The following is a 115,343-nucleotide window of genomic DNA, read 5'->3' as shown; positions in this document are numbered from 1 at the left end:
CCCGTGTAGACGAATCCGGCCGCCTGCTGCGCGGCGCGCTGGTCCGACAGCGTCGGGTAGAACAACGAATCTTTTTCATAGCTGTTCGAGATCCCGCCGGTGACGGTCAAATCCCACGACAGCGCGTCGCGCCGCCCCGCCCATTCGATCGGCACGCCGAGCGACAGGTAGCGCTGCGGACTGTAGTACCCGCCCTGCCCGTACGTGTAGTAGCGCAGGTTCTGCGTGTAGTGCCACGCATTGCCGACGAGGCCGGTGCTCACCCTCATCGTCGCGCGTTCGTACACCGGCACCGTGAAGCCCGAGCGCAGCGTCACTTCCGCATTGCGCTCGACGTTGCGGCCGGACAGCACGCCCGCGCCGAGTTCCGCGAACAGGTTCACGCGGCCGACGTCGACCGCCGCGCGCAGGTTCACGCCGTCGCGCCGCACGCCGCCCCATACCGCGCCCGTCCACGGGTCGCGCATCCCCGCATACGACAGCACGCTGCTCGTTTCGGGCCGGCGCGATGCATTCACGGTGAAGCTCGCCGGGCCCGCGTCGAAGCGGTAGCGCACGCCGCCGACGAGGTAATGCACCGGAAAGCCAAGCGGCGACGTGCCGAGATCGACGCGCCAAGCGTCGGTCCGATAGCCCGCGCCGAGCGCGACGCCCGTCATCGGCTGGTGCAGGTCGCCCTGCGGATGCGCGATCAGCCCGGCGGCAGCCGGATTCGGCGCGAACGGCGCCGGCAACCCGATCGGCGCGTTGAGCGCCGCGTAGGTGCCGAAGGTTTTCAGCGAATACGCGTTCGGGTCGCTCGTATCGAGCGCGCCCGCGTCCAGATGCGCGGTGTCGAGCTGCAGGAACGCGTGCCCGTCGTAACGCACCGGCACCTGCATGTAGATCGGCACCTGCTGCGCACGATAAGCGGATATCCCTTCGTCGCCCGACTTGTACGCGGGCAGCCAGCCGATCTCGATCTCGGGGTCGCGCCGTTGCTCGAGATCCGCGAACGCGGCCTGCGCGGGCGTACGGCCGTCACGGCCGGCGCTCACGCCGGTCATGCGCTCTTGCGACAGCGACAGACGGTACAGCGACGCCGCATCGTCATAGCGGCCCTGCGCCTCGGCCACGCGGCCGGCCGCGACCGTCACGTCGGCGCGCGCCGGATACGCGGCCTGCAACGGCTCGATCACTTGCGCGGCTTCGTCCGCGCGGCGCAGTGCATTCAGCCGCCGCACCACCGACAGGCGCGTATCGACGTCGTCGTCCGGCGTGCGCGCGAGCACCGCCTGCACGCGAGCGAGCGCGGCCGCGCGATGGCCGCTGTCCTCGTCGATGCGCGCGAGCGCGAGCTGCGTATCGGCATCGTCCGGCGTGCGCGCGAGGACCGGCGCGAGCGCGTCGCGCGCCGCGTCGTAGTGGCCCTGCGCACGCTCGAGGTCCGCCAGTTCGAGCGCATAGCGTTTGTCCGCGCGGCCGGCCGGGCTCGCGCGCTCGAGCAGCGTGCGCGCACGCGCATAGTCCTGCTGTGCGATCGCGTCGTCCGTCTGCCGCAGCACGAGCCGCAGCGACTGATCCTCGATGCGCGCGCTCTGGGCCGGCGTCAGCGACGGCTCGCGGCGCAACGCATCGAGCCATGCGGCGAGCGTGTCGTCGCGCCCGGCGCCGCCGAGCAGGTCGCCATAGCGCAGCCGCACGTCGACATCGGCGTCGCGCGGATGCGCGGCGATCCAATCGCGCAACGGCGCGAGCCCGCGCTCGGGCTCGCCCGCATCGATCCACTGCGCACCGACTGCGGCCAGCATGTCCGGATCGTCCGGTGCGCTCGCCTGCGCATGCGCGAGCGATGCGGCGAACGCCGCACGATCGCCGCGGCCGAGCGCGCCGCGCGCATCGGCAAGCGCGTGTTCGGCGTCGAGCTTGCGGGCGAGCGCGCGCATGCCGTCCGAGCGGTGCGCATCGTCGACGCCCGAGAGCGCGGCCTGCGCGCCCGCGACGTCGTCGAGCGAATTGCGGTACAGCGCGGTCGCGTAGCGCATCTCGGGCGTATCGCTCGCCGCGAGCCCGTCGTCCATCACCGTGCGGCCGAGTTGCGGCAAGCCCATGTCGCGATACAGCCGGGCAAGCGCGAAACGCGTCCAGGCCGCATCGGGCGCCGCACGCACCGCCGCTTCGTAACGTTGCGCGGCCGCGCCGCGCTCGCCCTTGTCCGCAAGCGTGCGCGCCTGGCTCGCGAGCAGGTCGGCGCGCAGCCCGTCGAGCGCGCGGCGATCGTCGGCGCCGGTCACGCGGCCTTGCAGCGCATCCAGCAGCGGGCCGATGCGATCCGCGCGGCCGGTATTTTCGTACAGCAGCGCAGTGTCGCGCACGGCCGACAGAGTCGGCGTACGTGCGGCCAACAGTTCGCGCAGCAACGGTTCCGCGCGGGCCCAGTCGTGCTGCGCGAGCAACGCGTCCGCGAGCTGCAGTTTTGCGTCCTGGCTGTCCGGCTGCATCGCGAGCGCGGCACGCGCCGCCCGCTCCGCATCCTGCGCGCGGCCCGCCGACGCGGCCGCGCGGCCCTGCGCGAGCAGGCCCCAGAACTGCGCGGTGCGTGCCAGGCTCTGCCACTTGCCGCGCTGGTCCGTCGACAAAGCCGCGGCCCGCGCGAACAGTGCGCGTGCTTCGTCATGGCGGCCTTCGCGCAAACGCAGCAGGCCCAGCCCGCCGAGCGCGTCGGCGTCACCCGCGCGCGCACGCGCGGCGCGTGCGAGCAGCGGATCGGCGCCGGCCAGGTCGCCACGCGCGAGCGCTTGCAGGCCGCGCTGTTGCGCGATGTAGTCGGGATCCCGTTCGAGCCGCTGCTGCGCATCGCGCTGCTGGTCGAGCGCGGCAACGCGATCGCGGAATTCCGTGTCGTCCGGCACGAGTTCGAGATACGCATGCAACGCATCGCGATACGCGGGATCGGCGCCGGCGGACTGCAATACGCGTCGCCACACCGCCATTGCTTCGGTGTGGTCGGCGTCGGGGCGCTTCGCGAGCGACCACGCGATCCGGTTCGCTTCCGCGCGCGTGTCGGCGCGCTGGTTCAGCAATCGCGCGAGCGCGAGCGCCGCGCTGGTGTCCTGCGGATCCGCCGCGACCGTGCGGCGCAGCGCGGCGATCGCCGGCTCGCGGCCGCCCGGCGCATTGGACACGATCTGGTAGTACTCGGCGCCGAGCGCACCGGACGGCGCGCCATTCGGAAACAGCGCAACGATGCGCCGTGCCGCTTCGTCGGCGCGGCCGCTGCGGGCGAGCAGGCGGATCTGCGCCATCTCGCCGCGCCCGCTCGTCGCGACGCGGTATTCGTCGGCCGCGCGGCGCGTATCCGGAGCCGCGGGCGCACGCGCCTGCAAGCGCGCGAGCGCGGCCTGCGCGCCGCGCGCATCGCCGAGCCGCAGCAGCACGCGCATCTGTTCCGCGAGCAGAGCCGGGTCGTCCGGCGCGATCAGCAGCCCCTTGCGCAGCGCATCGCGCGCGAGGTCGTCGCGATGCTTGTCGCCCCACATGCGCGCGGTCGCGAGCTGGCGCCGCGCGTCGGACAGATCGGCCGCGCTCGGCACCGAAGCCGGCGCGGCCTTCGGCGCGACGGTTTCCGGTGCAGCCGCGACGGTGACGGCGGCCGCGGCCGGCGCCGCCGCGCTCAGGGACGACGCGAGCCACGCGAATCCCGCGACGCGCGGCGCGGTGCGTTTCAACGAGCCGCGCATGAACGCCCCTCCCAGTGCGGGTCGAGCGATCCGTCCGCACCGAACCGGTAGCGGCCGTCGCGCCAGCCGAGGCCGAACAACGTCAGCACGCTCGTGTAATAGCCGGGGGCCGACTGGCGCGCAAGTGTGTCGACGCGCGCCGCCTGCGCATCGGCCAGCGCACGCTGGCCGCGTGCGTCGAGAAACGGCACGGCCGCCGCGGAGAATCCGCCGTTGCCGTCGTTCGGGCCGGCCACGCCGGTCGTCGTATCGACCTTCTCCGGCGGCGCACCGTGTGCGGCGATGTAGTCGGCGAACGGCGCAAAGCGCGCGAGCAGCGGCGCGGCAAGCGGATCGGCGCGATCGAGCATGCCGGCCCACAGGTAGACGCGAATCGCGTTGTATGCGCTTTCCGCGTGGGTCTGCGGATCGGGGCCGAATCCGGCGCCCGCGCGATACAGCGCCCAGTCCGGCGCAAATCCCTTCGGCGCGGTGTCGAGCAGCACGCGGCCGGTGCTGGCCGCGAGCGCGGCCCAGCGGCGATCGTCGGGCAGCCGTGCGGCGAGCCCGCGGATCACCTGCGGCGGCGAATAGCTCGGATTCACGCGCCATCGATCGCTGCCGAGCTTGAAGCCGGTCGGCCCCGGCAGCAGCGTGAGGCCAAGGCCCGGCACGCTGGCCGTCTCGGTGTCGAGCACGCGCTTCGCGAGCAACGCGCCGCGCGCGGTGTAGCTGCGCTCGCGCCACAGCCTGCCGGCTTCGACAAGCGTATACGCGATCCACAGGTCCGCATCCGACGCCGCGTTCGCGTCGAGCACACGCCATGCGCCGTCGGGCGCGCGGCCCCACAGCCACGCCGGCAGGTGCGCGCTCAGGTCGCCCTGCGCGAGGTTGTTCTCGGTCCATGCGAGGATCGTGTCGAACGTGCGCCTGTCGTTCGCGACCAGCGCGAAGAACAGTCCATACGCCTGCCCCTCCGATACCGTGCGCGCATCGGCCGAGCCGACGTCGATCACCCGGCCGTCGGCCGACACGAAATCGCGCTTGAACGCGTCCCAGCGCGGCCATGCCGTGCTGCATTGCGCGTCCGCCGCAACGGCCGCGCCGCCTTGCGCCCCCTGCGCCGGCCCGGCCGTTGCCGCTACAGCACCGGCGGCCGCAACGGCCAGCACGCAGGTTGCGCCGACGCCCCGCGCCGGACGCGTGGCCCATCGCCTTGCGAATGCCCAACCCATCCGTTACATCCCCCGTCGGCGCGCGGCGATTCGCTGCAGCACGCTGAACACGCCGAGCGCGAGCAGCAGCCCCGCGACGACCCCGACCACACCGAGCACGACCGGGTGCCGCGCGGCATGCGTCCACACGCGCGCATACCACGGCACGAAGCCCACCACGTACGGCTCGCCGACGCGCAGGCTGTCGACCTGCCCTGGCCGCACTAGCGCGAGGTCGCCCTGCAATTGCGATACGAGGCCCGGCTTCTCGAACACGTCGAGCAGATCGGCGAGGCGCGCCTGGTCGGTCGCCGTCAGCGCGACGACGCTGCGGCCATGACTGCCCGGCAACTCGAAACCGGCGAGCGCCGCGAGCTGGCCCGTCTGTTCGATATGCGCGCCGCCGTCGGCCATCCCGACGCCGTTGCGCCAGCGCTCCTTCACCGAGAACGCGACGCGCGTCGCGCCGGCGCCGCCCTGCTGGTCGATCGACAGCGGCAGTGCCGTGCGCCAGCGCGACAGCAGCGGCGACGCGGGCGAGCCGTCGATCACGAGCAAGTCCTTGCGCCCCTCGAGCGCGGCGACGTCGCCGGGCCGCGCGACCTGCACGCGCAGCGCCGGAAATCCGGTCCACTGCCCCATGTGGCCGAGCATCGTCAGGTAGGCTTCGAGCTCCTGCGGCGACGGCCGGTCGGGCACCACCACGGCGGTCTGCGACAGGTCCGCGAAACGCGTGAACGGAAAGCCGCTGTTCGCGAAGAACGCGAGGTTCGGCAATTGCGCGTAGTGGACGAAGTGCGAGAAGTCGATCGTCGAATCCGGGTCGATCGCCGCGCGCTGCGGCTCGGTCGCGGTGCTCGAGCAGAGCCCTGTCTTCTGAGAGTCGAGCGTGAAGCGGAACTGCAGCTGGTTGCCGCTGCCGACGCGGAACGCCGGGATGTCGACGTCGCTCGTCACGCGGCCTTCCGGCACCGCGAGCAGCGGCAGCTGCATGCGGCCGCGCGCGTCTTCCGCATGGGCCGGCCCGAGCCGATACGACTTCACCAGCTGGTCGTTGATCTCGACGGCGAGCGTCGAGTTGTCCTGCACGGTCGGCGCGGTGTAGCGGTAGCGCAGCGTGATCGGCACGCCCGAGCCGTTCCACGAATGCAGATCGGCCGGCACGCGCAGGTTCAGGCGGATCGCATCGGGCGACGTGCCGCGCACTTCGAGTTCGCGCGGGTCCGCCACGAGCTCACGGAACGCGATCGGCCGGTTGACCGGCAGCCAGCGCGGCGCGTCGTACGGCTTGCGCGGCGCGCCGAGATCGACGTGCGCAACCGTCGCCGCCGGGCCCGACAGCGCTGCACGGCCTAGCACGAGCGTCGCGACCGCGTCGTCGACTTCGGCAGCCGTGCGGCCCGTCACGATCAGCAGCTTGCGGCCCGGCGCGGCCGGATTGTCGGTTACGGCGAGCAGCGGGCCGTTGACCGACGGCAGCGCGAGCCCGGCCGGCAGCGTCGCGGCCGTGCCGACGACGACGGCCTGATCGTCCGCCGGGAACGTCGCGGCGACCGGGAAGCGCGCCTGCCGGTAGTCGGCCTGCGCGCCGAACCACGACGCGAGTACGCCTGCGCTGCGCAGCGTCGCCGAGTCGGGCGACGCAGGCAGCACGAACGGCAGCCGCAGCAGTCCGTTGTCGCGCCGGTCGAAGAACGGCGCGGGCAGCAGCGCGAGATCGTTCGGCAAGCGCACCGGCGCTTCGTCGAGGATCAGTTCGCTCGTCGGGCTCACGTCGGCCCACAGCGCCGAGTTCGACGGATCCTCGCAATGATCGAGCGTGTAATGCGCGATCAGGCGCAGGCCGATCTGGTTGTAATCGGAGAAGTAGCGCGGATCGATCGGTATGTCCTGCGTGACCATGCGGCCTGCGCGCGGCGCGTCGAACGGAACGGTCGCGACCACCTCGCCGTTCACCGACACCTTCAGATGCGACATCGGGAACACGAGCGACGGCGAATACGCGTAGGTCAGGCGCAACCGCGCGCCGGTAACCACGCGGTCGAGCCGCACGCCCGCATTGATCGTGCGCGCGTCGTCGGCGCCGCGCAGGTGCACCGGATCGAACGCGCCGAGCGACGCGAACGGCAGGCGCACCGTCGTCGCCGGCAGGCCGGCGGCCGGCGCGCTGGCGGCGGCCGGCGCAACCGCGAACGGCGGCACGGACGCGCCGCTGGCGAGCGCCGGTGTAGCCGGTGTAGCCGGTGTAGCCGGTGTGGCCGAAGCGGCGGAGGCCGCGGCGACGGCCGGCACCGGCGCGGCCGATAGCGCGGCCGCATGGAACGCGCCGAACGCGGCGACGGACAGGACGAACAGCGAGGCGGCCGGTCTCATGCGCGGCTCCGCGTGGTCGTTGTCGTTCGGCGATAAAGCGCGCCGCAGCCGGCGCGCGCAAAGCAGCTATGCCCGTGAGTGCACATCCCCACTGCTTCCCCTCAAAGTCTGGCCTGAATGCATTTATCGAAACGATCGGGCGAATTCTTCCGCTACCGGTCGGTCAGACTGCGCTCGCCTGGCACAGGCGCGCGCACATTCGTCACACTATCTCAAAATCGAGACAAAACTCATCCTGATTCGTACGGACGAAGCGAAAAACAACTCAGTTCGGTCGGAAATACGACGCGCGGCGATCGAGTGGCAAAAATTACACCATTGCTGCAGGCCGGGACGACCGGCATACTGCCGGCGCCCAACCGTCGCCCCGGATAACCGGCCGGATGCCGGCTGCGGCCCGTTGCGAGCCGCCCGGAGCAACGCTGCCGCGTGCGCGGCGCGTATCGTACAGCAAGCCGGCACCGCGCGCCGCGCTTTCTCCATGGAAAACTGACTTGAATCAAATGGTCGACACAGCCACCCCTTCCACCGACACGCTGCTGCGCATCATCGCGGTCCAGACCGAGATCGCGAGACTTGGCCTCGATCTCGGCAGCGTGATGGCCTACGTGACCGAGCAGGTGCCGCAACTCACCGGCGCGAGCGGCGCGGCGGTCGAGTTTGCCGAAGGCGACGACATGGTCTACCGCGCCGCATCGGGCTCCGCTGCCGGAATGCTCGGCCTGCGGCTGCGCCGCTCCGGCAGCCTGTCGGGCCTGTGCGTGACGCGCGGCGAACTGCTGCAATGCAGCGATTCGGAAACCGACCCGCGCGTCGATCGCGACGCCTGCCGACGGGTCGGGCTGCGCTCGATGCTGGTGATGCCGCTGACCCACGCCGATACGACGATCGGCGTGCTGAAGGTGATGTCGCCGGACGTCGACGCCTTTTCGGCCGCCGACGCCGGCACGCTGCGGCTCACGGCCGACCTGATCGCCGCCGCGATGTTCCACGCGGCGCGCAACGAGGCCAACGAGCTTTACCTGCGTGCGACGCACGACGCACTGACCGGCCTGCCGAACCGCGCGCTGTTCTACGACCGCCTGCGCCAGTCGATGCATACGGCGCTGCGCGCGAACGGGCGGCTCGGGATCCTCAACATCGACATGGACGGGCTCAAGCCGATCAACGACGGCCACGGCCACCGCGCGGGCGACGCCGCGCTGCGCGAGGTCGCGATGCGGATGCTCGGCGCCGTGCGGCGCTCCGATACGGTTGCGCGGGTGGGCGGCGACGAGTTCGCGGTGATCCTGCCGAACGTCGGCAGCCGCGACGACGTCGACGTGCAGCGCGTACGGCTTGCGCGGCAAGTCGGCGAACCGTTCGAGTTCGAAGGGCAACCGCTGCGGCTCGGCGTCAGCATCGGCGCCGCGATGCTGCCCGACGACGGCACCGACATGAACACGCTGATCGAGCGCGCGGACCGGGCAATGTACGAGGTGAAGCGCACGCGGACGCAGCGGGCTGCGCCCACGCTCGCGTAACGCGGCACGCGCGGCGCCCCTTCCGTTCAGGCCGCCGCCGCACGCGCCCGATCGGCATGGCCGTGCCGCGCCACCTCGATCGCGCGCACGACCGCGGTTCACCGGACGATCGCGACCGGCGCGCGGGCTGGGCGAATGCCGCTGGCGATAGAGGCGCGTGTCGACGTCGTGCGTGACGAGGCCGGCGTCTCGCGCCGCGCGTGTGCTCATCCGATGTCTCTCGTTTCGTTATTCGAATCTTGCGGCGCCGCCGTCCGGCGCCGGTTCATCCACGGCGATCGACCGCCGTCAGCCGCCCGCTTCCGCGACACCGGCCCGCACGCGCCGCACCGCCGTCACGATCGACAGCACGATCAGCAGACGCCACAGCCACGCGGCGACGCCGCCGACCGGCAAACCGAAGCCAATCCACAACGCGAACGCGCCGAGCGCGAGCGCACGGTCGCTCTTGCCGAACGGGCCGTCGTAACGGCGCGTCGCGCCGGCGAGCGGACCGATCAGCCCCGCGCATTCGACGATGACCGCCGCCAGCGCGAACAGCCACACGTCTGCCGGCGCGAATGCGGGAATCGCGAGGAACGGCAGCACGAGCGCGACATCGGACACGACGTCGCCGAGCTCGTTCAGATATGCGCCGAGCGTGCTCTTCTGCCCGTGTTCGCGCGCGAGCATCCCGTCGATCGCGTTGAGCGCCATCCGCACGAAGAGCCAGATCGGGATCAGCAGGAACAGCACGCGAGCGAACACGCCGAGCCCCGCGAGCGCGCCGACGACGATCGAGCCGCCGGCCGCGAACAACGTGACCTGGTTCGCGGTGACGCCGCGCGCGGCAAGCGAATCCGCGAACGGACGCAGTTTGTTCTGGAATTTCGGTTTGAGTGCGTAGAGGCTCATCGTTTTATTTGGTTCGGCACGTTCGGACGCGTTTGCCGCCGCCATGCCCCGGGCGGCGCGACCGCCAGCGGCGGGCGCCGGCGGGTGGCCGTAATCGTCGCCGACGGGCCCGGATGCGTCAAGCTGCGCCGCGCGCCGCGCAATCTGGCGTTTTCGGCGGAAACTCGCGATAATCCGCTGGCCCGCAAATGCAGCAATCCATTCGAACTGCAAACGGGCGCTCGTGCAACAGCCGAATATCACACCGTCGAACGGCGATACGCCGGCGCGCAACGTGCGCGGCGTATCGTCCGGTGATCTCGGCCCTGCGACAGGCAGCCACGAATTTGAAAAAACTTGAACAATGGCCGTTCGGCGCGCATCCTGCCGCGCCGGCATTCCGGGAACCCGCCCGCCGCACATCCGCGGCCGCGCGGGCATGCACGCAGGAGGCGCCGCGCCGATGAACATCGTCAACGTGTGGCAGCGCGATTTCCTGCTGTCGATCGTGCGGCTCGTCGCCGGCGCGTATCCGATCTGGCATCAGGCGCCCCCTTCGCCAACGCAGAAAATCTACTTCTCGAACCATACGAGCCACATCGACACGCTCGCGATCCTCGCCGCGCTGCCGCGCGACGTGCGCGCCGTGGTGCGGCCCGTCGCGGCGCGCGACTATTGGGACAGCGGCGACCTGAAGCGTCACATCGCGCAGAAGCTGCTGAACGTCGTGCTGATCGACCGTCACCGCGAAAGCGGCGGCGATCCGTTGGACCCGGTGCGCGATGCGCTGCGGCAAGGCCACTCGATCATCATCTTCCCGGAAGGCACGCGCGGCGCCGACGTGTTGCCTCAGCCGTTCAAGAGCGGGCTGTTCCATCTCGCGACCGAATTTCCGGACGTCGCGCTCGCGCCGGTCTACCTCGAAAACTTGCAGCGGATCATGCCGAAGGGCACGATCTGGCCGGTCCCGCTGATCTGCAAGGTGCACTTCGGCGCAAACGAAGCACTCGGCGCCGGCGAAGACAAGCCCACCTTTCTCGCCCGCATGCGCGACGCGATCGTCGCGCTCGCGCCGCCGCAACGGCCGGCCGGCTGAACCCGGCGCCCTCTTCTTTCCTTTTCCGGATCTCTTCATGCGTACTCTCTTCTGGGAACTGGTCGCGGGCGTCACCGGCGTGCTCGCGCTCGCTACCGTGATCGGCGCGATCCTCGGCGCGCGCAGCGGCGGCACCAGCGCGACGATCGTCAACCTCAACCAGCGCATCCGCGCGTGGTGGGCGATGATCGCGATCATGGTCATCGCGATCGGCCTCGGCAACAACGTCACGTATATCGTGTTCGCGCTGCTGTCGTACCTGACGCTGCGCGAATTCATCACGCTCACGCCCACGACCGCGAGCGACCATACGACGCTGTTCATCGCGTTCTTCATCGCGATTCCGGTGCAATACCTGCTGCTCGCGATCAACTGGTACGGGATGTACTCGATCTTCGTTCCGGTGCACCTGTTCTTCGCGATGTCGCTGGTCTCGGCGCTTACGCAGGACACGCGCGAATTCCTGAGTCGCAACGCGAAGATCAACTGGGCGCTGATGGTGTGCGTGTACGGCCTCAGCCATGCGCCTGCCGTGCTGATTCTCGACATTCCGCGCTACACCGGGCAGAACGCGCTGCTGCTGTTCTTCTTCCTGTTCGTCGTGCAGATCAGCGACGTGTTGCAGTACGTGGTCGGCAAGCTGTTCGGACGCCGCAAGATCGCGCCGCGGCTGTCGCCGTCGAAGACGGTCGAGGGCTTCATCGGCGGCGGGCTGCTCGCGACACTGTGCGGCGCCTCGCTATATCGCGTAACGCCGTTCGGCTTTGGCGCGGCGTTCGGGATCTCGCTCGCGATCGTGATCGCGGGCTTCGTCGGCGGCCTCGTGCTGTCGGCCGTGAAGCGCTCGCTGGGCACGAAGGACTGGGGCTCGATGATCGCGGGCCACGGCGGGATGCTCGATCGCGTCGACTCCGTCTGCTTCGCCGCGCCGGTGTTCTTCCATCTCGTGCGCTATCTGTACGTGTGATGCATGGGCGGCGCTACGCCGCCCGTGGCGTACACGGCCGTCAATCGCCTTCGCGCAGCGCGTTCGGCACGATGCAGCGGCCGCCCATGCGCGCGACCCCGCATCGTGCGGACTGCGCGCTCACGCCCCTGCCGCCTCGGCGACCCGCGGTCGAGCCAGCTTGAATTCGCCGACCATCTCCGCGAGCTGCGCTGCCTGTTCGCGCAGCAGCGCGGCAGCGGCGGCCGATTCCTCGACGAGCGCCGCGTTCTGCTGCGTCGAGTGATCGAGCTGCGACACCGCCTGGTTGACCTGCGCGAGGCCGGTGCTCTGCTCGGTCGCGGCGATCGTCATTTCGGAGATCACGCTGCTGATGCTGCGCACGCCGTCGACGATTTCGTCCATCGTCGCGCCGGCCGTCTGCACGAGCCCAGAGCCGCCCTCGATCTTCTCGACCGACGACTGGATCAGCTGCTTGATTTCCTTGGCCGCCTGCGCGCTGCGCTGCGCGAGCGTGCGCACTTCACCCGCGACCACTGCGAAGCCTCGCCCGTGCTCGTTCGCGCGCGCAGCTTCGACCGCCGCGTTCAGCGCGAGGATGTTGGTCTGGAAAGCGATGCCGTCGATCACGCCGATGATGTTCGAGATTTCGCTCGACGCCTTCGTGATTTCGCCCATCGTCGCGACCACCTGGCTCACGACTTCGCCGCCGCGCAGCGCGACGCCCGACGCGGATTCCGCAAGCCGGTTCACCTGGGTCGCGGAATCGGCCGAATTGCGGGCCGTGCCGGCGATCTCCTCGAGCGCCGCGGCGGTTTCCTGCAGGCTCGATGCCGCATGTTCGGTGCGACTCGACAGATCCTGGTTGCCCTGCGCGATTTCCGCGCTCGCCACGCTCACGGATTCGCTGAAGCCGCGGATCTTCAGCAGGATCGTGCTGATCTTTTCCGCGAACAGATTGAATGCGCGCGCGATCTGCGCGGCTTCGTCGGAGCCGTCGGCCTCGAGCCGCTTCGTCAGGTCGCCGCTTCCGCTCGCCACGTCGGTGAGCGCGTCGCGCACGAGCAGCACGCGCTTGAATGCCGCGTTCGTCAATGCGCCGACGAGCGCGGCCGCCACGCACGCGACGACGAGGATCGCGATGAGCGTCGTCGTCGCGACGGCGCGCATGCCGGCCGTCACGTCCGACCGGTCGAGCGCCATCACCAGCGACCAGTCGGTGCCGGCGATCGCCTGCGCGCGCAGCAGCTTGGTCGCGCCGTCGATGTCGACCGCCACCGGCCCCGGCGCGGCTTGCAGCCCCGCGAGGCGCTCCGGCGTCAGATCAGGCGACAACTGCGTTGCCGGCTTCATGATCAGATCCGTCTTCGCGCCTGCAATCACGCGCCCGCTACGATCGACCAGGAATGCAAAGCTTGCCGGCGTCGGGTGCATCGATGCGACGATCGCACTCGCGCGCTCCATATAGAGGCTCGCGGCCAGCACGCCTTTCAGCGTGCCGGCGCGAATGATCGGTGCGGCAAACGCGAACGCCGGCTTGCCGGTCGACGCGTCGAGGTACAACGCCGTGACGACGAGCCGGCCGGCCTCGACGGCCTGCTTGTACCACGGGCGCGCGGTCGGATCGTAACCTGCGGCAAGCGGCACGTTGGACACCGCCGTGCGATCCGGCTGGCCGAGCGTGAGCACCTGGAAACCGCCCGACTTGCCAAGCAGCGTCAGCGCGGGCAGCGGATCGCCGTCGCCGACCGTCAGCGTATCCGCGAGCGCCTGCGTCTGTTGCGCGCGGCTCGCGATCCATTCGTCGATCGCGATTGCATGGCCGGCCAGCACGGACTTCAGGTTCTGGTCGATGGTTTCGTCGTTGTGCTGCTTCACGACGTAATACACGAGGCCGCCGGTCACGGCGAGGGCCGTGACCACGATGGCGACGCAAGTCGCCAGAATCCGGGCGCGAATCGATGACAGCATGATGACGATGATCTCCGTTGCCGCGTTGTTCGAGTAATCAATGGGTGCTCGCAGTCGTTCTATCGGCCGCCCGCCGTCCAACTTGAGGTTAGACTGGTCAGACCAACGAAAAAAATGCGTGCGCCCCTTGCGGCACATCCATCCCGCTGCCAGATCCTGCGCAGCGATCGAGCCGGAAGCCCCCCGCCGATTCCACGCAGACCCGACCGGTATCGACCCGCCCGACCGCTGCGCGACGGGCCATGCAACCGAACCGCGACGTCGACGTCGCGCGCCGGGCGCGACGGCATCCCGCGATTACGCGATCAAGCAGGCTCCGGCACGTCGATCGCGAGCAGTGCGGCGCTCACCGACTTGCCGTGCGCGTCGAGCGCAAGCGAGCGCGTGACGCCGCCGCCGAGCGCATCGTGCAGCACGAAGTTGAACGCGGCGAGCGCCGGCAGCTCGTAGCGGACGACGTCGCCGCGCACGATCCCGCCGAGCCACGCCTTCACCGCCCGCGCATCGAGATGCGCGCGCAGGTGTTCGTAGTGCCGCGGATCGCGGCAGATGACCGACACGTTCAGCGTATTGCCCTTGTCGCCGGTACGCGCATGCGCCAGTTCACGCAGTTGCATCATGCCTCCACGAATGAAAACGACGGCGTCACGGCCGCGCGCGGCAGCAGCACCGACTGCACCGCGATCACTTCGCGCGCCGCTTTGAACGCGCCGCCGCCGCCCGCCGGCCCGTTCGTATAAAGCGTCTCGACTTCGTTGCCGATGCGCGCGGCCTCGGCCGCAGTCGCCGTCCGGCCCGCGACCCTCACGCGCACCTCGGCCGGCTCGCCGCGCATGGCGGGCGTCGCGTCCCCATACAGCGCATCGACGCCGATCAGATCGAAGCGCAGCTCGGTCGCAGCGACACCGGTGAGCGCGAGCCGCTCGCGGACGATGTCGCGTGCGAGCCGCGCACGCGCCAGCGCACCGGGGCCGCCGTACGAGATCTGGCCTTCGCCGATCCAGCCGTCGACGTAAGCGACCGACACTTTCAGCGTATCGGTACGCGCGCTGCCGCGCCCGCCCGTCACGCGCACGCGGTCCGGCGCTTCTTCGGCGACGCTCACCCGCGTGAAATCCGCGACGACGTCGGGCTGCAGATAGCGCGCCGGATCGTGAATCTCGTACAGCAGCTGTTCCTTGCACGTCGCCGCACTGACGCGGCCGCCCGCATGCGGCACCTTCGTGATCACGACCGAGCCGTCGGCCGCGACCTCGCCGATCGGAAACCCGAGCCGCGCGAGATTCGGCACGTCCTTGTAGCCGGGGTCCGCGAAATAACCGCCCGTCACCTGCCCCGCGCATTCGAGCAGATGGCCTACCACCGTCGCCTGACCGAGCGCGTTCCAGTCGTCCATCCGCCAGCCGAACGCATGGATCAGCGGCGCGGCGAACAGCGCCGGATCGGCGACGCGCCCGGTCAGCACGACGTCCGCGCCGGCCGCGAGCGCAGCGACGATCGGCGCGGCGCCGAGATATGCATTGGCGGACACGATGCGGTCGCGATACGCGGCGACTTCGTCGCCCGACTCCTCGAAGCGAAACGCGCCGCGCAGCACGACGTCGAGCACGTCGTCGCCTTCGACCGCCGCGATCTTCAGGCCCGCGATGCCGAGCGACTGTGCGATCTGCGCGGTGCGCCGCGCTGCCGCACGCGGATTCGCGGCGCCCATGTTCGACACGATGCGCACGCGTTTCGCCGCCGCCACCGGCAGCACTGCGTGCATGCGCGCGTCGAGCAGCGGATCGTAGCCGAGCGACGGGTCGTTGCGCCGCGTCTGCTGCGCGATCGCGATCGTGCGTTCGGCGAGGCATTCGAAAACCAGATAGTCGAGCTGCCCGTGTTCGGCCAGCTCGACCGCGGGCTCTATCCGGTCGCCCGAGTAACCGGCGCCCGCGCCGATGCGCACGCAACGTTCGTGTAGAGGCTGTGCAGTCATGTCCGTACCGTCATCCGGCGCTCGCGCACCGGGGAAAAATCAGAAAACGCCGAGCGCGACGGACGCGATCGTCATCACGATCGACGCGCCGAACAACAGCGGAAACGTGAACTTCTGGTGCTCGGCGAGCTCGATGCCGCACAGGCCGACGACGAGGAACGTCGCGGGCGTCAGCGGGCTGACCGGGAACCCGGTCGTCATCTGGCCGAGCAACGCCGCCTGCCCGACGTGCACGGCCGGCACGCCGAGCTGGCCGGCCACTTCGGCAATCACCGGCAGCACGCCGAAATAGAACGAATCCGGATCGAACAGCATGCTGAGCGGCATCGACCCGAGGCCGAGCGCAACCGGGATATGGCCGGCCATCGACGGCGGCACGAAGCCGACCGCGGCCTGCGCCATGGCCTTCAGCATCCCGCTGCCCTGCATGATGCCCGTGAACACGCCGGCCGCGAGCAGGATGCCGGCCATCATCAGCGCCGCGCGCGCATGCGCGTCGATGCGCTTTCTCTGCATGTCGACGTCCGGGTAGTTCACCATCAGCGCGATGCACAGCCCGACCATGAACATGATCGCGGGCGGAATCTTCTCGCCCATCACGACCATCGTGCCGAGCACGACGAGCGTCAGCACGAGGTTGAACCAGAACAGGTGCGGCCGGCGCAACGCCCGCTCGTCAGCGCTCAGCTCGCGCGTGGGCAGCGGGATCGACGCATCGTCGCGCGTCAGGCCGAGCCGCTTCTCCTCGCGCCGCCCGAGCCAGTACGCGACGCCGAACACGAACGCGAGCCCGATCGCCTGCACCGGAATCAGCGGATTGAACAGCGCCGACACCGGCACGTGCAGCGACGCCGACGCGCGGATCATCGGGCCCGTCCACGGCAGGAAGTTGATCCCGGCAGCCATCGACACCGCGGCGGCCAGCACGCGACGATCCATCTTCAGCCGGTCGTACAGCGGCAGCACCGCCGGAATCGTCACGAGGAAACACACGGCGCCCGAGCCGTCGAGGTGGATCAGCAGCGCGAGCAGCGTCGTGCCCATCACGATCCGCGTCGGCCGCGTGCCGACCGCGCGCAGGATGCGGTCGATGATCGGATCGAGCGTCCCGGCATCGGTGATCGTCCCGAAATAAAGGATCGCGAACACGAACATCCCGACCACGGGCGCAAGGCCCTTCAGCCCGTCGATCACGAATTTGCTCGTGTGCAGCCCGAAGCCGCCGATCAGCGACGCCGCGATCGGCACGACGATCAGCGCGACGAGCGGCGACATGCGTTTGGACAGGATCGCGGCCAGCAGCACCACGATCGTGCCCAGCCCGAGTAACGGCAGCATCGGTGTCTCCTACCTTGTCTTTTATTGGGCACGAGCGTAAGGTCGGCGCAGCAATAGCACAATTGAAATGATTTGATCGCAGCAATCACGAACGATTATGGATCTCAACCTTCGCGACATTCGCGCATTCGTCACCGTCGCGCACGCCGGCAACTTCACGCGCGCGGCTGCGAGGCTGCATCTGTCGCAGCCGGCGCTGACCGTGCAGATTCGTCGGCTCGAGGAAATCGTCGGTGCGCGGCTGTTCGACCGCAACAGCCGCAGCGTCGCGCTCACGCAGACCGGGCGCGAACTGCTGCCGCTGCTGCAACGCTCGCTCGACGACATGGAGCGCGTGTTGCGCGATGCACGGGCGCTCGGGGAAGGTGCGAGCGGCACCGTGCGGCTCGCGTGCCTGCCGACGTTCGCGTCCAGCCTGCTGCCGGAGTTGATCCAGGCATTCCGCCGCGACGTGCCGCGCGCGGGTTTCGACATTCGCGACGGCGTCGCAAGCCTCGTCACCGCGCTGGTGCGCAACGAGGAGGCCGATCTCGGGCTGACCGGCGGCGATACGTTCGACGCGTCGCTGCACGTGCTGTATGCAGGCGCGGACCGGCTAGTCGCCGTGTGCCCGAAGGATCATCCGCTCGCGCGCAAGCGCCGCGTGCGCACCGCCGACGTCGCGGCCGTGCCGCTCGTGTTGACCGCGCGCGGCACGAGCGTGCGCAGCGTCGTCGATCGCGCGCTGGGGACGGCCGGCTGCACGCCCGAGATCGCGTGCGAGCCGACGTACATGATGACGGCCGTCGCGATGGTGCGCGGCGGCCTCGGCGTGACGATCCTGCCCGCGACCGCGCGTGAAGTGCGCGCCGAGCCGGACCTCGTCGCCAAGCCGATCGACGACCCGGCGTTCGTGCGCCCGATCGCGCTCGTCGCGAAACGCGGACGCACGCTGCCGCGCGTCGCCGCGGCATTCGCCGACGCGATGCTCGCGGCGTTGAAAAAGCGCGGCTGAATCGCGCACTTCGGACGACCGGGCGGTACTGCCGCGTCGCTTACTGCGCGTCCGTCCGATCGGGGTCGACGTGCAGCGATTCGCCGATCGCGTAGAAGTTGCCGCCCGCGATGTAGTGCAGGCTGCGCAGCGCCGGGTCGGCCGATTCGAAATACCAGTGCCCATCGCGGAACACGCGCGTGTCGGACCACGCGCCGATCACTTCGCCGATGAACAGGTCGTAGGTCTGCTGGTTGTGCGGTTCGGGAATCAGCTTGCACGCGAGCCAGCCCGAGCAGCCGGCGACGAACGGCAGGTCGTGCCCTTCGACGTCGAACAGCATGACGCCCGCCTCGCGCAGCTTGTCCGGCTGCTCGGCGAGACTGCGGCTGCCGACCGCATGCGTGAGCCGCAGCTGCGCGGCCGTCGGTATCTGGATCACGAACGCGCCGCTGCGCTCGACGAGTTCGCGCGTCTTTGCGGATTTGTCGAGCACGACGGTCAGCTTCGGCGGCAGGAAATCGAGCGCGCACGCCCACGCGGCCGCCATCACGTTGTCGACGCCGTCGTGGCGTGCCGACACGAGCACGGTCGGACCGTGGTTGAGGAGACGGTAAGCCTTGTTCAGCTCCACCGGTGCGATGTGACTGTCCATATGGGTTCCTGGTAGGCGGCGCGCACGTAAATAACATATCTGCCACGCCGCGCGCGATCCAATTCCTTCAATAATTAATTGACGAATCGACGACAAACGCGCCGACCGTGCCGTTCAACACGAATTCACGTCGAATTATCTCGAATCCGGCAATACGCGGGCCGGACCATTCCAAAATTCGGCCCGATTGATACACGTCGCTCAATAGTGCGCATCTCTCAATGGAGCTTGTCGCAGCATGCGACTGTCTGCTTTAGGTCACATCGGAGAATTTCATTTTTGCCGTTCGACGACGGCTCGGTAGTCTCCTGCCATTCCGGTTCGGGCAAGCAACCCCGGCCAATCAATACGCAAGGAGATGAAATGAAACGCACGACCTTCTCGCTGATATCGCTTGCAGCAGTCGCGGCGACGCCCGTCGCGCATGCGCAGTCGAGCGTCACGCTGTACGGCGTGATCGACACGTCGCTCACGTACGTGAACCACGCGCAGGGCAAGGACAACGCGTGGATGCTCGGCAACAGCAGCGCGGGCAACCTCGCGGGCAGCCGCTGGGGCGTGAAGGGCACCGAGGATCTCGGCGGCGGGCTGAAGGCGCTGTTCCAGCTCGAGAACGGGTTCGATCCAAGCACCGGCCGGCAGGGCCAGGGCAATCGGCTCTTTGGCCGGCAAGCATTCGTCGGACTCACGAGCGAGCGCTACGGCACGCTCACGTTCGGTCGCCAGTACGATCCGCTCGTCGATCTCGTGCAGGGCATCACCGCCGACAACTATCTCGGCAGCGTGTTCGCGACGGCGGGCGACGTCGACAACTACGACAACAGCTTCCGCGTCGACAATGCGGTGAAGTACACGTCGGCCGTCTATGCGGGCCTGCAGTTCGCGGCGATGTACTCGTTCGGCGGAATCGCCGGCAGCACCGGCGCCGCGCAGTCGTATTCGGCCGCCGTGTCGTACAACAACGGTCCGTTCAGCGTCGCGGGCGGCTACTTCCACGCGACCAACAGCCCTGCGTCGAACGGGCTGCGCAACGGCTGGACCAGTTCGTCGGACGGCACCTTCGACGGTCCGATCAACAACGGGTATGCGAGCGCGCATTCGATCGGCATCGCACGCATCGCGGGACAGTACGTCGCCGGCCCGTTCACGTTCGGCGTCGGTTACAGCAACGCGCAATATCGCCGCGACGCAAGCTCGGCGTTCAGCTCGAACGAGCACTACAACACCGGGCAAGGCTTCGTGAACTACCAGGCGACCAATGCGCTGCTGGTCGGCCTCGGCTACAGCTATACGCGCTCCGGCGGCGATACGTCGGCGACGTATCACCAGGTGTCGGCCGGCGCCGACTACACGCTGTCGAAGCGCACCGACGTGTATCTGACCGCCGCGTACCAGCATGCGAGCGGCCAGACCGGCGACGGCAACGGCGGATCGATGGCCGCGCAGGCGTCGATCGGGTCGTACGGCTATGCGGGCACGAGTTCGCAGACGATGGTCAATCTCGGCCTGCGTCACCGCTTCTGACCGCCATCGGCCGGCTGCGCGCGATATCGCGCGGACGGCCGCGACAGCGCAGCGCGAATTCCCGCTGCCGGAGCGCGCGGCGCGACGCATCGACGTGGCGGCTGCGGCCGCCGCTTTCGTTTTCGCCGCCCGTCACGGGCGCGCGGCGGTCGTCCGGCTTCGGCCATTCTTTTCATTGCTGCATTCGCGGCATAAGTGACGTGTCGCGTCACGTTCACGACAGCAACGCCGCGCGGGGGTTCGCAAAAGCCGCCATTCTTGCTGATTCCATTACGTTGCGCTGCAATAACGCCGCGCGAAAAAATACGCGACAAATGCGGCTGTAATTGCAAAGGAAAGTTTGATGCGAGCCATTTGCCCTTTCGCTATGGCACACTTCGCGTCTGCGTAATTTCCTTGCACCGGGCGGCCGGATCCCGCCCCAACCTGTCATGCCGCGTCAGACTATCCGTTCGATCAGCCACGCCACGCCGAAGCTCGCCGCGACGATCGCGCTGTCGTGCGCGCTGCACGGGCTCGCGCGGGCCGACTGCCTCGACGATGCGGCCACGTTTCAGAAAGTCAGCGTGAGCCTGCTGCGCGGCATCGCGCAGGTCGAATCGGGGATGAATCCGAACGCGGTCAACACCAACACGAACGGCACCGTCGACATCGGCCTGATGCAGATCAACAGCACGTGGCTGCCGACGCTCGCGCGCGAAGGAATCACGCGCGAAAGCCTGTTCGACGCGTGCACGAACGCTTACGTCGGCGCGTGGATTCTGTCGCAGAACATCCGCCAGCTCGGCGCGAACTGGAACGCGATCGGCGCGTACAACTCCGCGTCGCCCGACAAGCGCCTCGCGTATGCCCGCAAGGTCTATGATGCAATCCGGACCCTGCCGGATTCGCCGGATACTCCCATGCCCATCCTGCCGCCCTCCTTCACGCCGCCGCAACAGGTGCAGGCGTACAACCCGTTCGCGAGCCTGAGCGTGTCGGCGCCGCCCGTCGCGCGTGCGCGCGCGCTCGCACCGGCCGCCCCGCCGCCGCAGCCGCAAGGCGGACCTGCCGGTCCGGCCGGCACGTACAACTTCGGCTGGACCATCACCGGTGCAGACCAGGCGAAGCCGACCCAGGTGTTCGACGACGGCGCGCGCATCTACGTGCAGTTCAGCGACATGAAACACGTGCCGGCGATCTTCACCGAAACGTCGTCGGGCCGCGTGCTGATGTCGTGGGAGCTGCAGTTTCCGTATGCCGTCCTGACCCGTCCGGCGCAAACGTTAATCTTCCAGCTTGGGCCGTTCGAAGCGCGTGCGCAGCGCGGCGCCGCCGGGATGACGGCGCAGGCGGGCGCCGGGGCGAGCACGGGAGGACAGCGTTCGGGCGCGATCGCGACACCTGCTGCAAAGCCCGCAGCCGCGAATGCGTCCGCATCCGCACCGGCCAAGCGCACGGCGTCCGCCGATGCGCTGTGGTATCTGAACACGCCATCGACGTCGGGATCGGCATCGACGTCCGGCGCCGCGAACACGGCGCCCGTATCGACCTCGGCGAACGCACCTGCCACATGGCCCACTGCGGTCACGTCGACCACACCGCCGCCGTCCGCACCCACGCCGGCAACCGCTGCGCCGTCCACGCGCACGAGCGCCGACGCGCTCTGGTATATCTCGAAGTAACACGCACTCCGGTTGCGCATGCGCGGCGGGGCAATCATCTTGCCGAGGCCCGCGCGAGTTCGCGCGCGTTCATGTTGCTACGCATGGCCGGTCGTCCGAGCAACTCACGCTGAAGTGCGCACGCCGGCAGCGGGACGTCAATCGCCCCGTATTCGTCACGCCCATTGCGCCGGACAGCGGCGCACCGTCGCGGGAATTCCGCGACATCTGCGAATTCACGCCCCGCGCGCCCGTTCACACGGCCCGATTCTCGTCGCGGCGCATGCCGGCCGCCGCGCTCACCCGCGCCGGACCCAGATCACCTTCCCGTCCCGAATGCCTAGATCGCGGCGCTCCGCGCGGTAATCCATCGTGCCCGGCAACGACTTGCCGTCACGCTCGAGCACGCGCCACAGGCAGCCGTCGAGCCGCTGCGCCGCGTCGGCCTCGGTCTTGCCGATCAGCGCGTCGTCCGGAGCGGCATCCGCGCCGCACGTCGCCGCGGCGCCCGACGGCGCGGGACTCGTTACCGCACCGCCTGCGGTGGCGTTCCGGTGCTTCGCGTTCATATCCGCACATCCTGCAAAGGTTGCGCTTGCAACGAGCGCAACGATCATCGCGATCGTGTTCTTCATCGGTTTCTCCGTGGCCCTGCGCAGCCGTTCATGCGACGCATGATGCGGGCTGCCGGTCATTTCGTACGTCATCGGCTGCATGCGGGACGCGAGCCGCCTGCTCGCGGGTGCGGGCAGCGAACGGCGGCGCTTCACGAGGCGGTCCCGCGATTCCGGCGTACGCGTGTCGCAGGACTGGCGACGCGCCGGACCCGCACGCATGTTACCGTACGCGATCCGCCTCAACCGCGGCACTGGCGCATGCGTCCGTCCTGCGCGATGCACGCGTGCGTACCGTTCAGAACTTGTACGTCACGCCGGCCATCCCGTAGTAATTGCTGCGCGTCTGCACGATCGGGCTGTCGCCATAACGCCCGAGCAGACGAGTGAAGCCGCCGGTCGCGCGCACCGCCCAATGACGCGACACATCCCAGTTCCACGCGAGCGACAGCGTCGCGCTGTCGACGCCGCCGCTCGTCGAATACGGCCTGAAACCGCTTGCCAGCGATTGCGCGTCCGTCACACCGTAGAACGTCTGCATATAGCGCCCCGTGCCTGCGTGTACGCTGCCCGTCGCGACGAGCGCGTGCCGTCCGGCCTCGAATATCGGCACCGCGAGATCGACATGGCCGGACAAGCCGCGCGACGCATGCGTGACCGGCGCGTCGACCGCGATCGTCAGCTCGCCGCCATCCAGCAGCTTCACGCCGGCGCGCAAGCCGAAGAGCACCGATCCCGGAACCCGGCCCATACCCTTCAGGTGGTCCGAGCCCGGCAGGCCGAAGCGGTTTTCGTCGGCGCGGCCCGCGTCGTAACCCAGCGCCGCCGACACGAACGCGCCGTTGGGCAGGCTCAGACGGTAGCCGGCGCCTGCGCCGGTATCGATGAAGAAGCCGTTGCCGAACATCGCCGAAAACGACGGTCCGACGACCGCACGATACTGGTTGCTTCCCTCGTAGCGCGGTGCGAAGCCGCCGCCGAGCGATATCGCATACTGGTTTTCGGCATGAGCGATGGCGGCAAGCGTGAGGCCGGCAAGCGGCATGCAATAGCGCAGGGAGCGGAGGGATGGACGCACGATATCTGGACAGGAAGTGAAGGAGACCGAAGTCTAGGTTCGGCCGCTCGGCCCGACTGTCCGGAATCTGCGGAAAATGTGTGCCCAATTGTGTTCGAGTGTTCCCGATTGTCGTGCGTCTGCCCGCACGTTCCGAACGGCGGATAGAATTCGCGTGCCGCGCGCCGCGCCGCCCGGGAGGGCGACGGACCACGCGTGCATTCCGAGGAGACACATGAACGACAATCCGCTCAAACATCGCGTGCTGCTGATCGAGGACGACGACCGCCTCGCGCGCCTCGTGCGCGAATACCTCGACGGCTACGAGTTCGACGTGACGGTCGTGCGCCGCGGCGATCTCGCCGTCGCCGCGGTACGCGAACACCGGCCCGCACTCGTAATACTCGACCTGATGCTGCCGCATCTCGACGGGATGGAAGTCTGCCGGCGCATGCGCGCGTTCACCAACGTACCGGTGCTGATCCTGACCGCGCGCGCCGACGTCTACGATCAGGTCGCCGGCCTCGAAATCGGCGCCGACGACTACGTGACGAAACCGATCGAGCCGCGCGTGCTTGTGGCGCGGGCCCGCGCACTGCTGCGTCGCGCGCAGCCCACCGTACCGGACCCGCACGCCGACACGCCGGCGCACGAGCTCGTGTTCGGCGAATTGGCGATTTCACCGCCGAACCGCACGGTCACGTGGCGCGGCGAACCCGTCGAGCTGAAAACCACCGAGTTCAATCTGCTGCTGATCCTCGCTCGCGCGGCCGGCACGGTGCTCAGTCGCGACGCGATCCTGAAGCAGCTGCGCGGAATCGAATTCGACGGCATCGACCGCTCGGTCGATTCGGGCATCTCGAAGCTGCGCCGCCGCTTCGAGGACGCTTCGTCGGAGCCGCAACGGATCAAGACGATCTGGGGCCGCGGCTACCTGTTCAGCCCTTCTGCGTGGGATGACTGAATGCTTCGCTCGCTGATCAAGCTGTACCTCATCGTGATTCTGTGCTGCGCGGCCGCAATCATATTCATCCAATGGTCGTTCAACAGGATCTTCTACGAGCGCGTCGCACAGGCGCAGCGCAACGCGCTGACTACGTACGCGTTCGTTCTGAACGACTACCTCGAACGCCATCCTGGCGGGAAGCGCTCTCTTGCGTTGCGTGAACTCGCGCAGCACGGCAACGAACGATTCGGTTTCGTGACGATGGCCTACGCGCGCGCCCGACTCACCGGCGCGCCGCTGCGCGATCTGGACGCCGGCCGGATCGCGATCAGCTACGACCGCAGAAACTACTACATGCCGCTCGCGGACGGCTCGGTGCTGCATGCGCGCCCGATCGCGCCGGCCGACCTCGACATCCAGATCTACGCATACGGGATGACCGCACTCGCGGCGCTGTTCGCCGTCGCGCTGTGGATTTCGTATCACTGGCGCGACCTGCGCAAGCTTCAGGCCGCCGCGCATTCGTTCGGCGCGGGCCAGCTGTCGACGCGCGTGAAGCTGTCCAGGCGGTCGAACATCTACGAGCTCTCGCAGCAATTCAACGACATGGCCGATCGGATCGAGGCGTCGATCAAGCAACAGCGGGAGATGATGCACGGCATCTCGCACGAGCTGAAGACGCCGCTCGCCCGCCTCGAATTCGGTCTCGCGCTGCTCACCGACGCCGACGACAGCGGCCGGATGCGCGAACGCCGCGACGAACTGCGGCGCGACGTGCGCGAACTCGACGAACTCGTCACCGAGTTGCTGACGATCGGGCGGCTGGAACAAGGCGCGAGCGAACTCGCGCCGATGGACGTCGTCATCGACGCCCTGATCGACAGCGTGGCCGGGAACGTCGCGAACGACATCGCCGATCGCGGTCTCACGCTCGGTGTATCGACAACCGGCGCGCCCGCGACTCACGTTTGCGATCCGAAACTCGTCGCGCGTGCGCTGTTGAACCTGATCCGCAACGCCGCGCGTTATGCGTCGCGCACGGTACTGCTGTCGGCGACGCAAGATGCGTCCGGTGCGCTGGTGCTGAGCGTCGACGACGACGGCCCGGGTATTCCGGCTGCCGACCGCGCGCGCGTGTTCGAGCCGTTCCAGCGGCTCGACTCGAGCCGCGACCGGGAGACCGGCGGGTTCGGCTTGGGGCTCGCGATCGTGCGGCGCGTTGCGCTCGTACATGGCGGTGGCGTGCGGCTCGAGGATTCGCCGCTCGGCGGTGCACGCTTCGTGATGACGCTGCCGTCGCGCACGCTGCCGGCGTTTCGCGACGACGCGCCCGCGTGCTGATGGATGATCTTCAAGATCGCGCGACTACGACCTCACGCGCCTGATGACGGTGCGGCGCGCGACGCTCCGCGGCCTCACAGCCGTCGATCACCGGCGCTCACTCGCCGACCTTGAACGCCGGCAACTGCTGCCCGAGCCGCGCGCCCATTGCCGCGCCGAGCGCTTGCAGCGCATTGAACGGACGGATCATCACCTCGAATTCGACGATCCGGCCGTCGGTGTCGAAACGGATCATGTCGATGCCCTTCAACCGCTTGTCGCCGATCGTCGCGCTGAATTCGAGGACGATGCTCGTGCCGTCGTCATCGGCGAACTGGCGATGGTATTCGAAGTTCTCGAGAATCGTGACGACCGTGCGCAATGCGAGCAGCAGTGCGGGCGCCGGTCCATACGGCTTGAATGCCATCGGCGAGCGGAACACGGCGTCCGGATGGACAATCGTGTGAAGCTCGCCGAAATCCTTGCGCGCGAGCATCGCGTGCCATGCGTCGAGCGATTTGGCGATGGCCGGCGGCAGATTCGATAATGGTTGCATGCTCAACGACTCCGATAACGACACACGATGAATAATCGACGATCGCGCGCGGCGCCCGACCGGGTCGCACGGCAGCACCGTCAGGAAACGGCGCGATCACGCGTCCGGCAGGATCACGACCTTGCCCTTGACCTGCCGGTTCGCCATCCGCGCGATCGCGTCGGCCGCGGCCGACAGCGGCACGCGCTCGGTGATCGCAGGCCGGATCTTGCCGAGCGCGAACCATTGCGCGAGCTGACGCATGTTCGCCGCGTGCTGCGCCGGGTCGCGCCGCACTGCGTCGCCCCAGAACACGCCGAGGATGTCGCGCTCCTTGAGCAGGGCCAGATTCAGCGCGATCTTCGGAATCTCGCCGGCGGCGAACCCGACCACGAGGAACCGGCCGCGCCACGCGGTCGCGCGCAGCGCCGCGTCGGTGTACGCGCCGCCGACCGGATCGTAGACGACATCCGCGCCGCGTCCGCCGGTCAGTTCGTCGACGCGGCGCCGCAGGTCGTCGGTCGCGTAGTCGATCGTATCGTCGGCGCCGGCTTCGCGGCACAACGCGAGTTTCTCCGCGCTCGACGCGGCCGCGATCACGCGCGCACCGAGCGCCTTCGCGATCTCGATCGCGGCCAGTCCGACGCCGCCGGCCGCGCCGAGCACCAGCAGCGTCTCGCCGGCCTGCAGGCGCGCGCGCTGCTGCAGCGCATGCAGCGACGTGCCGTACGCGAGCACGAGTGCCGCCCCCTGCTCGAACGTCATTCCCGGCGGCAGCGCCGCGATCTGGTGCACATCGGCCACGCACTGCTGCGCGAAGCCGCCGTGGCCGGTGAACGCGACCACCTCGTCGCCAGGCCGCCAGTCGCTTACGCCTTCGCCGACCGCGTCGATCACGCCGGCAAATTCCGCACCGGGCGAGAACGGCAGTGCCGGCTTCACCTGGTACAGCCCCTGCACGATCAGTGCATCGGGGAAATTGAGCGACGCCGCTTTCACGCGGATTCGTACCTGGCCCGCGGCCGGTTCCGGAAGCGCGACGTCGTCGATACGCAAGCGGTCGATCGGGCCGAATGCCGTGCACAACAAGGCTTTCATGTTCGTCTCTCCTCGCGCGGAACACCCGCGCAGCGATGCGTCAGCGGGACGCGCCCCGCAGCGATCAGGCCGGCTTCCGTGAAGGCACGCACGGCGGTGCTCGACATCGGCAATCGGCAATCGGCAATCGGCAATCGGCAATCGCTAGCGTGCGGTTGCCGTCGAAGTGCAGCGCGTCGCGTTGGCGCGTGCCGCATGCGATGCTGACGGAGCGGATGTCGGACGCTGCCTCGGGTCGAGCACCTGGTCAACCGTCTTGCGGCCGTGCTCCGCATCACGCGACACCGCCGCCGGCGCATCGGCATCGGGCCGTTCGTACAGCAGGAACGCGAACGAGCGCGGGACGTCGCCAAGCTGTCGCGACGGCCGCCGCGCAGCCGACGGTCATCGATGCGCGAACTGTCGACGCGCGGATGCTCGATCAATGCTTGTTCCATTACGGCTGCCAGCTACCGGCGATACAGCTGCACGCCCGTCGACGCCGATTACCGGCGCCGGATGATCGATCGTTGATTGCAGTGCTCGGGGAATTTAGCACGGTCGTTCGAAAGCAGCAATGCTCGGACAAAGCGGCGTGCCGCTGCCCGTGCAGTTTCGAGGTGTCATCGATTCGACGGCTGCCTCCGGCCGGGCAAGGCCGCGCTAAAACTAGTCTGGCTGACGTCGCGCAACGTCGTGGCTAGGTGGGCCGCGTACCGGCACGAATGGAAGAACGCGATGACCCATCCACCGTCAACCAGAACTAGCGGCGCTCGAAAATTTACGTCCCAAACAGCTAAATCTCGTCGGTCATTCAAGTCAGACCATGTTTTGTCGTTATCCCTCATTTCAATAGAGGAAACCGAGCCGCCTATGAATTCGACGCCTGCCGTGCACGTCAAGGGCACGAAGAAATTGCTAGAAGTTTTCGAATCTGCACTTTCGGCGATAGTGCAAGTGTTTTACACGACGGTTCCGCTTGTCATCCTGTTCATCGTCACTGCGATTTTGGGCGGTGGCGACATGATGTCCGTATTCGGTGGCTCAGAGGCCATGTTCGTCGCGGTGATCGCGTTCATTGACGCGTCTCGAGATTCAATCCGTGCCGTCTACCTTCAATCGGAAAGCAAAGATGCCGAGAAAGTAGATACGATGGCGATTGTTTCGATAATTCTTGTCGTGATGGCTGTAGCAGTACTCATCTTATCGATAGCTATCGATAAGCGTGCAATCGCGATGGTGGGCGACCAAGTCCACGACTTCGAGGTTCTCGTAAAGAATGTTCTCGTGCTTGCGCTAACGATCTCGTGCATCTACAAGTTCCGACTGAAGCGCCTTGAAGACAGTCAGGCAAAGGAACGCGCAAACCAGATGTCAGTTCCAGCTCGGGGCTAATCGCTTCAGATGTCAATTCGTCGAGAACGAACGACTTCATTTGCATCGACGCCAAGAGTTGACCGATGGAGCGGTGGGCTTTCAGGCCCACCTCCCTCTCAAGAGCGCGCCGCGCTTGCACACGAATCCGCGTCTTGCTGCCGATGAAGAAAGTGAACGCCGCGCCCGCTCGATGAACACCTGGCGCCATCTCGCTCGGGTATGGCCTAAGGCCAATCATTGGACCGTGCGTAGGAGGTCGCACAGGCTGTAGCCAGCGCAACCTCTCCGACCTGTCGAGTATACGATTGCAGTGACGCGGGGAGTCGCGATTGACGAAATCCGGTACACCACGGTTGCGCGAGCGCGAACATGACAGTCGAGACTATAGAGAACTACAGCCAAGCGCTTGATTTGACTGGCCCGCCCTGCAGGATTCGAACCTGCGGCCTACGGCTTAGAAGGCCGTTGCTCTATCCAACTGAGCTAAGGGCGGTCGCGGAGAGAAGACGCGGCCACGGGACCCGGACCGCATGTGACATACGAGGCTTCGATCAACGCAAACACGACCGCGACATTCAAAGCCCCGAAACGAAACGGGCCCGGCATGAAGCCGAGCCCAAAATTATACCTGATCATCGCGTCATATCACGCGCGACGCGCGACCGGCGCGGCAGGCTCAAACCGGCTGCGGATGCAGCATGAACCATCCGAGGCAGAACAGCCCCGCAATCACGCAATACACGCCGAACGAAGCGAGCCGACCGCGCCCTTCGAAATAGCGCATCAGGAACCGCACGCTCAGATAAGCGGCGATCGCAGTCAATACGCCGCCCAGCAACGCATCCGCGAGCTGATCCCGCGCATGAAACAGCTTCGGCAATTCGAGCACACCCGCCGCGAAAATGATCGGCGTGCCGAGCAGGAACGAAAACTCCGCCGCCTTCTCGGCCGTCAGCCCGGCCGCGTTGCCCGCAATCATCGTCAGCCCGCTGCGCGAGAAACCCGGAATCAGCGCGCCGATCTGCGCAAGGCCGACGAAGAACGCCTGCTTGAACGTCATCTTCTCCGGCGGCTGATGCGCGCGGCTGCGCTGGATGCGATCGCCGATCCACAGCAGCACGCCGTTCACGATTAGCGCAATCGCGACGATGCGCAGATCGTGGAACACGCGCTCGATGCGCTTTTCGAGCAGCAGCCCGACGATCCCGGTCGGAATCGTGCCGATGATCAGCGCCCACATCAGGTGCCCGTCGTCGTTCTTCCGACCGCCGAGCTGTGCAAAGAAGCCGCCGATCAGCGCGATCCAGCGCGCGCGGAAATACCACAACAGCGCAAGCGCGGTGCCAAGGTGCAGCGCGACGAGGAACGGCAGCAATTGCGGTGCGTGCTTGTCGATGTGCATGCCGAACAGCGCCGGCACGAGCAACGTGTGGCCGAGACTGCTGACGGGGAAGAGTTCGGTAACGCCCTGCAGGACGCTCAGGAATACCAGAAACCAGAGACTCACGCGTCGGTCCTTTTAGTGGTGATCAATCGGGTAAGAAAGCGGACGGCGCCTCGCACGTCCGAAAAACGCGCCCCGATTATGCCGAGCAAGGATTACCGCGCCAAGGCATTTGGCAGCTTATTGCGGCGCTGCACACAAACGCTTGCAATATGTAAGCGCACCGAAAGCAAAAAGCCCGCCATTTGCATGGCGGGCCTTTGGAATCCGGCACAAATTGCAGTCAGCGGCCGAGCTGGTAGAAAAATAGTACCGTGCTGCCGGTAAACATGCCGAACAGTGCGATTCCCATTGCCATTGCCAGATCCATGGCCTCTCCACAAAGTGTCATGACCCGGCAACATCACCGGTTTAAGGCCATTATCCGGACCGTCGGCGATCCGAAAAACTCGCAATTTCCCGAGAAGGGTTTTCCCGGACCGGGTCCCGGCCCGATAATGGAGCGCGCCATCGCGCATCCCGCCCACCTCGTTCATCCCGATTCGCCATGCCGATCTTCCAGCAGCACGACATTCACGAACTTCACGCCGGCCCGTCGCTCGTCCGGGTCGCTCCGCAATTCGGCGGCCGCCTGCTGTCGTGGCACGTCGACGGCGAACCGGTCATCTTCTGGCCGGACACGGCCGACTGGAGCAATCTCGCGCGCGTGCGCGGCGGCAATCCGCTGTTGTTTCCGTTCCTCGGCCGCCATCGCGTCGACGGCGAACTGGGCCGCTGGCGCGACACTGCCGGGGTGATTCGCGACCTGCCGATGCACGGCTTCGCGCGCGACCTGCCGTTCGCAGCGCATGCGTCCGACGACGGCGCCGCCCTGTCGATGACGCTCGATGCGACCGACGCGCTGCGCGACAGCTACCCGTTCGATTTCCGCTTCGAAGCGACGTATCGGCTTGCCGACGCGCACACGCTCGACGTCGCGCTCACCACGACGAACCGCGGCGACACACCGCTGCCGTACTACGCTGGCCACCACTTCTATTTCGCGCTGCCACACGGCGAACGTGCGCAGACCACGCTCGAACTGCCGTCCACGCACCGCTGCATGCAACTCGCCGACGGCGCGATCAGCCCGCCCGAGCCGGGCGAAGCGTCGTACAGCCTCGGCGACCCGGATATCGTCGATCGCTTCCACTGCCTCGACGGAGCGCCGTCGAAGCCGGTGCGCATCGTGATGCCGGGCCGCCGCCGCACGATCGAGATCGCACTCGACGTGCCGGGCTCGGTGCCGTGGTACGCGGTCACGACCTGGACCGAAAAGCCGGAATCGGACTTCTACTGCGTCGAGCCGTGGCTCGGCCTGCCGGACGCGATCCACAACGGCCTCGGCCTGCGCATGCTCGCACCGGGGGCGACCGAAACGGCCACGCTGCAAATTCGCGTTCTCCCGCTCGCCGGCTGACCGCGCACCCTCCGCAGCACGGCATGCCGGCCACGCTCGCGGCCCCAAACTGCGGTGCGCGGGTCGAACCCGTTAAAATCTGACGTTTTGTGTTGCCTGCCGCGTTGCACGCGGCAGGGTTTTGCGAGGTTCAATGTTCGGAACAACAACGAAGCGGCTGGTCGCGGCCGCCTGCGCCGCGCTGCTGGTCGCGTGCGGCTCCGCACCCGTCGGCCCCGGGTTCTACCGCGTCGAACGCGGCGATACGCTGTACAAGATCGCACGCGAGAATCGCACGTCCATGGCGAACATCGTGCGCTGGAACCAGATCGCGAATCCCGATGCGATCGAGGTCGGCCAGGTGCTGCGCGTCGCGCCGCCGGCCGGCACATCGAGCGCATCGACGACCGGTACCGGCACCGCAGGCCGCAGCCGCCCTGCACCGTCCGCACCGGTTGAGTCGGCCGTCAAGCCGGCCACGAGCATTGCGTTGATCTGGCCGGCCGCCGGCAACGTGGTGCGCACCTTCGACGGTTCGAAGTCCAAGGGCATCGACATCGCGAATTCGGCAGGCACGCCCGTGATGGCCGCCGCGCCGGGCACCGTCGTCTATGCGGGCAACGGGCTGCGCGGCTACGGCAATCTGATCATCCTCAAGCACAACGCGGATTACCTGACGGCCTACGCGCACAACCGCGCGTTGCTCGTGAAGGAAGGGCAATCGGTCACGCAGGGGCAAACGATCGCAGAGATGGGCAACAGCGACAGCGATCGCACCGCGCTGCATTTCGAGCTGCGCTACGGCGGGCGCTCGATCGATCCGGCACGCTACCTGCCGGCACGCTGAGCGCGACGATAGACAGGCGACACGCGATGCCGGCATGCATCGCATGTCGTCGCGAAGAAGATCGGAATGGTCGCGTCAGCGCTTGCGCAAACGGGCGGTGAAACGGCCGGACAGCGGATCGACACGGCTGGCGAACGCCACCAGTGCCCCGATTCCGAACAGGCTGAACCCCGCAGCTATCAGAAGCAAATCCATGGTCACATCACTGTTTTGTCGTGATCTTATGCGTCATCGTCGAATCCTGCACTGAGCCGCACCGGTTGCACGAGTCGGAACATTCCCCTATCCACCGGACGCCATTGTGGTTCCGGTCGCGTGAAATGCCGATGTAAGCCATCGCCGCGACGACGATCGACGCCCAGGAGACATTCGATGCTGCCCCCCGCCGACCGCTACGACGACCTGCTCTCCCGCTTCACATGGGACATTCCGGCCCGGTACAACATCGGCGTGGACGTCTGCGACAAATGGGCCGACGGCAGCGGACGCGTCGCGCTGATCCACGAAACCGCGCAAGGCGACGTGTCGCGCATCACGTTCGACGATCTGAAGAATGCTTCTAACCGTTTCGCGAACAGTTTGGCGAGGGCGGGTTTGCAACGCGGCGACCGCATCGCGATCTTCCTCGCACAGGGCCCCGAAACGGCGGTCGCCCATCTCGCCGCATACAAACTCGGCGCGATCGCGGTGCCGCTGTTCACGCTGTTCGGCGCCGACGCGCTCGAGTACCGGCTCGCGAACAGCGAAGCCGCCGCACTCGTCACCGATGCGGCCGGCTACGCGAAGATCGCGCCGCTGCGCGCGCGGCTGCCGGCGTTGCGCACGTGCTACTGCATCGGCGACGCGGCGCCCGACGCGCCCGGCGTAGTGCGCTACGACGACGCCGTCGCGACCGAATCGCCCGAATTCGCACCGGCGGACACCGCCGCCGACGATCCGGCCGTGATCATCTATACGTCGGGGACGACCGGCAAGCCGAAAGGCGCGCTGCATGCGCATCGCGTGCTGCTCGGCCACCTGCCAGGCGTCGAGATGTCGCAGCAGTGCTTTCCGCGCGACGCGCGCCTCTTCTGGACGCCGGCCGACTGGGCATGGATCGGCGGGCTGCTCGACGTGCTGCTGCCGTCGTGGCATCACGGCGTACCCGTGCTCGCACGCCGCTTCGAGAAATTCGACGGCGAGGCCGCGTTCGCGCTGATGGCGCGGCACGGCGTGACCCACGCGTTCCTGCCGCCGACCGCGCTCAAGCTGATGCGCGCGGTCCCGGCGCCGCGCGAGCGCTACACGCTCGCGCTGAAATCCGTCGCGAGCGGCGGCGAATCGCTCGGCACCGAATTGACGTCCTGGGGGCGCGACGCGCTCGGCGTGACGATCAACGAGTTCTACGGGCAGACGGAATGCAACATGGTGCTATCGTCGTGCGCCGCGTTGTTCGACGCGCAGCCCGGCGCAATCGGCAAGGCCGTGCCTGGCCACACGGTCGCGATCGTCGACGCGCACGGCACGCCGCTGCCGCCCGGCGTCGAGGGGCACATCGCGGTACGCCGCCCCGACCCGGTGATGTTCATCGAATACTGGCGCAATCCCGCCGCAACGCGCGACAAGTTCGCGGGCGACTACCTGCTCACCGGCGACACCGGCACGATCGATGCCGACGGTTTCATACGCTTCGTCGGCCGCGACGACGACGTGATCACGAGCGCCGGCTACCGGATCGGGCCGGGGCCGATCGAGGACTGCCTGCTCACGCATCCGGCGGTGCGCATGGCGGCCGTCGTCGGCGTGCCGGACGCGACGCGCACCGAGATCGTCAAGGCGTTCGTCGTGCTGAATCCCGGGCACGTCGGCGACGACGCGCTCGTCCAGGCACTGCAGGCGCACGTTCGCACGCGGCTGGCCGCACACGAATACCCGCGCGCGATCGCGTTCGTCGACGGGCTGCCGATGACCGCGACCGGCAAAATCGTGCGCCGCGCGCTGCGCGACGCGTAAGGCGGCCCCCAAACGAGCACGCAGCTAGTCGTTCGCGCGGATGGTTTATAGTGGCGCCCACGCAGTCTTTTCAGCACACATCGATGTCCTCCGACCAACACGAATCCGCCGCGGGCGCGTCGCACAGCCCGCTCTACGCCAAGCTCCTCGGCGAAACCGCCAAGATCGACTGGTGCGATCTCGAACGCTTCTTCGCGCAAGGCAAGCTGCTGTCGGTCGCGCGCGATCTCGATCTCGTCAGCGTCGCGGAGGCGATCGCGGGCGACGATGCGCAGCAAGTCACGCGCTGGCTGTCGTCCGGGCTCGTCTCACGCATGTCGGCGGAAACAGCGGCCGACTTCGCCGCGCGCAATCCGGAGCTGTGGGCGGTCGTGGTGTCGCCTTGGGTCTGCGTGCAAGAACGCGCCTGACGCGTTCGCCATGTCCGAATCCGCATTACCGCATGAAGCCGGCACCGGGCCGGCTACCGTCTCGCACCGGCGGGTGCTCGCGCTCGCGTTTCCGATCGTCCTCGCGAACCTGACCCAGCCGATCCTCGGCGCGGTGGACACTGCCGTCGCCGGCCACCTCGACGGCACGCAGTATCTCGGCGGCGTCGCGCTCGGCGGCCTGTTCTTCAATTTCGTGTTCTGGGGCTTCGGCTTCCTGCGCATGGGCACGACGGGCCTCGTCGCGCAGGCGCACGGCGCACGCGACGCCGCCGGCATCCGCCTGAACGTGCTGCGCGCGCTGATCGTCGCATTCGCGCTCGGGGGAGCCGTGCTGGCGCTCCAAGTACCGCTGTTGTCGTTCGCGCTGGCCGCGCTCGGCGGCAGCGACGCCGTGCGCGCCACCGCACTGGCATACGCCCATGCTCGGATCTGGAGCGCGCCGTTCGCGCTCGCGAATTACGTCGTGCTCGGCTACCTCCTCGGCGTGCAGCGCGTGCGGCTCGCCCTCGTCGCGCAGGTCTTCATCAATGCGGTCAACATCGGCGCCGTGCTGCTGTATGTGTACGGTTTCGGCTGGGGTATCGCGGGCATCGGAGCGGCAACGGCGAGCGCAGACGCATGCGGCTTCGCGCTCGGCGCATGGATGCTCTGGCGGCTGCGGCCGCGCGGCCTCGCGCCGCTCGCCGCGCACGCGCTGATGGACCGTGTGGCACTCAAACGGCTGATCGTCCTCAATCGCGACATCTTCCTGCGCACGCTGTGCCTGCTCGGCGCGTTCGGCTGGTTCGCGCACCTCGGCGCGAAACAGGGCGACGCGACGCTCGCGGCGAACGCTTTGCTGTTGAATTTCCAGACGTTCATGGCGTACGGGCTCGACGGTTTCGCGCATGCGGCCGAGGCTCTCGTCGGCGCGGCGGCCGGCGCGCGCGACCGCACCGCATTCCGGCAAGCCGTGCGCGTCACGCTGTTGTGGTCCGCGCTCGGCGCGCTGCTGTTCGCGCTCGTGTACTGGGCCACCGGCGGCTGGATCGTCGCACGGCTGACCGACCAGGCCGAGATCCGCGCGGTTGCGCTGCGCTACCTGCCATGGGCGGCGATCTCGCCGATCGTCTCCGTGTGGGGCTTCCTGCTCGACGGCGTATTCATCGGGGCAACGCAGACGCAATCGCTGATGCGCGCGATGGTCGCTTCCCTCGTCGTCTTCATTGCCGCAACGCTCGCCGCCGTCGGCCCGTTCGGCAATCACGGGTTGTGGTTCGCGCTGCTGCTGTTCATGGCGGCGCGCGGCGCGACGCTCGCGCGCTACCTCCCGGCGCTCACGCGGCGCATCGGCGCCGATGCACCAGCGGCCGGCGCCTGACGGCCGTACCGCGCCGCCACCCGCAATCGTTATTGCGCAGGCGCAGCTGTCGTCCCCGGCGCGGGTTCGCCAAGCATCGACGGCGGTGTCATGTCGGTCGGCACGCCGTGATAGTCCGCCGGATCTTGCGGCGGCCCGCGATGCGCATTGCGGGGATCGCTCGAACAGCCGGCAAGAACGGATGCGGCCAGCACGGCCAGCATGAAACGCATCATCGGGAGGGCTCCGGAAAACGGCGCGCCCATCGCGCGCCAGGACCGCGCCGAGTCTAACGGAAATCCGGGTTAGGGGTCGTCTCGGCCATGTCCTACTATGTAGCCATGGCGCTGTGCCGTTGAAAGGAGGCTGCCATGACGTCTGAAGAAATTGCAGGCCTGATCGGCCTGTTCATCGGCCTGATGGTGCTGGTCGCCCTGTCGTACTTCGAGTCGCGCGAATACAAGCGAAGCCACGGCGGCGAAGGAATGATTCATCACTGGATGGCGGAACACCACCTGCTCGACTGGCGGCGCAAGCACTAGCGGACCGCTCCGCCGTTCCAGGGCACGGCTGCACGCACGGCCTGCCCCGAACGTGCGCGCACGCGCACGGTGGCTGCTGCGTGTCGCTCAAATTAACGGGGCCGGATAAACCGCCCTCGTCTCGACGAACAAACGCCGTCGCGAGGCCGATTGCCGCGCGACGGCGTTCGCTCACGTGCGCGCCGTCGCAGGCGCGCCGTGTTCCGGTTCGCTCAGCCCAGGAAATGGCGGGCGTAGCGGGCGTTGATGTCCGACAGTCGGAACAGCGTCAGGAAGTCCGCGCAGTTGAAGTCGGGATCCCACGCCGGCGCCCCGCAAATCTTCGCACCGAGGCGCAGATAGCCCTTGATCAGCGGCGGCGGCGCGACGACGGTGCCCGTCTGCAGTTCGTCGACCGGCAATGCCGTATGCGGGAACGCGCGGTACTCCGGCGCCGTCAGCGAGCTGGCGGGCAGCGACTGGTACAGGTTCGCCGCATAGTGGCCGCCGTCGGCCATCGACACGCTCGCGCAGCCGAGCATCGTCTCGTAGCCGTTCTGCATCATGTACGCGCCGAGACCGCCCCACAGCGCCATGATCACGGCACCGCTGCGATAGTCGCTGTGCACACATGAGCGGCCAACTTCGACCATCTTGCCGCGCAGGTGCGTCAGGCGCGACAGGTCGAACTCGCCTTCCGCATACAGGCGGCCGACACGTGCGGCCTGGTGCGGCGGCAGCACGCGGTACGTGCCGACCACCTTCAGCGTGTCGAGATCGCGCACCAGCAGGTGGTCGCAATACGCATCGAATGGATCGACATCGAGACCGGACGGGCCGCTGACCTGCGCGCCCATTTCTTCGGCGAACACCGTGTAACGAAGGCGCTGGGCCTCACGCAGTTCGTCTTCCGTGCGTGCCCACGCGGCGCGCAGACGGTACTCGGATGTGACGGTTTCAGCAGCGCGCGGCAGGTGACGCCGCGTGGTGTCGAGGGGAAGCGAGGCAAAAGGGAGCGTAGGCGTCGGCAGTTCTCGCATTAGGCTTTCCTGGTCGTAAGGAATAGGACGACATGCCAGCCAATGTAGTAACCGGTCGTTACCGTTATGTGGCACGACCGTGTCCATTCAATGACGTGTCGCCGAATTGACTTTAGCAGAAAGCTTGCGAAACCGTATGATCAATGCCTTCAACCCGCTTCAGACGAGGTCTGGCGTCAGCACCGCGCGCAGCACGGCCTGACGGTTGCCGTCGCGCGTACGGCTGGCGACCCATACGATGCCGCCCTTCTTGATGCTCCAGCTGTCGCCGTTGCCGACGATCAACCGCGCCGCGACGCTGCCGAGCGTCGGCTGATGCCCGACGATCACGACCGTCGGGGCAATCCCGTCGGGCCAGCCGGCGGCTGTCAGCACGTCGTCGGCGCTGGCGTCGGGCGCGAGTGCGTCGACCGTCCGGTACTGGTCGGTCAGCGCTTCGACGGTCTGTACGGTGCGTGCGGCGGGGCTCGCGAGAATCACGGCGCTCGACTCGAGCCGGCCGCGCAGCCATTTGGCCATCGCCTGTGCTTCCTTGCGCCCGCGCGCCGTCAGCTGGCGTGCGAGGTCGTTTGCCGCGTAGTCTTCGGCTTCGGCGTGACGCCACAGAATCAGGTTCATCATGATGTCTCTCCATGTGTCGGGGCGGACCGTCCGGTCGCGCATACCGCGTGCCGGACGTCATCCTCCGAATTGTCGCCAATCGCGAGCAATTCGTGATGACCGATGCAGGATGAATAACGTGATTGACCCGCGCCCCGATTAGGCGATAGAATCTCTGGCTCGTCGGAGCGTAGCGCAGCCTGGTAGCGCATCTGATTTGGGATCAGAGGGTCGAAGGTTCGAATCCTTTCGCTCCGACCAAGGAAATCAAGGGGTTAGCTGATGCTAACCCCTTTTTCTTTGGCACGTCGCCGGGCTATTGCTACCATTTTCCTACCAGCTGTAACGATTTCCATAGAGGAACTGTGAAGATGGCTGACGTCCCCGATCCGCGTCCAGCATCCCGTATTCGTCGCCCGCGTCGGTTGGCGCGACGAAAGCCAATACCCTCGCACCGATCTGCTTGACCCATCCATCTGGTCTTGGGAGTTCCTGGGACGAAGCGACGAGTATGCACAGGAATTCGACCTACTGCACCCGTTCTAGTGCAGGCGAGGTTTGATGGTAATCCTGAAGCGTTGTGAATTGCTCGTCACGGGTTGTCACGAAAACAGGGCCTCGCTACCAATGAAGCAGCAAAGGATAGGACGTCCAGTATCACGATATCGACCCAGTACCGGGAACGGAGAGATACATGACGCCCTTCAATATTCCGTTCGAATCATCAGCTGTTCAGACCTCGACATACGATACCGACTGCGACGCCACCAGCTTCGGCGGCGTCGAACATGCGCACCGACAGAGGTCATCACTCAGCGCCGCCTGTCGACCATCCGGTCCGGCGCTTGAATAACGTGGCCCGTCGCACTCAATCACGCCGAGTGTCTTGCACACTGGGCACCACACCGGATCGTGTTCATACGCTTGTTCGCGGTCGTGCAGAATGTCTTGTCCGTCACCACCCTGCACGATGCCTCCGACTGTCGTCGTGTCACCCTTCACGATGTCGTAGCGTCGCATGTCGCCTCCGCTCAGACTGCGCCCGGCCGCAGTCGCAGGCTGTTCAACAGCGTGTCCCACGTTTGCAGTGCACTAGCCTCATCGACCGGTGACGTTGCCTCCTCAGGCTTCAAATCGCGGCTGCTTGCCCCTAGCAGCAACTGAATAGCGGTATGTGGTTTCGCCAACGTGCTCGGATCGCCCGGCGCGAGCAGGTAGAAACGATAGGACGTGATCTCGCCTTCCTTCAGTGCGAACAGCACTTCCTCAGCGTCCATCCCAGCCACGGTGCGCTTGCCCTGTCGCAGGATACGGTAGCTGCCGCTCGAAACCTGATCCATCTTCGCGCGCAGTTCGGGAAGGGTTTTGGTTAATGGTGATTTCTGGTCCGCGTTCACCGAATCCCGCATCTGGATGACGAGTAGCGCCGGTCGACCCGGCATCAGCGCAAGTGACTGGCTGACCTCCTCGGTAGAAGTCGACGAGCCTGTGGCAATCCCACCGTCGAAACAGAACCCCGATTCGGTTGGGACCGACCAGTTATCGCGCGCCTTTATTCGACGATAGATTCCATTATAAATATTCTCGACATCACCCATTGCTGCCGATCCGACGCTACTGGTTGTATGAAACAAGGTATTGTTTTCGTAAATATATCCCTCAGTATCGAAAGGCAGCCCGTTAGCGGAAACCGCATCCTGGAATACGAAAACCCGGGAATCCTTTGTAGGAGAAAATGCCTTCTCTAGCCATACATGATTTGTTTCTTCGTTTCTGCGCCCAGGATTAATGCGTTTTTTTGTACGCAACTCTTTTTCCCGAGCGGCAACTGTTCCATGATACGTTGCAGACGATACGTTGTACCGCGTCTCCAGTTTTTCCCCCTGAAACTCATATCGTTGATTGGTAATTTCGCTTGCCACTGGGCGTTCAAAAACGAAGCGGCCGATGCACCACGGCCGTGGATTGGACAACAAGGGATTCGTCATGATCGGTTCACCGGAAAACGTTATCGAACAGGCGCATATGCCTGTCACTAAAAATAGAAATCGACCAATTCGAGTCAGCATTTCGGCTCCGGGGCATCCTGCGCGATTTGCACGACACTGTAGAGGAGCGCCCAGCGCGTCCACGGATGGTTATAGCTTTCCTGATGCACATAGCCTCCCTGGTCAAACACCATTTGTACGCCGGGGGCTGCACCTCCCTCCGCGCCGCGCGCGGGGGCTTCGGCGGACCAGACCGGCACCGTTCCATCACCCGGCACGATCCCATTCTTCTCCGGATCGGGCGTTTCGCTACCCGGCGGCAGCTTCGCCACCTTTTGCACCTCGAACTCGACCGTGACGTTGCGCGAATCTAGGTGCACGCGCAGCTTTCCCGTGTGGGAATCGTCGTGTTTCTCACCCAGGAACCGCGCCGCGCGCAGCTCTTCCTCCGTCACGCCCGCCGGCACATCTCCCTTCCAAATCACGGTACCCCATGCCAACAGATCGGCCAGATTCTCGCCCTTCTCGATCGCGGCCTTGCCGTGATTTTCGCCCGATGCCGCCGCCGTTGGTTTCAGCTCTCCATCCCCGTAGGCAACATACGTTTTGTCGTGATAGATGTTAATTATTTTATTTTGATTTGTGACAACTTTCTTAATTGTATCCTTAAAGTTATCAACCACCGACTTCTTTTGAGGGCTTTTATCAAGTCGTTCTTTCATAATTCCGGCTGGATCGAGTAACGAAGCCGATTGCTCGGGCACCAAGCCGTACCACTTGGGGTTAGTGAAGACATCGTCGTAAGTATTTCCATCCTTCGGCAACTTCATCACCGGTTCGCCGTTGAGTCGCGCAAATATCCACCACGGTTCGCCGTTGTGGTAATCCGGCATCGGCAACAGCTCAAGCGGTCCGGGCGCATTCGCAGCCACCGCTACGAACTCATCTGCATCGCTCCCGAGCAGGGCACCATTGATGAAACCGTTCACCCCGCCCTCGCTGCCGCCTCCGGTGCGGAACCGCTTCGCCGCGATTGGTGCGCCGGTCGCCGGCAGCACGTTGTGGAATACGCCGTGCATCAGGTCCGCTCCACCGTGCATCGCGATCGCCATCCGTGCGACTAGCCCGCCCATCGAGTGCGTGAGAATGATCGCCTTGCCGCTATGGTTCTCCTCAATGATCTCCTTGATGCCCATCAGGCGCGTCGTCTTGCCGGTCTTCTTGTCCTTGAAATCTGTGCCGTCAATCACCTGTTGCGCCGATTTTTCATTCGATTGCAGCCAGTTGTACCCAATTGCGTACACTCGATACTGGTATTTCATGAAGTGCTTGAACACTTCAGAATCTTTCGCGATCGCATGCCCGCGGCCTTGCGTGCCGGCATCGATCGCTCCATAGTCGGAAGGCTCGGTATCTAGCAGTGGCTTGAGCGCCCATTTCTTGCCGTCAGGGTCGCCTTGAATCCAAGGCCCTTTATGCTTCCCCAGATGCATAGGCTCGTTCAGTTGCTCCTGCAGCCACGCCAACATCGGCTGATAGCTCGACCGATACACTGAGCCCCAACCTCTACGAACAGCCTCCTTCTCGTCCACGTACTGGCTCGGGTCGTCATCGTTTTCGTGCTTGCCAGCACTGACAGGCCCGAAGGGGGTGACGGCTGCCAGAGTCGGATCGAACAGCTTTTCCCGCGTGGACGCGCCCTTGAACCACATACCAATCAGAGCTGGCAACGCGCCCGCCTTCCCCAACAGGCCATCCGTCTCCGGTGCAAAGAATATCTCGTCACCGGTTTCGGCGTTCACCAACGGCGAACCCATCACGCCTGGCAGGAAGATCACCGGAATAATTGGCCGCACATCGCACAGCAGTTCTTTGGAGCGCGTATCAGTCGCCGGCGTCAACGTAAAATGCCCGACCGACGCTCCGTCCTTGTCCGTGCGACCAACCTGCTGGACAACTTCGTTCTCGGCATCGTCACTGAACGGCGATCCGCCGCCGGATTGATCTGTGTTTTCGCTCATTGTCGTTCTTCAGATTCGACCATCGGTTATCGGATTCATGCCGCAGGACCGGCCGGCTTCGGCCGCAATGCGCGGACGGCTAGCTTCTCGATATCCTCGCTCTTCTGCTCGGCCACGTGCCCCAGCTCGTTCGTCATCCCGGTCAAGCGTGTACCGTCCCCGCGGATCAATTCATACGGGTGATTTTTCAGCACCTCGCCCGTGATGCGATCGCGCAGCACATACGGATCGTTAAACTTGGCTTGCGGCAGGCTGTTCATATGCTGCGCAATCGAGCTCGGCCCCTGACGGCTGAGCGATGCCGATTTGATCGTGCGCGGGCCTTGCGTACCGTCTTCAATGCCAGCCGCCACCCAACGGGTGTACGAGCCGCCCGCCTTGATGATGATTTCATCGGCGTCGAGCACAATGCGCTTGGCCTTCACGGTCACGTCTTTACCCGCATTGATGTTCACGTCATCCGTGTTGGCCGACAGCTTGATCGGACCTTTCGCCGTCACAAAGAACGCGCCGAGTTTCTGCGCGAAGAAGCTCACCTTTTCCGCGGCCGCCACGACAAACGACTTGCCCGTCGCAACGTATGTGGTTTCGTTACTAACGACATTGACCTCTTTCTCAGCCACGATATGCGTCGAGCTGTCCGCGACCAGTGCAATGTCTTTCGGCGTCGATACCAATATGTTCGGTTGCGAAAATCCGTTGGCGCTGCCCGTACCGCCGCCCGCCGTCACCCCGCCTGACGTATCGCCTGATACCGGGTGCTGGATGTCCTTCGAAAGCGCCTTGAGTGCATCCTGTCCAGTTTGTAACGATTCCGCCTGAGCAGTGGTGCTTGCGCTCGATAACGACTCGACCAACATCCCGGCCTGCTGCAACTGCGATCGCGCCTCATCCACGCCCATCTGCTCGTCATCGTAGGACTTCGAGTGAGCACTGATCGACAGCCCCTTGCTGGCACGAACCGCACCGAACTCGTCGGCATGCAAGATGAAACCGGCCCCCAGATATCGCCCTCGAGTGTTACCGTCATGCTTGATCAGGTAGCCCTGCGTCAGTGCCGCATAACTCTTGCCCGTATAGCTGACCAGCCGCGTCCCGCTTTGATTCGTGGAATCATCATGGACGAACGAGTTGTAGGCGCCCGTTTTGCCGAACCCTTCGGACTTGAACCCGGACAGTAATGCGTTCGAATGCCATTGGGAAGGCGTCGTACCGCCATTGATCCGCCCCAACACGAACGGCTTGTCACAATCCCCGTTCCAGTAACCGACAATGACCCACTCCCGTGCCCTCGGCACATGAACCGCTCCATAGCCGTTACCCGTATCGGATTGAAGCGTCGACAGCAGCGGTGAGGAATTGAAGGCGTCCGGTGGGTTCTTGTGATCCCAGGCGAAATGCACCCTGATCTGGTTGCGGTCGTTCGTCCACGCCTCAGCTCCGTCCGGAGTGACGACGAGCGCATGCTCAATCGACATGACCGGCTTCGGATGATCTAGCGGGCTACGGTATTCGACAGCCGTAGGTTGCGCCTCGACTTCGAGCACGAAAAATCCGGCCGAACCATCCGATTCATGCGCCAGCGTCTTGAATCGCTCACGGTGAATCGCCTGCTGCTCGGCCAGCGTTGCGCGAAGACTTTGCGGAAACTCGGCCGTCTGCGGGCCGATCGGGACATTGTTCTCGATGAACCACCGTGCCTCGACCACCAGAAACTCGCGCTTCTTCGAATCGCCGTCCTCGTGGCGGGGATGACCGTTCAAGACGAACCGCAATCCGGCATCCAGCCACCGCACACCGCCTACGCCGAAATATCGGCTTGCACGCGCATCCCATATCTCCACTCGCCGTCGCGCTCGCATCTCACCCGCATCTGAGCTGGAGTAGCCGTAAGCCGTCGATTCGTAGACCGTCATCGGCGCATCGGGAACGCTATGCTCGGCCTTCTGGCGGCGGTCCTCCGTGACATAGCTCGTCGCGACAAGCTCGCTCTCTACCTGGAAATTGGACGCGGGTCGCTTGAAGTCAAACGCACGCGACATGTAGCGCGTGCTCTGCATCGTCTGCACCGCAGCCCAATGCGCGAAACCGTCAGATTCGTTGCTGTCGTTCGCTCGAATGAACTCAACTGACTTGGCATCGGGAAGGGTCGAGACGCGGTCAACGATGACGAGCGTCGTCTTGGGCGCGTCACCTTCGCTAACGTTTTCGTGGACCCAGTAGAAATACCAGCCCTCGGCCTCAGCCAAGCGGTTCACAAAGTGAAGATCGGATTCGCTTTGCCTGCACCACGAACGCTTGGCGGGATCAGACCACAGCGAGAAACGGTACTGTCCCCGTAGCTGCGGATACCGATCAAGCACGTCGGAAATGATCTCGCGGGCGTCTTTCTCGAGCCAGCCCTCTTCGTTGTGGGTTTTCCCAAGGAAGACCAGCGCCGATGAAAACTCGATCTGGTACGTCGAAAGGCCGCCGTTACCGCCCAAATAGGCGACCCGATGAACGAAGCCGTGCACCGGACGATAGACAGGAACCGCAAAGGGAGCCGTGACCTGTTGAATCCGCAAGGTAACGGGCTGGTGCATCAGCGACAGCAGCGCGGTATCGTCGCGCGTTGACGCAACGTCGATCGTGTACGAATAGTCACGCCCGATTCTGGCCGATCCACGCGCGCGGAGCGGTACCAGTGCATTCTTGCCAAGCGGCGTATCCAGCATCAACAACCGCCCCTGCTGCAAAACGCCCTTACTGATCGCCTCGTAGAGGTCGCGAAACTTCAGGTCCCCGAGCGCGGACGGTCTGATATCCATTTTCGTTATCTCTCTCAGGTTCGACCGTCAGGAAAGTGACACAAAGAAAAGAGACGGTCAGCCATTCGCGACAGCAAGTCGCTCGCGCGATTTTATCTAAAGTCTGAGAAATATGTGCCGGCTTGACACAAATTGAAGCCTTGCTGCCTAGCGATGCGGGGGATCGAGCTAAAGGGCGCCCACTTGCGCTCTCAGCCGCGAAAGCGAGCGCGCAACATCTGTGCTCCCGCAAACAAACTCCATGTGCAGTTTGTCGGTTTGTCGCAGCGTGGACGACGCGGATATCTTCATAGATGAGGGTTGCGGGTCGATACGCAAAATCGCAATGAGCTAAAATTTCACATAAATCAATGGATTATGATTTTCAGCGATTGCCAGCGAAGTCGAAAATAGCGGGGCACCGATTTGGGATCAGAAGATTCGAATCCTTTCGCTCCGACCACGAGAACACGACAAGGGTTGCAAGCCATCGCGCTTGCAACCCTTTTTCGTTTTACGCGTCGTTTTAGCCCCGCCTCGCACCGCGCGCACGAATTTTGCGGATCCACGCGATAATGTTCGTGACCAACCCGCAACCGCGCATGAAAAACCACGCTTTCAAGACCGCCCTGCTCGGCGCGCTGTTCGCACTCGGCGCAGCTGGCGCCTCCGGTGCCGCGTCGGCGAAGTCGCTCGACGCCGCGCTCGACTGCCACTCCAACGGCCACAAGTTCGTCGCGCCATTGCTCGCGGCCGGCGACATCCAGTCGGAGCCGATGCACGTCGAAGCGAATTCGGTGAACGCATTCCGCACGAACCATGCGCTAACCGCGTATGGTTTCGGCGTGTACGTCGTGCTCGGCTACCAGGCGAACGACCCGATCTTCCAGACGGGCGACGGCACGCCGATCGGCGAATGGGCCTACGGCGTCGTCGTGCGCGGCACGAAAAGCGCGGTCGAACAGGCCGTGCGCAAGGCCGGCAGCGACGCCACCGTCAAGCAGGCGTTCCCGTTCCTGACCGCGATCGTGTGCTCGGAGTGAGCCTATGCTGAAACGGACGCGCCGCGCGTGCGCGGCGGCGCCAGCGCGTCATGCGCCGGTATAAACCACGCGATATGGAATGCCGACCTTCTCCCACTCGGCCGCTTCCTGGCTGAGGCTGTAGTCGGTCAGCGGATTCTGCTCGACCCACGCGCTCGGCAGACGCACTTCATATCCGCCCTTCTTCATCTGCGACACGGAAATGTCCGGCAGCCCCGCGTCGGTCCGGCGCCGGCACAGCAGCGCCGCGAGCCGCAGGCAGAACAGGAGCGGCCATTCGACGTCGCGCGCCTGCGACAGCTTGCCGAGCTTGCCCGCATGACCGAGCACGAGCGCGGCCAGGCGCGCCTGGTCCGTGCGCGAGAAACCCGGCATGTCGGCATTGCTCGCGATATACGCGGAATGCTTGTGATACGAGCTGTGCGAAATGGACAAGCCGATCTCATGCAATGCGGCAGCCCAGCCAAGGAACATCCTGCCTTCCTCGCGCTCCTCCTCGTCGGACTCGTCGAGCTCGTCGTAGAACCGCACCGCGAGCGCACCGATACGCTCGGCTTGCGCGCGATCGACGCCGTAGCGGCGCGTGAAACCCTCGACCGTCACCGCGCGCATGTCCTCGTGCTGCGTCCGCCCGAGCAGATCGTACAGCACGCCGAGACGCAGCGCGCCGTCGGTCGTGTCGACATAGTCGACGCCGAGCTCCTCGAATACGGCGAGCATGATCGCCAGGCCACCGGCCAGCACCGGCACGCGATCGGGCTTCAGCGCGATCAGCTTCAGCCGGTTCACGTTCTCGGCCTTGATCAGCGCGCGCTTCAGGCGCTCGAGGCCGCCACGCGAAATGCCGTGCGTGATGCCCGCATCGTTGAAGCCGTTCGCCTCGACGAGCTCCGCGAGCGCGCGCGCGGTGCCGGACGACCCGATCGCCTGGTCCCAGCCCGCCTTCTTGTACTCGCTGGAAATGATCTGGATCTCGCGCTTGGCCGCGAGTTCGGCCTGCCGCATCGTGTACTCGTCGACGTTGCCGACCGGGAAAAACGCACGGCTATGGCTGACGCAGCCGATGTAGAGGCTCTCCATCACGATCGGCGTGTAATGCGCACCGATGATGAATTCGGTCGAGCCGCCGCCGATGTCGACGACGAGCCGCTTGCCGGCACTCGCCGGCACCGAATGCGCGGCGCCCGCATAGATCAGGCGCGCTTCTTCGCGGCCGGCGATCACTTCGATCGGGAAACCGAGTGCCGCTTCGGCCTCGCCGAGAAATTCCCCCGCATTCTTCGCGACACGCAGCGTATTGGTCGCAACCGCGCGCACGTGATCGGGGTGGAAATCGCGCAGGCGCTCGCCAAACCGCTTCAGCGCTTCCCAGCCACGCTCCTGCGACGCGCGATCGAGCATTTTGTCGCTCGACAGGCCGGCGGCCAGCCGAACGGGTTCGCGCAGCGCATCGACGGGATAGATCTGGCTGCCCGCCGGCGTTTCCTCGACGCGCCCGACGATCAGCCGGAAGCTGTTCGAGCCGAGATCGACGGCAGCCAGCAAGTGGGGGGATGTAACCATCAGAAGGAGGCTCCGTGCGCATTCGCCCACGGCGGCCGATCGGGCACCGCCGGACGATCTGTCAAAGGCGACATTTTAAGCGTGGAACGCTTGCGATTGCCACGCTTCACGGGCATGTACCCGAGTAGTTTGTATATGGCCGAAACATATTTATGAGACAAATCGGTTCCGGCGTAGAATTTCCCGATATAAATAGATCATTGTCATCAGCACGTCATCGCACCGTGAGAGTTTCCGAGCGTCCTTTCGAATCATCGCCTGAATTACCGCCTACTCTGCCGATGTCCGCCCGTTATCCGCTTCTCAATCGTGAACTCGGCATCCTCGGTTTCAACGAGCGCGTGCTTGCCCAGGCCGCTGACCCGCAAATCCCGCTACTCGAACGCCTGCGCTTCATCTGCATCACGAGCAGCAACCTCGACGAATTCTTCGAAGTTCGGATGGCGGGCCTTCAGGAACAGATCCGCGACAATCCCGGCGCGCTGACGCCCGACGGCATGTCGCTGCAGCACGCTTACGATCTCGTCGTCGAACGCGCGCAGCGGCTCGTGCACCGCCAGTACACAATGCTGCATGAAACCGTGCTGCCGGCGCTCGAGCAGGAAGGCATCTACTTCCACGCGAGCGACTCGTGGAACGACGAGCAGCTCGAATGGGCGCGCCGCTATTTCCTCGACGAGCTGCTGCCGGTGCTGACGCCGATCGGCCTCGACCCCGCGCACCCGTTCCCGCGCGTGCTGAACAAGAGCCTGAACTTTGTCGTCGAGCTCGAAGGTCGGGACGCGTTCGGCCGCCAGGCGGTGATGGGCATCGTGCAGGCGCCGCGCGCGCTACCGCGCGTCGTGCGCATGCCGCAGGCGCTGTCGGGCTTCGAGCACGGCTTCGTGCTGCTCAGCTCGTTCATGCAGCGCTTCGTCGGCGAGCTGTTCCCGCAGCTCGTCGTGAAGAGCTGCAACCAGTTCCGCATCACGCGCAACAGCGAACTCTTCGTCGATGAAGACGAAATCACGAACCTGCGTGTCGCACTGCAGGGCGAACTGCCGGCGCGCCACCTCGGCAACGCGGTGCGGCTCGAAGTGTCGGCCGACACGCCGCAGCACATCGTGCGGCGGCTTCTCGACGAAAGCCTGCTCGACGACAAGGACTGCTATCGCGTCGCAGGGTCCGTGAATCTCGTGCGGCTGATGCAGATTCCCGATCTCGTCGATCGGCCCGATCTGAAGTTCGCGCCGTTCGTCGCGTCGATTCCGCCCGCGATCGCGGGGGCACCGACGATGTTCGACGCGATCGACGACGGCGACATCCTGCTGCACCACCCGTACGAGAGCTTCCAGCCGGTGCTCGAACTGCTGCAGCAGGCCGCGAAGGATCCGAGCGTCGTCGCGATCAAGCAGACGATCTACCGCACCGGCACCGATTCGCCGCTGATGGACGCGCTGATGGAAGCCGCGCGCAACGGCAAGGAAGTGACCGTCGTCGTCGAGCTGCTCGCGCGCTTCGACGAGGAAACCAACATCAACTGGGCGTCCCAGCTGGAGGCGGTAGGCGCGCACGTCGTGTACGGCGTGGTCGGTCACAAGTGCCACGCGAAGATGATGCTGATCGTGCGGCGCGTCGTACACGAGGGCAAGGCGGTGCTGCGGCGCTACGTGCACCTCGGCACCGGCAACTATCATCCGCGCACCGCCCGGCTCTACACCGACTTCGGATTGATGACGGCCGACCAGAAGATCTGCGAAGACGTCCACCACGTGTTCCAGCAGCTGACGGGGATCGGCGGCGAGCTCACGCTGCACGAGCTGTGGCAGTCGCCGTTCACGCTGCATCCGCGCATCATCGAATCGATCAACGCGGAGATCGACAATGCACGCGCCGGCAAGCGCGCGCGCATCGTCGCGAAGATGAACGCGCTGCTCGAGCCGTCGGTGATCGCCGCGTTGTACGAAGCATCGCAGGCCGGCGTGAAGGTCGACCTGATCGTGCGCGGCGTGTGCGCGCTCAAGCCCGGCGTGCCAGGCCTGTCGGAGAACATCACGGTGCGCTCGATCGTCGGTCGCTTCCTCGAACATCACCGCATCTACTATTTCCATGCGGGCGGCGCCGAGGACGTCTATCTGTCGAGCGCCGACTGGATGGACCGCAACCTGTTCCGCCGCGTCGAAGTCGCGTTCCCGATCCGCGAGCGCAAGCTGAAGCGCCGCGTGATCGCCGAAGGGCTGTCGGTATGCCTCGGCGACAACCAGTCGGCATGGCAGATGCACAGCGACGGCCACTACCGCCGGCGCCGCACGGGCAAGACGGTCCGCAACGCGCAGCTCGGGCTGCTTGCGAAATTCTGTTCGTAACCGGCCGCGCGCACGTATCGCGCGCGGCACGGAAAGCAAAAAGCACAGCCCGCGGGCTGCGCTTTTTCGTTTCAGGGCAAGCGCCGCAGCGCGCCGTTCATGTTGCGATGCTCACGCTTCGAACGCGGCCGGCCGGATCGCGATGACCCGCGACGCCGGAAAACGTGCGGTGAACGTGCTGCCGCGCCCTTCTTCGCTCTGCACGTACAGGTGCGAGTCGTGCCGCTGCAGCACATGCTTGACGATCGCGAGGCCGAGCCCGGTGCCGCCCGTATCGCGCGAACGGCTGCGGTCGACGCGGTAGAACCGCTCGGTCAGCCGCGGCAGATCGGCCGCAGGAATGCCGAAACCGCTGTCGGTGACGGAAAACACGCCCTGCCCGCCCTCACGCCGCCACGAGACGACGATCTTGCCGCCGTCCGGCGTATAGCGAATCGCGTTGGTGACAAGATTCGCGAACGCGCTGAACACTTCGGTTTGCGCGCCGGTCACGCCGAGCGTCTCGTCGATCGCGAATGTGATCTCGTGATGCCCGTTCGACAGCGTCTGCGCATCCTCCTTCAGATGGTCGAACACGGCGCGCATGTCGACAGCGTGATCCATCGGCGGCTTGCTTTCGCCCTCGAGCTTCGCGAGCACGAGCAGGTCGGTGACGATGTGACGCATCCGCGATGCCTGCTGCTCCATCATGTCGAGATAGCGCGCGCGGTCTTCATCGTTCAGCGGCAGCTCGCGCATCGTCTCGAGAAAGCCCGACAGCACGGTCAGCGGCGTCTTCAGTTCATGCGAAACGTTCGCGACGAAGTCGCGCCGCATCGCGTCGGTCCGCTCGAGCTCGGTGATGTCCTGCGTGAGCAGCAGCTTGCGGTTCTCGCCGTACGGGAACACCTGCACTTCGAGCACGTTCTGCCGCGAAGCGCCCATTCCGCGCATCACGAGCGTCTCTTCGTAATGCTGCGCATTCAGGTAGCGGACGAACTCCGGATGACGCACGAGATTCGTGATGTGTTGGCGCAGGTCGCGCTTTGCATCGAGGCCGAAGTGCACCTCGGCGATCGCGTTGCACCATTCGATCTGGTCATGATCGTCGAGCATCGCGACACCGTTCGGCGACGCCTGGATCGCCTGGATGAAGCGCGAATGCTGCTGCTCGACTTGACGCACCTGCGCGTGCCACTGTTTCGCGAGCTTGTGCAGCCGGTAATAGATCTCGCCCCAGATGCCCGGCGCGCTCGGCACCTCGCCGTACACCGGTGCATCGAGCAGACGCCAAAGACGTTGCGTATGAAAGGTACTGAAAAAGCCCTGCGCGACCAGCATCACAACCGCGAACCCGAGGGCCGCGGGCGGGCCGGCGAACACGCCGACCAATACGCTGATCAGCACGAGCAGCACGAGCGACACGAGAAAGCGCGCCCAGATGATGTTCATGATTCAGCGCCCGAAAGTTTGAACGGCATGCCGTGGCACACGGCATATCCGGATACGTTTACGCGTGCTTCGCGAGCCGGTAGCCGCTGCCGCGCACGGTCTCGATCATCGCATCGCAGCCGGCCGGTTTCAAGGCCGCGCGCAATCGTTTGATGTGCACGTCTACGGTGCGCTCTTCGACGAACACGTGATCGCCCCACACCTGGTCGAGCAGTTGCGTGCGGCTGTGCACGCGCTCCGGATGCGTCATGAAGAAATGCAGCAGGCGGAATTCGGTCGGGCCGAGATCGAGCTTGATCTCGCTGCCGTCGCCGTGCGCGGCGACCCGGTGCGTGGCCGGATCGAGGCGCAGCCCGTTGATCGACACGACGTCCTCGGTCAGCTGCGGCGCGCGGCGGCGCAGCACGGCCTTGATGCGCGCCATCAGCTCCTTCGGCGAGAACGGCTTCGTCACGTAGTCGTCCGCGCCGATCTCGAGGCCGAGCACCTTGTCCTGCTCGTCGCCGCGCGCGGTCAGCATGATGATCGGGATGTGCTTGGTCCGTTCGTTGTTGCGCAGGTCGCGCGCGAACGCAATGCCGGACTTGCCCGGCAGCATCCAGTCGAGCAGCACGAGATCGGGCAGCACGTCGCTGATCAGGTTCTGCGCCTGCTCCGCGTTGTACGCGCGAATCGGACAGTGACCGGCATGCTGGAGATTCACCGAGATCAGTTCGGAAATCGCGGGCTCATCTTCAACGACGAGAATGTTGCTGGGCATCGGCACCTCTGTTCTTCCTTACGGAGTCGATTAACTGTTGGCTTCGCGATCGAGCATGTCGCGCGGCTGGTGCCGCACGTCCGTGCCCTTCACGATGTAGATGATGAATTCGGCGATGTTCTTCGCGTGGTCGCCGATCCGCTCGATCGCCTTCGCGATGAACAGGTACTCCAGGCCGACCGAGATCGTGCGCGGATCTTCCTGCATGTACGACACGAGCTTGCGCACGAACGCGCGGAATTCGAGGTCGATTTCCTTATCGTCCCTGACGATCTGCGCTGCCGCCACCGTGTCGAGGCGCGCGAACGCGTCGAGCGCGCGGCGCAGGATCGTCACGGCCATCTCGCCCGACACCTTGATCTCCGCGATGTTCACCGCACGCGCGGCCGGCTCGTCGACCAGGCGGCGCACGCGCTTCGCGATCTTCTCGGCCTCGTCGCCCGCGCGCTCGAGGTTCGTAATCGTTTTCGAAATCGACATCAGAAGGCGCAGGTCGCGCGCGGCCGGCTGCCTCCGCGCGATGATGTTGCCGCACTCCTGGTCGATGTCGACTTCCATCGCGTTCAGCGTTTCCTCGGCCGCGATCACCTTCTCGGCCGCGTCGCGGTCGAACTCGTTCAGCGCATGCATCGCGCCGACGATCTGCGACTCGACCAGCCCGCCCATTTCCAGCACTTTCGACGACACGGCGTTCAGGTCCGCATCGAACTGGCTCGACAGATGTTTATCCGACATGACTGTTGTTCTCCGTCATCAGCCGAAGCGGCCGGTGATGTAGTCTTCCGTTTCCTTGCGCACCGGCTTGATGAAGATCTTTTCGGTTTCGCCGAATTCGATCAGCTCGCCCAGGTACATGTAGGCCGTGAAGTCCGAGCAGCGCGCGGCCTGCTGCATGTTGTGCGTGACGATCACGACCGTGTAGTCGCTCTTCAGCTCCGCGATCAGCTCTTCGATGCGGCCCGTAGAGATCGGGTCGAGCGCGGAGCACGGTTCGTCGAGCAGCAGCACTTCAGGTCGGATCGCGATGCCGCGTGCGATGCACAGACGCTGCTGCTGGCCGCCTGACAGCCCGTAGCCGCTCTGGTTCAGCTTGTCCTTCACTTCGTTCCACAGTGCGGCCTTCGTCAGCGCCCATTCGACGCGATCGTCCATTTCCGAGCGCGTGAGCTTCTCGAACATCTTCACGCCGAACGCGATGTTGTCGTAGATCGACATCGGGAACGGGGTCGGCTTCTGGAACACCATGCCGATCCGCGCACGCAGCAGCGAGATGTCGCGCTTGGTGGTCAACAGGTTCTCGCCGTCCATCAGGATTTCGCCTTCGGCGCGCTGCTCCGGATAGAGCGCGAACATCTTGTTGAACGTGCGCAGCAGCGTCGACTTGCCGCAGCCCGACGGGCCGATGAACGCCGTCACCTTCCCTTCGGGAATGCGCAGGTTGATGTTCTTCAGCGCGTGAAACTTGTTGTAGAAGAAGTTGAGGTTGTTGACCTCGATCTTCGCGTTCAGCGGCGCCAGCGGACGGCCGTTTGCCGCGTCTTGCGTGCCGGCGGGCGCGACGGTGCGCTCGACGGGATTCAGGTGGCTTTCTGCCATATTCATCGGATTGCTCCGCCGTTACTTTTTCGAGAAGATCGAGCGCGCCAGGATGTTCAGTCCGAGCACCCCGAGCGTGATCAGGAACACGCCCGCCCATGCGAGCGACTGCCATTCGGCGAACGGGCTCATCGCGAACTTGTAGATCGTCACGGGCAGGTTCGCCATCGGCTGGCTCATGTCCCACGAGAAGAACTGGTTCGACAGCGCCGTGAACAGCAGCGGCGCCGTTTCGCCGGCAATCCGCGCGACCGCGAGCAGCACGCCCGTCACGATGCCGCCGACCGACGCGCGCAGCGTGATCTTCAGCACCATGCGCCACTTCGGCGTGCCCAGCGCGACCGCCGCTTCACGCAGCGCGTTCGGCACGAGCTTCAGCATGTTCTCGGTCGTGCGAATCACGATCGGGATCTGCAGCAGCGCGAGCGCAATGACGCCGGCCCAGCCCGAGAAGCGCCCCGACTTCGCGACGACGATCGCGTACACGAACAGGCCGATGACGATCGAAGGCGCCGACAGCAGGATGTCGTTGATGAAGCGGATCGTGCTCGCGAGCAGGTTCTTCTGGCCGTATTCGGCGAGATAGACGCCCGCGAGGATGCCGATCGGCGTGCCGACCAGCGTGCCGAAGCCGCACAGCAGCAGGCTGCCGACGATCGCGTTCGCGAGACCGCCGCCTTCCGTGTTCGGCGCGGGCGTCGATTCGGTGAACAGCTGCACCGACAGGCCGCCTACGCCGAGATGCACGGTCGTGTACAGGATCCACACGAGCCACAGCAGGCCGAATGCCATTGCGGCGAGCGACGCGGTCAGCGCGATCGCGTTGGTCACCTTGCGCTTGCGCTGCAGCCGGTTGCGCATCGCGTCGAGCGCGGCGCCGTTCGGCCCCGGGAAATTCATGACGGGCTCGCTCATTTCTTGCCCTCTCCCTTCTCGAGACGAAGCAGCAACAGTTTGGAGATCGACAGCACGATGAACGTGATCACGAACAGGATCAGGCCCAGCTCCATCAGCGCGGACGTATGCAGGCCCGGCTGCGCTTCCGCGAATTCGTTCGCGAGCGCCGAAGTGATGCTGTTGCCGGGCGCGAACAGCGACACGCTGTCGAGCAGGTTCGTGTTGCCGATCACGAACGTCACGGCCATCGTCTCGCCAAGCGCGCGGCCGAGGCCGAGCATCACGCCGCCGATCACGCCGGTCTTCGTATAGGGCAACACGACCTTCCACATCACTTCCCACGTCGTGCAGCCGATTCCGTACGCCGACTCCTTCAACAGCACGGGCGTGACTTCGAACACGTCGCGCATCACCGATGCGATGTACGGGATGATCATGATCGCGAGGATCACGCCGGCGGCGAGAATGCCGATGCCGATCGGCGCGCCGGACGTCAGCGGACCGATGACCCACACATCCTTGAAGATGCGGCCGATCGGCTTCTGGAAGTATTCGGCGAAGATCGGCGCGAACACGAGCAGGCCCCACATGCCGTACACGATCGACGGAATCGCGGCGAGCAGCTCGATTGCGATGCCGAGCGGGCGGCGCAGCCACACGGGCGACAGTTCGGTGAGAAACAGCGCGATGCCGAAGCTGACGGGCACTGCGATCACGAGCGCGATCAGCGACGTGACGATCGTGCCGTAGATCGGCACGAGTGCGCCGTAGATGTCCGAGTTGGGATCCCACTCGGATTGCCACAGGAAGCCGAGGCCGAACTTCTGGATCGTCGGCATCGACGCAATGATCAGGGAAACGATGATCCCGCCCAGCAGCAGCAGGGTCACGATCGCGGCGAGCCGCGCGAGGCCGCCAAAGAGGACGTCGCCGAGGCGGCCCGGCGCGCGTTGCGACGCGGCGCCGGCGGACCGGGATGACGTATAGGAAATTTCAGACATGGGTGCCTGTCTTGGATCGCCGGGCGCCGTAACGCCCCGCCTTACCGCACACACTGCCCGGCCGGCACGGCCGGGCAGCGAACCGCACTACTGCTTACTCGGCGGCCACCGGCTTGCCCGATGCGTCCGTCACCTTCGTCTTCCACTGCTTGCGGATTTCCGTCTCGACCGACGCCGGCAGCGAGATGTAGTCGAGGCTGTCGGCTGCCTTTTCGCCGTTCTTGAACGCCCAGCTGAAGAACTTCAGCGTTTCCGCGCCCTGCTCCGGCTTGTCCTGCTTCGCGTGCAGCAGCACGAACGTCGCACCGACGACCGGCCATGCTTCCTTGCCCGGCTGGTTCGTCAGGATCTGGTAGAACGACTTCGACCAGTTCGCGCCTGCAGCAGCGGCCTTGAACGTTTCGGTCTTCGGCTCGACCACCGTGCCCGACGAATTCTTCAGCGCCGTGTAGACCATGTTGTTCTTCTTCGCGTACGCCCATTCGACGTAGCCGATCGCGCCCGGCAGGCGCTGCACGAAGGCCGCGACGCCGTCGTTGCCCTTGCCGCCCGTGCCCGTCGGCCAGTTGACCGTCGTGCCTTCGCCGATCTTCGACTTCCACTCGTCGTTGACCTTCGACAGGTAGTTCGTCCAGATGAAGCTCGTGCCCGAACCGTCGGCGCGGCGAACGACCGCGATGTCCGTATCCGGCAGCTTGACCTTCGGGTTCAGCGCGGCGATCGCCGGGTCGTTCCACTTCTTGATCTTGCCGAGGTAGATGTCGCCGAGCACCGGGCCCGACAGCGTCAGTTCGCCGGCCTTCACGCCCGGCACGTTGACGACCGGCACCACGCCGCCGACCACCGTCGGAAACTGGAACAGGCCTTCCTTCGCGAGTTCGTCGTCCTTCAGCGGAGCGTCCGAACCGGCAAAATCGACCGTCTTCGCGACGATCTGCTTCAGGCCGCCCGACGAACCGATACCCTGGTAGTTCACCTTCGCGCCGCCGGACTGCTGGTAGTCGGCAGCCCATTTCGTATAGATCGGCATCGCGAACGTGCTGCCTGCGCCCGTGATGTCGGCAGCTTGCGCGGCGACTGCGAAAAGCGCGCCAGCCAGGCCGGCAATCGCGGTTTGCATCAATTTCATGAGACCTCCAGTGTGTGAGCGGATGACTACGGCACCGCGAAGGTTAGGGGCTGCTCATGACGATAATGTGACAATCGATGAAACTGGCGTGACAGTAACATGACTGGTTGAAAGGGTATATCCGGCCTCGTGCGGACCGCCGCGCGGCCACGTCAGGCGGGAATGACCGGCAAGAATTGCCGGTCGGACGATGCATCCGCCGCACGCGCGGGCGACCGGACGGAACGTATGCAGATGGCAGTTTGCGGGATACCCGCTTGGTGGGGGAATCGGGATCGGCCGCCGCCGGAGGCATCGTTGCCATGGACGAATTTCCACGCCGAACTGCTCCCCAATTGTGCGCGCAAACCTTTGCGTATGAACAATGACGGCGCCCGCAGGCGCCGTCATCTTGATGCGGCGGACGGCCGGCGCGCACGCGGCGGGATCGACGCGCGGGCCGCCTGTCGTGCCGGTCAGGCCGTCGCCACGCGCACCGCTTCGGCAATCGCTTCCGCATGGCGGGTCGCGTCGGCCGCATGCTGCGCCTCGACCATCACGCGCAGCACCGGCTCGGTGCCCGACGCACGGATCAGCACGCGGCCACGGTCGGCGAGCGCGCTTTCGGCTGCGGCGATCGCCGCGCGAATCGACGCATCGCCCTTCCAGTCGGCGCCCGGCTTCATCCGCACGTTGATCAGCTTCTGCGGGAACAGCGTGACGCCGTCGAGCATCTGCGCGAGCGTGCGGCCGCTGCGTTTGAGCGCGGCGAGCGCGAGCAGCGCCGACACGATGCCGTCGCCGGTCGAATGGCGGTCGAGCGACAGGATGTGCCCCGACCCTTCCGCGCCGAGCTGCCAGCCGCGCTCGCGCAGCTGTTCGAGCACGTAGCGGTCGCCGACTGCCGCCCGCACGAATTGCACGCCCTCGCGCTGCAGCGCGACTTCGACCGCGAGGTTCGTCATCAGCGTGCCGACAGCACCGTCGACCTTGCCGTCGGTCGCGATCCGGTCCTTCACGAGCACATAGAGCAGCTCGTCGCCGTTGAACAGCCGGCCGGTCGAATCGACGACCTGCAGGCGATCCGCGTCGCCGTCGAGCGCGATGCCCAGATCCGCATGGTTCGCACGCACCGCGCGCATCAACGCATCCGGCGCCGTCGCGCCGACGCCGTCGTTGATGTTGAAGCCGTTCGGCGCGACGCCGATCGGGATCACGTCCGCGCCAAGCTCGTGGAACACGTGCGGCGCGATCTGGTATGCGGCGCCATGCGCGCAGTCGATCACGAGCTTCAGGCCGCGCAGGTCGTACGCGGCCGGGAACGTGCTCTTGCAGAACTCGATGTAGCGGCCGGCCGCGTCGTCGAGGCGGCGGGCCTTGCCGAGTCGGTCCGACGACGCGCATTCGAGCGGCTTGTCGAGCCATGCTTCGATCTCGGCCTCGGTATCGTCAGGCAGCTTGTTGCCGTCGGCGGAGAAGAACTTGATCCCGTTGTCCTGATACGGGTTGTGCGATGCGCTGATCACGACACCAGCCGACAGACGCAGCGCGCGTGTCAGGTACGCGACGCCCGGCGTCGGCATCGGGCCGGCGAGCATCACGTCGACGCCTGCCGCCGAGAAGCCGGCTTCGAGCGCGGCCTCGAGCATGTAGCCGGACACGCGCGTGTCCTTGCCGATCAGCACCGTCGGTCGCGCACCCGGCGCGACGTCGGCGGAGCCGGCCAGTACCTTGCCGGCTGCATAGCCGAGACGCAACACGAAATCAGGCGTGATGGGCGCGTCGCCCACCGTGCCGCGAATGCCGTCCGTGCCGAAATATCGACGTCCCATGGCGAACCTTCCTCCTTCGTCTTTCTGACTTGCTTATCGTTGCCGCGCGGCTTCGCGCACGGCATTCCATACTTTCAGCGCATCGACCGTCGCCGCGACGTCGTGCACACGCACGATCGCGGCGCCCCGCTCGACCGCGCACAGCGCGGCCGCCACGCTCGCGGCGACGCGCTCCAACGGCGGCTTGCCGCCGATCACCGCGCCAAGCATCGACTTGCGCGACATGCCCGCAAGAATCGGATAAGCGCGCCCGTCCGGTCGCACGGGCGCCGTATCCGGCAGCGCGGCCAGCAGCGCGTAATTGTCGTCGACCACCGCCTTGCCGAATCCGAAGCCCGGATCGACGCAAATCCGCTCCGGCGCGACGCCCGCGTCGCACAGCGCCTGCGCACGCGCCGCGAGGAAATCGCGCACGTCGGTTACGACGTCGCCGTAGTCGGGTTCGCCGACCTGCATCGTCTGCGGCTCGCCGAGCATGTGCATCGCGCACAGCCCGCTGTTGCCGTCGCGCACGGCGTCGATCGCGCCCGGCTGACGGAACCCCCAGATGTCGTTGATCAGATCCGCGCCCGCGGCGAGCGCTGCCCGCATCACCGCCGGCTTGTACGTGTCGATCGACAGCGGCACGTTCAGCGGCCGCAGCGCTTCGACGAGCGGAATCACGCGCGCGAGTTCTTCGTCGAGCGGCACGGGCGGCGCACCGGGGCGCGTCGATTCGCCACCGATGTCGATCAGGTCGACGCCTTCGGCAATCATGCGCTCCGCCTGGCGCAGCGCATCGTCGCGCGCGAGGAAGCGGCCGCCATCGGAAAACGAATCGGGCGTTGCGTTGAGGATGCCCATTACGAGCGGGCGTTCGAACGTCAGCGAAAAGCGGCCGCACTGCAGCGGCGCGGGAATGTACGCGGGAACAGCGGAATTGGACACGGGCGGGAGGCGTTGATGAATGCAAAACGGGCCGGTGTGAAGCCACACCAGCCCGTGAACGGTACTACAGCGGAGGTCAGGCCGGCGAAGCGGGCGCCGGCGCGTTGCCGGGCTTCACTTCGGCGGTCGTGCCGCCGCCCGACGAATCGCCGCCGATGGCCGGCGAGCTCTTCGGCGAACGCGGCGGACGCCCTTCCATGATGTCGTTGATCTGATCGGCGTCGATCGTCTCCCACTCCATCAGCGCGGCCGTCATTGCTTCGACCTTGTCGCGGTTCTCTTCGAGCAGTCGGCGTGCAAGGTTGTACTGTTCGTCGAGCACGCGGCGGATCTCGCCGTCGACCTTCTGCTGCGTCGCTTCCGAAATCGTGCGCGTGAAGCCGCGGCCGAACGGACCGTTGTCGCTCTCGTCGTCGACGTAGACCATCGGCCCGAGCGCGTCGGTCATGCCGAAGCGCGCCACCATCGCGCGCGCCGTCTGCGTCGCCTTGTTGAAGTCGTCCGACGCGCCGGTGCTGATCAGGTTCAGGAACAGCTCCTCGGCCACGCGGCCGCCGAACAGGATCGCCAGGCGGTCGAGCAGATAGTCCTTCGAATACGTCTCGTTGTCATGCTCCGGCAACTGCCACGTGACGCCCAGCGCGCGACCGCGCGGGATGATCGTGACCTTGTGCACCGGGTCGGCCTTCGGCAGCAGCTTCGCGATCACCGCGTGGCCCGACTCGTGGTAAGCCGTCGCGCGCTTCGCTTCCTCGCGAATGACTGCCGACTTGCGCTCCGGACCCATGAAGATCTTGTCCTTCGCGTCCTCGAAATCCTGCATCTCGACGATGCGCTTGCCGCGGCGGGCGGCGAACAGCGCCGCTTCGTTCACGAGGTTCGCGAGATCGGCGCCCGAGAAGCCCGGCGTGCCGCGTGCGATGACCGCTGCGTCGACGTCGTTCGCGATCGGCACCTTGCGCAGGTGCACGCGCATGATCTGCTCGCGGCCGCGAATGTCCGGCAGGCCGACGTAGACCTGGCGGTCGAAACGGCCCGGACGCAGCAGCGCTTTGTCGAGCACGTCGGAACGGTTGGTCGCGGCGATCACGATCACGCCCGAGTTCGCTTCGAAGCCGTCCATTTCGACGAGCATCTGGTTCAGCGTCTGCTCGCGCTCGTCGTTGCCGCCGCCCATGCCGGCGCCGCGATGGCGGCCGACCGCGTCGATTTCGTCGATGAACACGATGCACGGCGCGTGCTTCTTCGCCTGCTCGAACATGTCGCGCACACGGGCCGCACCGACACCGACGAACATTTCGACGAAGTCCGAACCCGAGATGCTGAAGAACGGCACCTTCGCTTCACCGGCGATCGCGCGGGCGAGCAGCGTCTTGCCGGTACCCGGCGGGCCGACGAGCAGCACGCCGCGCGGAATGCGACCGCCCAGCTTCTGGAATTTCTGCGGGTCGCGCAGGAAGTCGACGAGCTCGGATACCTCTTCCTTCGCTTCGTCGCAGCCGGCGACGTCGGAGAAGTTGACCGCGTTGTTGTTCTCGTCGATCAGCCGCGCGCGCGACTTCCCGAACGAGAATGCGCCGCCTTTGCCGCCTCCCTGCATCTGCCGCATCATGTAGAACCAGAACACGATGATCAGAATCGTCGGCCCCAGGTAGTACAGCGCGGACATCAGCGCGTTCGGCTCGTCATCGGCCTTGCCGCTGACCTGCACGCCGTACTTCATCAGATCGCCGACCATCCAGATGTCGCCCGGCGACACGATCTGGTATTTCTGGCCATCAGCCGGAGTGACGGTGAGGTTGCGCCCCTGCACGACGACGTTCTTGACCTTGCCGTTCTTGGCGTCGTCCATGAACTGCGAATAGGACACACCTTCCTGGACGCGGGGCTTGTCGAACTGCTTGAACACCGTAAACAGCACCAGTGCGATCACCAGCCACACTGCTGCCTTCGAAAACATATTGTTGTTCAAAGCACCACTCCTTCACTCGTAGACGAGCGCCTACATTTTCCTTGCGGCGCTCCTCGGTCATTCTAATCCAGTCCGACCACCCCTGCCATAAGCATTGACAACCGCCGCGATAGCGCTTCGCCTGTCTGGCAAGGGCCGGAGCCCGTTTGCGGCATCCGGCTCCGCGTCACCGCGGATGCTTGAGTTGCCGCCCCAAGATGAACGTTTCGGACGATTTGTCGCGGGACGCCTTGGGCTTGCGTGGTGCGACGACCTTAAACTGCTGTTTGAACTTTTCGACGATCTGGCTGTAGCCGCTGCCATGGAAGCACTTCACCAGCAGCGCGCCGTCCGGTTTCAGGTGATTCTGCGCGAACTCGAGCGCCAGATCGCAGATGTGCTCGATGCGCGCGGCGTCTGCCGACGCCACCCCGGACAGGTTGGGGGCCATGTCGGAAATAACAAGGTCCACCGGGCGCCCTTCCAGTACTTCCTCCAGCTGGTGCAGCACGTCGTCCTCGCGGAAGTCGCCCTGCAGGAAGTGGACGTCGGCGATCGGCTCCATCGGCAGGATGTCGAGCGCGATGATCGTGCCGTCGATGCCGCCTTCGCGCTGCGTGTCGCGCTTCTTGCCCTGCGCGAGCTTGTTGCGGGCATACTGGCTCCAGCTGCCGGGAGCCGCGCCGAGATCGACGATCACCTGGCCCGGACGGATCAGCTTGTCCTGCTCGTCGATTTCCTTCAGCTTGTACGCGGCACGCGCGCGATAGCCCTCCCGCTGCGCCATTTTGACGTACGGGTCGTTGATGTGATCGTGCAGCCAGTGCTGGTTAAAGCGGTTTTTTGCCATTCGAGAGAGAGATTGCTGCTATTTGCTTCGTGAAGCCGTGCTTTTGGCGGATAATACGCGTCTTCTTCGCGCGGCTGCGGCCCCTTTTGAGACCCAAGCCGCGATTTTACGTGGTTTCGGCGCGCGGCTGACGCGGTAACTTCCCGCGATTCGCTTCTGATGCAGCGCGCCCTTATTTAGATTTCGACATTTCCATGCCCGCCCTTTCGCTTTCCCCCGCCGAGCGCTCCGCGCTGCGTTCCCAGGCCCATGCGCTCAAGCCCGTCGTGCTGATCGGCGCCGAAGGGCTGACCGACGCCGTGCTCAAGGAAATCAAGGTGCACCTCGCCGCGCACCAGTTGATCAAGATCCGCGTGTTCGGCGACGAACGCGACGAGCGCGTCGCGATTTACGACGAGATCTGCGACCGCCTCAACGCGGCGCCGATCCAGCACATCGGCAAGCTGCTGGTGATCTGGAAGCCCGAGGCGCCTGCGGCGGCCCCGGCCCGCGGCCGTCGCGCCGGCGCGCTGCCGAGCGCGGCCGAAGCCGCCGACGACCGCAAAGGTCGTGCACCGCGCACGGTGAAGGTCATCAAGGTATCGCCGAACGCAAGCCCCGTGCGCCGCCCGAAGCCGACCAAGGTCGTCGTGCGCGGCAACGAGCGCGTAACCGCGGGCGGCACCGTCAAGCGGGCGAAAAAGCGTCAGGCCAGCACGAAGCGGCCGCATCAGGACAAGTAAGGCCGCCGGCGCGGCACGGGACGCCCCGGGCCGCGCGACGCTGCCGCCACGCAGGCCGCACCGCCCATTCAGGCGTCGCGTGCCGGCAGGCGCCAGATCAGCATCAGCCCCAGCACGCTCTCGACGAGGTAGAACACGCTCGAGACGCCGTGCAGCATCCCGAAGCGGCTCGCATACGGCGAGTTCGCGATATCGGTGCCCGCTTCCATCGCGGCCACCCGCAGCGCGTTCATGAACGGCTGCAGCGCAAAATACCCGACCAGCACGCACGCGACCATCGCCGCGACGATCCAGCGCACGCGCCGGTAGTCGCCGCTGCCGCGCCGCACCTGCTGATTCGACAGCGCGAGCAGCAGCACGCCGCACACCACACCGAGGATCGCCTCGATGCGAAACAGCTGGGCGGCGACCGAACCGGCCGTCATCCGCTCCAGCGTCTTGAACAGCACGGGCGCGACCGCATACCCGATCGTCAGCAGGCTGCCGACCCATACGGCCGACAGCAGACGGAACACGCGATGCGGCATCACGTCGCCCCGCTTCAGATGTAGCTGACCGAGATGATTTCGTATTCGCGCACGCCGCTCGGCGCCTGCACGGCCGCGACGTCGCCTTCGGACTTGCCGATCAGCGCGCGCGCGATCGGCGAGCTGACCGAAATCAGGCCGTGATCGATGTCGGCTTCGTCGTCGCCGACGATCTGGTACTTGACGGTGTCGCCCGACTCGAGATCCTCGAGTTCGACCGTCGCGGCGAACACCACGCGGCCATCCGCGTCGAGCACGGTCGGATCGATGATTTGCGCGGCGGACAGCTTCGATTCGAGTTCCGCGATACGGCCCTCGATAAAGCCCTGCTTTTCTTTCGCTGCGTCGTATTCGGCGTTTTCGGACAGATCGCCCTGTGCGCGGGCCTCCGCGATCGCGTTGATCACGGCCGGCCGCTCGACGGACTTGAGGCGCTGCAATTCATCGCGCAGTTGTTCTGCGCCACGCTTTGTCAACGGAATGGTGCTCATAAACGGCTCAATCGCTAAAAACGGCTATAAAAAAAATCACCGCGATTAAGCGCATTTCCGGCGGACCGGAAACACCGCTTAACCGCGGCACGTGTTGCTTCGACAGGTAACTGACTGCTTAGTTTAGGCGAGCGTGAAGACCTTGTAAATCATAGACTTCCAGATCCTTCAGATAGCGCAGGCCTTCGACGGCCGCACGCGCGCCCGACATCGTCGTGTAGTACGTGACCTTGTGCGCCTGCGCGCTCATCCGGATCGAACGCGAATCGGCGATCGCCTGGCGCGTCTCGTCGACCGTCGTGAACACGAGCGCGATCTCGCCGTTCTTGATCATGTCGACGATGTGCGGACGGCCGTCCTTCACCTTGTTCACGACCTTCACCGGCACGCCGGCCGCTTCGATCGCGGCAGCCGTGCCCTTGGTCGCGACGATCGGGTAGCCGAGGTCGTGCAGCATGCGCGCGACTTCGACCGCCTTCGGCTTGTCGGCGTCCATCACCGTCAGCAGCACCGTGCCCGATTCGGGCAGACGCGAACCGGCCGCGAGCTGCGACTTGAACAGCGCTTCGCCGAACGTGCGGCCGACGCCCATCACTTCGCCGGTCGAACGCATTTCAGGCCCGAGGACTGGATCGACGGTCGGGAACTTGACGAACGGGAACACCGCTTCCTTCACGCTGAAGTACGGCGGCTCCACTTCCTTCGTCACGCCCTGCTGCGCGAGCTTCTGGCCGACCATCGCGCGCGCCGCGATCTTCGCGAGCGGCAGGCTGGTCGCCTTCGATACGTACGGCACCGTACGCGATGCACGCGGGTTCACCTCGAGCACGTAGATGATGTCCTGCTTCGAGCCGTCCGGCTGCGGAACCTGCTGGATCGCGAACTGCACGTTCATCAGGCCGACCACGTTCAGCGCCTTCGCCATCGCACCCGTCTGACGCTTCAGCTCGGCCACGGTTTCCTTCGACAGCGAGTACGGCGGCAGCGAGCATGCCGAGTCGCCCGAGTGGACGCCCGCCTGCTCGATGTGCTCCATCACGCCGCCGATGAACACCGCGTCGCCGTCGCAGATGCAGTCGACGTCGCACTCGATCGCGTCGTTCAGGAAGCGGTCGAGCAGCACCGGCGAATCGTTCGACACCTTCACGGCCTCGCGCATGTAGCGTTCGAGGTCGCGCGGCTCGTGGACGATTTCCATCGCGCGGCCGCCCAGCACGTACGACGGGCGCACGACGAGCGGATAGCCGATTTCGGCCGCCAGCGCGAGCGCTTCGTCTTCGGTGCGCGCGGTGCGGTTCGGCGGCTGGCGCAGGCCGAGGTCCTGCAGCAGCTTCTGGAAGCGTTCGCGGTCTTCCGCCGCGTCGATCATGTCCGGCGACGTACCGATGATCGGCACGCCGTGCGCCTCGAGATCGAGCGCGAGCTTCAGCGGCGTCTGGCCGCCGTACTGGACGATGACGCCGACCGGCTTTTCCTTGTCGACGATTTCGAGCACGTCTTCGAGCGTCAGCGGCTCGAAGTACAGGCGATCGGACGTGTCGTAGTCGGTCGACACCGTTTCCGGGTTGCAGTTGACCATGATCGTCTCATAGCCGTCCTCGCGCATCGCAAGCGCGGCATGCACGCAGCAGTAGTCGAACTCGATACCCTGGCCGATCCGGTTCGGGCCGCCGCCGAGCACCATGATCTTCTTGTTCGTGGTCGGCTGCGCCTCGCACTCTTCCTCGTAGGTCGAGTACATGTACGCCGTCTTCGTCGCGAACTCGGCCGCGCAGGTGTCGACGCGCTTGTAGACGGGGCGCACGTTAAGCTCTACGCGACGCTTGCGGACGTCTTCCGGCGTCGCGCCGAGCAGCTTCGCGAGGCGGCGGTCCGAGAAGCCGCTCTGCTTCAGGAAGCGCAGTTCGTCGAACGTCAGCGACGCGAGCGTGCGACCCGACAGCGCCTTTTCCTTCAGGATGATCTGCTCGATCTGCGCGAGGAACCACGGATCGATCGCGGTTTCCGCGAAGATCTCTTCGGCCGTCATGCCGATGCGGAATGCATCGCCGACGTACCAGATGCGGTCCGGGCCCGGCTCGTGGATCTCGATCGCGATCTCGTCGCGGTCGGTGGACTTCTCGTCGAGGCCGTCGACGCCGACTTCGAGGCCGCGCAGCGCCTTCTGGAACGACTCCTGGAACGTGCGGCCGATCGCCATCACTTCGCCGACCGACTTCATCTGCGTGGTCAGGCGCGAATCGGCTTCACGGAATTTCTCGAACGCGAAACGCGGAATCTTCGTGACGACGTAGTCGATCGTCGGCTCGAACGAGGCCGGCGTCTGGCCGCCGGTGATTTCGTTCTTCAGCTCGTCGAGCGTGTAGCCGACCGCCAGCTTCGCCGCGACCTTCGCGATCGGGAAGCCGGTCGCCTTCGACGCGAGCGCCGACGAACGCGACACGCGCGGGTTCATTTCGATGACGACCATGCGGCCGTCCTTCGGGTTGATCGAGAACTGCACGTTCGAGCCGCCGGTGTCGACGCCGATCTCGCGCAGCACCGCCAGCGATGCGTTGCGCAGGATCTGGTATTCCTTGTCGGTCAGCGTCTGCGCCGGAGCGACGGTGATCGAGTCGCCGGTGTGCACGCCCATCGGGTCCAGGTTTTCGATCGAGCACACGATGATGCAGTTGTCGGCGCGGTCGCGCACGACTTCCATCTCGTATTCCTTCCAGCCGAGCAGCGATTCCTCGATCAGCAGTTCGCGCGTCGGGGACAGGTCGAGGCCGCGCTTGCAGATCTCCTCGAACTCCTCGCGGTTGTACGCGATGCCGCCACCCGAGCCGCCAAGCGTGAACGACGGACGGATCACGACCGGATAGCCGCTGCCGCCGGTGGCCGCCATGATCTCGGCGTGCACCTTCGTCGCTTCTTCCATCGAGTGCGCAATGCCCGACTTCGCGGAGCCGAGACCGATCTTGGTCATCGCGTCCTTGAACTTCTGGCGGTCTTCCGCCTTGTCGATCGCTTCCGGCGACGCGCCGATCAGTTCGACGCCGAACTTCTCGAGCACGCCGTGGTGGTGCAGGTCGAGCGCGCAGTTCAGCGCGGTCTGGCCGCCCATCGTCGGCAGGATCGCGTCGGGGCGCTCCTTCTCGATGATGCGCGCGACGACTTCCCACGTGATCGGCTCGATGTACGTGACGTCGGCCGTATTCGGGTCGGTCATGATCGTCGCCGGGTTGCTGTTCACGAGGATGACCTTGTAGCCCTCTTCACGCAGCGCCTTGCAAGCCTGCGCGCCCGAATAGTCGAACTCGCAAGCCTGGCCGATGATGATCGGGCCGGCGCCGATGATGAGGATGCTATTGATGTCTGTGCGTTTTGGCATGGCTTGTGAATTCAGTAAGTAATCTTTGTCGTGGCGTTGTCGTGGGTCGGCCGGCCGCGCTCAGCTCATCGTTGCGAGCGCAAGCTTCACCGAGAACCCGATGAACAGGCCGCCCACGCTGCTCGCCGCGGCCGCCGCGAGCTTGCGGCGGCGCCGGAAATGCTCGGCGAGGCGCGCGCCCGCGAAGATCAGCGCGCTCAGGTACAGGAAGCTCGCGCATTGCGCGATCGCCCCGAGCACGGCGAACGACAGCGCGGGATGCGGGAATGCCGGGTCGACGAACTGGATGAAGAACGAGATGAAGAACAGGATCGCCTTCGGATTCAGGAGGCTCACGAGCAGCGCCTTGCGGAACGGCCTGTCGAAAGACCGTTCGCCGTCGACCGCTTGCGGCACCTCGGCCGGTGCGTCGCCGCGCGCGCGCAGCTTGCTCCACGCGCCGCGCAGCATCCCGGCGCCGACGTACAGCAGGTACGCGGCGCCGCCGTACTTGACGACGGAGAACAGCAGCGGATTCGCCTTCAGCAGCGACGCGACGCCCGCGGCGGACAGCACCATCAGCACCGTGTCGCCGACGAATACGCCGCAGGCCGCGCGATAGCCGGCCTTCACGCCGCGCTGCGCGGCAAGCGACAGCACGTACATCGAGTTCGGCCCCGGCAGCAGGATGATGAAGACCACGCCGAACACGTAGGTCCAGATATCCGTGATGCCGAGTGCGTGGCCGAACATGATGTGAATCTCCCGTTCTTCGATGACTTCGGTTGCGTCAGGCGGTGCGCTGCTTCGCCGCGTCCATCAGTGCAGTGAAACGGTCGAACAGATAGCCGATATCGTGCGGGCCGGGCGACGCTTCCGGGTGGCCCTGGAAGCAGAATGCCGGCTTGTCGGTCAGTTCGAAACCCTGCAGCGTGCCGTCGAACAGCGACACGTGCGTCACGCGCGCGTTGGCCGGCAGCGAGTCCGCGTCGACCGCGAAGCCGTGGTTCTGCGACGTGATCACCACGCGCCCATCGCCGAGATCCTTCACCGGATGGTTCGCGCCGTGGTGGCCCGTTTTCATCTTCAGCGTCTTCGCGCCAACCGCGAGGCCCATGATCTGGTGGCCGAGGCAGATGCCGAAGGTCGGCACGCCGCGCTCGATGAATTCCTTGGTCGCCGCGATCGCGTAGTCGCACGGCTCCGGGTCGCCGGGGCCGTTCGACAGGAAGATGCCGTCCGGATTCAACGCGAGCGCGTCGGCCGCGCTTGCCTCGGCCGGCAGCACCGTCACGTGGCAGCCGCGCTCCGCGAGCATGCGCAGGATGTTGTACTTGACGCCGAAGTCATACGCGACGACGCGGTACTTCGGGGCTTCCTGCATCCCGTAGCCGCCTTCGAGGCGCCATTCGGTCTGCTTCCATTCGAACGGCTTCGTGGTCGACACGACCTTTGCGAGGTCCATGCCGGCGAGGCCCGGGAACGAGCGCGCGAGTTCGATCGCTTTTTCCGCGTCGTCGGAGCCGGCCAGGATGCAGCCGTTTTGCGCGCCCTTGTCGCGCAGGATGCGGGTCAGCTTGCGGGTGTCGATGCCGGCGATCGCGACGACGCCTTCGTCGCGCAGGTAATCGCCGAGCGTGCGGTCCATGCGGAAGTTCGATGCGAGCGTGGGCAGATCACGAATGATCAGGCCGGCGGCATGGACTTTCGTGGCTTCGACATCTTCGGCGTTCACGCCGTAGTTGCCGATATGCGGATAGGTAAGCGTGACGATCTGGCGCGCGTAACTCGGATCAGTCAGGATTTCCTGATAGCCGGTAATCGCGGTGTTGAACACGACTTCACCGATCGTATGGCCTTCGGCCCCGATCGAATAACCACGAAAGACCGTGCCGTCGGCAAGTGCAAGCAAGGCGGGAGAAAAAGACGGCAACACGGGAGGCTCCTTGGGGAACACCCTGCTGCCGACCTGTTTACCCTGCCGCGCGAGCGCCGCGCTGCGTATGCGCGCGTCGGACGCTAGCTGGACGCGACCTGCGTTGTCGGCACGCGAACCCGGCGCGTGGCGCACGAGGCTGCGCGGCATCGCCCGACAGGCGGCGTGCGGCGGATGAACGGGATGAGTGAGGTAGGCGCTAGGGTGCGAGGTTGATCAGCACAAACTTTCAAATTATAGCCCGAAAATGGCCCTATCTTCAATTGATATGGCCGCCCGATCGCGTACGACGCGCGCGCCGCCACCGCAACCTTGCGCGGCATGCACGGTGCGGCCCCGTTTGCGCGACCGCCCTGCCCGTCAGCGTACCGCCGGATCGGCCGGCTTGCCAGCACCGCGCGCGGGCCACACGTACCACACCGCACTCGCGCACTGCAGCGCGAGCAGCGCGGTCCACGCGGTGACGTGCGCTGCAACCGGATAATGGCCGTCGGTGGCCGGCCAGTGCGACAGCACCGCGCCGATACCGATCTGGAACGCAAAGATCAGCACGAAGATCACGAGCGTGAGCGTCGTATTCGCGCGGCCGATCAACTGGGCCGGAAAGTGCCCGGCCAGCACCGCGTAGGTCAGAATCCCGACGCCGCCGAACATCCCGTACGCTGCCCACAGCACCGCGGGCGGCAGCGGCACGCGCATGACGATCGCCGCTTGCGTGAGCACGAACAGCGCCATGCCGGCGCCGCAGAATGCCTGCACGGACACGCCGCGCCGCTCGAGCATGCGGGCGGCCGCCCCGAAGCCGACGCAGCCGGCCATCATCGCGAAGCCGAGCACCGATACGAGCCGCGCGGCGTGCGGCGCATCGAAGCCCGCGACGTCGCGCAGGTACGGCCCGACCCACAGCGACTGCATCGCGTAGAACACGCCTTGCGTGACGACCGAGAACGACGAGATCTTCCAGAATGCGCGGCTGCTCAGGATGTGCCACGTGCCCTTGAACTGGCTCGCGAGCCCGCCCTGATGGCGCGGCTGCGCGGCTTCCGGCGCGCCGAAGCCGATCGCGGCCGCGACGACGATCGTCAGCGCCGCGAGGCCGCCACAGATTGCGCGCCAGGTCGTCACGCCGAGCAGCCAGGTCAGCGGCGAGCCGACCGCGACGCCGCCGAGGCCGCCGACGGCCATCACCAGACCGTTGACGAGCGGCAGCCGGCCGACCGGGAAATGCTGCGCGAGTGCCTTGAACGCAGCGCCGAGGCACACCGACACACCTGCACCGATCAGCAGCCGCCCGACCATCATCGCGCCGAGGTCGTGCGCGACGCCGAACACCGCGGCGCCAGCCGCCGCGAACAGCAGCATCCCGGCCGCCACGCGGCGCGGGCCGAAATGGTCGAGCAGCACGCCGGCAGGAATCTGCGCGCCGGCGAAGCCAAGGAAATAAAGGCTGGTGAGCAGCCCGAGATCGGCGGCCGACAGCCCGAGCTCGTGCGTGACGAACGGTGCGAAGCCGAGATTGACACCCCGGAACACGTACGACACGAAATAGCCGGCCGCAAACAGCGCGAGCACCCTCAGTTGCACCGACGTCATCGCTCCTCCTCGTTATCGGGACCTGGGCGAGGCAGCGGCGCCCCGCTTCCCGCTGCCGCGCATAAACGAAAACGCCGTCACCTCGGTGACGGCGTTGCTTCGCGTTTCGTCGGATGATATCGCAGCCGAGCGGCCGACGCCGGCCATCAAGCTGCGCTCTCGACTGCGCCGGGTCGTTACTTTTTCTTGCCCTTGTGCGCGGCGGCCTTCGGCGCCGCCTTCGCCGGCGCGGCCTTCGCAGGAGCGGCCTTCGCCGCGCGCGCCGCCGGCTTCGCGGCCGACTGCTTTGCACCGCGGGACTTGCCGCCTACGGACAAGCTCGCACGCTCGATGTGCGCACCGCCGGCCGACGTCGCAATCCGCTCCGGACCCGGTTCGGCCGGCACCGCACGGCCCACCGGCACGTGCAGCACGAGCGCCTGGCCCGGCATCGCCATATCGCGGTGCGTGCGGTTCCACGCCTTCAACTGCGCGACCGAGACGCCGTAGCGGCCCGCCAGTGCAGCCATCGACTGCTTGCGGCGCACGCGGATCAGCATCTTGCGCGTGTCGGGCACGTCGGGCTCCATCGCGAGCACGCCGTTTTCCGCGACGTCCGCGCTGATGTCCTCGTCGTCGTCATCGCCACGCGGCACGACGATCGTCGAGCCCGGCTTCAGGCGCATGCCGGCCGGAATCTTGTTGACCGACATCAGCGTATCGGCGTCGACGCCGATCTTCTCGGCGATCGCAGCCGGACGCGCACGCTCGCTGACCGTGTAGGTAGTCCACGACGACAGCTGGCCGTTGTACGCCTTCAGGTTCTTCTCGAACGCCGCCGCGTTGTCGAACGGCAGCAGGATCTGCGGCTCGGTCGCGCCGAGGATCACCGGCTTCGAAAACGACGGGTTCAGCGAGCGGAACTCGTCGAGCGACAGATTGGCGAGCTTGGCAGCCACCGCCACATCGATGTCGCGGGATGTCGTGACCGTCACGAAATACGGGTGGTTCGGGATGTCCGGCAACGCGAGGCCGAACTGCTGCGGATTCGCGATGATGTTCTTCACCGCCTGCAGCTTCGGCACGTAGTTGCGCGTCTCGTTCGGCATCCGCAGGTTCTGGTAGTCGGTCGGCAGGCCGGCCGCCTGATTGCGCGCGATCGCGCGCTGCACGTTGCCTTCGCCCCAGTTGTACGCGGCGAGCGCCAGATACCAGTCGCCGAACATGTCATGCAGGCGCGACAGGTAATCGAGCGCGGCGCTGGTCGACGCCAGCACGTCGCGGCGCTCGTCCTGCCACATGTTGCGTTTCAGGTTGTACGTGCGGCCCGTGCCCGGCATGAACTGCCACATGCCCGCCGCCTTCGCGACCGACAGCGCCTGCGGGTTGTATGCGGATTCGATGAACGGCAGCAGCGCAAGCTCGGTCGGCATGTGACGCGCCTCGAGCTCCTCGACGATGTGATACAGGTACTTCTGCGAGCGCTCGGTCATGCGTTGCACGTAATCGGGCCGCTGCGTGTACCAGGTCGTCTGCATGTCGACGAGGTCGCTTTGCAGGTCGGGCATCTGGAAGCCGCGACGGATGCGCGCCCACAGATCGGAGTCGGCACTGGTCAGTTCGCCGACCGATTGCTTGTCGACGTCGACGGTTTCTTTGGCGGTGGCTGATTTACGGAGGTAGGCGGACGTCGCCTGCGAATCGGCGGCGTTGTTGGCGACAGGGGCCTGGCTCGCACACGCGGCGAGCAGCAGCACCACCATCGCACTCAATATAAGTCGCATGAAAATCTCGGCTTCCGACGGCTGGAAATTGCAGGCGATACTACGGAAGTGCGTGCTTCACGTCAATAAAAACACCGAAAACTCAGCGAAATCCTACATTTGCAGCAATTTTTACAGACGCCACCTGAGGTTTGGACTCCTCCGGAAAGCGTCATCGGAATCGGTTTTTCCACTCGCGCATCAGCGTGAACGCCGCGAGGCGATCCGGCACCGGTTCATGCAGCTCGGCCTCGAGCGTTGCGCGAATGGCAGCGCTGTCCGAGCGCATGAACGGATTGACGGCGCGCTCGTGCGCGATCGTGGTGGGCAGCGTCGGCTCGCCGCGGGCGCGCAGCGCGTGCGCGTCGTCGCGCCAAGCGGCGAGCGCCGCGTTGCCGGGCTCGCACGCAAGCGCGAAGCGGATGTTCGACAGCGTGTATTCGTGTGCGCAATGCACGCGCGTGTCGCCGGGCAGCGCCGCCAATGCATCGAGCGACGCGAGCATCTGCGCGGGCGTGCCTTCGAACAAACGGCCGCAGCCGCACGAGAACAGCGTGTCGCCGCAGAACACGTGAGGCGTCGCGGCGCCGCGGCCGGCCGCCTGAAAGTAGGCAATATGGCCGCGCGTATGGCCCGGCACGTCGAGCACGTCGAATGCGAGCGCAGGGGCGTCGAGCGTCACGCGATCGCCGCCCGCAAGCGGCTGCGTGACCACGCCGATCGCCTCGGCCGACGGGCCGTATACGGCGAGCGGCACATTGTCCGGTTGGCTATCGCGCAGTGCCGCGACACCGCCGACGTGGTCGGCGTGATGGTGCGTGAGTAAAATAGCGGTCAACCGCCAGCCGCGCTCCGCAAGAACACGGCGTACCGGAGCGGCTTCACCCGGGTCGACGGCGATCGCATCGCGGCCGTCGGAGACAAGCCAGATGTAGTTGTCTTCGAATGCCGGCACCGGCACGTATTCCAGCTCGTTCATGGGCGCGCAATCATCGTTATGTCCGATCGTCAAATTATAGACTGGCCCGCCTGGACCGACTCGCCGCCCGGCCGCTACGTGCTCGGCTGGGAGCAAGCCCAGCTCGACCGGATCGTGTCCGACGTGTTCGGCTTTCACGCGCTGCAGCTCGGGCTGCCGCAGCTCGATGCGCTGCGCGAGAACCGCATGCCGTATCGCGGCCTCGTCCTCGACCCGGCGAGCGGCGCGAGCGCACCGTACCAGTATCCGTGGGCAGGCGACGCGCACGCGAGCACCCATGCGCCGGCCGATCGCAGCACGACGTGGTGCGACCTGCTCGACCTGCCGTTCGAGTCGCAGAGCGTCGACCTGATCGTGATGCCGCACACCCTTGAATTCACGTCGGACCCTCACCGGCTGCTGCGCGAGGCGGAGCGCGTGCTGATGCCGGAAGGCCAGCTCGTGATCACCGGCTTCAACTCGCTGAGCCTGTGGGGAATGCGGCAATCGTTCGGACGCATGGCGAACCGCCCGTTCGTACCGGCCGCGCGCGACCAGATCGCGTTCATCCGGCTGAAGGACTGGATCAAGCTGCTCGGCTTCGATCTCGAGCGCGGCCGCTTCGGCTGCTACCGGCCGCCGCTCGTCACCGACAAGTGGCTGGCCCGCTACGGCTTCATGGAAGCCGCCGGCGACCGCTGGTGGCCGATCTTCGGCGCGGTCTACATGGTGACGGCCGTCAAGCGCGTGCGCGGCATGCGCCTCGTCGGCCCGATCCGGATGAAAAAGCCCGTGCTCGCGCCGGGCCTGACGCCGGCCGCCACCCCGACCACCCATCAAGAAAGTTCATGACCACCGACACCATCGACATCTATACCGACGGCGCCTGCAAGGGCAATCCCGGCCCCGGCGGCTGGGGCGCATTGCTGCGCTACGGCGACCGCGAAAAAGAGCTGTTCGGCGGCGAGCCCAACACGACCAACAACCGCATGGAACTGATGGGCGTGATCGCCGCGCTCGAGGCGCTGAAGCGGCCGTGCCGCGTGATCGTCCATACCGACTCGCAATACGTGCAGAAAGGCATCAGCGAGTGGATTCACGGCTGGAAGAAAAAAGGCTGGGTCACCGCGGCGAAAACGCCGGTGAAGAATGCCGACCTGTGGAAGCGGCTCGATGCGCTCGTCGTCCAGCACGACGTCGAATGGCGTTGGGTGAAGGGTCACGCGGGCCACCCCGAAAACGAACGCGCCGACGCGCTCGCGAATCGCGGCGTCGAATCGCTCGCGGCCTGAATCCGGGCCGCCCTCCTTTTTTCCCGATTTATCCGACATGCGCCAGATCATTCTCGATACCGAAACCACCGGCCTGAACCCACGCACGGGCGACCGCCTGATCGAAATCGGCTGCGTCGAGCTGCTGAACCGGCGGCTCACCGGCAACAACCTGCACATTTACGTGAACCCGGAGCGCGACAGCGACCCGGGGGCGCTCGCCGTGCACGGCCTCACGACCGAGTTCCTGAGCGACAAGCCGAAGTTCGCAGAAGTCGTCGACCAGATCCGTGACTTCGTGAAGGACGCGGAGTTGATCATCCACAACGCGCCGTTCGACCTCGCGTTCCTCGATGCCGAATTCGCGCGGCTCGGCCTGCCGCCTTTCACCGAGCATTGCGGCGGCGTGATCGACACGCTCGTGCAAGCCAAGCAGATGTTCCCGGGCAAGCGGAACTCGCTCGACGCGCTGTGCGACCGCTTCGGCATCAGTAACGCGCACCGTACGCTGCACGGCGCACTGCTCGACTCGGAACTGCTCGCCGAGGTCTATCTCGCGATGACGCGCGGCCAGGACAGCCTCGTCATCGACATGATCGACGACGTCGGCGGCGACGGCAACGCGGCGAACGGCCAGCGCGTATCGCTCGCGGCACTTGAGCTGCCCGTCATCGCGGCAAGCGACGACGAACTCGCCGCGCACCAGACCCAACTCGACGAGCTCGACAAGTCGGTCAAGGGCACCTGCGTGTGGCGCCAGTCCGCCGACGCGGACACCGCGAAGGCTGCCTGACGCGCAATCCCGCCGCGCCGCGCGCGGGCCGGGCCTATGCGCGCGGCTGCAGCGCGATCAGCGCCATCCCGCCGAGCGCGAGCAGCGCGCCCGCCGCATCCCAGCGTGTCAGCGCGACGCCGTCGACCGCCCGCAACCAGATCAGCGCCACCGCGATATACATGCCACCGTACGCCGCGTACGTGCGCCCGGCTGCGCTCGGGTGCAGCGTCAGCAGCCACGCGAACAGTGCGAGCGACAGCGCGGCCGGCGCCAGCAGCCAGACAGGGCGCCCGGCCTTCAGCACGAGCCACGGCAGGTAGCAGCCGACGATTTCCGCCAACGCGGTAACGGCGAACAGCGCCGCGATCCTGATCAGTTCGGTCATCCGGTTCCTCGCAGATTCGCCGCCGCATCCGGCGCACGGCGCGGCCTCTCCGCGCGCCGCCGATCATACCGGAGCATGCGCCGCCGAAACCGCCAGCCGGCGGGGGTTTCGACGCAATTTGCACGATCATCTGCCATCGTGCTACCATATCGCCTGTTTCAACATTCAATCTCTGTCTATTCGATTTCGCAAGAAATCCGTCCCCGCCCCGCGGGCTGGCGCTTCGACCGAAATCGCAAATCACAGAAAAGCCCGCCCGACAGGCCCGCTTTTCTCGTTTCGCTGCCCCTTCGGGGCGCTTGCCGGCGCGCAGGACTCCGTCCGCACCGGCATTCCGCCGCTCGCATCACGCGGCCCATTCTTCATGAGCGCACCGTCGCGACGGCCCATCGGGCCCGCGTCGAAGCAGTCCCTTGCGTCTTCTTGCCGCCAACCGTGCAGTAAGCGCTTAAAGGCCTGCCCCGACGCGTAGCGCACGACCGAGCGCTTGCCGGCAAACCGTGTCGGACGGCCCGCCCGTTCCGGCGCAGTCAAAGGAGTGCATGACCTTGACCGCAACACACGTCAGCCCGACCGCTGCTTCTTCCACCCCGTCGTCCGGCGCAGCCTCGCTCGCCGCGGACGACATCACCGTCGTCGACCAGAGCCTGCTCAAGCGCGCCGTCAGCGCGATGGCCATCGGCAACGCGATGGAATGGTTCGATTTCGGCGTCTACAGCTATATCGCCGTCACGCTCGGCAAGGTGTTCTTCCCGTCGAGCAGCCCGTCCGCGCAGCTGCTCGCGACCTTCGGCACGTTCGCGGCCGCGTTCCTCGTGCGTCCGCTCGGCGGCATGGTGTTCGGCCCGCTCGGCGATCGCATCGGCCGCCAGCGCGTGCTCGCCGCAACGATGATCATGATGGCCGTCGGCACGTTCGCGATCGGCCTGATCCCAAGCTACGCGTCGATCGGCATCATGGCCCCGATCCTGCTGCTCGTCGCCCGCCTCGTGCAGGGCTTCTCGACCGGCGGCGAATACGGCGGCGCCGCCACCTTCATCGCCGAGTTCTCCACCGACAAGCGCCGCGGCTTCATGGGCAGCTTCCTCGAGTTCGGCACGCTGATCGGCTACGTGATGGGCGCCGGCGTCGTCGCGCTGCTGACCGCGTCGCTGTCGGAAGAAGCGCTGCTGTCGTGGGGCTGGCGCGTGCCGTTCCTGATTGCGGGCCCGCTCGGCCTGATCGGCCTGTACATCCGGATGAAGCTCGAAGAAACGCCGGCGTTCAAGCGGCAGGCTGAAGAGCGCGAAGCGCAGGACAAGGCCGTGCCGAAGGCGCGCTTTCGCGAAACGCTGATGCGCAACTGGCGCGCGCTGCTGCTCTGCGTGGGCCTCGTGCTGATCTTCAACGTGACTGACTACATGGTGCTGTCGTACCTGCCGAGCTTCATGTCGTCGACGCTGCACTTCGACGAATCGCACAGCCTCGTGCTGGTGCTGATCGTGATGGTGCTGATGATGCCGCTGACGCTCGCCGCGGGCCGCCTGTCCGACACGATCGGCCGCAAGCCCGTGATGCTGGCCGGCTGCGTCGGTCTGCTCGTGCTGTCGATCCCGTCGCTGCTGCTGATCCATGCGGGCACCACCGCGTCGGTGTTCGGCGGGCTGCTGATCCTCGGCGTGCTGCTGTCGTGCTTCACCGGCGTGATGCCGTCGGCGCTGCCGGCGCTGTTCCCGACCGAAATCCGCTACGGCGCGCTCGCGATCGGCTTCAACGTGTCGGTGTCGCTGTTCGGCGGCACGACGCCGCTCGTCACCGCGTGGCTCGTCGATGTCACCCATAACCTGATGATGCCCGCGTACTACATGATGGGCGCCGCCGTGATCGGCATCGTGTCGGTGGTCGCGCTCGCCGAAACCGCGCGTCAGCCGCTCAAGGGCTCGCCGCCGGCCGTCGCGACGCACCGCGAAGCGCACCAGCTGGTACGCGAGCTGCGCGACGAAGAAGATACGGAGATCTATGGCGTGGTGCGGACCGCGCGCGCGTAAGCGCCACCTCGGTCGTCCATGAAAAAGCCCCGGCCGAAGCCGGGGCCCGATCGAATCCGAACTGCCCGACCGGCTCGCGCCGGCCGGGCATTTCTTTATCCATGCGACGAATGCGCGTTCAAGCGTGCGCTTCGCAGTCGCGGCAGAAAATCAGTGCGCGCGAACGCGACACCGCTGCTTGCGCGCCCCGCGCAGCGACGATCAGCCCAACCTGGCCGAGATTGAAGTCGCGCTCGACCATCAGCTGCGTCAACGCGGCAAGCGGCAACACGACGGACGGGTGGTACAGACTCGATTCGATCAGCGCTCTCATCATCGGCTCCATCTGGCAATGCGTATTCGATGGAATGAATTCTAGGGAGGGGCCGCCTGCGGATAAACGGCGCGAATGCGAAGTCACTTGTCAGCGCGCGAGAACAATCGGCTCATGCTTGCCCGTCGGAGCTGAGCGGGCGCAGGCCAGCGGCGCGAGCGAGCGAACCGACGGACGCGATCGGGCTTACCGGCTATCGCGCCCGAGGCAAGCGCGCGGCCGGCAACACCCGCCAATAGCGGTCACCCCATACCGTGCCGGAGAGCCGAACGCGCCTGGGAACGCAGCCGGCCCGCCGGTCATACCCGGCCCTCCCCGTCACGCCGGCGCAAACATCCGCGCGTCAGGCGAGCGGCGTCTGCACGAATGCCGGCAGCGCCTCCGCCCGTGCGGAATGCGCGGCAAGCGCCGGATAACGGGCCGGATCGATTCGCGCGAGTGCCGGGTAATCGGCTGCCATGAACTGCGTGAAGCGCCACGCGACGGCCACGGTCACATCGGACTGTAGCGGCCGCGCGCCGCCGAGCCAGCCGTTCGCGGCCGCAACGAGCGGCTCGAGCTGGCCATATGCGGCATCGAGCTGGCTCAGCACGCGCTCGAGCCACGGTGCGTGCTGCTTGTCGGCCGGCCGCAGCGCGTGCTCGTACACGACCTGCACCGTCTTCTCGGCCGCCGCCAGCGCGAAGCCGACCGGCACGAGCGCGCGCAGCCGTGCGTCGGCGGCGTCGGGCAGCAGCCGCCGCTCCGGCGCGACGCAGTGGTCGAGGTAGTCGACGATCAGCGACGAATCGATCAGCGTCGCGCCGTCGTCGGTCACGAGCGTCGGCGCCTTCACGACCGGGTTGAATGTCTGGAACTGCTCGAATTGCCTGAACACCGACACCGACTCGTGCTCGAACGGCAGGTCGAGCAGCTTCGCCGAAATGGCGACGCGGCGCACGAACGGGGAATCCAGCATGCCGATCAGCTTCATCGCAAACGCTCCGCTTGAGTAAGTATGGCGAAATGGTGGGACCAACGACTGTAGCAGCGCAGTGTGTCGCCGCCTAGCGCGTCGCATCGTTGACTTGCATCTGCCAGCGGCGTTTCCGATACCCCGCGCCGCAGCCGGAATGACCATAATGCAGATTCACGCTCCTTCCGCCCCAAGGTTCGCCATGTGGTACGCCGTCGTCGAGCAGCAGCGGGAATGGATGCGCGCCTGGCGCGCGGCGACGCGTCACGCGTTCGACGTCTGGCCTGTCGCCACGCTGCCGTACGCCGCGTCATCGTGCTACGACGACCTGTTCGAGCCGCTGCTCGGCCCGGCTGTCGGGCCGCCGCGCTTCGAGATCCGGCGACCGGCCGTAGACGAGCAGGTCGTCGCACGTACGCCGTTCTGCCAGTTGCGGCGCTTCGCGCGCAACGACGCGCGGCGCACGGTACTGTTGTGCGCGCCGCTCGCTGGCCATGCAGCCGTGATGATGCGGGAGACCGTCGAGGCGCTGCTCGCCGATGGCGACGTCTGCGTGACCGACTGGATCAACGCACGCGACGTGCCGCTCGCGGCCGGCCGCTTCGGGCTCGACGAGTACGTGGCGACACTCGACGGCTTCGTCGACGCGCTCGTGCGCGCCGATCGGCCGCTGCACGTCGTCGCGGTGTGCCAGGCAACCGTTCCGGCGCTGGGTGCGCTCGCGCTGCGCGCGGCGCGCGGCCTGCCGCCGCCCGCGAGCGTCACGCTGGTCGGCGGCCCGCTCGATGCGCGCGTCAATCCGACGACGCTCGGCACCACCGCCGCGTCGCGCTCGCTCACGTGGTGCCGCCGCCACCTGATCGACATCGTGCCGCCCGGCTTCCCCGGCCAGGGGCGGCACGTGTTCCCAACCTATCTTCAGCAAGGCGAGATCGCGTTGCTGTACCCGCAGCGGTTCGTCGCGCTGATCGAGGACTACGCGCGCGCCGCAACGCGCTTCGACCTGACTGCGCTGGCCGACGCGCGGCGCGCGCTGCGCGAATACACGGCGCTGCTCGACATGCCGGCAGAGTATTTCCTGGATACCGTCGACATCGTGTTCCAGCGGATGTGCCTGGCGAACGGCACGTGGCGCGTGGGCGGCCAGCGCGTGGACCCCGCCGCGCTGCGCGGCGTCGCGCTGCTGACGATCGAAGGCGGCCGCGATGCGGTGACCGGCGCAGGCCAGACCCATGCGGCGCTCGACATGTGCGGCGGGCTCACGGCCCGTGAACGCCACCGCATCGATATCGACGATTGCGACCACTACGGGCTGTTTACCGGCGAGCGCTGGCTCGCCGACGTCCATCCGGCGCTGCAGCGCGCGTTCGCGCAAGCCGAGGCCAAGCGGCCGCGCGCGCGCCGGCGTCCGGTCAGGCGGACGTGAGGCCGTCGCCACGCGCGCGAGCCGCCTCGAGCAGCGCGCGGACTTCGTCGTCGCCGGTCTGATCGAAACGCGCGTAGAACTGGCTGATCCCGAAGAACGGCATCGGCTGCGACACGGTCACGAACGCGTCGGCCAGGTCGTCGAACGCGTGGCGGGCAGCAGCCGGTGCGACGGGCGCGGCGGCCACGATCTGCGCCGGATGGCGCTCGCGCAGCGCCTGCAGCGCCACGCGCATCGACGCGCCGGTGGCGACGCCGTCGTCGACGACGATCGCGATCCGGCCTTCGACCGGCAATGGCGGCCGCGTGCCGCGATACAGCGCATCGCGTCGCTGGAGTTCGGCGGTTTCACGCGCGACGATGTCGGCGAGCTGCGCATCGGCCACGCCCACCGAGCGGATCGCCGCATGCTGCAGGTGAATTGCCCCGCCGCTCGCAATCGCGCCGATCGCGAATTCGGGATCGGACGGCATCGCGAGCTTGCGCACGACCAGCACGTCGAGCGGCGCGGGTAGCCCTATCGCGACCGGATACGCAACCGGCACGCCGCCGCGCGGCAACGCGAGTACGACGACGTCGCGCCGCCCCGCATATTCCTGCAGCGCGCCGGCCAGCTTCCGGCCCGCGTCGGCGCGATCGGCAAAATACTCGGTCACGATCGGCTCCCTGCGTTACGCCGGATGCGCGACATGCGCGCCGGCGCCTGTTCAACGAGCATGGTTCATCGGCCGCGCCGATGCAAGCGGGGTCACACCGGCGCGAGCCGCAGGCGGATCGGGATCGCGAGGAACCGAGACAGGTAGCGCTCGCCCGCGCGAGCCGTCGGTCAGAGCCCGGCGGCCTGCCGGTACCGCCGCCAGAACGATTGCGTGTACGACTGCGCCAATTCCGGCGCGCGCTCGAATACGTTCATCGTCTCCGCGCGCGCGGCCGTGCCGTCGGACAGCGTGCTGAGCGCGACGCTGTCGTCGACGATCACGAAGCGCGGTGCCGGCTCGCCATGCCGCGAATCGATCGCGACGTCGATGCCGCCCGATTTCAGATAGCCGGCGCCGCTGTACCTGCCGGCGCGCACCGAACGCACCAGCAGAACCCGCACTTCGACCCCGCGCGAGCGCGCTTCACGCAGCGCCGCGGCGACCGCGGGCGGCACATAGTCGTAGCCGGCCAGCAGCACACGGCGCTGCGCGCCGCCGATCAGACCGACCGTCGCGTCCGACGCCGCATTGTCGTACGAAAAGTACGCGCCGACCGACGCGGCATCGGACGGAATATGGCTTGCGTGGGCAGTCGTCGCGTAGCTGAACGCGGCGAGAAGGAAGGCGGCTGGTCTCATGGCGGGCGCAATTGTAGCGATGCCAATTCGCGTGGCAAGCGCCTGCCGAAACGGTGCTGCGCCGGCGCAACACCCGGCGCGGAACGGCGGCCCGGCGACCGCGTTCGTGACACGATTTCGCGGCTGCTTGCGTGCGCTTTAGAGCCGGCTTTCCCGCCCTTTACAGCGCCGCGTTGCGGCCGTGTGCGGCCACGTGGGTCAGCCCTCGACGCGCTCGAGCCAGTTCGCGATACCGTCGACCGAGCGGAAATCCTCGACGCTGCGCGCCGGCAACGCGGGATACGCGCCGCCGGCCATCTCGGCAAGCGCGCGGCCCGGGCCGAGTTCGAGAAACGCGGTCGCGCCGGCCTCCACACAGGCGGCGAGACACGCGGCCCACTCGACCGGCTCCGCGATCTGCCGCGCCAGCTTGTCGAGCCCCGCGTCGACATCGAGCACCGACGCGCCGTCGATTCCGGAAAACAGACGCGCACCAGGCAGCGGCCGGCGCACCGTCACGGCAGCCAGCGACGCACGAAACGCCGGTACGGCCGACGCGAGCCGGCGCGTGTGCGACGCGATCCGCACGCACACGGGAGCGACGCGCGATGCGCCGTCGCGGGCCGCGTCGTCCGCCACGGCCGCAACGTCGGCCTGCCGCCCTGCAACCACGAACGCGTCGCCGGGATTCGCGATTGCGATCGCCGCGTCGCGGCCGGCGCATAGCTGCGAGAGCCGGGCGCGCGTCAATCCGCGCACGAACGCCATGCGTTCGTCACCGCCGCTTGCGGCATCCATCGCACGCGCCCGCGCGTCGGCGAGATCGAGCGCGTCGTGCGGATCGAGCATCCCTGCGACGCTCCACGACGCGACTTCGCCGACGCTGTATCCGGCAACACAGCGACGTCGCGGCAACACCGCATCGAGCAGCGCGGCCGCCGCGAGCGCCTGCAGCGTGCAGAGCATCTGCGCGGCGCGATTCTCATGCAGCGCGTCCGGCTCCGCCGTTTGCACCCAGTTGCGCGGATCGTCGCCGAGGAGCCGGCCCGCATGCGCGAACAGCGCGGCCGCCTGCGGTGCCGCACCGGTCAGCCCGAACATGTCCGCGCGCTGTGCGCCCTGCCCCGAACACAGGATCGCGAGCGTCATCGGCGCTCCTCGTCCGCTTCGAGCGCATCGACGAACACGCTCATCGCGAGCAGATCGGCCGCACCGCCCGGACTCAGCCGGCGCGCGACAAATGCACGATGCGCAGCCGCCGCACGCAGCCGCCAGTCGGGCGCGCGTATGCCGCCGCGGGCGACGAAGGCGCGGGCGGTCGCGCGTGCAAAGTCGAGCCCCGTCCGACCGCCGCGGTGCAGCAGATTCGTATCGTCGAGCGCGGCGATCAGCGCGAAGCACGCATCCACCCGCGCCGCGTGCGCATCGTCCGGCACGCAGCGCCGTGCGCGACGCAGCGCCGGCAAGCCGACGCGGTACACGGTCGTAAACCCGTCGGCCGCCTCGCGCCGCGCGCCGCCGACACCGTAGCGGCGGCTCGCCCGTTCGCCGTGGCTGTCCGGCAGCCGCGGGCCGCCGAGGATGTCGGCGCCCCAGCGCCGCGAGACGAGTTCGCCGAGCGTCATCGACCGGATCGCCGCGATCGCGCCCGGCGCGATGCGGCGGCCGGCCGCCGCACACAGCAAACCAAGCCCGAATATCGCGCCGCGATGCGTGTTGACGCCGCCGGTCGCCGCAAGCATCGCGTGTTCCGCGCGCAGGCCGATCTTGCGCAGCACGGCCATGTCGGCATCGCGCGCGCCGGCGGCGGCGAGTTCCGCGAAGTACGGCCGCAACACGGCCGCGCTGCGCATGAACGTCGCGGCGTCCATGTCGGCATGGCTGCCGGTATCGACGTGACTCACGAGCCCCGGCTTCGGATACGTATCGATTTCGAGCACGAGGCTGCGCTTGGCCAGTTCGGCGATGCGCTCGGCATCGGATGGCGCCGTTGGCGGCGCCGACGCGCGGCAGGCGGCCGATGCGCTCATCGTGCGCCTCCGGTAAAGGCGTCGGCAGACATCAGTTCGACGGCGCTAGCCGTCTTCACCGCGATCTCCGGCACCCGCGCATGCAGCTCGCGCCAGTTCGCGCCCGCGCCGTCGACGCGCAGCAGTTCGCCGTCGATGCGCATCGGCGCGCGCGCGTCGAGCGCGGCCAGCCCGTCGAGCAGCGCGGCGACGGATGCGGCGTCCGGCAGCGGAAACACGATGTCGAGGTCGGAAGCGTCGCTCAGATAGCGCTCGCCCGTCAGCGCCTGCCACGCAAGGCTGCCGAACACGCGGCCCTGCACGCCGCAGCGCGTGCCGAGCGCATCCAGATCGCGCAGCGTCGGATGCCATGCGTTGGGCGCGGCGGCAAGCACGTCGGCCGGTGCAGGCAACGGACGAACCGACGCAAGCGCGTCGGCAGCCACGTTCAGCGCAACGCGCCGCTTGCCCGCCGATGACGGCAGCGGCAAGCCGAGCGGCACGCGCTGCGCGTCGGCTTCGTCGGGCGATGCGCGGCGCACGATCAGCGGCCACCCATGCACGGCCCATGCCTGCACGAACGGATCGGCCGCCAGCGCGGGATCGCGCGCGCAAGCCGCGCCCCACCCCGCCGCCGTCAGCGTGACGAGCGTGTGGCGGCGCAGCGGTATGTCAGCGTGCGGCACGCGCAAGCGCCTCGACGCGCCGCGCGACGTCCGCCGCGACGGGCCGGCCGCGCGCGGCGCGGCCATCGTTGCGATCGGCCGGCTGGCCGAGCCATTCGGCCACCTGCGTATCGAGCGCGCGTGCCGGATCCAGCACGGCGTCGACGGCGCCCATCTTCACGAGATTGTCGAGCCCCGGCGCGAACACCGGCGTCGAGCGCGCCATTTCCTTCAGCACGTCGATCGGCAGCTTCGTCACGCGCGACATCGACGGCAGGTCCATCACCTCCGGCTCGGCCCCCGGCACCGCGAGCAACGTGCGCGTCGCGAGCGCGGTCGCAATGAACGCACCGGCTGCCGTATGGCCGTACAGCACGCCGATCGTACGGTGCCCGACAAGCTCCGCGTGCATCAGGCATTTCGCGAGATGCGACAAGCCTTCGTTCAGGCCGAGCAGTTCGTCGCGTTTGCTCATCCGCTGGCTGTCGCTGTCGACGAGCACGAGAACCGGCGTACCGCCGCCGCGCTCGATCGTGTCGAGCACGTGCGACGCGAGCGTCAGCGCTTCGTCGATGCCGAATGGGAGACGGTCGGCGACGCCGATCACGTCGACGCGCGTGCCGGCCAGTTCCGCGTGGCCGGCCAGCAGGCCGCCGGTTCGCGCGATCGAATGGCCGTGCGGGAACAGCGAGGTCAGTAGTTCATCGAGCGTCATGCTGCGGCTCCTGTAGCTGGTCGGCGAGCGTCGTGAATGCGTCGTCCGGCATGCCGGGGATCGCTTCGGGCCGGTCCGCGCCGAGCGCGCGCCACACGTCGAGTGCATCGTTGCATTCGCCGAACCGTTCGACGCGTGCTTCGAGACGCATCTGCTCCGCGCGCAGCATCGCCGCATCGAACTTCGGCGCGCGACCGAGCAGTTCGAGCGCGGCCGCGCGAAACGCGTCGGGCGTGTCGGCGACGTAACGGTCCGCCGCGCCGATCAGCCGGCGGTGCTTGCCGCCCATCGTGCGCCAGATCAGCGCGCGGTCCTTCGCATCGAACTCGTCGACGCCGCGATTGGTCTCGATCACCTCCGGCCCCGACACGCTGATGCGCCCCTGCTCCGACACCGCGAGCGCCGAACAGCACGCGGCGAGCAGCCCGCCGCCGCCGTAGCAGCCGGCACGCCCGCCGATCAGCCCGATCACCGGCACGCCGGCCGCACGCGCTTCGACGAGCGCCCGCATGATCTCGGCGATCGCGAGCTCGCCTGCATTCGCTTCCTGCAGCCGCACGCCGCCCGTATCGAACAGGATCAGCACCGGCGTGCCGAGATCGCGCACGGCACGCAACAGCCCGGTGAGCTTCGCGCCGTGCACTTCGCCGAACGCGCCGCCCATGAAGCGGCCTTCCTGCGCGGCAACGAACACCGGCTTGCCGTCGAGCCGGCCGCGACCGACCACCATCCCGTCGTCGAACTGTTGCGGCAGGTCGAACAGCGGCAGGTGCGGGCTCGTCACGCGTTCGGCCGGCCCCAGAAATTCCGTAAAGCTGCCCGCGTCGAGCAGCCCGTCGACGCGCTGGCGCGCCGACGCTTCATACCAGCTCGCGCCGTTCGCGACGAACGCGGGCGCGTCGTGAATGACTTCGTTCGTCATGCGCCCCCCTCGATCGCGCGTACTGCCTGCGCGAGCCGCAACGACACCATGTCGGGCCGCGCGCCGCCGTCGTTGATCGACAGCTTCAGGCCGCCCGGTGTGCGACGTTCGACGAAGTCCGACACGACGGCCTGCCATACCGCGCCGAAACCGACCGCCGCGGTGCGGATGTCGATCTCGCATTCATTGCCCGGCAGTACGCGCTCGACGAGCACCTCGAGATTGCCGGATGCGACCACGCCGACGAGCGCGGCGGCCAGTTCGCCCTTCGCGCGTCCGCGCGCGGTGAAGCGATAGTTCAACTGTTCCATGCCCTCTTCCTCACCAGTTGCGGAACCGCGCCGGCGGCGCATAGAGGCCGCCCGACCAGTGCACGAGATCCTTGATCGAGCGCGCGGCGAGCCAGCGGCGATCGGCGTCGAGCGGATCGATGCCGAGATCCTCCGGGCGACGGATCACGCCGCGCTCGCGCAGCCGCTCGACCATCTTGCGGTCGCGGCCGCGACCGATCTCCGTATAGCCGGCCACGCCGCGGATCGCGTGTTCGCGTTCGTCCTTGTCGCGGCACATCAGCAGGTTCGCGATCCCCTCCTCGGTAACGATGTGCGTGACGTCGTCGCCGTACACCATGATCGGCGCGAGATCGAGCTGCAGCTTGTCGGCGAGCTTCAGCGCGTCGAGCTTCTCGACGAACATCGGCACGTTCTTGTCGCCGAACGTCTCGCCGATCTGCACGACCAGCTTGCGGCCGCGCCTGAGCGCCGCCGGCGTGTCGGGGTCGGCCTCGGCGCCCGCCTTCAGCCAGGGTTCGCTCGGATGGCGGCGGCCGCGCGCGTCGCTGCCCATGTTCGGCGCGCCGCCGAAGCCGGCGATCCGCTCGGCGGTAACCGTCGACGAATGGCCGGCCAGGTCGATCTGCAGCGTCGAGCCGATGAACATGTCGCACGCATAGAGTCCGGCCGTCTGGCAGAACGCGCGGTTCGAGCGCAGCGACCCGTCGGGGCCGGTGAACCAGACGTCGGAACGCGCACGGATGTAGTCGTCCATCCCGACTTCGGAGCCGAAGCAATGGATCTGCTCGACCCACCCGGACTCGATTGCAGGAATCAGCGTCGGATGCGGGTTGAGCGCCCAGTGCGTGCATACCTTGCCCTTCAGCCCGAGCTTCGCGCCGTAGGTCGGCAGCAGCAGCTCGATCGCGGCCGTGTTGAAGCCGATGCCGTGGTTCAGGCGCTTGATTCCGTACGGTTCGTAGATGCCCTTGATCGCAAGCATCGCGGTCAGGATCTGCGTCTCGGTGATGGCGGCCGGATCGCGCGTGAACAGCGGCTCGACGTAGAACGGCCGGCCGGCCTCGACGACGAAATGCACGCGGTCGCCCGGAATGTCGACGCGCGGCACCTTGTCGACGATGCGGTCGACCTGCGCGATCACGATGCCGTCCTTGAACGCGGTGGCCTCGACGACGGTCGGCGTGTCTTCGGTGTTCGGGCCGGTGTACAGGTTGCCGTCGGCGTCCGCGCTCACTGCTGCGATCAGCGCGACGTGCGGCGTGAGATCGATGAAGTAGCGTGCGAACAGTTCGAGATACGTGTGCACCGCGCCGAGCGCGATCTTGCCGCCGAACAGCAGCTTCGCGATCCGCTGCGACTGCGGGCCCGAATACGCGAAGTCGAGCCGCTTTGCGATCCCGCGCTCGAACACGTCGAGATGCTCGGGCAGCACGACGCCCGACTGCACCATGTGCAGGTCATGGACCTTCGCGCTGTCGACGTCGGCAAGCGCGGTCGCGAGCAAATCTGCCTGCTTCTGGTTGTCGCCTTCGAGGCACACGCGATCGCCGGGGCGCAGCACCGCTTCGAGCAACGCGACGGTGTCGCGCGCATCGACCCGCTTGCCGCGCGCGAAGGGCGCGGCGGCCGCGATGCGTGCATCGCGCGCGTGCCGCGCGTGATTCCATCCGGTCATGAACAGTTCTCCCGCTTCGGTGGTTCAGCGGCATTCTAAGCCTGGCGCCGCCGCCGATTGATGATGTTGATGAATGCGACTCAGAGGACGCCGCGATGGATGCGCGCCGCCGCGGCCGCGGGCCGGGCGGTTCGGGCGGCGCCCCCGGATCGTATGCGTTCGCTATGCGCCGACGAGCGCGCGCGTCGTGAAGAACAGCAGCGACGGCCCGAGCAGGCAGCCGACGCCGGTATGAAACGTCGCGACCAGCGCTCCGTACGGCACGAGCCGCCGGTCGGTCGCGGCGAGCCCGGCGCTCACGCCGCTCACGGTGCCGGCAAGGCCGCCGAAGATCATCGCCGAGCGCGGCGTCTTCAGGCCCATGAAGCTGGCCGCGACGGGCGTGCCGACCATCACGATGATCGCCTTCACGAGCCCGGTCGCGATGCTGAGCGCGATCACGTCGGAACTCGCACCGATCGCCGCGCCCGTGACGGGCCCGACGATGTAGGTGACGGCGCCCGCGCCGATGGTCGTCATGCTGACCGCATCGGTATAGCCGAACGCGCGCGCGACGGATGCGCCGACGATGAACGGCAGCACGGTGCCGAGCAGCAGCGACACGACGCCGACGAGGCCGGCCTTGCGCGCCTCGGCCGGCTGCACTTCGAACGCGGTCGCGACGATCGCGAAATCGCGCAGCATCGCGCCGCCCATCAGGCCGATGCCGGCGAACAGCTTGACGTCGGCCAAACCCTTCTCGCCACCGGTGAACGCGCCGCCGACGTATGCGAGCACGAGGCCGATCACGATCGCGATCGCGGAGCCGTGCACGCGGCCGAACGTGAGCTTGCGCGACGCGATCGACGACAGCCACATGATGAGGCCGACCAGCGCGAACGACGCGACGAGCCCGTTGTGGGCGACGGTTTTTTCGAGCATCTGCAGCATGGCGGCCTCCGTCACTGTTCTTCGAATGTCGGCACGCCCGCGAAGGCCGTGTCGTCGCGCCCCGTGCGCGCGAGTACCGCGATGCAGCACGCGCAGATCGCGACGGCGCCGAGCGCGGCGAGCAGCGCGACCGGACCGCCCTTCAGCGCGGCGACGACGTTCTGGTTCGCTGCCATCGCGACGACCACGGGGATGTACATCGCGCCCCAGAAACCGACGCCCGCCTCGGTTTCCTTCGGCAGCCAGCCGCGGCGATGCAACCACAGGCGCAGACAGATGAGCAGCAGCATCGCGATGCCGACGCCGCCGACGTTGGTCTTCACGCCGATTGCGGCGCCGAGCAGATCGCCGAGAAACAGTCCGGCCAGATGGCAGAACGCCAGCAGCGCGGTTCCGTAGATGATCATGAGTCGTCTCCAGTCTCTTCTGACGGGCGCCTGACGCGTGCGGGAGCCGGGTCCGCGCGCCGATCCCGGGCGGACTGTCTGTCTCCTGCGGCGGTGCGCCGCGACCCGGCGGCTCGTCGTGCGAGCGCGTTCTCGGGGTCGATGGGATGATGCGGTTTCGGGCCGGACGCCGGATGGCTTAGACTGATCGATGCAGCCGGCGGCGCGACACGGGCGGCGCGTCCGGTGCAGCCCGTTCGCAGGGGCCGCACCGGCGCGTGATCCGATACTAGCGCCGCAAAATCCGGCCATTTATGAAGTTGTCGAAACCGATTCAGTGGATTTAGCAATGCGTCCGTTACCGCCCGAGTTGCTGCGCAGCTTCGTCGCCGTCGCCCAGTCCGGCAGTTTCACCGCCGCGTCGGAGCGTGTGAGCCTGTCGCAGTCGACCGTCAGTCAGCACATCCGCCGTCTCGAGGAACTGCTGGACCGGCCGCTGTTCGAGCGTGACACGCGCAACGTGCACCTGTCGCAGCACGGCGATGCACTGTTCCGCTACGCGGTGCGGATCCTCGAACTGATGGACGAAGCGGTCACGTCGGTGTGCGGGCCGCCGCTGTCGGGCAAGGTGCGGCTCGCGATGTCGGAGGATTTCGCGTCCGCCCATCTGACAGCGGCGCTCGCGAGCTTCGTGCAGCGCAATCCGGACGTCGAACTCGCGATCTCGACCGGGCTGTCGGGCGACCTGTTCGATGCGCTCGACGACGGCCGGCACGACCTCGTGTTCGCGAAGCGTGTGGCCGGCAGCCGCCGCGGGCGCGTGATCCGCAGCGAGCCGTTGTACTGGTGCACCGGCCCCGATTCGCGGATCACCGGCCACGAGGCCGTGCTGCCGCTCGCGTTGCATCCGGAGCCGAGCGTGTCGCGGCGCCGCGTGCTCGAATCGCTCGAGGCGATCGGCCGGCCGTATCGGATCGCGGTCGTGAGCAGCAGCATCGCCGTGCTGCGCGCGGCCGCGAGCGCGGGCCTGGGCGTTAGCGCGTTCGCCGGCTACGTGATTCCGGCCGGGCTCGCGCGGCTCGACGCGGGGCTGCCCGAACTCGGCGAGCTGGAATACGTGATCGACCGGCCGGCGGCCGCGTCGCGCTCGACGCTCGCGCTCGAAGCGACGCTTATCGCGGCGGCGGCCGAGCTGTAACGTCTTCGTCCGCCGTCCGCCGCTCGTTTCGGCCGTCCATCGCGCCGGCGCCGCCCTGCCGCGGCGTACGCATGCGGCTGACGGCGTTGCCCGGAACATGTCAGCGTCCGCGCAGCACCCGCCCGCGACAATGCGGCACATCGGCGTCCACGGCAGCACGCCGTGAATCCGCCGACCCGTCCCCTCGACCGGAGCCCAACATGAACGTCTTGCGATTCGCCGTCGCGGCCGCGACAGCCGCGCTGGTGTCACCCGCGTTCGCGCAAACCGATGCCGCCGCACCCGCACCGGGCCTCACCCGCGCGGAAGTCATCGCGCAATTGAAGCAGGCCTATCTCGATGGCGAACTGCCGACCAACGACGGCAACTATCCGCCGAACGCCGCGACGCGCGCGCGCAATCGCGAACTCGTGCAGGCCGTGCAGCCGTCGTGGCTCGCGCACGCACCGCTGCAGGCACCGCACGCGAGCGTGCAGCAATAGCCTTTCCCGCCGCGGCAAACGGGCATCGCGTGCAAGCGCTCAGGGCAGGAAGCTGCGGCGCCGCGCGTCGATCAGTTCGACGAGCAACCGGTCGCGCTGGGCCGCCAGCTCCTGCATCGAGCGCGCGCCCTGGATCGCGCGCAGTTCGTCCTGGAGCTTGCGATCGACGGCCGGATCGAACGACGGCGTACCGAGATCGTCCCACCAAGTCGAAATCGGCCCCGACAGGTGCTCGAGAAAGTGCGCGATTCCGCCCGCACCGCCGCCGAGGTGATAGGTCAGGCACTGCCCCATCAGCCCCCAGCGCAAGCCCGGGCCCCACGCGACCGCCCTGTCCGCATCGGCGACGCTCACCACGCCTTCGCCGACGAGGTGATACACCTCGCGAAACAGCGCGGCCGCGAGCCGGTTCGCGACGTGACCCGTCATCTCCTTGTTGAGTACGATGGTCTGCTTGCCGAGCGCATCGTAGAAGTCCTTCACGCGCGCGATCACGGCCGCGTCGGTTGCGTCGCCGCCGACCAGTTCGACGAGCGGAATCAGATGCGGCGGATTGAACGGATGTGCGATCAGGCAGCGCTCAGGATGCTTGTCGCATGCGGTCTGGATCGCTGACATCTTCAGGCCCGACGAACTCGATGCGATCGGCACGCGCGCGGAGAGCGCGTCGTCCATCTGCCGGTACAGCGCGCGCTTCAGATCGAGCCGCTCGGGGCCGTTCTCCTGCACGAAATCGACGCCATCGAGCGCGCGCACGAGATCCGCGTCGAACGACAACCGCGTGGACAGTTCGCTCGCCCGTTCGCCAAGGAACGCGGCGAGCGCGTCGCGCAGCCGCGTGTCGGCCTCCGGTGCGGGATCAGTCGCGACGACGTCGAAGCCCTTCGACAGATAGAAAGCTGCCCAGCTCGCGCCGATCACGCCGGCGCCGACGATCGCGATGCGTTGAATGTCCATGTCCGTTCCGTCTCCGTGGTGTGTAGGTGCGCGACGATTGTCGCATCGAATCGCCGCATCACACGCGCACGCGCGTCGCACGGCCGCTCTTGAAAACCGCCGCGGCAGCCTCTAATTACCGGTTGCCAGGCGGTGTCCGTCATACGCACCGCCTCCGTTTTCGACTCAGCGGAGCATTGCGCGCCGCGACCGCCATTGGGCATCGCGTCGTCGCATCTGCCGCGCTTCATGTTCCGGAGGAACTTCATGAGCGGTATCCATTTCGGCCAGGACCTGTTCGACGAATTCGCCCGCGTGCAGCGGCAGATGGCCAGCCTGTTCGGCGAGCATCCGGCCGGCATTCGCGCGGTGCGGCCAGGCGCGTTCCCCGCGCTGAACGTCGGCGCGACCGACGACGCGATCGAGATCGTCGCGTTCGCGCCGGGCATGGCCGCGGCCGACTTCGACGTGTCGATCGACAAGGACCTGCTGACCATCAGCGGCGAGCGCAAGCCGGCGCCGCACGACGCGGGCGACACCGCGCGCACCTATGCGCAGGAGCGTTTTCATGGCGCGTTCCGCCGCGTGGTCGAGCTGCCGCAGGACGCAGATGCGGACAACGTCTCCGCACGCTACGAAAACGGCTGCCTGCTGATTCGCATCGGACGGCGCGAGGCATCGAAGCCGCGTTCGATCACCGTTCAATAACCTTCAGGAGAACGCCATGAACACGTACCAGACCCTGACCGAACGCCAGAACGGTGCCGCGTTCCAGGCCGCGGCCGCGGACGCGCCGCGCCGGCCCGCGATCGCCCCGGCCGTCGACATCGTCGAGGACGCGCAGCAGGTGATTCTGCGCGCCGACCTGCCCGGCGTACCGCGCGAAAACCTCGACGTGAAAGTGCACGACAACACGCTGACGCTTGAAGCCGACACACGCATCGACACGCCGGCCGATCTGCGCGTGCGCCATGCGGAAGTGCGCGCACCGCGCTATGCGCGCACGTTCGTGCTGAGCCCCGATCTCGATACGTCGCGGATCGATGCGAGCCTGCGCGACGGCGTGCTCACGCTGACGATTCCGCGCCGCGAGCAAACGCGCCCGCGCCGCATCGACGTGACGGCGGGCAGCGCGTAACCGCCCGCGCGACGTTGCCGAGCGCCGCGCATGAGCAAAGCCCCGCCACGCATTGCGCGTGGCGGGGCTTTTTTGCGACGCGCGACGCAATGCGTGCGCGCCCTTGCGTTCGGCAGCCGGCATCCGGCCTTCAATCGAAGTCGAACAGGTCGAACACCGACTTCTTGCGGCGCTGACCGTCGCGCCGGTAACGGTCGTCGTGCGATCGGCCGTCGCGCCCCCAGCCGTCGCCACGCGAGCGCGGCGCCTGTGCGTCGTGGCGCAATGACGGTTCGTCGCGGCGCACCGGCGCATCGCCGGTTTCGCGCGCGATCAGCTTGTCGAGTTCGCCACGATCGAGCCATACGCCGCGGCACGTCGGACAGTAGTCGATCTCGATCGACTGGCGCTCGGCCATCAGCAGGTCGGGCGTCTTGCACACAGGACATTTCATCGCGTTTCTCCTTCGTTGAGCGTCCGGAGCGACGGCGGCACCTTCGCCGCCCGCGTCGTCATCGACCTTCGGCCCGCGCCGCGCGCTTCGCCTTCGCGCGCCGCGCGAGCATGTTCATGCCCTCGACGAATGCCGAGAACGCCATTGCCGCATAGATATAGCCCTTCGGCACGTGCGAGCCGAAACCTTCGGCGATCAGCGTCATGCCGATCACGACGAGGAACGACAGCGCGAGCATCACGACAGTCGGATTGCGGTCGATGAAGCGTGCGAGCGGCTGCGCGGCGAACAGCATCACGCTGACCGCGACGATCACCGCGACGAACATGATCGGAATGTGCTCGGTCATCCCGATCGCGGTCACGATGCTGTCGATCGAGAACACGATGTCGAGCATCACGATCTGGCCGATCGCGGCCCACACGGTCAGGCCGGCCGCGCCGCCGGCAGCGCTTGCGCCATCGCCGTCGTGCGACACGTGGTGGTGGATCTCGGTCGTCGCCTTCCATACGAGGAACAGGCCGCCCGACAGCAGGATCACGTCGCGCCACGAGAACGCGTGACCGAACAGCGTGAACACCGGCTCGGTCAGGCTTGCAATCCAGGCGACGCTGCCGAGCAGCGCGAGACGCATCACGAGCGCGAGCCCGATGCCGAGGCGCTGCGTGCGCGCACGCTGCGCTTCGGGCAGCTTGTTGCTGAGGATCGAGATGAAGATCAGGTTGTCGATGCCGAGCACGACTTCCATCACGACGAGCGTGAGCAGCGCGGCCCACACGGCGGGGTCGGCGGCAAGGGTCAGCAGGTAGTCCATGAAAAGGGCCGATTCGAAGATGGAAAGCCCGATGATAGACGGCCCTCGACTTCGTAAAAATCAGCGACAATCTGACACTTGGTTCGGTTTTTACGAAGTTGCAATCCGATGCTCAATTTCCGCCATCTGTACTATTTCTGGGTCGTCGTGAAGGAAGGCGGCTTTGCGCGCGCGGCCGAGCGGCTCGACATGGCCGTGCAGACGATCAGCGCGCAGGTGCGCGAGCTCGAGAAGTCGCTCGGTCACCAGTTGCTGCGCCCGGCCGGGCGTGGCGTCGCGATGACCGATGCCGGGCAGGCCGCGTATGCGCGCGCGGAAGTCATCTTCGAGATGGGCCGGCTGATTCCGGACGAAGTGCGTGCGGCGGCGAGCCAGCCGACCGTGCGCATCGCGGTCGGCCTCGCGGACGGGATTTCGAAGCTCGCCGCCCATGCGATCCTCGCGCCGGTGCTCGACACGCCCACGCTGCGGCTGCTGTGCCACGAAGGCGAGCACGATGCGCTGCTTGCCGAACTGGCGCTGCATCACCTCGACCTCGTGCTGGCCGGCCAGGGCGCGCCGTCGGGGTCGAACCTGCGCGTGACGAGCGAGCGCCTCGTCGCGTCGCCGGTGGACTGGTATGGCCCCGCGTCGCTCGTCACGGCCGCTGCGAGGCAGCGCTTCCCGCAATGCCTGGCCGAATTGCCGGTGCTGCTGCCGACCGCTCATTCGGCACTGCGCGCGCGGCTGGACCTGTGGCTCGAGCGCGAGCGGATCGTGCCCCGCGTGGCCGGCGAATTCGAGGACAGCGCGCTGATGGCCGTGTTCGCGGCACGCGGGCTCGGCGTGTTTCCGCTCAGCGAGCTCGGCGCGAACGACGCGTCGCTGCTGCGCGGGCTGCGACGGCTCGGCCGGGCCGGCGACGTGACCGAGGAGATCCATGCGATCCGGTCGCGGCGCGGCGAACACCATCCGCTCGTATCGAGATTGCTCGCCGCCGCGCAGGCGGCCCCGCGCGGCTGAAGCAAGCGCGACATCAAACGAAACTATAATGACGCCCCGGCCATACGAGATTGCCGCACGGACCGCACAGGCACCGCCGTTGCGCGCAGGCCATGCGGTGCGCCCCGCCGCGCCGCGCGGCATCTCGCCGAGCCTTCTGAAAGACGCCATGCACAACCGATTTCGCCTGTTCTCCGTTTCGTGCGCGTTCGCGGCCGCGACCGTGCTGACGGCGTGCTCGTCGCCGCCCAAGCCGATCTACCAGCAGGAACAGTTCGACGCGACGAGCAGCCCGTATGCGCACACGTTTCACTCGAAATCCGACGCGGCCTGCGAGGCCGCGCGCCGCGCGCTGCTGAGCCAGGGCTACGTGGTGTCGTCGTCGCGCAACGATGCGGTCGACGGCAGCAAGAATTTCCAGCCGAGCAACGACATGCACGTCGTGATCGAGTTTCACGTCGTGTGCGCGGATGCGACCGCCGACGGCTCGTCCAGCATCGCGTACGTGAACGCGGTGCAGGACCGCTACACGCTGAAGAAGTCGAATACGTCGGCGAGCGTCGGGCTCAGCGTGTTCGGCTCGCTGTCGCTGCCGATCGGGTCGAGCGACGACGCGCTGGTAAAGACCGCGAGCGAGACGATTCCCGCCGGCGTGTTCTATGAGCGCTTCTTCAACCTCGTCGAGCATTTCCTGAAGATCGATCCTGCCCGCCGCGATCGCGCGACCGTGAAGGCCGCCGAGAAGGAGCACGTCGCGCCGCTGCCCGAGCCCGCGCCGACGCCGCAGGGCGAACCGATGAAGATGACGACGCCGGTCGTGCCGACGCCGCCCGCCGCGCCAGTGCCGCTCGCGGTGCCGAGCGTCGCACCGGCTTCAGGTACGCCGCTCGTGCCGGCCGCGCCTGCCGCGGCATCCGCCGTGGTCGCGCCGCGGACGATGCGCGGCGCGGCGCCGGCGGCCGGGCCGGACGCGGGTGCTGCGCCTGCTGCAGTGCCGGCCCCCGCTTCCGCTTCGATGCCTGCGTCCGCTGTGGCGCACGCTTCCGCCCCGGCGGCGGCTTCTGCTTCGGTGCCGGCTTCAGCGCCTGCTGCATCGACGCCCGTGGCTCCGGCATCCGCCATCGCCCCGTCGGGCTCCACCGCTCCGTCGCCCGCGCCGGCTGCATCCGCTCACCCGGCGCCGTCGGATACGACTCCCGCACCGGCGGACAAGGCTTCGGCGCCTGCCGCCGCCGATCCCGTCGCGTCGTCCGCACCGTCTGGCGCCAGCGCGCCAGGCGCAAACTGACCGAGAACGCCGTCCCGCGCCGCACGTTCGTCGCGTGCGGCGCGGTATGTCCCTTCCCTTGCATTGTCGCTACAGAAGCCGTACCGCCGACCTCAACCGCGTGCGGTGAACCGGCGAGCGCTCAGTGCGGCCGTTTGCACAAGCAAATAGCACCGATGTCCGATTTGGCTGACGGACGCGCGCGGCCGCCCTCTGGCCGCCGGCTGCCGTCACGGCCCCGTTCACCCTTCCCAAGCGCCGCCGGCCAGCAGCGCAGCCCCGCACTCGATCGCGGCTGCCGCTGCGCGTCGCAGCGCCCGTTACCGCGCTACCGCAACGTCGCGTTCAGCGTTTGCAGCTGTTCGACCGTCGCCGTCACTCCGCCGCACACGATCACCGCGATATCGGACGCCGACGCCAGCACCGGCACCGCCTGTTCGAGCGCGGCCAGCGCTGCACCGCACGCGGGCTCGACGACGATCCGGTGCTCGTCCAGAAACCGCAGCGATGCGGCCACCGCCTGCGCATCCGACACGACGACCGGATGGATCGCATGCCGCGTCGCCCAATCGAGCGCCGCATCGCACGGCCGCTTCGCGCCGAGCGACGTCGCGACGCTGGTGATCGCCGGCAATTCGACCGGATGGCCATGCGCGATCGAGCGCGCGTAGCTGTCGGCACCTGCGGTCTCGACCGCGACGACCGGCACGTCGTCCCAGCCATTGCGCGCGAGCCCGTCGAGCACGCCGCACAGCAACCCGCCGCCGCCGACTGCGAGCACGATCGCGTCGGGCTTCGGGCCGCTCGCCGCCATCTCGTCGATCATCGTCGCATGTCCCTGCCACAGAACCGGGTCGTCGAAAGGATGCACGAATGCATCGTGCGCGCCGGCCGCCGCCACCGCGAACGCATTTGCCTCGGCCCAGCTCGCGCCGTGCACGACGACCTCCGCGCCTTCGACGCGAATCAGCTCGCGCGCGCGGGCCGACGTGCTCTCCGGCACGACGACGAGCACAGGCACGCCGAGCATGCGGCCGCAATACGCGACGGCGATGCCCGCGTTGCCGCCCGACGATGACACGAACCGGCGCGCGCCCGCCGCATGGTGGGCCTCGCACGCCGCGCCGATGCCGCGCAGCTTGAACGAACCGGACGGCTGCAGCGCGTCGAGCTTCAGCCAGACGTTCGTGCCGAAACGGCGCGACGCGATCTGCGAACGGAGATAGGGAGTCTGGATATGAAGCGGCATGGCACGGGATACGAATGAAGGCGGACGGGAACGCACGTGGCCTGCGCCCAGGCCGCGGCAACGGCAACGGCAACGGCAACGGCAACGGCAACGGCAACGGCAACGGCAACGGCGATCATCGTACGGCACGCCGGACATGCTTTCCAATACCATCCATTGGTGGTTGCTATGCTTATCAGGCATATCCATCGAATCGAAACCGGGACCGACATCACATGCGCCAGATAGAACTGCGTCACCTTCGCTACTTCGTCGCGGTCGCACAAGCCGGCAGCGTGATGGCCGGCGCCCGCGCGGCCGGAATCGTGCAGCCCGCGTTGTCGCGCCAGATCCGCGAGCTCGAGGACGCGATCGGCACGCCGCTGCTGATTCGCCGCGCGACCGGCGTCACGCTCACGGCGGCCGGTGCGAGCTTCGTCAACGACGCGACCGCACTGCTCGCGGCGCTGCATGACAGCCGCGAACGCGCGCTGCGCTGCGCGGCCGGCCAGCTCGGCGAGTTGCGGCTCGGCGCGCTGCCGAACTGCCTGCCGCTGCCGGTCGTCGCGAATGTGCTGAAGGCCTTTCGCGATGCGTGTCCGGACGTGAAACTGTCGATCGCGCCGATGCTGTCGGCGGAACAGGCCGCGGCGCTCACGCGCGGTCAGCTCGATGGCGGGATCATGGCGTGGCGGCGCGACGAGGCGCCGCATCTCGCGGGCGTGCGGCTGTTGAGCGACCGCTTCGTGCTCGCGATGCCCGCGCCGCCGGGCGGACGCTTTCACGCGCCGCGCACGCTCGCCGACGTCGCGCATGAGCCGTTTGTGTGGTTCGACGCGCTGCGCTCCGCCGCACACCACCGCTTCCTGATGACGCAGTGCGAGCGCGCCGGCTTCACGCCGCGCATCGCGCAGGTCGGCAGCGACATCCCGACGCTGATCGGACTCGTCGCGGCCGGCATGGGCTGCGCATTCATCCCGGAAAGCGCGTCGCCGACGTGCCCGCGCACGGTCCGGCTGGTCGCGCTCGACGAACTCGCGAGCCGCTTCGACATCGAGTTCGTGTTCGACGCCGCGGCGGCACCGGCGTCGCCTGTCGTCGCGCGGTTTCTGGAGGCCGTGCGCGGCGCGGCCGGCCATGAGGATTGATCGACCGGCACGCGCGCGTTTGCGACCCGGCGCGGTCCGGCAGCGTCGAACTCGGGCGTCTTACCGCATCACCCGATGCGACGTGCGGCGCCGCTGCCAGTGCGAACTAAACATCCGCATCAAACGAACGAAAATTCTTTCAAATTCATAACGAGCCTCGCTGCGCCCCGGGTATTTTTAAATTGGCACCAAAAACGGTCGTTTAACGTGAATTCGAAACGTTACCCCGCGAAATATACTGCGCCCGCATCCACCCTCGTGCCAAAGAGAGGATGCCTTTGCGCCCCGGTCACGGCCCCCCTGTGACCGGGGCATTTTTTCGCGTGTCGCGCAGTCGCGGCCCCGCCGCGGGCCGGCAGCATGACGAGAACCGCACCGATCGGGCGCGACGTGCAACCGCCTCGCGTATCGGCGGGCGCAGGCCGCACTCACCTGGCCCGGACCGGCCGGCACGCCGCAGCCACACGCCCGAAACGCGGGCCTCGCACGCTCTGGCGCATTGTTGACATGAAATCAAGATAATTTCGCCCGGAACCGGCTTTTTCCGCAAAAGTAAACCCGGCACACTTCAGCCTGTCCGCAACGGCTCGATGCCGTTGCCCATGCTTTCAGGAGCGCATCGCGTGAACACCACGACTTCTTCTTCTCCTCGTCCGGGCGGCAGCGCGACGCTACCGCTGCTGGCGCTCGCGGCCGGCGCATTCGGCATCGGCACGACCGAGTTCTCGCCGATGGGCCTGCTGCCGGTGATCGCCGACGGCGTGCACGTGTCGATTCCGCAGGCCGGCATGCTGATCAGCGCGTACGCGATCGGCGTGATGGCCGGCGCACCGCTGATGACGCTGCTGCTCGCACGCTGGTCGCGCCGCTCGGCGCTGATCGCGCTGATGTCGATCTTCACGATCGGCAACCTGCTGTCGGCCGTCGCGCCGGATTACACGACGCTCTTGCTCGCCCGGCTCGTCACGAGCCTCAACCACGGCGCGTTCTTCGGACTCGGGTCGGTGGTCGCGGCCAGCCTCGTGCCGCGCGACAAGCAGGCGAGCGCGGTCGCAACGATGTTCATGGGTCTCACTATCGCGAACGTCGGCGGCGTGCCCGCCGCGACGTGGCTCGGGCAGATGATCGGCTGGCGCATGTCGTTCGCGGCGACTGCGGCGCTCGGCTTGATCGCGATCGCCGGCCTGTTCTCCGCGCTGCCGAAGGGCGACGCCGGCAAGATGCCGAACCTGCGGGCCGAACTCGCGGTGCTGACGCGCCCGGTCGTGCTCGGCGCGCTCGCGACCACCGTGCTCGGCGCCGGCGCGATGTTCACGCTTTACACGTATGTCGCGCCGACGCTCGAACACCTGACCGGCGCGACGCCCGGCTTCGTGACCGCGATGCTCGTGCTGATCGGCGTCGGCTTCTCGATCGGCAACATCGCCGGCGGCCGCCTCGCCGATCGCTCGCTCGACGGCACGCTGATCGGGTTCCTCGTGCTGCTGATCGTGACGATGGCCGCGTTTCCGCTGCTCGCCCGCACGCATGCCGGTGCCGCGGTCACGCTGCTGGTCTGGGGCGTCGCGACGTTCGCCGTCGTGCCGCCGTTGCAGATGCGCGTGATGCGTGCCGCGCACGAAGCACCCGGCCTCGCATCGGCGGTCAACATCGGCGCGTTCAACCTCGGGAACGCGCTGGGCGCGGCAGCCGGCGGCGCCGCGATTTCGGCGGGGTTCGGCTACGCAGCCGTGCCGCTCGTCGGCGGTCTGATCGCCGCGGCCGGGCTGGCGCTGGTCGCATTGCAGATCATGCAGCGCCGACGCGCGCCGGTCGCCGCGAATTCGTAACCGCGCGACCATCCGGACGGTGCCGATACACGGCACCGCAATCGAAACAGCCCCGTGTCGGAATGCCGACGCGGGGCCATTTCGTTGACGAATCCTGCGGTGCGTCCGGTGTGCCGACGACCGGCGTATCAGCGCGCGGCCGCGAATCCGCCGAAGAACGCGCGTGCGTTCGCATCAAGGCTGTCGAGGTGGTACCCGCCCTCCTGCACGATCACCGTCGGCAAACCAAGCGCGCCGATCGCGCCGCCGAGCCGTCCGAATCCGTCGGTGGTGACGGCCACCTGCGATTGCGGATCGTCCTTGTAGATGTCGAAGCCGAGCGCAAGCACGAGCGCTTCGGGCTGGAACCGCGCGAGCGCACGCAGCGCGTCGTCGAGCCGGTCGAAGAACGCCGATTCGGGCGCACCGTGCGGCATCGGCAGATTGAGGTTGTAGCCGTCGCCGGCGCCGGCGCCGGTCTCCTCTTCGTACCCGGCGACGACCGGATAGAAATTGGTCGGATCGCCATGGATCGATACGTAGAGTACGTCGTCGCGGCCGTAGAAGATTTCCTGCACGCCTTGCCCGTGATGCATGTCGGTGTCGAGGATCGCAACGCGGCGATGGCGGCCGCGCAGCGCGTGCGCGGCGATCGCCGCATTGTTCAGATAGCAGAAGCCGCCGGCCGCATCGCGCCGCGCATGATGGCCGGGCGGCCGGCACAACGCATAGGCGTCGCGCGCGCCGTCGTTGACGTCCGCCGCGGCCGCGAGTGCGCTCTGCGCGGACCAATACGCAGCGCGCCACGTATTCGCACCGACCGGGCAACTGCCGTCAGCGAGATAACGCGCGGCCTTCGCGAGCACACCGCGCAACGGATTCGGATCGCGCACGAACACGTTCGACATCACTTCGTCGCCCCAGTCGTCGGGCATCCGCTTCCAGTCCCGGTGCGCCTCCTCCAGAAACCGCAGGTAATTCATGTCGTGCACGGCCGCGATCGGTGCGATGCCGCGATCGGCCGGCTCGCGCACGTCGAAGTCGAGCGCGCGCACGGCCGCGACCAGCCGCGCGGCGCGCTCGGGCACTTCCTGCGGCTCGCGCATCTTGCCGCGTGACAGGTAGGTGCGCGGATGGTGCAGCAACTGTTCGGGGTGGAAATAGGTCTTCATCGTTCGTTTCTCGTCGGTTTATCGCGTCATGCGTCAGCGTCGTGCGCCGCTGCAGCCGCAGCCGTCGCGTGGCGGGTGCGCGCGGTGACGCCGGCACGCGCAAGCACCGCATGGAGCAGCACGTTCGTGCCGCGCGTCACGTCGTCGGGCAGCGCATCCTCTGCCTCGTTGTGCGACAGCCCGCCGACGCACGGGATGAACACCATCGCGGTCGGCACGCGGCGCGCCAGCAGGATCGCGTCATGGCCGGCGCCGCTGACGATCCGCTCGTTCGTATAGCCGAATGCATCGGCAGCCTGCGCGACGAGTTCGACGCAAGCGGCGTCGAACGGCGTCGCGGGGCTGCGCCAGCAGGTATCGACCGACACCTGCACGCCGCGCGCGGCGGCGATGCGTGCAGCCGCGTCGCGCAGCTCGCGCTCCATTGCATCGACTTGCGCATCGTCGTGATGACGCAGGTCGACGGTCAACGTCACGTCGCCGGCGATCGTGTTGCGCGACGCGTTGCGGATCCCGACCTGCCCGATCGTCGCGAGCCCGCGCGGCGTATGGCCGGCGACGATCCGCTCGAGCTCGAGTGCGATCTGCGCGCTCGCGAAATACGCGTCCTTCCGATATGGCATCGGCGTCGTGCCCGCATGCGCGGCCACGCCCGTCACGCGCACGTCGAGCCAGCGGATCGCCTGCCCGCCCGTGACGATGCCGATCGTCGTGCCGTTCGCCTCCAGCACGGGACCCTGTTCGATATGGGCTTCGAAATACGCGTCGACGTCGCCGCCCGGCGCGCGCGCGCCGCGATAACCGCATGCGTCGAGCGCGGCGCCGAGCGCGATGCCGTCGGCGTCCCGCTTCGCGAGCGCTTCGTCGAGCGGCAACGCACCGGTGAACACTGCCGAGCCGAGCATCGCCGGCGCGAAACGCGCGCCCTCCTCGTTGGTCCACGAGACGATCTCGATCGGTTTGCCGGTCGCGATGCCCGCATCGTTCAGCGTGCGCACGACCTCCAGCGCGGCGAGCACGCCATAGACGCCATCGAAACGGCCGCCTTCCGGCTGCGTGTCGAGATGGCTGCCGATCAGCACCGGAGCGGCGTGTGCATCGGCGCCCCCGCGCCGTGCGAACAGGTTGCCGACTGCGTCGACGCTCACCGTCATGCCCGCGTCGCGGCACCACCGCGCGAACAGGTCGCGCCCGCGCCGGTCGTCGTCGGTCAGCGCGAGCCGGCGCACGCCGCCGCGCGCCGTCGCGCCGATGCGCGCCATGTCCGCCAGGCTCTGCCACAAGCGGGCGCCGTCGATTTCCAATAGGTCTTTCATTCGAACTCCGATCGATTCATGCGTAGCAGCGGCTCAATGCGAGCCGAGCGCTTCGGCGGCGGCCGGCCGGGCCGCGCGGCGCGCGTCGAGCGCGACGATGCAGAGCAGCGACAGGCCGGCGAGACCGGTGTAGAACACGGCAAGCGGCCACCACTGTCCGGCGAAGCGATGCGCGAGCCACGTGCCGACGAGCGGTGTCAGGCCGCCGGCGAGCGCGCCGCAGATCTGGTACGCGAGCGAGATCGCCGAATAGCGCACGTGAGCGGGGAACACGCCGCTGACGAAGCCCGCGATCACCGAATAGAAGCCGGCCATGCATACGACCGCGAGCGCGATGCCCGCGACCAGCGACGCGGATGTGCCACCCTGCACGAGCATGAACATCGGGTACGGCGACAGCATCGCGAGCAGCGCGGCGATCTTCAGGAAGCGCGCACCGCCGATGCGCTCGGCAATCCATGCGGCGATCGGCTGTGCGACGAACTGGATGATCGCGACCGCGAACAGGCTGTCGAGAATCAGCGAGCGCGACACGCCGACGTACTGGGTCGTGTACGCGATCATGAACGTATTCGTGAAATAGACGCCCGCGATCCCGATCGTGTTCGCGCCGATGCAGAGCAACACCAGGCCCGACGCCGAGCGGAACACTTCGGCGACCGGCAGCTTCACGGTACGGTTTGCTTCCTTCACGCGCGCGAATTCCGGAGACTCGTTCACGCCGAGCCGGATCAGGATGCCGACGACGAGCAGCACCGAGCTCGCGAGAAACGGCAGCCGCCAGCCCCACGCGAGGAAGTCCGCCTTGTCCATCGACGTGACCGCGCGGAACGCGACCAGCGACAGGATCAGCCCGGCCGGACTGCCGAGTTGGGCGAAGGACGCGAAGAACGTGCGACGGCCCTGCGGCGCGTGTTCGCCTGCCATCAGCACCGCGCCGCCCCATTCGCCGCCGACTGCGATCCCCTGCACGATGCGCAGCAGGATCAACAGCACCGGCGCCAGCATGCCGACTTTCGAGTAGTCGGGCAGCAACCCGACGCACACGGTCGCGACACCCATCATCATCAGCGTCGTCATCAGCGCCTTCTTGCGGCCGATGCGGTCTCCCAGGTGGCCGAACACGATGCCGCCGAGCGGCCGCGCGAAGAAGCCGACCGCGAACGTCGCGAACGACGCCATCGTGCTGACGAAGCGGTCGTGCGACGGAAAATACAGCTCGCCGAACACGAGCGCGGCGGCGGTCGCGTAGATGTAGAAGTCGTACCACTCGATCATCGTGCCGATGAACGCGGCCGTCGCGGCACGCGCGGGCTGGCGGGCGGAAGGAAGGGATTCGGTCATGCTCGCTCCTGGCGCGTGCGGGCGGCACGCGCAATATCGTGGTGGCCGGCCGTCTGTCGCGGCCTCGCGCCGCCCGGTGCGGCGCCCCTCCTTTATCGGCGACCGCTAATCATTAGTCAAATTTCACGTTATTATTCGGCGTATAAATTTCACTAATTTCGCACCCGACGCTTTGTCCGGAGACCCGATGCGTGCCGACCTCGCCCCTTTCCTGAACGACCGCCTCGACTGGAACCTGCTGCGCACGTATCTCGTGATCGTGCAGGAGCGCAGCGTGAGCCGCGCGGCCGCGCGGCTGCACGTGACGCAGCCGGCCGTCAGCCAGGCGCTGCGCCGGCTGGAAGACACGCTCGAGCGCAAGCTGATCGAGCGGCGCGGTGCGCACTTCGCGCCCACGCCGGCGGGCGAAGCGGTGTACCGGATCGCCAGCGACATCTACGGCGGCGTGTCGCGGCTCGAAACCGAACTGGACGACAGCACGGCCGACCTCACCGGCTCGATACGGCTGCTGACGGTCAGCCGCATCGAGTCGCCCGTCTACGACGAATTTCTCGCGGACTTCCATCGCGCGTACCCGCGCATCGATCTGCAGATCGAAGTGATGCGCTCGTCCGACATCCTGTCGTCGCTGCTGCAAAAGACGGCCACCGCCGGGCTCGGCCTGTGCCGCACGCCGCACGACAAGCTGCAGATGCGCTGTTTTTTACGCCAGCGCTACGCGATCTACTGCGGCCGCCATCACCGGTTGTTCGGACAGACGCAATTGCGGATGGACGACCTGCTCGCGGAGAACTTCGTGTCGTTCACGAGCGACCAGATCGGCGACAGCCTGTCGCCGCTCACCGTGTTCCGCGACCAGAAGGGTTTCACCGGCCGGATCGTCGCGTCGTCTCCGAGCCTCGACGAGGTGCGTCGGCTGATCTTCGCCGGTTATGGCATCGGCTGCCTGCCCGAACACATCGTGCGCGACGACATCGCGCAGCAGCGGCTGTGGCGGCTGCCGCCCGACGAAGGCCTCGTCGACGTCGACGTGTTCCTGCTGTGGCATCGCGACCGCAAGATGAACGCAGCCGAGCAGGCGTTCCTCGACGCGATGGAGCGCTGCATGCAGCGGCACTCGCTCGCCGAGCGGCTCGGGATGTGAGCGCGCGCATCGCGACTGCGCGCCGCCACGCAGCCGCGGCGCGCAGAAAGCCTGGGCCGCCTGAACGGCCGGGCGCCGTCAGACATTTGCGTCAGTGTTGAACCTCGCCGCGTTCGAGCGGCAGGATCAGGCGTTCCGGGATGCTGCGCCGCGACGCGCGCGCGCCGATGTAATACAGCACGGCCGGCACTGCGAGGCCGAGGATCCACGAGATGTCGGTGCCGCCGAGCGCGTCGACGAGCGGCCCGGTGTAGATGTGCGTCGACATGAACGGCAACTGCACCAGGATGCCGACCACGTAGATCGTGATCGCCATCACGTTCCAGCGGCCATAGCGGCCGTCCGGATCCGACAGTGCCGGCACGTCGTAGCGCGAACGCGTGAAGCAGTAGTAGTCGACCAGGTTGATCGCGCTCCACGGCGTGAAGAACGCAAGCAGGAACAGGATGAACGCGGTGAATTCCTTCAGGAACGAATGGCGGCCGGCGAGCGCGATCAGCGTCGACACGCAGATCATCCCCAAGATGTAGACGAGCCGGCTCGTCGACGACACCGCATGCTTGCCGCGAAAGCCGCTGACGATCGTCGCCATCGACATGAAGCTGCCGTATGCGTTGAGCGTGGTGACCGTCACCTTGCCGAACGCGATGCTGAAGTACAGCAGCGCGGCCACGGCGCCCGTCGAGCCGAGGCCCACGATGTACGACACTTCATGGTGCGCAAACTGGCCGCCGGCCAGCGCGGCAGCGAACACGCCGAACACCATCGCCGCCTGCGCGCCGATCACCGAGCCGAGGCCGACCGCGACAAACGTGGCCACCGACGACGTGGAGCGCGGCAGGTAGCGCGAATAATCGGCGACGTACGGACCGAACGCGATTTGCCACGACGCGGACAGCGACATCGACAGCAGGAAGCTCGCGAGCGAGAAGTGCTTGTTCGCGAGCAGCGCGCCGACGTCGTGGTTCGCGAACAGCTGCGCGAACATGTAGACGAAGGCGACGATGCCGACCACGCTCGCGATCCGGCCAACGAAGTGGATCGCGCGATAGCCGAACACCGTCAGCACGACGATCACGGCGGCGAACAGCAGGATGCCGGCCGCGTCGTCGACATGCAGCAGCTGCGCGACCGCCTGCCCGGCGAGCACCGACCCGCTCGCGGAGAAGCCGATGTACATCAGGCACACGAGCACGATCGGGATCATCGCGCCATAAACGCCGAACTGCACGCGGCTCGAGATCATCTGCGGCAATCCGAGCTGCGGCCCTTGCGCGCCGTGCAGCGCCATCACCGCGCCGCCGACGAGCTGGCCGAGCAGCAGCGCAACCAGCGACCAGAACACGTCGCCGCCCAGCACGACCGCCAGCGCGCCGGTGACGATGGCCGTGATCTGCATGTTCGCCGACAGCCACAGCGTGAACTGGCTCAGCAGGCCGCCGTGGCGTTCGGCGTCGGGGATGAAATCGATCGAGCGTACTTCGATCAGACCGCCGGCTTTTCCACTGGGATTCGTTGACACGGATAACTCTCCAAGATACTGAGGATCACAAATGGTCTGGACGAGACGGAAAACGTGCCAGGCAGCCCTTCTCGATTCATCGGGCGGCGCGCCGCGTACCGCCGGCATGCGTCACGCATGGCGCGCACGCGGGCGGGCCGCCGGCGGATGGGCGCCGGCACTGTCCGCGGATAATCTTGTATATACAACTCGCCGAATATCGGTGATTACCCGATATCCGGCGATTGCCGAAATCGCCGCGCCAACGGGATGCGTGCAACGAAGCAATTGCCGCCCGCTTGCCGAAAGCAACGCGAAAGCTCAGGCGCCGGTGCGTGGCGCAGATGCAGGCTCGGGCTCGGCGACCATAGCCGCTGCCGGAAGGAGGTTCAGCATGCGGCGCGCAGCTTCGCTGTCGCGCGCGTGCAGCCATTCGTCGTGGTCGGCGCGGCGCAGCATCACGACGCCGCGCTTCTCGTCGCCAGGCCGATGCATGCGCGCGAACACCGGATGATCGTCGGCATTGACGGTCAGCATCGCCATGCCGATGTGTTCGCGGCCGTCGGCCGCCTCGTAACGCCGCCAGATGCCAGCGACGCAGCATGGCTGCCAGCCGGCGGCGCCGATCCGGTGCCACACGTTGCGGCCCGTCTCGTAGCACGGCTCGACGATCCAGCGCACCGGAATCAGGCAGCGCTGGCCGTTGCGCCACGCGTTGCCGTAAAGCCGCGACGAACCGACCGTTTCCGCACGCGCATTCATCGTATCGAGCTTCCTGCGTTTGCGTCCGTTCTCGTCGATACGCTCGGGCTGCATGAATCTCGGCCAGAAGCCGAACACCGCACTGACGACCGCGAGGCCGTCGCCGTCGGCGCGCGCAATGGGCGCCGCGTAGTCCGGATACACGTCGGGCGCCCACGGCTCGCGGCGAAACAGGTCGCCGATGCCGATCCTGAGTTCGCTGATCCCGGGGTCTTCATCGGGCGCGCGGTAATGGGTGCACACGGTGGGGCTCCGCAGACGACGGACACGATGCTCTTATCGTAGGTCAGCAAGCGCCGCGCGTCCGGTTATCGGTCGGTATGACGAAACGGTCTTGCGACCGTGCGGCCCGTCGTCGTGCGTGGCGCCGGTGCGCGCACGTCGGTTCCCTGCCCGGCCATGTCGCGGCGCCGTGAGCTTCGGCTGACAAGATCCGGCGCTTGCGCGCAAGCAAGCCGGGCCACACGACCGGATTCCGGCTCCACGGCCCCGCGCAACCGCGCCGCGAGCGAAGCCCTGCACGCATTTCGCGATGCGTTCGCCGAACAGTGTCCGGAGCTTGACGGTGTCGTGCGCAAAAATCCGGCGCATCGGGTTCGTTCATCGCGCCCGGTCGGCCATGTCGCGAGCGCGATGCAGATTCGGGTTCGGCGTTAGGCGAGACGTTCGGAGCCGATCACGTGCACACCCGGGCGCGCATCGAGCGCGGCGTCGACGAGCGCGCGCGCAATGTGCGGCGCCGGATTCACCCGCCACTTGCGCGGCAACACCGGCCCGGCGGCACCGAGCATCAGCACCAGCATGCGCTCGGCGAAGCGGAATTCATCGCGGCTGCCGGCGATCAGCCCTGGCCGCACGAACGTGAGCGACGCGAATCCGATGCTTGCGAGCGCACGCTCGACCTCGCCCTTCACGCGGTTGTAGAAGATCCGTGAATCGGGATCCGCACCGAGCGCCGAATTCAGCACGCAGGTCGGCGTGCCCGACCGGTGCGCGCGCCGCGCGACTGCGAGCGGATAGTCGTGATCGACGCGGCGAAATGCGGGCTGCGAGCCCGCGACGCGCATCGTGGTGCCGAGTGTGCAGATCACCGCGTCGGCCTGCCACCAGTCGGCGGATTCGGGCAGGTTGTCAAAATCGACTTCGAGCGCGCGCATCTTCGGATGCGGCGACAATGGCCGGCGCGCGAGCACGACGACTTCGTCGACCCGCGCATCCGCCAGCGCGATGTCGAGGACGTGGCGGCCGACGAGCCCGGTCGCGCCGACGAGCAACAGTTTCATGGCAGTTCGTTCCGTGTAAATCCCGTGCACGCGGGCCGCGCGCTTCAGCCTACACATTCGGGCCTCGCGATGCCGCGCCTCGGCGAAGCGGCCGGTGCGCGTTGAATCGCGCGGAATGTCGACACGATGAACGGTTCGCACGCGACGGTCAACGACCGCATCGATCGGGTGGCGCCGCCGCTGCTATTCCCGCGAGCGAGAAGCCCCGCCGTAGCGGGGCTCCGTTCCACCGTTCACGCCGGCACGCTGCTTACACGTGCAACGCATGCCCCAGCGCGCGCAGCGCCGCCTCCTGCATCGCTTCGCCTAGCGTCGGGTGTGCGTGGATCGTGCCGCCGATGTCCTCGAGCCGCGCACCCATCTCGAGCGACTGCGAAAACGCCGCGGCCAGTTCCGACACGCCGCGCCCGACCGCTTGCCAGCCGACGATCAGGTGCGTGTCGCGCCGCGCGACCACGCGCACGAAACCGTCGGTCGCCTGCAGCGTCATCGCGCGCCCGTTCGCCGCGAACGGGAACGATGCACTGATGCAGTCGACACCGGCCGCCTTCGCATCGTCCGGCGACCACCCGGACGTGACGACCTCCGGATCGGTGAAGCACACGGCCGGAATCGACGCGGGCATGAACTTGCGGCGGCGTCCGGCGATCAGCTCGGCCACCATCTCGCCCTGCGCCATCGCGCGATGCGCGAGCATCGGTTCGCCGGCAACGTCGCCGATCGCCCAGACGTTGCGCATCGACGTCCGGCATTCGTCGTCGATGCGCAGCGCTCGCCCGTTGCGATCGAGCGGCAGCGATTCGAGGCCGAAGCCGTCGACGCGCGGCCGGCGGCCCACCGCAACCAGCACGCGATCGGCCGCCAGCGTCTTCTCCGCACCGTCGGGCGCTTGCACGCGCACCGCGCCATCGCGGGCAAGGCCCAGCACCTGGTGACCGAGCAGCAAGCCGACGCCGAGCCGCGCGAGCGAATCGGCAACCGGCTTCGCAAGTTCCGCGTCGTATGCGGGCAGCACGCGCTCCGCGGCCTCGACGATGCTGACGTCAACGCCGAGCTTGCGATAGACGGTGCCGAGTTCCAGCCCGATGTACCCGGCGCCGACGACGATCAGCCGCTTCGGCAGCGACGTCGGCGACAGCGCTTCTGTCGACGACACGACATGGCCGCCGAACGGCATCGACGGCAGCGCGACCGGTTCCGATCCCGTCGCGAGCAGCAGGTGCTCGCAGGCGATGCGCGTCGTGTGGTCGCCGGCGACGACGTCGACGGTCTTGCCGTCGACGACGCGCGCGTCGCCATGCAGCACGCGCACGCCGTGCTTCTTCAGCAGGGCGCCGACGCCGCGCGTGAGCCGCTCGACGATGCCGTCCTTCCACGCGACGCTTGTCGCGATGTCGATTTCCGGCGTGCGCACGCGAATGCCGAGCATGCCCTCGCCGGCCTGCCCGCACGCCTGCTCGAACGCGTCGGCGACATGGATCAGCGCCTTCGACGGAATGCAGCCGATGTTCAGGCAGGTGCCGCCGAGCCGTTCGCGTTCGACGAGCACGGTCGGGATGCCGAGCTGCCCCGCGCGAATCGCGGCGACGTACCCGCCCGGGCCGCCGCCGATCACGAGCAATGTGGTGTGTTCGTTCGGCATCGCGCTCACTCCACGAACAACAGCGCCGGGCGCTCGAGCAGTCCGCGCACCGCCTGGATGAATTCGGCCGCGTCCGCGCCATCGACGACGCGATGGTCGAACGACGACGACAGGTTCATCATCTTGCGCGCGACGATCGCGCCATCGCGGATCATCGGCCGCTCGACGATCCGGTTTACGCCGACGATACCGACCTCCGGATGGTTGATGACCGGCGTCGACACGATGCCGCCGAGCGCACCGAGGCTCGAGATCGTGATCGTCGACCCGGACAACTCGTCGCGCTGCGCGCGGTTCGCACGCACCGCGTCGGCGAGCCGCGCGATTTCCGCCGAGATCGACCACACGTCGCGCGCTTCCGCGTGCCGCAGCACCGGCACCGTGAGGCCGCCGTCCGTCTGCGTCGCGACGCCCATGTGCACCGCACCGTATTGCGTGACGACACCGGCCTCGTCGTCGTAGCGCGCATTGATCTGCGGGAAGTCGCGCAGCGCGATTACCATCGCGCGAACCAGCAGCGGCAGCGGCGTAATGCGGCCGCGCGCATCGCCGTAGCGGCGGTTCAGTTCCGCGCGCAGCGACTCGAGCTCCGTGACGTCGATCTCCTCGACGTAGCTGAAGTGCGGAATGCGCCGCTTCGCTTCCTGCATCTTGCGCGCGATCGCACGCCGCAGGCCGATCACCGGCACTTCGGTTTCGTCGTTTCGCTCCGCGTAGCCGTGCGCGTGGGTCGCGTGCGCCGCACCGCCGCTGCGCGCATACGCATCGAGGTCCGCGTGCAGGATTCGTCCGGCTTCGCCGGTGCCGCGCACGTAGCGCAATTCGATACCCATGTCCCACGCGCGCTGGCGCACCGCCGGCGACGCGAGCGGGCGCTCGCCGGGCGCGCGTGCCGCGTGCGGTTCGGACGCACGTTCCGCACGACGCGGCTCGGCCGGTGTGCGGTTCGCGGCAGGCGGCGATGCGTGCGTCTTTGCGTGCGACGGCGCATGCGTTCGGGATTCCTCTTCGACAGCCGACGATCCGGCAGGCGCGTCGGTGTGTGCCGGGCGCGGCGCGGCCTGCGCTGCAGCATCACGCCCCTTCGCGCCCGGCTTCAGATTACCGTCGCCTTCGACTTCGAGACGAATCAGCTCGCTGCCAACCGCCATCATTTCACCGATCCGGCCGCCGAGCTCCAGCACCTTCCCCGCGACCGGCGACGGAATCTCGACCGCCGCCTTGTCGGTCATCACGTCGGCGAGCGGCTGATCTTCGGCGATCACCTGCCCGGGCTGCACGTGCCACGCCACCAGCTCGACCTCGGCAATCCCTTCGCCGATGTCCGGCATCTTGATCACATGAATCCCCATCTCACGCCTCCATCACGCGTCGCAGTGCTTCGCCAACCCGGGCCGGGCCGGGGAAATACGCCCATTCCTGCGCGTGCGGATAAGGCGTGTCCCAACCCGTCGTCCGCTCGACCGGCGCCTCCAGGTGGTAGAAGCAGTGCTCCTGCACGAGCGACACCAGTTCCGCGCCGTAGCCGCACGTGCGCGTCGCTTCGTGCACGACCACGCAGCGGCCGGTCTTGCGCACCGACGCGACGATCGTGTCGAGATCGACCGGCCACAGCGTGCGAAGGTCGATCACTTCCGCATCGATGCCGGTTTCCTCCGCCGCGGCGAGCGACACGTGCACGGTCGTGCCGTACGTCAGCACCGTCACGTCGTTGCCGGGCCGCGCGATCGCAGCCGTATCGAGCGGCACCGTGTAATAGCCTTCCGGCACCGCACTGCCCGGATGCTTGAGCCACGACGTGACCGGGCGCTCGTGATGGCCGTCGAACGGCCCGTTGTACAGGCGTTTCGGCTCGAGGAAGATCACCGGATCGTCGTTCTCGATCGATGCGATCAGCAGCCCTTTCGCGTCGTACGGATTCGACGGCATCACCGTGCGCAAACCGCAGACCTGCGTGAACATCGCCTCCGGGCTCTGGCTGTGCGTCTGGCCGCCGTAGATGCCGCCGCCGCACGGCATGCGGATCGTCATCGGCGCGGTGAACTGCCCCGCGGACCGATAGCGCAGCCGCGCGCCTTCCGACACGATCTGGTCGGACGCCGGGTAGAAGTAGTCGGCGAACTGGATCTCGCAGACGGGCCGCAAGCCGTACGCGCCCATCCCCACCGCCGCGCCGACGATCCCACCTTCCGAGATTGGCGCGTCGAACACGCGCGACTTGCCGTACTTCGCCTGCAGCCCTTCGGTGCAGCGGAACACGCCGCCGAAGTAGCCGACGTCCTGCCCGAACACCACCACGTCGTCGTCGCGGCCGAGCATCACGTCCATCGCGGAGCGCAGCGCCTGGATCATCGTCATCGGCTGCGCCGATGCCGTCGTCGTTTCATGTTGCGCCATGATCACGCCCCCAGTTCCTGGCGCTGACGCCGCAGATGCGCGGGCAGCTCCTTGTACACGTCGTCGAACATCGATGCAGGCGACGGAATGCGATCGTCGGCCAGCGTCCCGAACTTTTCCGCTTCCTTCTGCGCGGCGATCACCTCGGCTTCGAGCTCGGCCGTCAGCGCGTCGTGCGCGCTGTCCGACCAGATGCCCTTCGCGATCAGGTGCTGCTTGAAGCGCGCGATCGGATCGCCGAGCGGAAAATGCGCCCAGTCGTCGCTCGGCCGGTATTTGGTCGGATCGTCCGACGTCGAATGCGCGCCCGCGCGGTACGTCACCCACTCGATCAGCGTCGGGCCGAGATTGCGGCGTGCGCGTTCGGCGGCCCACGTCGACGCCGCGTAGATCGCAAGGAAGTCGTTGCCGTCGACGCGCAACGAAGCGATGCCGCAGCCGACGCCGCGCCCGGCGAACGTCGTGCCCTCGCCGCCGGCGATCGCCTGGAACGTCGAGATCGCCCACTGGTTGTTGACGACGTTCAGCACGACCGGCGCGCGGTACACGTGCGCGAACGTCAGCGCGGTGTGGAAGTCGGCTTCCGCGGTCGCGCCGTCGCCGATCCAGGCGGACGCGATCTTCGTGTCGCCCTTGATCGCCGACGCCATCGCCCAGCCGACCGCCTGGATGAACTGCGTCGCGAGATTGCCGGAGATCGAGAAGAAGCCGGCTTCGCGGTCCGAATACATCACCGGGAGCTGACGGCCTTTCAGCGGATCGCCTTCGTTCGACATCAGCTGGCAGATCATCCGCTCGAGCGGCACGTCGCGCGTGATCAGGATGCTCTGCTGGCGGTAGGTCGGAAAGCACATGTCGCCGTGGCGCAGCGCCATTGCATGCGCGGTGCCGATCGCCTCTTCGCCGAGGCTGAGCATGTAGAACGAGATTTTCTTCTGGCGCTGCGCGATCATCATTCGCGCGTCGAAGATGCGGGTCTTCAGCATCGCACGCATCCCGGCGATCAGGCGCGCGTCGTCGAGGTACGGTGCCCACGGGCCGACGGCTTCGCCGTGGTCGTCGAGCACGCGCACGAGGCTGCGGGCGAGATGGGCGGTGTCCGCCGGCGCAACGTCGATCGGCGGGCGGCGAACCGCGCCTGCCGGCGATAGATGCAGATAGGAAAAATCCGTCTTGCAGCCCGGACGCCCGGTGGGCTCCGGCACATGCAGACGCAATGGCTCTGACAGGCTCATCGTGTCGTCTCCACGCTCGATTGTGTCTCACGCTGATATGGACGCGCGGCCGGTTGCCGGCTCGCGCGCGGGCTGGCGCACGGATAAGCGCGCCAACTTTGGAAATCTATGCGTTGCCGCGCCGGACGTCGATGACCAAGCCGCTCGTTTGCCGTGAGCAGATTTGCCATGACGGGCGCCGATGCGGGACCGGTGCTGACGACGCGGCGTGCGGACGCCGCATTGGCTGCGCCGCGTGAGCGGTTGG

Annotated in this window: 101 protein-coding genes and 2 tRNA genes (1 of these 103 only partly in view); 33 read left to right on the top strand and 70 right to left on the bottom strand. The window is 67.0% G+C overall.

The annotated features are described in order from the left end of the window. The 3 genes in view from KDW55_RS03045 to bcsB are tightly spaced (at most 3 nt apart) and all read right to left on the bottom strand, a layout consistent with a single transcriptional unit that may run on beyond the window. Positions 1-3,719, bottom strand: the 5' portion of a protein-coding gene (locus tag KDW55_RS03045) for a cellulose synthase subunit BcsC-related outer membrane protein (RefSeq protein WP_212161528.1). Its footprint begins 220 nt before the window's first position; 3,719 of the gene's 3,939 nt are visible here — the first part of the coding sequence; the start codon lies at positions 3,717-3,719; the stop codon falls past the left edge of the window. Continuing rightward, a complete protein-coding gene (gene bcsZ, locus KDW55_RS03040; protein WP_212161526.1) occupies positions 3,704-4,933 on the bottom strand; it encodes a cellulose synthase complex periplasmic endoglucanase BcsZ in 1,230 nt (409 codons plus the stop codon). The genes KDW55_RS03045 and bcsZ overlap by 16 nt, the downstream gene beginning before the upstream one ends. 3 nt (positions 4,934-4,936) lie before the next feature. Further along, positions 4,937-7,285: a cellulose biosynthesis cyclic di-GMP-binding regulatory protein BcsB gene (gene bcsB, locus KDW55_RS03035; protein ID WP_212197857.1), complete on the bottom strand. Its 2,349-nt coding sequence runs from the start codon at positions 7,283-7,285 to the stop codon at positions 4,937-4,939. Positions 7,286-7,788: 503 nt separating this feature from the next. Between bcsB and KDW55_RS03030 the strand changes: the two genes are divergently transcribed. After that, on the top strand, positions 7,789-8,808 hold the full coding sequence (locus tag KDW55_RS03030) for a sensor domain-containing diguanylate cyclase (protein ID WP_249173822.1): 1,020 nt from the start codon (positions 7,789-7,791) through the stop codon (positions 8,806-8,808). 288 nt (positions 8,809-9,096) lie between these two features. Here the strand turns inward: KDW55_RS03030 and KDW55_RS03025 are convergent, their stop codons facing one another. Continuing rightward, on the bottom strand, positions 9,097-9,702 hold the full coding sequence (locus tag KDW55_RS03025; protein WP_069241943.1) for a CDP-alcohol phosphatidyltransferase family protein: 606 nt from the start codon (positions 9,700-9,702) through the stop codon (positions 9,097-9,099). Between the two features lie 442 nt (positions 9,703-10,144). Between KDW55_RS03025 and KDW55_RS03020 the strand changes: the two genes are divergently transcribed. Together KDW55_RS03020 and KDW55_RS03015 are read left to right on the top strand one after the other, a co-directional pair. Continuing rightward, positions 10,145-10,777: a lysophospholipid acyltransferase family protein gene (locus tag KDW55_RS03020; RefSeq protein WP_040144924.1), complete on the top strand. Its 633-nt coding sequence runs from the start codon at positions 10,145-10,147 to the stop codon at positions 10,775-10,777. A gap of 37 nt (positions 10,778-10,814) precedes the next feature. After that, positions 10,815-11,744: a phosphatidate cytidylyltransferase gene (locus KDW55_RS03015; protein WP_212159960.1), complete on the top strand. Its 930-nt coding sequence runs from the start codon at positions 10,815-10,817 to the stop codon at positions 11,742-11,744. Between the two features lie 120 nt (positions 11,745-11,864). Here KDW55_RS03015 and KDW55_RS03010 read toward each other — a convergent pair whose 3' ends face one another. The 4 genes from KDW55_RS03010 to KDW55_RS02995 all read right to left on the bottom strand — a co-directional run bounded on the left by KDW55_RS03010 (position 11,865) and on the right by KDW55_RS02995 (position 17,010). After that, complete coding sequence (locus tag KDW55_RS03010) at positions 11,865-13,694, bottom strand: methyl-accepting chemotaxis protein (protein WP_212159959.1); 1,830 nt, start codon at positions 13,692-13,694, stop codon at positions 11,865-11,867. A gap of 305 nt (positions 13,695-13,999) precedes the next feature. Further along, entirely contained in the window at positions 14,000-14,311 is a 312-nt protein-coding gene (locus KDW55_RS03005; RefSeq protein ID WP_059544017.1) for a hypothetical protein, read from the bottom strand. Then, positions 14,311-15,672: an acyclic terpene utilization AtuA family protein gene (locus KDW55_RS03000; protein WP_040143940.1), complete on the bottom strand. Its 1,362-nt coding sequence runs from the start codon at positions 15,670-15,672 to the stop codon at positions 14,311-14,313. The genes KDW55_RS03005 and KDW55_RS03000 overlap by 1 nt, the downstream gene beginning before the upstream one ends. A gap of 39 nt (positions 15,673-15,711) precedes the next feature. After that, positions 15,712-17,010, bottom strand: a complete 1,299-nt coding sequence (locus tag KDW55_RS02995) for a citrate:proton symporter (protein ID WP_212159958.1) — start codon at positions 17,008-17,010, stop codon at positions 15,712-15,714. Between the two features lie 97 nt (positions 17,011-17,107). On the opposite strand from KDW55_RS02995, the gene KDW55_RS02990 reads away from it, so the two are divergent. Continuing rightward, positions 17,108-18,004 (top strand): LysR family transcriptional regulator, encoded by an 897-nt coding sequence (locus tag KDW55_RS02990; protein WP_212197856.1) that lies wholly within the window; start codon positions 17,108-17,110, stop codon positions 18,002-18,004. 40 nt (positions 18,005-18,044) lie between these two features. Here KDW55_RS02990 and KDW55_RS02985 read toward each other — a convergent pair whose 3' ends face one another. Beyond that, positions 18,045-18,638, bottom strand: a complete 594-nt coding sequence (locus KDW55_RS02985; RefSeq protein WP_040143937.1) for a flavin reductase family protein — start codon at positions 18,636-18,638, stop codon at positions 18,045-18,047. 363 nt (positions 18,639-19,001) lie between these two features. Between KDW55_RS02985 and KDW55_RS02980 the strand changes: the two genes are divergently transcribed. Together KDW55_RS02980 and KDW55_RS02975 are read left to right on the top strand one after the other, a co-directional pair. Further along, complete coding sequence (locus KDW55_RS02980; protein ID WP_069241268.1) at positions 19,002-20,162, top strand: porin; 1,161 nt, start codon at positions 19,002-19,004, stop codon at positions 20,160-20,162. A 431-nt stretch (positions 20,163-20,593) separates the two neighbouring features. After that, complete coding sequence (locus KDW55_RS02975) at positions 20,594-21,826, top strand: transglycosylase SLT domain-containing protein (RefSeq protein ID WP_212159957.1); 1,233 nt, start codon at positions 20,594-20,596, stop codon at positions 21,824-21,826. A gap of 278 nt (positions 21,827-22,104) precedes the next feature. Here KDW55_RS02975 and KDW55_RS02970 read toward each other — a convergent pair whose 3' ends face one another. After that, positions 22,105-22,440: a hypothetical protein gene (locus KDW55_RS02970; protein WP_212159956.1), complete on the bottom strand. Its 336-nt coding sequence runs from the start codon at positions 22,438-22,440 to the stop codon at positions 22,105-22,107. A gap of 277 nt (positions 22,441-22,717) precedes the next feature. After that, on the bottom strand, positions 22,718-23,464 hold the full coding sequence (locus tag KDW55_RS02965; RefSeq protein WP_069241266.1) for a MipA/OmpV family protein: 747 nt from the start codon (positions 23,462-23,464) through the stop codon (positions 22,718-22,720). A gap of 247 nt (positions 23,465-23,711) precedes the next feature. Here KDW55_RS02965 and KDW55_RS02960 point away from each other — a divergent pair, with 247 nt between their 5' ends. Both KDW55_RS02960 and KDW55_RS02955 read left to right on the top strand, forming a co-directional pair. Beyond that, positions 23,712-24,440 (top strand): response regulator, encoded by a 729-nt coding sequence (locus KDW55_RS02960; protein ID WP_069241265.1) that lies wholly within the window; start codon positions 23,712-23,714, stop codon positions 24,438-24,440. Continuing rightward, positions 24,441-25,763 (top strand): ATP-binding protein, encoded by a 1,323-nt coding sequence (locus KDW55_RS02955; protein WP_052111036.1) that lies wholly within the window; start codon positions 24,441-24,443, stop codon positions 25,761-25,763. It begins immediately after the preceding gene. 97 nt (positions 25,764-25,860) lie between these two features. Here the strand turns inward: KDW55_RS02955 and KDW55_RS02950 are convergent, their stop codons facing one another. Together KDW55_RS02950 and KDW55_RS02945 are read right to left on the bottom strand one after the other, a co-directional pair. Continuing rightward, entirely contained in the window at positions 25,861-26,304 is a 444-nt protein-coding gene (locus KDW55_RS02950; protein WP_209821607.1) for a nuclear transport factor 2 family protein, read from the bottom strand. A gap of 90 nt (positions 26,305-26,394) precedes the next feature. Continuing rightward, positions 26,395-27,375 carry an NADPH:quinone oxidoreductase family protein gene (locus KDW55_RS02945; RefSeq protein ID WP_212159955.1) on the bottom strand — a complete coding sequence of 327 codons (981 nt, stop codon included), beginning with the start codon at positions 27,373-27,375 and terminating at the stop codon, positions 26,395-26,397. Between the two features lie 852 nt (positions 27,376-28,227). Between KDW55_RS02945 and KDW55_RS02940 the strand changes: the two genes are divergently transcribed. Next, positions 28,228-28,749, top strand: a complete 522-nt coding sequence (locus KDW55_RS02940; RefSeq protein WP_059543632.1) for a hypothetical protein — start codon at positions 28,228-28,230, stop codon at positions 28,747-28,749. Between the two features lie 398 nt (positions 28,750-29,147). Here the strand turns inward: KDW55_RS02940 and KDW55_RS02935 are convergent. After that, positions 29,148-29,224 (bottom strand) — tRNA-Arg (locus KDW55_RS02935). Positions 29,225-29,407: 183 nt separating this feature from the next. Further along, a complete protein-coding gene (locus KDW55_RS02930) occupies positions 29,408-30,238 on the bottom strand; it encodes an undecaprenyl-diphosphate phosphatase (protein ID WP_040143926.1) in 831 nt (276 codons plus the stop codon). A gap of 484 nt (positions 30,239-30,722) precedes the next feature. Here KDW55_RS02930 and KDW55_RS02925 point away from each other — a divergent pair, with 484 nt between their 5' ends. The 5 genes from KDW55_RS02925 to KDW55_RS02905 all read left to right on the top strand — a co-directional run bounded on the left by KDW55_RS02925 (position 30,723) and on the right by KDW55_RS02905 (position 36,243). Further along, entirely contained in the window at positions 30,723-31,634 is a 912-nt protein-coding gene (locus KDW55_RS02925; protein WP_059543634.1) for an aldose epimerase, read from the top strand. Between the two features lie 133 nt (positions 31,635-31,767). Further along, positions 31,768-32,460, top strand: coding sequence for a peptidoglycan DD-metalloendopeptidase family protein (locus KDW55_RS02920; protein WP_040143924.1), 693 nt, complete (start codon positions 31,768-31,770; stop codon positions 32,458-32,460). Positions 32,461-32,832: 372 nt separating this feature from the next. Continuing rightward, a complete protein-coding gene (locus KDW55_RS02915; protein ID WP_212159954.1) occupies positions 32,833-34,452 on the top strand; it encodes an acyl-CoA synthetase in 1,620 nt (539 codons plus the stop codon). A gap of 83 nt (positions 34,453-34,535) precedes the next feature. After that, positions 34,536-34,862: a DUF2288 domain-containing protein gene (locus KDW55_RS02910; RefSeq protein WP_040143922.1), complete on the top strand. Its 327-nt coding sequence runs from the start codon at positions 34,536-34,538 to the stop codon at positions 34,860-34,862. 10 nt (positions 34,863-34,872) lie between these two features. Beyond that, a complete protein-coding gene (locus KDW55_RS02905; RefSeq protein WP_212197855.1) occupies positions 34,873-36,243 on the top strand; it encodes an MATE family efflux transporter in 1,371 nt (456 codons plus the stop codon). Positions 36,244-36,272: 29 nt separating this feature from the next. Here the strand turns inward: KDW55_RS02905 and KDW55_RS02900 are convergent, their stop codons facing one another. Next, the gene (locus KDW55_RS02900) at positions 36,273-36,458 is read right to left on the bottom strand and encodes a hypothetical protein (protein ID WP_040143920.1); all 186 of its coding nucleotides are present in this window, start codon (positions 36,456-36,458) and stop codon (positions 36,273-36,275) included. A gap of 135 nt (positions 36,459-36,593) precedes the next feature. Between KDW55_RS02900 and KDW55_RS02895 the strand changes: the two genes are divergently transcribed. After that, complete coding sequence (locus KDW55_RS02895) at positions 36,594-36,764, top strand: hypothetical protein (RefSeq protein ID WP_167357983.1); 171 nt, start codon at positions 36,594-36,596, stop codon at positions 36,762-36,764. Between the two features lie 212 nt (positions 36,765-36,976). On the opposite strand, the gene KDW55_RS02890 is transcribed toward KDW55_RS02895, so the two are convergent. Together KDW55_RS02890 and sixA are read right to left on the bottom strand one after the other, a co-directional pair. After that, entirely contained in the window at positions 36,977-37,783 is an 807-nt protein-coding gene (locus KDW55_RS02890) for a GNAT family N-acyltransferase (RefSeq protein WP_040143919.1), read from the bottom strand. Positions 37,784-37,942: 159 nt separating this feature from the next. Then, positions 37,943-38,404, bottom strand: coding sequence for a phosphohistidine phosphatase SixA (gene sixA, locus KDW55_RS02885; protein ID WP_040144919.1), 462 nt, complete (start codon positions 38,402-38,404; stop codon positions 37,943-37,945). Between the two features lie 163 nt (positions 38,405-38,567). On the opposite strand from sixA, the gene KDW55_RS02880 reads away from it, so the two are divergent. Beyond that, a tRNA-Pro gene (locus KDW55_RS02880) sits at positions 38,568-38,644 on the top strand. Between the two features lie 471 nt (positions 38,645-39,115). Here KDW55_RS02880 and KDW55_RS02875 read toward each other — a convergent pair. From KDW55_RS02875 to tssI, 4 genes are read right to left on the bottom strand one after another with little or no spacing between them, the layout of a single operon-like run. After that, the gene (locus KDW55_RS02875) at positions 39,116-39,403 is read right to left on the bottom strand and encodes a PAAR domain-containing protein (protein ID WP_080294573.1); all 288 of its coding nucleotides are present in this window, start codon (positions 39,401-39,403) and stop codon (positions 39,116-39,118) included. 11 nt (positions 39,404-39,414) lie between these two features. Beyond that, on the bottom strand, positions 39,415-40,452 hold the full coding sequence (locus KDW55_RS02870) for a T6SS immunity protein Tli4 family protein (RefSeq protein WP_249173794.1): 1,038 nt from the start codon (positions 40,450-40,452) through the stop codon (positions 39,415-39,417). Next, positions 40,446-42,392, bottom strand: coding sequence for a hypothetical protein (locus KDW55_RS02865; RefSeq protein WP_040143917.1), 1,947 nt, complete (start codon positions 42,390-42,392; stop codon positions 40,446-40,448). The genes KDW55_RS02870 and KDW55_RS02865 overlap by 7 nt, the downstream gene beginning before the upstream one ends. Positions 42,393-42,427: 35 nt before the next feature. After that, positions 42,428-45,202, bottom strand: coding sequence for a type VI secretion system tip protein TssI/VgrG (tssI, locus tag KDW55_RS02860; protein ID WP_209821601.1), 2,775 nt, complete (start codon positions 45,200-45,202; stop codon positions 42,428-42,430). 581 nt (positions 45,203-45,783) lie between these two features. Here tssI and KDW55_RS02855 point away from each other — a divergent pair. Then, positions 45,784-46,224 (top strand): hypothetical protein, encoded by a 441-nt coding sequence (locus tag KDW55_RS02855; RefSeq protein ID WP_212159952.1) that lies wholly within the window; start codon positions 45,784-45,786, stop codon positions 46,222-46,224. Between the two features lie 48 nt (positions 46,225-46,272). Here KDW55_RS02855 and ppx read toward each other — a convergent pair whose 3' ends face one another. Then, a complete protein-coding gene (gene ppx, locus KDW55_RS02850; protein ID WP_212159951.1) occupies positions 46,273-47,787 on the bottom strand; it encodes an exopolyphosphatase in 1,515 nt (504 codons plus the stop codon). 281 nt (positions 47,788-48,068) lie between these two features. Here ppx and ppk1 point away from each other — a divergent pair, with 281 nt between their 5' ends. Next, on the top strand, positions 48,069-50,132 hold the full coding sequence (gene ppk1 / locus KDW55_RS02845; protein WP_040143915.1) for a polyphosphate kinase 1: 2,064 nt from the start codon (positions 48,069-48,071) through the stop codon (positions 50,130-50,132). Between the two features lie 111 nt (positions 50,133-50,243). Here the strand turns inward: ppk1 and phoR are convergent, their stop codons facing one another. From phoR to KDW55_RS02790, 11 genes are all read right to left on the bottom strand, one after another. Next, on the bottom strand, positions 50,244-51,563 hold the full coding sequence (gene phoR, locus KDW55_RS02840; protein WP_212159950.1) for a phosphate regulon sensor histidine kinase PhoR: 1,320 nt from the start codon (positions 51,561-51,563) through the stop codon (positions 50,244-50,246). Positions 51,564-51,621: 58 nt separating this feature from the next. Next, positions 51,622-52,323 (bottom strand): phosphate regulon transcriptional regulator PhoB, encoded by a 702-nt coding sequence (phoB, locus tag KDW55_RS02835; RefSeq protein ID WP_006750313.1) that lies wholly within the window; start codon positions 52,321-52,323, stop codon positions 51,622-51,624. Positions 52,324-52,353: 30 nt separating this feature from the next. After that, entirely contained in the window at positions 52,354-53,058 is a 705-nt protein-coding gene (gene phoU / locus KDW55_RS02830; protein ID WP_212159949.1) for a phosphate signaling complex protein PhoU, read from the bottom strand. A gap of 18 nt (positions 53,059-53,076) precedes the next feature. Further along, on the bottom strand, positions 53,077-53,925 hold the full coding sequence (pstB, locus tag KDW55_RS02825; protein WP_040143912.1) for a phosphate ABC transporter ATP-binding protein PstB: 849 nt from the start codon (positions 53,923-53,925) through the stop codon (positions 53,077-53,079). 15 nt (positions 53,926-53,940) lie between these two features. Further along, the gene (gene pstA / locus KDW55_RS02820; protein WP_040143911.1) at positions 53,941-54,834 is read right to left on the bottom strand and encodes a phosphate ABC transporter permease PstA; all 894 of its coding nucleotides are present in this window, start codon (positions 54,832-54,834) and stop codon (positions 53,941-53,943) included. Then, a complete protein-coding gene (pstC, locus tag KDW55_RS02815) occupies positions 54,831-55,817 on the bottom strand; it encodes a phosphate ABC transporter permease PstC (RefSeq protein ID WP_040143910.1) in 987 nt (328 codons plus the stop codon). The genes pstA and pstC overlap by 4 nt, the downstream gene beginning before the upstream one ends. Before the next feature lie 94 nt (positions 55,818-55,911). After that, positions 55,912-56,946, bottom strand: coding sequence for a phosphate ABC transporter substrate-binding protein PstS (gene pstS / locus KDW55_RS02810; RefSeq protein WP_040143909.1), 1,035 nt, complete (start codon positions 56,944-56,946; stop codon positions 55,912-55,914). A 455-nt stretch (positions 56,947-57,401) separates the two neighbouring features. After that, positions 57,402-58,757 (bottom strand): phosphoglucosamine mutase, encoded by a 1,356-nt coding sequence (gene glmM / locus KDW55_RS02805; protein ID WP_212159948.1) that lies wholly within the window; start codon positions 58,755-58,757, stop codon positions 57,402-57,404. A gap of 33 nt (positions 58,758-58,790) precedes the next feature. Next, positions 58,791-59,732, bottom strand: a complete 942-nt coding sequence (folP, locus tag KDW55_RS02800) for a dihydropteroate synthase (protein ID WP_052111035.1) — start codon at positions 59,730-59,732, stop codon at positions 58,791-58,793. A 28-nt stretch (positions 59,733-59,760) separates the two neighbouring features. Beyond that, positions 59,761-61,656, bottom strand: coding sequence for an ATP-dependent zinc metalloprotease FtsH (gene ftsH / locus KDW55_RS02795; RefSeq protein WP_040143906.1), 1,896 nt, complete (start codon positions 61,654-61,656; stop codon positions 59,761-59,763). Between the two features lie 166 nt (positions 61,657-61,822). Further along, positions 61,823-62,485, bottom strand: a complete 663-nt coding sequence (locus KDW55_RS02790) for an RlmE family RNA methyltransferase (RefSeq protein ID WP_059543648.1) — start codon at positions 62,483-62,485, stop codon at positions 61,823-61,825. A 194-nt stretch (positions 62,486-62,679) separates the two neighbouring features. Between KDW55_RS02790 and KDW55_RS02785 the strand changes: the two genes are divergently transcribed. After that, a complete protein-coding gene (locus KDW55_RS02785; protein WP_059543650.1) occupies positions 62,680-63,207 on the top strand; it encodes a YhbY family RNA-binding protein in 528 nt (175 codons plus the stop codon). A gap of 68 nt (positions 63,208-63,275) precedes the next feature. Here the strand turns inward: KDW55_RS02785 and KDW55_RS02780 are convergent, their stop codons facing one another. The 8 genes from KDW55_RS02780 to gloB form a co-directional block, all read right to left on the bottom strand. Next, positions 63,276-63,734, bottom strand: a complete 459-nt coding sequence (locus KDW55_RS02780) for a DUF4149 domain-containing protein (RefSeq protein ID WP_040143903.1) — start codon at positions 63,732-63,734, stop codon at positions 63,276-63,278. A gap of 14 nt (positions 63,735-63,748) precedes the next feature. Next, positions 63,749-64,225, bottom strand: a complete 477-nt coding sequence (gene greA / locus KDW55_RS02775; protein ID WP_006476345.1) for a transcription elongation factor GreA — start codon at positions 64,223-64,225, stop codon at positions 63,749-63,751. Between the two features lie 118 nt (positions 64,226-64,343). After that, positions 64,344-67,598 (bottom strand): carbamoyl-phosphate synthase large subunit, encoded by a 3,255-nt coding sequence (gene carB / locus KDW55_RS02770; protein WP_059543653.1) that lies wholly within the window; start codon positions 67,596-67,598, stop codon positions 64,344-64,346. A gap of 60 nt (positions 67,599-67,658) precedes the next feature. Next, complete coding sequence (gene leuE, locus KDW55_RS02765; protein ID WP_212159947.1) at positions 67,659-68,330, bottom strand: leucine efflux protein LeuE; 672 nt, start codon at positions 68,328-68,330, stop codon at positions 67,659-67,661. A gap of 37 nt (positions 68,331-68,367) precedes the next feature. Next, positions 68,368-69,513 carry a glutamine-hydrolyzing carbamoyl-phosphate synthase small subunit gene (carA, locus tag KDW55_RS02760; RefSeq protein WP_059544023.1) on the bottom strand — a complete coding sequence of 382 codons (1,146 nt, stop codon included), beginning with the start codon at positions 69,511-69,513 and terminating at the stop codon, positions 68,368-68,370. A gap of 360 nt (positions 69,514-69,873) precedes the next feature. Beyond that, positions 69,874-71,106, bottom strand: a complete 1,233-nt coding sequence (locus KDW55_RS02755) for an MFS transporter (RefSeq protein WP_212159946.1) — start codon at positions 71,104-71,106, stop codon at positions 69,874-69,876. A gap of 176 nt (positions 71,107-71,282) precedes the next feature. Next, positions 71,283-72,869, bottom strand: a complete 1,587-nt coding sequence (locus KDW55_RS02750) for a transglycosylase SLT domain-containing protein (protein ID WP_059543657.1) — start codon at positions 72,867-72,869, stop codon at positions 71,283-71,285. 151 nt (positions 72,870-73,020) lie between these two features. Continuing rightward, a complete protein-coding gene (gene gloB, locus KDW55_RS02745; RefSeq protein ID WP_059543659.1) occupies positions 73,021-73,827 on the bottom strand; it encodes a hydroxyacylglutathione hydrolase in 807 nt (268 codons plus the stop codon). 18 nt (positions 73,828-73,845) lie between these two features. Between gloB and KDW55_RS02740 the strand changes: the two genes are divergently transcribed. The 3 genes from KDW55_RS02740 to dnaQ are packed head-to-tail and all read left to right on the top strand — an operon-like array spanning position 73,846 to position 75,870. Beyond that, the gene (locus KDW55_RS02740) at positions 73,846-74,658 is read left to right on the top strand and encodes a class I SAM-dependent methyltransferase (protein WP_040143894.1); all 813 of its coding nucleotides are present in this window, start codon (positions 73,846-73,848) and stop codon (positions 74,656-74,658) included. After that, positions 74,655-75,098 (top strand): ribonuclease HI, encoded by a 444-nt coding sequence (gene rnhA / locus KDW55_RS02735; protein WP_040143893.1) that lies wholly within the window; start codon positions 74,655-74,657, stop codon positions 75,096-75,098. Before KDW55_RS02740 ends, rnhA begins: the two co-directional genes overlap by 4 nt. Before the next feature lie 37 nt (positions 75,099-75,135). Further along, the gene (dnaQ, locus tag KDW55_RS02730; protein ID WP_212159945.1) at positions 75,136-75,870 is read left to right on the top strand and encodes a DNA polymerase III subunit epsilon; all 735 of its coding nucleotides are present in this window, start codon (positions 75,136-75,138) and stop codon (positions 75,868-75,870) included. Between the two features lie 34 nt (positions 75,871-75,904). Here dnaQ and KDW55_RS02725 read toward each other — a convergent pair whose 3' ends face one another. Beyond that, positions 75,905-76,237, bottom strand: coding sequence for a YnfA family protein (locus KDW55_RS02725; RefSeq protein WP_040143891.1), 333 nt, complete (start codon positions 76,235-76,237; stop codon positions 75,905-75,907). Between the two features lie 542 nt (positions 76,238-76,779). On the opposite strand from KDW55_RS02725, the gene proP reads away from it, so the two are divergent. Then, positions 76,780-78,264 carry a glycine betaine/L-proline transporter ProP gene (gene proP / locus KDW55_RS02720; protein WP_040143890.1) on the top strand — a complete coding sequence of 495 codons (1,485 nt, stop codon included), beginning with the start codon at positions 76,780-76,782 and terminating at the stop codon, positions 78,262-78,264. A gap of 118 nt (positions 78,265-78,382) precedes the next feature. Here the strand turns inward: proP and KDW55_RS02715 are convergent, their stop codons facing one another. Further along, complete coding sequence (locus KDW55_RS02715; RefSeq protein ID WP_040144915.1) at positions 78,383-78,580, bottom strand: hypothetical protein; 198 nt, start codon at positions 78,578-78,580, stop codon at positions 78,383-78,385. 340 nt (positions 78,581-78,920) lie between these two features. Continuing rightward, positions 78,921-79,550 (bottom strand): glutathione S-transferase, encoded by a 630-nt coding sequence (locus KDW55_RS02710; RefSeq protein WP_069241251.1) that lies wholly within the window; start codon positions 79,548-79,550, stop codon positions 78,921-78,923. Between the two features lie 184 nt (positions 79,551-79,734). Here KDW55_RS02710 and phaZ point away from each other — a divergent pair, with 184 nt between their 5' ends. Next, positions 79,735-80,958, top strand: coding sequence for a polyhydroxyalkanoate depolymerase (gene phaZ / locus KDW55_RS02705; protein ID WP_212159944.1), 1,224 nt, complete (start codon positions 79,735-79,737; stop codon positions 80,956-80,958). Here the strand turns inward: phaZ and KDW55_RS02700 are convergent. From KDW55_RS02700 to madL, 11 genes are all read right to left on the bottom strand, one after another. Next, positions 80,945-81,613, bottom strand: a complete 669-nt coding sequence (locus tag KDW55_RS02700) for a phosphoribosyltransferase family protein (protein WP_212159943.1) — start codon at positions 81,611-81,613, stop codon at positions 80,945-80,947. The two genes, phaZ and KDW55_RS02700, sit on opposite strands and share 14 nt — an antisense overlap. 170 nt (positions 81,614-81,783) lie before the next feature. Continuing rightward, on the bottom strand, positions 81,784-82,305 hold the full coding sequence (locus KDW55_RS02695; protein ID WP_059543667.1) for a hypothetical protein: 522 nt from the start codon (positions 82,303-82,305) through the stop codon (positions 81,784-81,786). Positions 82,306-82,491: 186 nt separating this feature from the next. After that, positions 82,492-83,421 carry a malonate decarboxylase subunit epsilon gene (mdcH, locus tag KDW55_RS02690; protein WP_212159942.1) on the bottom strand — a complete coding sequence of 310 codons (930 nt, stop codon included), beginning with the start codon at positions 83,419-83,421 and terminating at the stop codon, positions 82,492-82,494. Further along, positions 83,418-84,302 carry a triphosphoribosyl-dephospho-CoA synthase MdcB gene (gene mdcB / locus KDW55_RS02685; RefSeq protein ID WP_212159941.1) on the bottom strand — a complete coding sequence of 295 codons (885 nt, stop codon included), beginning with the start codon at positions 84,300-84,302 and terminating at the stop codon, positions 83,418-83,420. Before mdcB ends, mdcH begins: the two co-directional genes overlap by 4 nt. Continuing rightward, entirely contained in the window at positions 84,299-84,967 is a 669-nt protein-coding gene (gene mdcG, locus KDW55_RS02680) for a malonate decarboxylase holo-[acyl-carrier-protein] synthase (protein WP_212159940.1), read from the bottom strand. Before mdcG ends, mdcB begins: the two co-directional genes overlap by 4 nt. Then, on the bottom strand, positions 84,954-85,661 hold the full coding sequence (gene mdcE / locus KDW55_RS02675; protein ID WP_040143883.1) for a biotin-independent malonate decarboxylase subunit gamma: 708 nt from the start codon (positions 85,659-85,661) through the stop codon (positions 84,954-84,956). Before mdcE ends, mdcG begins: the two co-directional genes overlap by 14 nt. Further along, complete coding sequence (locus KDW55_RS02670; protein WP_212159939.1) at positions 85,648-86,583, bottom strand: biotin-independent malonate decarboxylase subunit beta; 936 nt, start codon at positions 86,581-86,583, stop codon at positions 85,648-85,650. The genes mdcE and KDW55_RS02670 overlap by 14 nt, the downstream gene beginning before the upstream one ends. Further along, complete coding sequence (gene mdcC / locus KDW55_RS02665) at positions 86,580-86,894, bottom strand: malonate decarboxylase acyl carrier protein (RefSeq protein WP_040143881.1); 315 nt, start codon at positions 86,892-86,894, stop codon at positions 86,580-86,582. Before mdcC ends, KDW55_RS02670 begins: the two co-directional genes overlap by 4 nt. Before the next feature lie 10 nt (positions 86,895-86,904). Continuing rightward, positions 86,905-88,551, bottom strand: coding sequence for a malonate decarboxylase subunit alpha (mdcA, locus tag KDW55_RS02660; RefSeq protein ID WP_040143880.1), 1,647 nt, complete (start codon positions 88,549-88,551; stop codon positions 86,905-86,907). A 162-nt stretch (positions 88,552-88,713) separates the two neighbouring features. Beyond that, on the bottom strand, positions 88,714-89,481 hold the full coding sequence (gene madM, locus KDW55_RS02655; protein ID WP_040143879.1) for a malonate transporter subunit MadM: 768 nt from the start codon (positions 89,479-89,481) through the stop codon (positions 88,714-88,716). A gap of 11 nt (positions 89,482-89,492) precedes the next feature. Further along, positions 89,493-89,888, bottom strand: a complete 396-nt coding sequence (gene madL / locus KDW55_RS02650; protein ID WP_040143878.1) for a malonate transporter subunit MadL — start codon at positions 89,886-89,888, stop codon at positions 89,493-89,495. A 328-nt stretch (positions 89,889-90,216) separates the two neighbouring features. Between madL and KDW55_RS02645 the strand changes: the two genes are divergently transcribed. Continuing rightward, positions 90,217-91,065 carry a LysR substrate-binding domain-containing protein gene (locus KDW55_RS02645; RefSeq protein ID WP_040143877.1) on the top strand — a complete coding sequence of 283 codons (849 nt, stop codon included), beginning with the start codon at positions 90,217-90,219 and terminating at the stop codon, positions 91,063-91,065. Between the two features lie 200 nt (positions 91,066-91,265). Further along, positions 91,266-91,547, top strand: coding sequence for a DUF4148 domain-containing protein (locus KDW55_RS02640; protein WP_069241243.1), 282 nt, complete (start codon positions 91,266-91,268; stop codon positions 91,545-91,547). 39 nt (positions 91,548-91,586) lie between these two features. Here the strand turns inward: KDW55_RS02640 and KDW55_RS02635 are convergent, their stop codons facing one another. Beyond that, positions 91,587-92,504, bottom strand: coding sequence for a 3-hydroxyacyl-CoA dehydrogenase NAD-binding domain-containing protein (locus KDW55_RS02635; protein ID WP_212159938.1), 918 nt, complete (start codon positions 92,502-92,504; stop codon positions 91,587-91,589). Between the two features lie 246 nt (positions 92,505-92,750). Here KDW55_RS02635 and KDW55_RS02630 point away from each other — a divergent pair, with 246 nt between their 5' ends. Both KDW55_RS02630 and KDW55_RS02625 read left to right on the top strand, forming a co-directional pair. Beyond that, a complete protein-coding gene (locus KDW55_RS02630; RefSeq protein WP_069241940.1) occupies positions 92,751-93,191 on the top strand; it encodes an Hsp20/alpha crystallin family protein in 441 nt (146 codons plus the stop codon). Positions 93,192-93,207: 16 nt separating this feature from the next. Further along, positions 93,208-93,621, top strand: coding sequence for an Hsp20/alpha crystallin family protein (locus KDW55_RS02625; RefSeq protein ID WP_069241241.1), 414 nt, complete (start codon positions 93,208-93,210; stop codon positions 93,619-93,621). A gap of 130 nt (positions 93,622-93,751) precedes the next feature. Here KDW55_RS02625 and KDW55_RS02620 read toward each other — a convergent pair whose 3' ends face one another. Beyond that, positions 93,752-94,054 carry a zf-TFIIB domain-containing protein gene (locus tag KDW55_RS02620; protein WP_040143873.1) on the bottom strand — a complete coding sequence of 101 codons (303 nt, stop codon included), beginning with the start codon at positions 94,052-94,054 and terminating at the stop codon, positions 93,752-93,754. Between the two features lie 58 nt (positions 94,055-94,112). Next, complete coding sequence (locus KDW55_RS02615) at positions 94,113-94,868, bottom strand: TerC family protein (RefSeq protein WP_069241240.1); 756 nt, start codon at positions 94,866-94,868, stop codon at positions 94,113-94,115. A 108-nt stretch (positions 94,869-94,976) separates the two neighbouring features. Between KDW55_RS02615 and KDW55_RS02610 the strand changes: the two genes are divergently transcribed. Together KDW55_RS02610 and KDW55_RS02605 are read left to right on the top strand one after the other, a co-directional pair. Continuing rightward, positions 94,977-95,870 (top strand): LysR family transcriptional regulator, encoded by an 894-nt coding sequence (locus tag KDW55_RS02610; RefSeq protein WP_212159937.1) that lies wholly within the window; start codon positions 94,977-94,979, stop codon positions 95,868-95,870. A gap of 148 nt (positions 95,871-96,018) precedes the next feature. After that, the gene (locus tag KDW55_RS02605; RefSeq protein ID WP_212159936.1) at positions 96,019-97,137 is read left to right on the top strand and encodes a DUF2242 domain-containing protein; all 1,119 of its coding nucleotides are present in this window, start codon (positions 96,019-96,021) and stop codon (positions 97,135-97,137) included. Between the two features lie 307 nt (positions 97,138-97,444). Here the strand turns inward: KDW55_RS02605 and KDW55_RS02600 are convergent, their stop codons facing one another. Then, positions 97,445-98,365 (bottom strand): pyridoxal-phosphate dependent enzyme, encoded by a 921-nt coding sequence (locus KDW55_RS02600; protein ID WP_040143870.1) that lies wholly within the window; start codon positions 98,363-98,365, stop codon positions 97,445-97,447. 215 nt (positions 98,366-98,580) lie between these two features. Here KDW55_RS02600 and KDW55_RS02595 point away from each other — a divergent pair, with 215 nt between their 5' ends. After that, a complete protein-coding gene (locus KDW55_RS02595) occupies positions 98,581-99,492 on the top strand; it encodes a LysR family transcriptional regulator (RefSeq protein WP_040143869.1) in 912 nt (303 codons plus the stop codon). A 623-nt stretch (positions 99,493-100,115) separates the two neighbouring features. Then, positions 100,116-101,321, top strand: coding sequence for an MFS transporter (locus KDW55_RS02590; protein WP_209821584.1), 1,206 nt, complete (start codon positions 100,116-100,118; stop codon positions 101,319-101,321). A gap of 128 nt (positions 101,322-101,449) precedes the next feature. Here the strand turns inward: KDW55_RS02590 and KDW55_RS02585 are convergent, their stop codons facing one another. Genes KDW55_RS02585 through KDW55_RS02575 form a run of 3 tightly spaced genes read right to left on the bottom strand, consistent with a single transcriptional unit; the run spans position 101,450 to position 105,132 of the window. Further along, complete coding sequence (locus KDW55_RS02585) at positions 101,450-102,472, bottom strand: histone deacetylase family protein (RefSeq protein ID WP_069241237.1); 1,023 nt, start codon at positions 102,470-102,472, stop codon at positions 101,450-101,452. 26 nt (positions 102,473-102,498) lie between these two features. Next, on the bottom strand, positions 102,499-103,788 hold the full coding sequence (locus tag KDW55_RS02580; RefSeq protein ID WP_059543686.1) for a Zn-dependent hydrolase: 1,290 nt from the start codon (positions 103,786-103,788) through the stop codon (positions 102,499-102,501). Positions 103,789-103,821: 33 nt separating this feature from the next. Beyond that, positions 103,822-105,132, bottom strand: coding sequence for an MFS transporter (locus KDW55_RS02575; protein WP_040143865.1), 1,311 nt, complete (start codon positions 105,130-105,132; stop codon positions 103,822-103,824). Between the two features lie 187 nt (positions 105,133-105,319). Here KDW55_RS02575 and KDW55_RS02570 point away from each other — a divergent pair, with 187 nt between their 5' ends. Continuing rightward, a complete protein-coding gene (locus KDW55_RS02570; protein ID WP_040143864.1) occupies positions 105,320-106,276 on the top strand; it encodes a LysR family transcriptional regulator in 957 nt (318 codons plus the stop codon). A gap of 91 nt (positions 106,277-106,367) precedes the next feature. Here the strand turns inward: KDW55_RS02570 and KDW55_RS02565 are convergent, their stop codons facing one another. The 7 genes from KDW55_RS02565 to KDW55_RS02535 all read right to left on the bottom strand — a co-directional run bounded on the left by KDW55_RS02565 (position 106,368) and on the right by KDW55_RS02535 (position 115,096). Then, positions 106,368-107,798 carry a cytosine permease gene (locus tag KDW55_RS02565; RefSeq protein WP_069241236.1) on the bottom strand — a complete coding sequence of 477 codons (1,431 nt, stop codon included), beginning with the start codon at positions 107,796-107,798 and terminating at the stop codon, positions 106,368-106,370. A gap of 300 nt (positions 107,799-108,098) precedes the next feature. Beyond that, positions 108,099-108,782, bottom strand: a complete 684-nt coding sequence (locus KDW55_RS02560; protein ID WP_212159935.1) for an SOS response-associated peptidase family protein — start codon at positions 108,780-108,782, stop codon at positions 108,099-108,101. A 410-nt stretch (positions 108,783-109,192) separates the two neighbouring features. Continuing rightward, positions 109,193-109,822, bottom strand: a complete 630-nt coding sequence (locus tag KDW55_RS02555) for an NAD(P)H-binding protein (protein WP_069241234.1) — start codon at positions 109,820-109,822, stop codon at positions 109,193-109,195. A 250-nt stretch (positions 109,823-110,072) separates the two neighbouring features. Beyond that, positions 110,073-111,464: a dihydrolipoyl dehydrogenase gene (gene lpdA / locus KDW55_RS02550; protein WP_212159934.1), complete on the bottom strand. Its 1,392-nt coding sequence runs from the start codon at positions 111,462-111,464 to the stop codon at positions 110,073-110,075. Between the two features lie 5 nt (positions 111,465-111,469). Next, positions 111,470-112,816, bottom strand: a complete 1,347-nt coding sequence (locus KDW55_RS02545; protein ID WP_212159933.1) for a dihydrolipoamide acetyltransferase family protein — start codon at positions 112,814-112,816, stop codon at positions 111,470-111,472. 1 nt (position 112,817) lies between these two features. Beyond that, the gene (locus KDW55_RS02540) at positions 112,818-113,861 is read right to left on the bottom strand and encodes an alpha-ketoacid dehydrogenase subunit beta (RefSeq protein WP_040143858.1); all 1,044 of its coding nucleotides are present in this window, start codon (positions 113,859-113,861) and stop codon (positions 112,818-112,820) included. Positions 113,862-113,863: 2 nt separating this feature from the next. Beyond that, a complete protein-coding gene (locus tag KDW55_RS02535) occupies positions 113,864-115,096 on the bottom strand; it encodes a 3-methyl-2-oxobutanoate dehydrogenase (2-methylpropanoyl-transferring) subunit alpha (protein WP_212159932.1) in 1,233 nt (410 codons plus the stop codon). Positions 115,097-115,343 lie beyond the last annotated feature (247 nt).

This window comes from Burkholderia sp. AU19243 (assembly GCF_018148075.1).
Classification (GTDB): Bacteria; Pseudomonadota; Gammaproteobacteria; order Burkholderiales; family Burkholderiaceae; genus Burkholderia; species Burkholderia latens_A.
Note: the sequence above shows the minus strand (reverse complement) of the source record. Positions and strands in the feature narration are given on the sequence as shown.

Bases quoted from the DNA above. Each gene is read 5' to 3' on its own strand.
- bcsZ (WP_212161526.1), bottom strand. From the start codon at position 4,933: ATGGGTTGGGCATTCGCAAGGCGATGGGCCACGCGTCCGGCGCGGGGC.
- bcsB (WP_212197857.1), bottom strand. From the start codon at position 7,285: ATGAGACCGGCCGCCTCGCTGTTCGTCCTGTCCGTCGCCGCGTTCGGC.
- KDW55_RS03030 (WP_249173822.1), top strand. From the start codon at position 7,789: ATGGTCGACACAGCCACCCCTTCCACCGACACGCTGCTGCGCATCATC.
- KDW55_RS03025 (WP_069241943.1), bottom strand. From the start codon at position 9,702: ATGAGCCTCTACGCACTCAAACCGAAATTCCAGAACAAACTGCGTCCG.
- KDW55_RS03020 (WP_040144924.1), top strand. From the start codon at position 10,145: ATGAACATCGTCAACGTGTGGCAGCGCGATTTCCTGCTGTCGATCGTG.
- KDW55_RS03015 (WP_212159960.1), top strand. From the start codon at position 10,815: ATGCGTACTCTCTTCTGGGAACTGGTCGCGGGCGTCACCGGCGTGCTC.
- KDW55_RS03010 (WP_212159959.1), bottom strand. From the start codon at position 13,694: ATGCTGTCATCGATTCGCGCCCGGATTCTGGCGACTTGCGTCGCCATC.
- KDW55_RS03005 (WP_059544017.1), bottom strand. From the start codon at position 14,311: ATGCAACTGCGTGAACTGGCGCATGCGCGTACCGGCGACAAGGGCAAT.
- KDW55_RS03000 (WP_040143940.1), bottom strand. From the start codon at position 15,672: ATGACTGCACAGCCTCTACACGAACGTTGCGTGCGCATCGGCGCGGGC.
- KDW55_RS02995 (WP_212159958.1), bottom strand. From the start codon at position 17,010: ATGCTGCCGTTACTCGGGCTGGGCACGATCGTGGTGCTGCTGGCCGCG.
- KDW55_RS02990 (WP_212197856.1), top strand. From the start codon at position 17,108: ATGGATCTCAACCTTCGCGACATTCGCGCATTCGTCACCGTCGCGCAC.
- KDW55_RS02985 (WP_040143937.1), bottom strand. From the start codon at position 18,638: ATGGACAGTCACATCGCACCGGTGGAGCTGAACAAGGCTTACCGTCTC.
- KDW55_RS02980 (WP_069241268.1), top strand. From the start codon at position 19,002: ATGAAACGCACGACCTTCTCGCTGATATCGCTTGCAGCAGTCGCGGCG.
- KDW55_RS02975 (WP_212159957.1), top strand. From the start codon at position 20,594: ATGCCGCGTCAGACTATCCGTTCGATCAGCCACGCCACGCCGAAGCTC.
- KDW55_RS02970 (WP_212159956.1), bottom strand. From the start codon at position 22,440: ATGAAGAACACGATCGCGATGATCGTTGCGCTCGTTGCAAGCGCAACC.
- KDW55_RS02965 (WP_069241266.1), bottom strand. From the start codon at position 23,464: ATGCCGCTTGCCGGCCTCACGCTTGCCGCCATCGCTCATGCCGAAAAC.
- KDW55_RS02960 (WP_069241265.1), top strand. From the start codon at position 23,712: ATGAACGACAATCCGCTCAAACATCGCGTGCTGCTGATCGAGGACGAC.
- KDW55_RS02955 (WP_052111036.1), top strand. From the start codon at position 24,441: ATGCTTCGCTCGCTGATCAAGCTGTACCTCATCGTGATTCTGTGCTGC.
- KDW55_RS02945 (WP_212159955.1), bottom strand. From the start codon at position 27,375: ATGAAAGCCTTGTTGTGCACGGCATTCGGCCCGATCGACCGCTTGCGT.
- KDW55_RS02940 (WP_059543632.1), top strand. From the start codon at position 28,228: ATGAATTCGACGCCTGCCGTGCACGTCAAGGGCACGAAGAAATTGCTA.
- KDW55_RS02925 (WP_059543634.1), top strand. From the start codon at position 30,723: ATGCCGATCTTCCAGCAGCACGACATTCACGAACTTCACGCCGGCCCG.
- KDW55_RS02920 (WP_040143924.1), top strand. From the start codon at position 31,768: ATGTTCGGAACAACAACGAAGCGGCTGGTCGCGGCCGCCTGCGCCGCG.
- KDW55_RS02915 (WP_212159954.1), top strand. From the start codon at position 32,833: ATGCTGCCCCCCGCCGACCGCTACGACGACCTGCTCTCCCGCTTCACA.
- KDW55_RS02910 (WP_040143922.1), top strand. From the start codon at position 34,536: ATGTCCTCCGACCAACACGAATCCGCCGCGGGCGCGTCGCACAGCCCG.
- KDW55_RS02905 (WP_212197855.1), top strand. From the start codon at position 34,873: ATGTCCGAATCCGCATTACCGCATGAAGCCGGCACCGGGCCGGCTACC.
- KDW55_RS02900 (WP_040143920.1), bottom strand. From the start codon at position 36,458: ATGATGCGTTTCATGCTGGCCGTGCTGGCCGCATCCGTTCTTGCCGGC.
- KDW55_RS02895 (WP_167357983.1), top strand. From the start codon at position 36,594: ATGACGTCTGAAGAAATTGCAGGCCTGATCGGCCTGTTCATCGGCCTG.
- KDW55_RS02890 (WP_040143919.1), bottom strand. From the start codon at position 37,783: ATGCGAGAACTGCCGACGCCTACGCTCCCTTTTGCCTCGCTTCCCCTC.
- sixA (WP_040144919.1), bottom strand. From the start codon at position 38,404: ATGATGAACCTGATTCTGTGGCGTCACGCCGAAGCCGAAGACTACGCG.
- KDW55_RS02875 (WP_080294573.1), bottom strand. From the start codon at position 39,403: ATGCGACGCTACGACATCGTGAAGGGTGACACGACGACAGTCGGAGGC.
- KDW55_RS02870 (WP_249173794.1), bottom strand. From the start codon at position 40,452: ATGCTGACTCGAATTGGTCGATTTCTATTTTTAGTGACAGGCATATGC.
- KDW55_RS02865 (WP_040143917.1), bottom strand. From the start codon at position 42,392: ATGAGCGAAAACACAGATCAATCCGGCGGCGGATCGCCGTTCAGTGAC.
- tssI (WP_209821601.1), bottom strand. From the start codon at position 45,202: ATGGATATCAGACCGTCCGCGCTCGGGGACCTGAAGTTTCGCGACCTC.
- KDW55_RS02855 (WP_212159952.1), top strand. From the start codon at position 45,784: ATGAAAAACCACGCTTTCAAGACCGCCCTGCTCGGCGCGCTGTTCGCA.
- ppx (WP_212159951.1), bottom strand. From the start codon at position 47,787: ATGGTTACATCCCCCCACTTGCTGGCTGCCGTCGATCTCGGCTCGAAC.
- ppk1 (WP_040143915.1), top strand. From the start codon at position 48,069: ATGTCCGCCCGTTATCCGCTTCTCAATCGTGAACTCGGCATCCTCGGT.
- phoR (WP_212159950.1), bottom strand. From the start codon at position 51,563: ATGAACATCATCTGGGCGCGCTTTCTCGTGTCGCTCGTGCTGCTCGTG.
- phoB (WP_006750313.1), bottom strand. From the start codon at position 52,323: ATGCCCAGCAACATTCTCGTCGTTGAAGATGAGCCCGCGATTTCCGAA.
- phoU (WP_212159949.1), bottom strand. From the start codon at position 53,058: ATGTCGGATAAACATCTGTCGAGCCAGTTCGATGCGGACCTGAACGCC.
- pstB (WP_040143912.1), bottom strand. From the start codon at position 53,925: ATGAATATGGCAGAAAGCCACCTGAATCCCGTCGAGCGCACCGTCGCG.
- pstA (WP_040143911.1), bottom strand. From the start codon at position 54,834: ATGAGCGAGCCCGTCATGAATTTCCCGGGGCCGAACGGCGCCGCGCTC.
- pstC (WP_040143910.1), bottom strand. From the start codon at position 55,817: ATGTCTGAAATTTCCTATACGTCATCCCGGTCCGCCGGCGCCGCGTCG.
- pstS (WP_040143909.1), bottom strand. From the start codon at position 56,946: ATGAAATTGATGCAAACCGCGATTGCCGGCCTGGCTGGCGCGCTTTTC.
- glmM (WP_212159948.1), bottom strand. From the start codon at position 58,757: ATGGGACGTCGATATTTCGGCACGGACGGCATTCGCGGCACGGTGGGC.
- KDW55_RS02790 (WP_059543648.1), bottom strand. From the start codon at position 62,485: ATGGCAAAAAACCGCTTTAACCAGCACTGGCTGCACGATCACATCAAC.
- KDW55_RS02785 (WP_059543650.1), top strand. From the start codon at position 62,680: ATGCCCGCCCTTTCGCTTTCCCCCGCCGAGCGCTCCGCGCTGCGTTCC.
- KDW55_RS02780 (WP_040143903.1), bottom strand. From the start codon at position 63,734: ATGCCGCATCGCGTGTTCCGTCTGCTGTCGGCCGTATGGGTCGGCAGC.
- greA (WP_006476345.1), bottom strand. From the start codon at position 64,225: ATGAGCACCATTCCGTTGACAAAGCGTGGCGCAGAACAACTGCGCGAT.
- carB (WP_059543653.1), bottom strand. From the start codon at position 67,598: ATGCCAAAACGCACAGACATCAATAGCATCCTCATCATCGGCGCCGGC.
- leuE (WP_212159947.1), bottom strand. From the start codon at position 68,330: ATGTTCGGCCACGCACTCGGCATCACGGATATCTGGACCTACGTGTTC.
- KDW55_RS02755 (WP_212159946.1), bottom strand. From the start codon at position 71,106: ATGACGTCGGTGCAACTGAGGGTGCTCGCGCTGTTTGCGGCCGGCTAT.
- KDW55_RS02750 (WP_059543657.1), bottom strand. From the start codon at position 72,869: ATGCGACTTATATTGAGTGCGATGGTGGTGCTGCTGCTCGCCGCGTGT.
- gloB (WP_059543659.1), bottom strand. From the start codon at position 73,827: ATGAACGAGCTGGAATACGTGCCGGTGCCGGCATTCGAAGACAACTAC.
- KDW55_RS02740 (WP_040143894.1), top strand. From the start codon at position 73,846: ATGTCCGATCGTCAAATTATAGACTGGCCCGCCTGGACCGACTCGCCG.
- rnhA (WP_040143893.1), top strand. From the start codon at position 74,655: ATGACCACCGACACCATCGACATCTATACCGACGGCGCCTGCAAGGGC.
- dnaQ (WP_212159945.1), top strand. From the start codon at position 75,136: ATGCGCCAGATCATTCTCGATACCGAAACCACCGGCCTGAACCCACGC.
- KDW55_RS02725 (WP_040143891.1), bottom strand. From the start codon at position 76,237: ATGACCGAACTGATCAGGATCGCGGCGCTGTTCGCCGTTACCGCGTTG.
- proP (WP_040143890.1), top strand. From the start codon at position 76,780: ATGACCTTGACCGCAACACACGTCAGCCCGACCGCTGCTTCTTCCACC.
- KDW55_RS02715 (WP_040144915.1), bottom strand. From the start codon at position 78,580: ATGATGAGAGCGCTGATCGAATCGAGTCTGTACCACCCGTCCGTCGTG.
- KDW55_RS02710 (WP_069241251.1), bottom strand. From the start codon at position 79,550: ATGAAGCTGATCGGCATGCTGGATTCCCCGTTCGTGCGCCGCGTCGCC.
- phaZ (WP_212159944.1), top strand. From the start codon at position 79,735: ATGTGGTACGCCGTCGTCGAGCAGCAGCGGGAATGGATGCGCGCCTGG.
- mdcH (WP_212159942.1), bottom strand. From the start codon at position 83,421: ATGACGCTCGCGATCCTGTGTTCGGGGCAGGGCGCACAGCGCGCGGAC.
- mdcB (WP_212159941.1), bottom strand. From the start codon at position 84,302: ATGAGCGCATCGGCCGCCTGCCGCGCGTCGGCGCCGCCAACGGCGCCA.
- mdcE (WP_040143883.1), bottom strand. From the start codon at position 85,661: ATGACGCTCGATGAACTACTGACCTCGCTGTTCCCGCACGGCCATTCG.
- KDW55_RS02670 (WP_212159939.1), bottom strand. From the start codon at position 86,583: ATGACGAACGAAGTCATTCACGACGCGCCCGCGTTCGTCGCGAACGGC.
- mdcC (WP_040143881.1), bottom strand. From the start codon at position 86,894: ATGGAACAGTTGAACTATCGCTTCACCGCGCGCGGACGCGCGAAGGGC.
- mdcA (WP_040143880.1), bottom strand. From the start codon at position 88,551: ATGACCGGATGGAATCACGCGCGGCACGCGCGCGATGCACGCATCGCG.
- madM (WP_040143879.1), bottom strand. From the start codon at position 89,481: ATGCTGCAGATGCTCGAAAAAACCGTCGCCCACAACGGGCTCGTCGCG.
- madL (WP_040143878.1), bottom strand. From the start codon at position 89,888: ATGATCATCTACGGAACCGCGCTGCTGGCGTTCTGCCATCTGGCCGGA.
- KDW55_RS02645 (WP_040143877.1), top strand. From the start codon at position 90,217: ATGCGTCCGTTACCGCCCGAGTTGCTGCGCAGCTTCGTCGCCGTCGCC.
- KDW55_RS02640 (WP_069241243.1), top strand. From the start codon at position 91,266: ATGAACGTCTTGCGATTCGCCGTCGCGGCCGCGACAGCCGCGCTGGTG.
- KDW55_RS02635 (WP_212159938.1), bottom strand. From the start codon at position 92,504: ATGGACATTCAACGCATCGCGATCGTCGGCGCCGGCGTGATCGGCGCG.
- KDW55_RS02630 (WP_069241940.1), top strand. From the start codon at position 92,751: ATGAGCGGTATCCATTTCGGCCAGGACCTGTTCGACGAATTCGCCCGC.
- KDW55_RS02625 (WP_069241241.1), top strand. From the start codon at position 93,208: ATGAACACGTACCAGACCCTGACCGAACGCCAGAACGGTGCCGCGTTC.
- KDW55_RS02620 (WP_040143873.1), bottom strand. From the start codon at position 94,054: ATGAAATGTCCTGTGTGCAAGACGCCCGACCTGCTGATGGCCGAGCGC.
- KDW55_RS02615 (WP_069241240.1), bottom strand. From the start codon at position 94,868: ATGGACTACCTGCTGACCCTTGCCGCCGACCCCGCCGTGTGGGCCGCG.
- KDW55_RS02610 (WP_212159937.1), top strand. From the start codon at position 94,977: ATGCTCAATTTCCGCCATCTGTACTATTTCTGGGTCGTCGTGAAGGAA.
- KDW55_RS02605 (WP_212159936.1), top strand. From the start codon at position 96,019: ATGCACAACCGATTTCGCCTGTTCTCCGTTTCGTGCGCGTTCGCGGCC.
- KDW55_RS02600 (WP_040143870.1), bottom strand. From the start codon at position 98,365: ATGCCGCTTCATATCCAGACTCCCTATCTCCGTTCGCAGATCGCGTCG.
- KDW55_RS02595 (WP_040143869.1), top strand. From the start codon at position 98,581: ATGCGCCAGATAGAACTGCGTCACCTTCGCTACTTCGTCGCGGTCGCA.
- KDW55_RS02585 (WP_069241237.1), bottom strand. From the start codon at position 102,472: ATGAAGACCTATTTCCACCCCGAACAGTTGCTGCACCATCCGCGCACC.
- KDW55_RS02580 (WP_059543686.1), bottom strand. From the start codon at position 103,788: ATGAAAGACCTATTGGAAATCGACGGCGCCCGCTTGTGGCAGAGCCTG.
- KDW55_RS02575 (WP_040143865.1), bottom strand. From the start codon at position 105,132: ATGACCGAATCCCTTCCTTCCGCCCGCCAGCCCGCGCGTGCCGCGACG.
- KDW55_RS02570 (WP_040143864.1), top strand. From the start codon at position 105,320: ATGCGTGCCGACCTCGCCCCTTTCCTGAACGACCGCCTCGACTGGAAC.
- KDW55_RS02555 (WP_069241234.1), bottom strand. From the start codon at position 109,822: ATGAAACTGTTGCTCGTCGGCGCGACCGGGCTCGTCGGCCGCCACGTC.
- lpdA (WP_212159934.1), bottom strand. From the start codon at position 111,464: ATGCCGAACGAACACACCACATTGCTCGTGATCGGCGGCGGCCCGGGC.
- KDW55_RS02545 (WP_212159933.1), bottom strand. From the start codon at position 112,816: ATGGGGATTCATGTGATCAAGATGCCGGACATCGGCGAAGGGATTGCC.
- KDW55_RS02540 (WP_040143858.1), bottom strand. From the start codon at position 113,861: ATGGCGCAACATGAAACGACGACGGCATCGGCGCAGCCGATGACGATG.
- KDW55_RS02535 (WP_212159932.1), bottom strand. From the start codon at position 115,096: ATGAGCCTGTCAGAGCCATTGCGTCTGCATGTGCCGGAGCCCACCGGG.